The organism is Xanthobacter aminoxidans (assembly GCF_023571765.1).
GTDB lineage: Bacteria > Pseudomonadota > Alphaproteobacteria > Rhizobiales > Xanthobacteraceae > Xanthobacter > Xanthobacter aminoxidans.
In genome coordinates this window covers 1-113,261 of sequence record NZ_JAMJXC010000017.1, presented here as the reverse complement: position 1 = coordinate 113,261, position 113,261 = coordinate 1, and the positions used below count along the sequence as shown (strand labels likewise).

At 68.5% G+C, this 113,261-nt stretch carries 108 protein-coding genes and 1 tRNA gene (1 of these 109 running past the window's edge); 56 read left to right on the top strand and 53 right to left on the bottom strand.

The features are described 5' to 3' along the window. From pdxY to EJ105_RS21645, 5 genes are all read left to right on the top strand, one after another. Positions 1–550 carry the 3' portion of a pyridoxal kinase PdxY gene (gene pdxY, locus EJ105_RS21665; RefSeq protein WP_250167957.1) on the top strand. 299 nt of this gene lie to the left of the window's left edge, so 550 of the gene's 849 nt are visible here — the last part of the coding sequence; its start codon lies off the left edge, out of view; it ends in the stop codon at positions 548–550. A 74-nt stretch (positions 551–624) separates the two neighbouring features. Then, on the top strand, positions 625–1,530 hold the full coding sequence (locus EJ105_RS21660; RefSeq protein WP_029555423.1) for a PhzF family phenazine biosynthesis protein: 906 nt from the start codon (positions 625–627) through the stop codon (positions 1,528–1,530). A 180-nt stretch (positions 1,531–1,710) separates the two neighbouring features. Continuing rightward, positions 1,711–2,805: an alkene reductase gene (locus tag EJ105_RS21655; RefSeq protein WP_250167956.1), complete on the top strand. Its 1,095-nt coding sequence runs from the start codon at positions 1,711–1,713 to the stop codon at positions 2,803–2,805. After that, on the top strand, positions 2,802–3,536 hold the full coding sequence (locus EJ105_RS21650) for an NUDIX hydrolase (protein ID WP_250167955.1): 735 nt from the start codon (positions 2,802–2,804) through the stop codon (positions 3,534–3,536). The genes EJ105_RS21655 and EJ105_RS21650 overlap by 4 nt, the downstream gene beginning before the upstream one ends. A 144-nt stretch (positions 3,537–3,680) precedes the next feature. Continuing rightward, entirely contained in the window at positions 3,681–3,875 is a 195-nt protein-coding gene (locus tag EJ105_RS21645; protein ID WP_250167954.1) for a hypothetical protein, read from the top strand. A gap of 18 nt (positions 3,876–3,893) precedes the next feature. Here EJ105_RS21645 and EJ105_RS21640 read toward each other — a convergent pair whose 3' ends face one another. From EJ105_RS21640 to EJ105_RS21630, 3 genes are all read right to left on the bottom strand, one after another. Continuing rightward, positions 3,894–4,427 (bottom strand): DUF1254 domain-containing protein, encoded by a 534-nt coding sequence (locus EJ105_RS21640; RefSeq protein ID WP_051679360.1) that lies wholly within the window; start codon positions 4,425–4,427, stop codon positions 3,894–3,896. 143 nt (positions 4,428–4,570) lie between these two features. Beyond that, positions 4,571–5,143: a DUF1214 domain-containing protein gene (locus tag EJ105_RS21635; protein ID WP_250167953.1), complete on the bottom strand. Its 573-nt coding sequence runs from the start codon at positions 5,141–5,143 to the stop codon at positions 4,571–4,573. 82 nt (positions 5,144–5,225) lie between these two features. Next, complete coding sequence (locus EJ105_RS21630; protein WP_024280524.1) at positions 5,226–6,020, bottom strand: enoyl-CoA hydratase/isomerase family protein; 795 nt, start codon at positions 6,018–6,020, stop codon at positions 5,226–5,228. Between the two features lie 268 nt (positions 6,021–6,288). Here EJ105_RS21630 and EJ105_RS21625 point away from each other — a divergent pair, with 268 nt between their 5' ends. The 9 genes from EJ105_RS21625 to EJ105_RS21585 all read left to right on the top strand — a co-directional run bounded on the left by EJ105_RS21625 (position 6,289) and on the right by EJ105_RS21585 (position 13,883). Further along, entirely contained in the window at positions 6,289–6,630 is a 342-nt protein-coding gene (locus tag EJ105_RS21625; RefSeq protein WP_250167952.1) for a DUF2849 domain-containing protein, read from the top strand. Between the two features lie 44 nt (positions 6,631–6,674). Then, positions 6,675–8,327, top strand: coding sequence for a nitrite/sulfite reductase (locus EJ105_RS21620; protein WP_250167951.1), 1,653 nt, complete (start codon positions 6,675–6,677; stop codon positions 8,325–8,327). Then, positions 8,314–8,826 (top strand): DUF934 domain-containing protein, encoded by a 513-nt coding sequence (locus EJ105_RS21615; protein WP_250167950.1) that lies wholly within the window; start codon positions 8,314–8,316, stop codon positions 8,824–8,826. Before EJ105_RS21620 ends, EJ105_RS21615 begins: the two co-directional genes overlap by 14 nt. Positions 8,827–8,832: 6 nt before the next feature. Then, positions 8,833–9,543, top strand: a complete 711-nt coding sequence (locus EJ105_RS21610; protein WP_250167949.1) for a phosphoadenylyl-sulfate reductase — start codon at positions 8,833–8,835, stop codon at positions 9,541–9,543. 115 nt (positions 9,544–9,658) lie between these two features. Next, positions 9,659–10,675, top strand: a complete 1,017-nt coding sequence (locus EJ105_RS21605) for a sulfate ABC transporter substrate-binding protein (protein WP_250167948.1) — start codon at positions 9,659–9,661, stop codon at positions 10,673–10,675. A 111-nt stretch (positions 10,676–10,786) separates the two neighbouring features. Continuing rightward, positions 10,787–11,641, top strand: a complete 855-nt coding sequence (gene cysT / locus EJ105_RS21600) for a sulfate ABC transporter permease subunit CysT (protein ID WP_024280530.1) — start codon at positions 10,787–10,789, stop codon at positions 11,639–11,641. Beyond that, a complete protein-coding gene (gene cysW, locus EJ105_RS21595; protein WP_029555435.1) occupies positions 11,638–12,564 on the top strand; it encodes a sulfate ABC transporter permease subunit CysW in 927 nt (308 codons plus the stop codon). Before cysT ends, cysW begins: the two co-directional genes overlap by 4 nt. Continuing rightward, positions 12,561–13,604, top strand: coding sequence for a sulfate/molybdate ABC transporter ATP-binding protein (locus EJ105_RS21590; RefSeq protein WP_029555436.1), 1,044 nt, complete (start codon positions 12,561–12,563; stop codon positions 13,602–13,604). The genes cysW and EJ105_RS21590 overlap by 4 nt, the downstream gene beginning before the upstream one ends. A gap of 93 nt (positions 13,605–13,697) precedes the next feature. Further along, a complete protein-coding gene (locus tag EJ105_RS21585) occupies positions 13,698–13,883 on the top strand; it encodes a hypothetical protein (protein WP_029555437.1) in 186 nt (61 codons plus the stop codon). A 33-nt stretch (positions 13,884–13,916) separates the two neighbouring features. Here the strand turns inward: EJ105_RS21585 and EJ105_RS21580 are convergent, their stop codons facing one another. Further along, entirely contained in the window at positions 13,917–14,933 is a 1,017-nt protein-coding gene (locus EJ105_RS21580) for a DMT family transporter (protein ID WP_250167947.1), read from the bottom strand. A gap of 271 nt (positions 14,934–15,204) precedes the next feature. After that, a complete protein-coding gene (gene moaA / locus EJ105_RS21575; RefSeq protein ID WP_250167963.1) occupies positions 15,205–16,239 on the bottom strand; it encodes a GTP 3',8-cyclase MoaA in 1,035 nt (344 codons plus the stop codon). Between the two features lie 248 nt (positions 16,240–16,487). On the opposite strand from moaA, the gene EJ105_RS21570 reads away from it, so the two are divergent. Next, positions 16,488–16,865: a gamma-butyrobetaine hydroxylase family protein gene (locus tag EJ105_RS21570; protein WP_250167946.1), complete on the top strand. Its 378-nt coding sequence runs from the start codon at positions 16,488–16,490 to the stop codon at positions 16,863–16,865. A gap of 115 nt (positions 16,866–16,980) precedes the next feature. Further along, positions 16,981–17,736: a DUF1223 domain-containing protein gene (locus tag EJ105_RS21565; protein WP_250167945.1), complete on the top strand. Its 756-nt coding sequence runs from the start codon at positions 16,981–16,983 to the stop codon at positions 17,734–17,736. A gap of 54 nt (positions 17,737–17,790) precedes the next feature. On the opposite strand, the gene EJ105_RS21560 is transcribed toward EJ105_RS21565, so the two are convergent. The 3 genes from EJ105_RS21560 to EJ105_RS21550 form a co-directional block, all read right to left on the bottom strand. Beyond that, a complete protein-coding gene (locus EJ105_RS21560; protein WP_024280538.1) occupies positions 17,791–18,963 on the bottom strand; it encodes an acetyl-CoA acetyltransferase in 1,173 nt (390 codons plus the stop codon). A gap of 85 nt (positions 18,964–19,048) precedes the next feature. Beyond that, positions 19,049–20,746 (bottom strand): formate--tetrahydrofolate ligase, encoded by a 1,698-nt coding sequence (locus EJ105_RS21555; protein ID WP_250167944.1) that lies wholly within the window; start codon positions 20,744–20,746, stop codon positions 19,049–19,051. Between the two features lie 132 nt (positions 20,747–20,878). Beyond that, positions 20,879–22,618 (bottom strand): tetratricopeptide repeat protein, encoded by a 1,740-nt coding sequence (locus EJ105_RS21550; protein WP_038192551.1) that lies wholly within the window; start codon positions 22,616–22,618, stop codon positions 20,879–20,881. A 178-nt stretch (positions 22,619–22,796) separates the two neighbouring features. On the opposite strand from EJ105_RS21550, the gene EJ105_RS21545 reads away from it, so the two are divergent. Then, positions 22,797–23,666 carry a 4-(cytidine 5'-diphospho)-2-C-methyl-D-erythritol kinase gene (locus tag EJ105_RS21545; protein WP_250167943.1) on the top strand — a complete coding sequence of 290 codons (870 nt, stop codon included), beginning with the start codon at positions 22,797–22,799 and terminating at the stop codon, positions 23,664–23,666. A 22-nt stretch (positions 23,667–23,688) separates the two neighbouring features. Next, positions 23,689–24,024: a YnfA family protein gene (locus EJ105_RS21540; RefSeq protein WP_250167942.1), complete on the top strand. Its 336-nt coding sequence runs from the start codon at positions 23,689–23,691 to the stop codon at positions 24,022–24,024. A 101-nt stretch (positions 24,025–24,125) separates the two neighbouring features. Here EJ105_RS21540 and EJ105_RS21535 read toward each other — a convergent pair whose 3' ends face one another. From EJ105_RS21535 to EJ105_RS21505, 7 genes are all read right to left on the bottom strand, one after another. Beyond that, a complete protein-coding gene (locus tag EJ105_RS21535) occupies positions 24,126–26,873 on the bottom strand; it encodes a DUF2339 domain-containing protein (RefSeq protein WP_250167941.1) in 2,748 nt (915 codons plus the stop codon). Between the two features lie 139 nt (positions 26,874–27,012). Beyond that, positions 27,013–27,300, bottom strand: coding sequence for a YciI family protein (locus tag EJ105_RS21530; protein ID WP_250167940.1), 288 nt, complete (start codon positions 27,298–27,300; stop codon positions 27,013–27,015). A gap of 12 nt (positions 27,301–27,312) precedes the next feature. After that, positions 27,313–27,897 carry a TetR/AcrR family transcriptional regulator gene (locus EJ105_RS21525; protein ID WP_250167939.1) on the bottom strand — a complete coding sequence of 195 codons (585 nt, stop codon included), beginning with the start codon at positions 27,895–27,897 and terminating at the stop codon, positions 27,313–27,315. 74 nt (positions 27,898–27,971) lie between these two features. Beyond that, positions 27,972–29,636, bottom strand: a complete 1,665-nt coding sequence (locus EJ105_RS21520; protein ID WP_250167938.1) for an NAD+ synthase — start codon at positions 29,634–29,636, stop codon at positions 27,972–27,974. A 115-nt stretch (positions 29,637–29,751) separates the two neighbouring features. Then, a complete protein-coding gene (locus EJ105_RS21515) occupies positions 29,752–30,645 on the bottom strand; it encodes a S49 family peptidase (RefSeq protein WP_394042629.1) in 894 nt (297 codons plus the stop codon). 81 nt (positions 30,646–30,726) lie between these two features. After that, positions 30,727–31,485, bottom strand: a complete 759-nt coding sequence (locus tag EJ105_RS21510) for a tRNA1(Val) (adenine(37)-N6)-methyltransferase (RefSeq protein WP_250167937.1) — start codon at positions 31,483–31,485, stop codon at positions 30,727–30,729. Next, entirely contained in the window at positions 31,475–31,702 is a 228-nt protein-coding gene (locus tag EJ105_RS21505) for a putative signal transducing protein (protein ID WP_029555452.1), read from the bottom strand. Before EJ105_RS21505 ends, EJ105_RS21510 begins: the two co-directional genes overlap by 11 nt. A gap of 125 nt (positions 31,703–31,827) precedes the next feature. On the opposite strand from EJ105_RS21505, the gene EJ105_RS21500 reads away from it, so the two are divergent. Continuing rightward, a complete protein-coding gene (locus EJ105_RS21500; RefSeq protein ID WP_024280549.1) occupies positions 31,828–32,835 on the top strand; it encodes a polyprenyl synthetase family protein in 1,008 nt (335 codons plus the stop codon). A gap of 68 nt (positions 32,836–32,903) precedes the next feature. Here the strand turns inward: EJ105_RS21500 and EJ105_RS21495 are convergent, their stop codons facing one another. Next, positions 32,904–33,332: a DoxX family protein gene (locus tag EJ105_RS21495; RefSeq protein WP_250167936.1), complete on the bottom strand. Its 429-nt coding sequence runs from the start codon at positions 33,330–33,332 to the stop codon at positions 32,904–32,906. A gap of 122 nt (positions 33,333–33,454) precedes the next feature. On the opposite strand from EJ105_RS21495, the gene EJ105_RS21490 reads away from it, so the two are divergent. Continuing rightward, positions 33,455–34,366: a LysR family transcriptional regulator gene (locus EJ105_RS21490; RefSeq protein WP_250167935.1), complete on the top strand. Its 912-nt coding sequence runs from the start codon at positions 33,455–33,457 to the stop codon at positions 34,364–34,366. Between the two features lie 11 nt (positions 34,367–34,377). Here EJ105_RS21490 and EJ105_RS21485 read toward each other — a convergent pair whose 3' ends face one another. The 4 genes from EJ105_RS21485 to EJ105_RS21470 all read right to left on the bottom strand — a co-directional run bounded on the left by EJ105_RS21485 (position 34,378) and on the right by EJ105_RS21470 (position 38,055). Continuing rightward, positions 34,378–34,842: a hypothetical protein gene (locus EJ105_RS21485; RefSeq protein WP_024280552.1), complete on the bottom strand. Its 465-nt coding sequence runs from the start codon at positions 34,840–34,842 to the stop codon at positions 34,378–34,380. Between the two features lie 142 nt (positions 34,843–34,984). Further along, positions 34,985–36,232, bottom strand: a complete 1,248-nt coding sequence (locus EJ105_RS21480) for an MFS transporter (protein WP_250167934.1) — start codon at positions 36,230–36,232, stop codon at positions 34,985–34,987. 199 nt (positions 36,233–36,431) lie between these two features. Next, positions 36,432–36,980 (bottom strand): Spy/CpxP family protein refolding chaperone, encoded by a 549-nt coding sequence (locus tag EJ105_RS21475; protein ID WP_250167933.1) that lies wholly within the window; start codon positions 36,978–36,980, stop codon positions 36,432–36,434. A 154-nt stretch (positions 36,981–37,134) separates the two neighbouring features. Beyond that, on the bottom strand, positions 37,135–38,055 hold the full coding sequence (locus EJ105_RS21470; RefSeq protein ID WP_250167932.1) for a metallophosphoesterase family protein: 921 nt from the start codon (positions 38,053–38,055) through the stop codon (positions 37,135–37,137). A 206-nt stretch (positions 38,056–38,261) separates the two neighbouring features. On the opposite strand from EJ105_RS21470, the gene EJ105_RS21465 reads away from it, so the two are divergent. Together EJ105_RS21465 and fae are read left to right on the top strand one after the other, a co-directional pair. Further along, on the top strand, positions 38,262–39,509 hold the full coding sequence (locus EJ105_RS21465; protein ID WP_250167931.1) for a glycoside hydrolase family 2 TIM barrel-domain containing protein: 1,248 nt from the start codon (positions 38,262–38,264) through the stop codon (positions 39,507–39,509). A 46-nt stretch (positions 39,510–39,555) separates the two neighbouring features. Then, positions 39,556–40,065, top strand: a complete 510-nt coding sequence (gene fae, locus EJ105_RS21460; RefSeq protein WP_250167930.1) for a formaldehyde-activating enzyme — start codon at positions 39,556–39,558, stop codon at positions 40,063–40,065. Between the two features lie 96 nt (positions 40,066–40,161). Here fae and EJ105_RS21455 read toward each other — a convergent pair whose 3' ends face one another. Both EJ105_RS21455 and EJ105_RS21450 read right to left on the bottom strand, forming a co-directional pair. Next, the gene (locus EJ105_RS21455) at positions 40,162–40,338 is read right to left on the bottom strand and encodes a hypothetical protein (protein WP_156026234.1); all 177 of its coding nucleotides are present in this window, start codon (positions 40,336–40,338) and stop codon (positions 40,162–40,164) included. A 239-nt stretch (positions 40,339–40,577) separates the two neighbouring features. Beyond that, on the bottom strand, positions 40,578–41,918 hold the full coding sequence (locus tag EJ105_RS21450) for an MFS transporter (protein WP_250167929.1): 1,341 nt from the start codon (positions 41,916–41,918) through the stop codon (positions 40,578–40,580). Between the two features lie 160 nt (positions 41,919–42,078). Between EJ105_RS21450 and fabI the strand changes: the two genes are divergently transcribed. The 3 genes from fabI to EJ105_RS21435 all read left to right on the top strand — a co-directional run bounded on the left by fabI (position 42,079) and on the right by EJ105_RS21435 (position 44,891). Next, positions 42,079–42,843: an enoyl-ACP reductase FabI gene (gene fabI, locus EJ105_RS21445; protein WP_024280560.1), complete on the top strand. Its 765-nt coding sequence runs from the start codon at positions 42,079–42,081 to the stop codon at positions 42,841–42,843. Positions 42,844–43,061: 218 nt separating this feature from the next. Beyond that, the gene (locus tag EJ105_RS21440; protein ID WP_250167928.1) at positions 43,062–44,435 is read left to right on the top strand and encodes an NAD(P)H-dependent oxidoreductase; all 1,374 of its coding nucleotides are present in this window, start codon (positions 43,062–43,064) and stop codon (positions 44,433–44,435) included. A gap of 180 nt (positions 44,436–44,615) precedes the next feature. Beyond that, positions 44,616–44,891, top strand: a complete 276-nt coding sequence (locus EJ105_RS21435) for a hypothetical protein (protein WP_024280562.1) — start codon at positions 44,616–44,618, stop codon at positions 44,889–44,891. Between the two features lie 87 nt (positions 44,892–44,978). Here EJ105_RS21435 and EJ105_RS21430 read toward each other — a convergent pair whose 3' ends face one another. From EJ105_RS21430 to paaN, 6 genes are all read right to left on the bottom strand, one after another. Further along, on the bottom strand, positions 44,979–47,246 hold the full coding sequence (locus tag EJ105_RS21430) for a TonB-dependent receptor (RefSeq protein ID WP_250167962.1): 2,268 nt from the start codon (positions 47,244–47,246) through the stop codon (positions 44,979–44,981). A 214-nt stretch (positions 47,247–47,460) separates the two neighbouring features. Beyond that, positions 47,461–47,880 (bottom strand): hypothetical protein, encoded by a 420-nt coding sequence (locus tag EJ105_RS21425; protein WP_250167927.1) that lies wholly within the window; start codon positions 47,878–47,880, stop codon positions 47,461–47,463. A gap of 173 nt (positions 47,881–48,053) precedes the next feature. Next, on the bottom strand, positions 48,054–50,087 hold the full coding sequence (gene paaZ / locus EJ105_RS21420; protein WP_250167926.1) for a phenylacetic acid degradation bifunctional protein PaaZ: 2,034 nt from the start codon (positions 50,085–50,087) through the stop codon (positions 48,054–48,056). After that, positions 50,084–52,189, bottom strand: coding sequence for a 3-hydroxyacyl-CoA dehydrogenase NAD-binding domain-containing protein (locus EJ105_RS21415; RefSeq protein WP_250167925.1), 2,106 nt, complete (start codon positions 52,187–52,189; stop codon positions 50,084–50,086). The genes paaZ and EJ105_RS21415 overlap by 4 nt, the downstream gene beginning before the upstream one ends. A gap of 3 nt (positions 52,190–52,192) precedes the next feature. Next, positions 52,193–53,398, bottom strand: coding sequence for a 3-oxoadipyl-CoA thiolase (pcaF, locus tag EJ105_RS21410; protein WP_250167924.1), 1,206 nt, complete (start codon positions 53,396–53,398; stop codon positions 52,193–52,195). A 21-nt stretch (positions 53,399–53,419) separates the two neighbouring features. Beyond that, positions 53,420–55,069: a phenylacetic acid degradation protein PaaN gene (gene paaN / locus EJ105_RS21405; protein WP_250167923.1), complete on the bottom strand. Its 1,650-nt coding sequence runs from the start codon at positions 55,067–55,069 to the stop codon at positions 53,420–53,422. Positions 55,070–55,205: 136 nt separating this feature from the next. On the opposite strand from paaN, the gene paaG reads away from it, so the two are divergent. The 3 genes from paaG to paaK all read left to right on the top strand — a co-directional run bounded on the left by paaG (position 55,206) and on the right by paaK (position 57,849). Beyond that, a complete protein-coding gene (gene paaG / locus EJ105_RS21400; protein WP_029555470.1) occupies positions 55,206–55,994 on the top strand; it encodes a 2-(1,2-epoxy-1,2-dihydrophenyl)acetyl-CoA isomerase PaaG in 789 nt (262 codons plus the stop codon). A gap of 65 nt (positions 55,995–56,059) precedes the next feature. Then, a complete protein-coding gene (gene paaI, locus EJ105_RS21395; protein ID WP_250167961.1) occupies positions 56,060–56,482 on the top strand; it encodes a hydroxyphenylacetyl-CoA thioesterase PaaI in 423 nt (140 codons plus the stop codon). A 35-nt stretch (positions 56,483–56,517) separates the two neighbouring features. Further along, positions 56,518–57,849 carry a phenylacetate--CoA ligase PaaK gene (gene paaK / locus EJ105_RS21390; protein WP_250167922.1) on the top strand — a complete coding sequence of 444 codons (1,332 nt, stop codon included), beginning with the start codon at positions 56,518–56,520 and terminating at the stop codon, positions 57,847–57,849. Between the two features lie 81 nt (positions 57,850–57,930). Here paaK and EJ105_RS21385 read toward each other — a convergent pair whose 3' ends face one another. The 8 genes from EJ105_RS21385 to EJ105_RS21350 form a co-directional block, all read right to left on the bottom strand. Beyond that, complete coding sequence (locus tag EJ105_RS21385) at positions 57,931–58,686, bottom strand: Phenylacetic acid catabolic protein (protein ID WP_250167921.1); 756 nt, start codon at positions 58,684–58,686, stop codon at positions 57,931–57,933. A gap of 11 nt (positions 58,687–58,697) precedes the next feature. Then, positions 58,698–59,774, bottom strand: coding sequence for a 1,2-phenylacetyl-CoA epoxidase subunit PaaE (paaE, locus tag EJ105_RS21380; RefSeq protein WP_250167920.1), 1,077 nt, complete (start codon positions 59,772–59,774; stop codon positions 58,698–58,700). 26 nt (positions 59,775–59,800) lie between these two features. After that, on the bottom strand, positions 59,801–60,325 hold the full coding sequence (gene paaD / locus EJ105_RS21375; protein ID WP_250167919.1) for a 1,2-phenylacetyl-CoA epoxidase subunit PaaD: 525 nt from the start codon (positions 60,323–60,325) through the stop codon (positions 59,801–59,803). A 9-nt stretch (positions 60,326–60,334) separates the two neighbouring features. Beyond that, on the bottom strand, positions 60,335–61,111 hold the full coding sequence (gene paaC, locus EJ105_RS21370; protein ID WP_250167918.1) for a 1,2-phenylacetyl-CoA epoxidase subunit PaaC: 777 nt from the start codon (positions 61,109–61,111) through the stop codon (positions 60,335–60,337). Next, positions 61,111–61,395, bottom strand: coding sequence for a 1,2-phenylacetyl-CoA epoxidase subunit PaaB (paaB, locus tag EJ105_RS21365; RefSeq protein ID WP_024280576.1), 285 nt, complete (start codon positions 61,393–61,395; stop codon positions 61,111–61,113). The genes paaC and paaB overlap by 1 nt, the downstream gene beginning before the upstream one ends. Positions 61,396–61,488: 93 nt before the next feature. Continuing rightward, the gene (paaA, locus tag EJ105_RS21360) at positions 61,489–62,487 is read right to left on the bottom strand and encodes a 1,2-phenylacetyl-CoA epoxidase subunit PaaA (protein ID WP_024280577.1); all 999 of its coding nucleotides are present in this window, start codon (positions 62,485–62,487) and stop codon (positions 61,489–61,491) included. A 222-nt stretch (positions 62,488–62,709) separates the two neighbouring features. Further along, a complete protein-coding gene (paaX, locus tag EJ105_RS21355) occupies positions 62,710–63,576 on the bottom strand; it encodes a phenylacetic acid degradation operon negative regulatory protein PaaX (protein ID WP_029555480.1) in 867 nt (288 codons plus the stop codon). A gap of 32 nt (positions 63,577–63,608) precedes the next feature. Beyond that, positions 63,609–64,346, bottom strand: coding sequence for a TetR/AcrR family transcriptional regulator (locus tag EJ105_RS21350; protein WP_250167917.1), 738 nt, complete (start codon positions 64,344–64,346; stop codon positions 63,609–63,611). Positions 64,347–64,621: 275 nt separating this feature from the next. On the opposite strand from EJ105_RS21350, the gene EJ105_RS21345 reads away from it, so the two are divergent. The 5 genes from EJ105_RS21345 to EJ105_RS21325 all read left to right on the top strand — a co-directional run bounded on the left by EJ105_RS21345 (position 64,622) and on the right by EJ105_RS21325 (position 69,177). After that, positions 64,622–65,806, top strand: a complete 1,185-nt coding sequence (locus EJ105_RS21345) for an ABC transporter substrate-binding protein (RefSeq protein ID WP_394042638.1) — start codon at positions 64,622–64,624, stop codon at positions 65,804–65,806. 69 nt (positions 65,807–65,875) lie between these two features. Continuing rightward, a complete protein-coding gene (locus tag EJ105_RS21340) occupies positions 65,876–66,748 on the top strand; it encodes a branched-chain amino acid ABC transporter permease (protein WP_029555483.1) in 873 nt (290 codons plus the stop codon). After that, complete coding sequence (locus tag EJ105_RS21335) at positions 66,748–67,692, top strand: branched-chain amino acid ABC transporter permease (RefSeq protein WP_250167916.1); 945 nt, start codon at positions 66,748–66,750, stop codon at positions 67,690–67,692. The genes EJ105_RS21340 and EJ105_RS21335 overlap by 1 nt, the downstream gene beginning before the upstream one ends. Continuing rightward, the gene (locus EJ105_RS21330) at positions 67,689–68,489 is read left to right on the top strand and encodes an ABC transporter ATP-binding protein (RefSeq protein ID WP_250167915.1); all 801 of its coding nucleotides are present in this window, start codon (positions 67,689–67,691) and stop codon (positions 68,487–68,489) included. The genes EJ105_RS21335 and EJ105_RS21330 overlap by 4 nt, the downstream gene beginning before the upstream one ends. Next, positions 68,476–69,177: an ABC transporter ATP-binding protein gene (locus EJ105_RS21325; RefSeq protein WP_250167914.1), complete on the top strand. Its 702-nt coding sequence runs from the start codon at positions 68,476–68,478 to the stop codon at positions 69,175–69,177. Before EJ105_RS21330 ends, EJ105_RS21325 begins: the two co-directional genes overlap by 14 nt. Positions 69,178–69,252: 75 nt before the next feature. On the opposite strand, the gene cydC is transcribed toward EJ105_RS21325, so the two are convergent. The 5 genes from cydC to EJ105_RS21300 all read right to left on the bottom strand — a co-directional run bounded on the left by cydC (position 69,253) and on the right by EJ105_RS21300 (position 75,372). Then, entirely contained in the window at positions 69,253–71,046 is a 1,794-nt protein-coding gene (gene cydC / locus EJ105_RS21320; RefSeq protein ID WP_250167913.1) for a thiol reductant ABC exporter subunit CydC, read from the bottom strand. Continuing rightward, complete coding sequence (gene cydD / locus EJ105_RS21315; RefSeq protein ID WP_250167912.1) at positions 71,043–72,881, bottom strand: thiol reductant ABC exporter subunit CydD; 1,839 nt, start codon at positions 72,879–72,881, stop codon at positions 71,043–71,045. Before cydD ends, cydC begins: the two co-directional genes overlap by 4 nt. A 79-nt stretch (positions 72,882–72,960) precedes the next feature. Beyond that, complete coding sequence (locus EJ105_RS21310; protein ID WP_250167911.1) at positions 72,961–73,587, bottom strand: DUF4202 domain-containing protein; 627 nt, start codon at positions 73,585–73,587, stop codon at positions 72,961–72,963. Positions 73,588–73,641: 54 nt separating this feature from the next. Further along, positions 73,642–74,160: a hypothetical protein gene (locus tag EJ105_RS21305; RefSeq protein ID WP_250167910.1), complete on the bottom strand. Its 519-nt coding sequence runs from the start codon at positions 74,158–74,160 to the stop codon at positions 73,642–73,644. 129 nt (positions 74,161–74,289) lie between these two features. Continuing rightward, positions 74,290–75,372: a LacI family DNA-binding transcriptional regulator gene (locus tag EJ105_RS21300; RefSeq protein ID WP_250167909.1), complete on the bottom strand. Its 1,083-nt coding sequence runs from the start codon at positions 75,370–75,372 to the stop codon at positions 74,290–74,292. Between the two features lie 169 nt (positions 75,373–75,541). On the opposite strand from EJ105_RS21300, the gene EJ105_RS21295 reads away from it, so the two are divergent. Together EJ105_RS21295 and EJ105_RS21290 are read left to right on the top strand one after the other, a co-directional pair. Next, a complete protein-coding gene (locus EJ105_RS21295; RefSeq protein WP_250167908.1) occupies positions 75,542–76,474 on the top strand; it encodes a dihydrodipicolinate synthase family protein in 933 nt (310 codons plus the stop codon). Positions 76,475–76,668: 194 nt separating this feature from the next. Continuing rightward, entirely contained in the window at positions 76,669–78,024 is a 1,356-nt protein-coding gene (locus EJ105_RS21290; protein ID WP_250167907.1) for an MFS transporter, read from the top strand. Between the two features lie 83 nt (positions 78,025–78,107). Here EJ105_RS21290 and EJ105_RS21285 read toward each other — a convergent pair whose 3' ends face one another. The 4 genes from EJ105_RS21285 to EJ105_RS21270 all read right to left on the bottom strand — a co-directional run bounded on the left by EJ105_RS21285 (position 78,108) and on the right by EJ105_RS21270 (position 80,538). Next, on the bottom strand, positions 78,108–78,803 hold the full coding sequence (locus tag EJ105_RS21285) for a VIT1/CCC1 transporter family protein (protein ID WP_250167906.1): 696 nt from the start codon (positions 78,801–78,803) through the stop codon (positions 78,108–78,110). Between the two features lie 208 nt (positions 78,804–79,011). Next, complete coding sequence (locus EJ105_RS21280) at positions 79,012–79,512, bottom strand: periplasmic heavy metal sensor (RefSeq protein ID WP_197024078.1); 501 nt, start codon at positions 79,510–79,512, stop codon at positions 79,012–79,014. A gap of 5 nt (positions 79,513–79,517) precedes the next feature. Further along, positions 79,518–79,988, bottom strand: coding sequence for a hypothetical protein (locus tag EJ105_RS21275; RefSeq protein ID WP_250167905.1), 471 nt, complete (start codon positions 79,986–79,988; stop codon positions 79,518–79,520). Continuing rightward, positions 79,978–80,538: a sigma-70 family RNA polymerase sigma factor gene (locus tag EJ105_RS21270; RefSeq protein WP_250167904.1), complete on the bottom strand. Its 561-nt coding sequence runs from the start codon at positions 80,536–80,538 to the stop codon at positions 79,978–79,980. Before EJ105_RS21270 ends, EJ105_RS21275 begins: the two co-directional genes overlap by 11 nt. Positions 80,539–80,815: 277 nt before the next feature. Between EJ105_RS21270 and EJ105_RS21265 the strand changes: the two genes are divergently transcribed. From EJ105_RS21265 to EJ105_RS21255, 3 genes are all read left to right on the top strand, one after another. Then, positions 80,816–81,979 carry an efflux RND transporter periplasmic adaptor subunit gene (locus tag EJ105_RS21265; protein WP_250167903.1) on the top strand — a complete coding sequence of 388 codons (1,164 nt, stop codon included), beginning with the start codon at positions 80,816–80,818 and terminating at the stop codon, positions 81,977–81,979. Then, positions 81,976–85,113 carry a multidrug efflux RND transporter permease subunit gene (locus EJ105_RS21260; RefSeq protein ID WP_250167902.1) on the top strand — a complete coding sequence of 1,046 codons (3,138 nt, stop codon included), beginning with the start codon at positions 81,976–81,978 and terminating at the stop codon, positions 85,111–85,113. The genes EJ105_RS21265 and EJ105_RS21260 overlap by 4 nt, the downstream gene beginning before the upstream one ends. Before the next feature lie 72 nt (positions 85,114–85,185). Further along, positions 85,186–85,485: a putative quinol monooxygenase gene (locus EJ105_RS21255; protein ID WP_024280598.1), complete on the top strand. Its 300-nt coding sequence runs from the start codon at positions 85,186–85,188 to the stop codon at positions 85,483–85,485. A gap of 68 nt (positions 85,486–85,553) precedes the next feature. Here EJ105_RS21255 and EJ105_RS21250 read toward each other — a convergent pair whose 3' ends face one another. From EJ105_RS21250 to EJ105_RS21235, 4 genes are all read right to left on the bottom strand, one after another. Continuing rightward, positions 85,554–86,573, bottom strand: a complete 1,020-nt coding sequence (locus EJ105_RS21250) for an FUSC family protein (protein WP_250167901.1) — start codon at positions 86,571–86,573, stop codon at positions 85,554–85,556. 127 nt (positions 86,574–86,700) lie between these two features. Next, positions 86,701–89,337, bottom strand: coding sequence for an AAA family ATPase (locus tag EJ105_RS21245; protein ID WP_250167900.1), 2,637 nt, complete (start codon positions 89,335–89,337; stop codon positions 86,701–86,703). Continuing rightward, positions 89,337–90,467, bottom strand: a complete 1,131-nt coding sequence (locus tag EJ105_RS21240) for a metallophosphoesterase family protein (RefSeq protein WP_250167899.1) — start codon at positions 90,465–90,467, stop codon at positions 89,337–89,339. Before EJ105_RS21240 ends, EJ105_RS21245 begins: the two co-directional genes overlap by 1 nt. 67 nt (positions 90,468–90,534) lie before the next feature. Beyond that, positions 90,535–91,815: a D-amino acid dehydrogenase gene (locus tag EJ105_RS21235; protein WP_347881337.1), complete on the bottom strand. Its 1,281-nt coding sequence runs from the start codon at positions 91,813–91,815 to the stop codon at positions 90,535–90,537. A gap of 447 nt (positions 91,816–92,262) precedes the next feature. On the opposite strand from EJ105_RS21235, the gene EJ105_RS21230 reads away from it, so the two are divergent. The 3 genes from EJ105_RS21230 (at position 92,263) to ppk2 (ending at position 94,105) form a co-directional block, all read left to right on the top strand. Then, positions 92,263–92,502, top strand: a complete 240-nt coding sequence (locus tag EJ105_RS21230; RefSeq protein WP_250167897.1) for a hypothetical protein — start codon at positions 92,263–92,265, stop codon at positions 92,500–92,502. 225 nt (positions 92,503–92,727) lie between these two features. After that, a complete protein-coding gene (locus tag EJ105_RS21225; protein ID WP_029555503.1) occupies positions 92,728–93,210 on the top strand; it encodes a hypothetical protein in 483 nt (160 codons plus the stop codon). Between the two features lie 43 nt (positions 93,211–93,253). After that, the gene (gene ppk2, locus EJ105_RS21220) at positions 93,254–94,105 is read left to right on the top strand and encodes a polyphosphate kinase 2 (RefSeq protein ID WP_029555504.1); all 852 of its coding nucleotides are present in this window, start codon (positions 93,254–93,256) and stop codon (positions 94,103–94,105) included. Positions 94,106–94,171: 66 nt separating this feature from the next. Here the strand turns inward: ppk2 and EJ105_RS21215 are convergent, their stop codons facing one another. Next, the gene (locus EJ105_RS21215) at positions 94,172–94,414 is read right to left on the bottom strand and encodes a hypothetical protein (RefSeq protein WP_024280606.1); all 243 of its coding nucleotides are present in this window, start codon (positions 94,412–94,414) and stop codon (positions 94,172–94,174) included. A 564-nt stretch (positions 94,415–94,978) separates the two neighbouring features. Here EJ105_RS21215 and treS point away from each other — a divergent pair. Together treS and EJ105_RS21205 are read left to right on the top strand one after the other, a co-directional pair. Next, the gene (gene treS, locus EJ105_RS21210; RefSeq protein ID WP_250167896.1) at positions 94,979–98,182 is read left to right on the top strand and encodes a maltose alpha-D-glucosyltransferase; all 3,204 of its coding nucleotides are present in this window, start codon (positions 94,979–94,981) and stop codon (positions 98,180–98,182) included. Between the two features lie 65 nt (positions 98,183–98,247). Next, a complete protein-coding gene (locus EJ105_RS21205) occupies positions 98,248–98,628 on the top strand; it encodes a hypothetical protein (RefSeq protein WP_250167895.1) in 381 nt (126 codons plus the stop codon). A 33-nt stretch (positions 98,629–98,661) separates the two neighbouring features. Here EJ105_RS21205 and EJ105_RS21200 read toward each other — a convergent pair whose 3' ends face one another. Beyond that, entirely contained in the window at positions 98,662–99,618 is a 957-nt protein-coding gene (locus EJ105_RS21200; protein WP_250167894.1) for a pirin family protein, read from the bottom strand. Positions 99,619–99,869: 251 nt separating this feature from the next. On the opposite strand from EJ105_RS21200, the gene EJ105_RS21195 reads away from it, so the two are divergent. The 4 genes from EJ105_RS21195 to EJ105_RS21180 all read left to right on the top strand — a co-directional run bounded on the left by EJ105_RS21195 (position 99,870) and on the right by EJ105_RS21180 (position 102,898). Continuing rightward, complete coding sequence (locus EJ105_RS21195; RefSeq protein WP_081762738.1) at positions 99,870–100,034, top strand: Flp family type IVb pilin; 165 nt, start codon at positions 99,870–99,872, stop codon at positions 100,032–100,034. A 13-nt stretch (positions 100,035–100,047) separates the two neighbouring features. Then, positions 100,048–100,533 carry an A24 family peptidase gene (locus EJ105_RS21190; RefSeq protein WP_250167893.1) on the top strand — a complete coding sequence of 162 codons (486 nt, stop codon included), beginning with the start codon at positions 100,048–100,050 and terminating at the stop codon, positions 100,531–100,533. A 136-nt stretch (positions 100,534–100,669) separates the two neighbouring features. After that, positions 100,670–102,037, top strand: coding sequence for a leucyl aminopeptidase family protein (locus EJ105_RS21185; RefSeq protein ID WP_250167892.1), 1,368 nt, complete (start codon positions 100,670–100,672; stop codon positions 102,035–102,037). A gap of 3 nt (positions 102,038–102,040) precedes the next feature. Then, complete coding sequence (locus EJ105_RS21180; protein WP_250167891.1) at positions 102,041–102,898, top strand: C40 family peptidase; 858 nt, start codon at positions 102,041–102,043, stop codon at positions 102,896–102,898. Between the two features lie 27 nt (positions 102,899–102,925). Here the strand turns inward: EJ105_RS21180 and EJ105_RS21175 are convergent, their stop codons facing one another. Next, a complete protein-coding gene (locus EJ105_RS21175; protein WP_250167890.1) occupies positions 102,926–104,500 on the bottom strand; it encodes a sensor domain-containing diguanylate cyclase in 1,575 nt (524 codons plus the stop codon). A 190-nt stretch (positions 104,501–104,690) separates the two neighbouring features. Here EJ105_RS21175 and EJ105_RS21170 point away from each other — a divergent pair, with 190 nt between their 5' ends. From EJ105_RS21170 to EJ105_RS21130, 9 genes are all read left to right on the top strand, one after another. Then, positions 104,691–105,389 (top strand): YggS family pyridoxal phosphate-dependent enzyme, encoded by a 699-nt coding sequence (locus EJ105_RS21170; protein WP_250167889.1) that lies wholly within the window; start codon positions 104,691–104,693, stop codon positions 105,387–105,389. A 44-nt stretch (positions 105,390–105,433) separates the two neighbouring features. Then, positions 105,434–105,509 (top strand) — tRNA-Glu (locus EJ105_RS21165). 107 nt (positions 105,510–105,616) lie between these two features. After that, positions 105,617–107,467, top strand: a complete 1,851-nt coding sequence (locus EJ105_RS21160; RefSeq protein ID WP_250167888.1) for a site-specific integrase — start codon at positions 105,617–105,619, stop codon at positions 107,465–107,467. A gap of 278 nt (positions 107,468–107,745) precedes the next feature. Further along, the gene (locus tag EJ105_RS21155; RefSeq protein ID WP_250167887.1) at positions 107,746–107,916 is read left to right on the top strand and encodes a ubiquitin family protein; all 171 of its coding nucleotides are present in this window, start codon (positions 107,746–107,748) and stop codon (positions 107,914–107,916) included. Next, complete coding sequence (gene rnhA / locus EJ105_RS21150; RefSeq protein ID WP_250167886.1) at positions 107,913–108,422, top strand: ribonuclease HI; 510 nt, start codon at positions 107,913–107,915, stop codon at positions 108,420–108,422. The genes EJ105_RS21155 and rnhA overlap by 4 nt, the downstream gene beginning before the upstream one ends. Beyond that, the gene (locus EJ105_RS21145; protein ID WP_250167885.1) at positions 108,419–109,144 is read left to right on the top strand and encodes a ParB/RepB/Spo0J family partition protein; all 726 of its coding nucleotides are present in this window, start codon (positions 108,419–108,421) and stop codon (positions 109,142–109,144) included. The genes rnhA and EJ105_RS21145 overlap by 4 nt, the downstream gene beginning before the upstream one ends. A 417-nt stretch (positions 109,145–109,561) precedes the next feature. Beyond that, complete coding sequence (locus EJ105_RS21140; protein ID WP_250167884.1) at positions 109,562–110,185, top strand: recombinase family protein; 624 nt, start codon at positions 109,562–109,564, stop codon at positions 110,183–110,185. A 97-nt stretch (positions 110,186–110,282) separates the two neighbouring features. Then, positions 110,283–111,014, top strand: a complete 732-nt coding sequence (locus EJ105_RS21135) for a hypothetical protein (protein WP_250167883.1) — start codon at positions 110,283–110,285, stop codon at positions 111,012–111,014. Then, positions 110,995–112,113 (top strand): XRE family transcriptional regulator, encoded by a 1,119-nt coding sequence (locus EJ105_RS21130; protein ID WP_250167882.1) that lies wholly within the window; start codon positions 110,995–110,997, stop codon positions 112,111–112,113. The genes EJ105_RS21135 and EJ105_RS21130 overlap by 20 nt, the downstream gene beginning before the upstream one ends. Before the next feature lie 527 nt (positions 112,114–112,640). Here EJ105_RS21130 and EJ105_RS21125 read toward each other — a convergent pair. Next, entirely contained in the window at positions 112,641–113,231 is a 591-nt protein-coding gene (locus EJ105_RS21125; RefSeq protein WP_284145575.1) for a very short patch repair endonuclease, read from the bottom strand. Positions 113,232–113,261: the final 30 nt, after the last annotated feature.

Sequence of the window (113,261 nt, the reverse complement as noted above, 5' to 3'; positions counted from 1 at the left end):
CGCTAACCGCAACGCCGCCTATTGCTGCGATCCCGTGATCGGCGATGTGGGCCGCGGCATCTTCGTGCGGCAGGGCATCCCGGAATTCATGCGCGAGCAGGCGGTGCCCGCGGCGGATGTCATCACCCCCAACCAGTTCGAGCTGGAGCTCCTCACCCGCCGCACCTGCACGACACTCCCGGAGGCCATCGCCGCCTGCGACGCCCTGCACGCGCTGGGGCCGAAGGTGATCCTCGTCACCAGCCTGCATGTCAGCGAAACGCCGTCCGATTCGATCGATCTTCTCGCCTCCGGACCGGATGGGCGGTTCCTGGTGAGGACGCCGCGCCTCGCCGTGTCGCTCAATGGCGCGGGCGATGCCATCGCCGCCTTGTTCTTCTTCCACGTGCTGCGCACGAGCTCCACCGCGCAGGCGGTTTCCCTTGCCGCATCCTCCATTTACGGGGTGCTGACCCGAACCGAAAAAGCACAGTCTCGGGAATTGCTGCTGGTGGAAGCGCAAGACGAGTTCGTGACCCCCTCGCGGCTCTTCCCGGCCTCTGCGATCTGAGGCTAAATTGTGGCAAGCAGAGGTAAGAGGCCGGCGTGGGGGCGCGGGTGCTCTTGTAGCGTTCGAGAGCTGAGATGCCGCGCCGGTACGTGACCTTGGACGTATTCACCACCCGCCCCTTCGGCGGAAACCCGCTCGCCGTGGTGCTGGATGCCCAGGGGCTCGACGACGCGGCCATGCAGCAGATCGCGCGGGAGTTCAACGTCTCCGAGACGGTGTTCGTGCTGCCGCCGAAGAACAAGGCGAACCGCGCCCGCATCCGCATCTTCACCGTCGCCCATGAGATGCCGTTCGCCGGCCATCCCACCGTCGGCGCGGCCGTGCTCCTCGCGCTGGAGGACAAGCTCGCCACGGGCACCCTGCGCATCGAGGAGACCATCGGCACCATCACCTGCGAGGTGGCCGCGCAGGGCGCCACGCCGGCCGGCGCGCGCAAGGGCTCGGCCGTGTTCACCGCGCCGCGCAAGGGCGAGATCGAGGAGGTGAACATCTCCCGCGCCGCCTGCGCCGAGGCGCTGAGCCTCGACGAGAGCGACATCGGCTTCGACGCCCACCGGCCCATCGTCGCCAATGCCGGCGTGCCCTTCCTGTTCGTGCCCTTGGCCGACCTCACGGCGCTCGCCCGCGCGCGGCCGGACGAGGCGGCCTTCATCGCCTCCCTCGGCGGCTTCGGCGAGGCGCTTTACCTCTACACGCTGGACGAGGAAGGCGACGCGGACTTCCGCGCCCGCATGTTTTCCCCCGGCCTCGGCACGGAGGAGGATCCGGCCACCGGCTCCGCCGCCGCCGCCTTCCCCTGGGTGCTGCTCGACGCAGAGAATAGGGTGGACGGCCACCACAAGGTGCGCATCGACCAGGGCTTCGAGATGGGCCGGCCGAGCCGGGTCGATCTCGGCTTCACCGTGAAGGGCGGGCAGGTCACCGGCGCCACCATCGGCGGCGGTGCGGTGGTGATCGCCGAGGGCGTGCTGCATATCTGAAAGACGCCAATGGGTAAGGTGCCATACTTGAGCGCGGCCAATAGGTGGCATTGAAACAACTCACGCTCGTGGGCCCGATTTGAGCCTGCTTTCGCGTGCGGCCGGGCTTGGCAGTGGCTTGATCGCGCCTATGTCTGCCGCATCGCAGCACTCCCGGCCCCACGCCAGAGGACACCCTTCATGAGCGCGACGTCCCTGTTCGAACCCTTCCGCCTCGGCAACCTGACGCTGCCGAACCGCATCGTCATGGCCCCCCTCACGCGCAACCGCGCCGCCGCCGGCTTCGTGCCCAGCGAACTTGCGCCGCAATATTACGCCCTGCGCGCCGATGCCGGCCTGCTCATCACCGAGGCCTCGCAGATCTCCCAGCAAGGCCAGGGCTATCAGGACACGCCCGGCATCTATTCCGATGCCCAGGTCGAGGGCTGGAAGAAGGTAACGGACGCCGTGCACGCCAAGGGCGGGCGCATCTTCATCCAGCTCTGGCATGTGGGCCGCGTCTCCCACACCTCGCTGCAGCCCAACGGCGGCGCGCCGGTGGCGCCTTCCGCCCTCACCGCGGCCTCCAAGACCTTCGTGAACAACGGCTTCGCCGAGACCTCCGCCCCGCGCGCGCTGGAGCTGTCCGAGATCCCCGGCATCGTCGCGGATTATCGTCGCGCCGCCGCCAACGCCATCAAGGCCGGCTTTGACGGCGTTGAGGTGCACGGCGCCAACGGCTACCTCATCGACCAGTTCCTGAAGGACGGTTCGAACCAGCGCACGGACGCCTATGGCGGCTCCATCGAGAACCGCGCGCGCTTCCTGCTGGAGGTGATGGACGCGGTGATCGCCGAGATCGGCGCCGCCCGCACGGGCCTGCGCCTCTCGCCGGTCTCGCCGGCCAACGGCATCTCGGAGAGCAACCCGCAGGCGCTCTTCAACCACGTGATCGACGAGCTGGAAAAGCGCCACCCAGTCTATATCCATGTGGTCGAGGGCGCCACCGGCGGCCCGCGCGACGTGGCGCCGGACTTCTCGTTCGAGGAGCTGCGCAAGCGCTACAGCGGCGCCTGGATGGTGAACAACGGCTACAACCTGGCCCTCGCCAATGCCGTGCTGGCGCAGGGCAAGGCCGACCTCGTGGCCTTCGGCAAGCCGTTCATCTCCAATCCCGACCTGGTGGAGCGCCTGCGCCGCGATGCGCCGCTGAACGAACTGGACCAGAACACGCTCTATGGCGGCGGCGCCAAGGGCTATGTGGACTACCCGACCCTGAAGGACGCCGCCGCGTGAGCGGCGGCTGGGGTCAGGACTGGACCGTGGACCGGCGCATCGCGCCGGTCCATCGGCTTGATCTTGCCTTCGAGCCCGGCGGCTGGACCGAGATGGCCCCCCGCCGCGCCGAGATCGACGCGCATTTCGCCCGCCGGGCGACCGACAATCCGCATCTGTGGAACGGGCCGATCCTGCTCCTCGCCCGCCACGGCTTCGCGGACGGCGTGCTCTCCGGCGCCTTCCGCCAGACGGATTTTGCCGCCTTCACCTTCTGGCGCGACGAGGGCTGGAAGGATGAGGGCATGGTCAATGCCTTCGCCCTCGCCGCCATCGAAGGCTCGGACGGCGGCTTCGTGCTCGGCGTCATGGGGCCGCATACGGCCTCGGCCGGCCGCATCTACTTTCCCGGCGGGACACCCGACCCCTCCGACATCACGGCTGACAACCGCGTGGACCTCCACGCCTCCATGCTGCGCGAGCTGACCGAGGAGACCGGGCTCCGGCCCGCCGACATCCTGCGCGACGAGGGCTTCACCGGCCTGTTCGACGGGCCGCGCGTCGCGCTCATGGGCCGCCTCGTGTTCGACGCGCCGGCCGAAGACCTCGCCGCCCGCATCCGCGCCTTCCTCGCCTCCGAGACGCACCCGGAGCTGGCCGATGTTGCGGTGGTGCGGGGCGAAGCCGACCTCACGCCCGCCATGGCCCCCTTCGCGGTGGACTACATGCGCTGGCGCTGGGCGGGAAACTGAGAGCGCGGCAGCGCCGGTGGGCGCCCTCGCGGGAGGCCTGTCCGCCCGCGCCATTAACGTCCGGTTCACCAAACGTTAAGCTTCACGCAACCATAAGGACCACAGTGACGTTGTGATCACGGCTCTCGATGGAGGATCAGGGGCATGAACACGGTCATTGCGTTTCCCGATACGGCCCGCCAGCCGGCGCGGCGCGGATCGTCCCGTGCGGATCGCGGCGGAAGCCGGCCGGAGGGGGCGGAGATCGTCATCCTGCCGGTGGTGCGGATCGAGCGCCACGTCTCGGCCCTGCCCGGTCCGACACCCGAGCCCGTCTTCCGGCCGCGCCGCAGTCACTGACGTCAGGCGAACGCGCGATCAGTTCGAGGGCGTGCAGGTCGCCGCCTCGAGTTGCCGGCGCACGAGTTCCCGCATCCCGCGCTCGCGCACGAAGGCGCGCACCGCCACGATGCCTTCCCGCGAGGGAGATTCGATCACCAGCCGGTCGGCGGCGGTGATTTCCTCGTCTTCTGGCAGAGCCGCCTTCTGCTTGCTGGTCATCAGATCCAGCTCGATCACCTTGCCCGCCGCCTGGTCGCTCAGCGCGTAGAAGGCGAGCGCTTCCGAGGTGTAGAAGGAGACGGAGGTGTAGTCGGCGGTGGCCGGCACGCGCACCTTCAGCGGCGCCCCCGACAGATCATAGAGGCAGATGGCCGAGATGAAGGCCGGGTCCGTCATGGGCAGCGTCTGCTCCTGCGGGGTCGGATCCGGCAGCAAGGTCAGGACATTGGAATCCATCAGCTCCGAGAGCCGCGCATAGGCATTGCGCTCGGCCAACGCCGGCATGGCGAGAATGGACACGATGTGGGCGATGGCGCCCAGCACCACCGAAAAGGCGATGAACAGCAGCAATTGCCCCGGCGTGCCGAGGCGCGGCCGCACGAAGCGGGGTCGCGCGACGTGGGGACGCGGCAGCCGCGAGAAGAACCGGCCCAAAAGCCGCCCGCCGCGCGCCGCGACCTCGGATGCCTCCCCGCGCAGATCGTCGAGGGTGGTCACAGGCAGGCCTCCCGCGTGATGCGGGGCAGCACGGCGGCATCCGCACCCGAGGTGAAGGAGAAGGGCGCGTCATAAAGCCGGAGCGCCACCTTCAGCCGCGGCCGGGCGCCGGTGGGGAGCCAGTTTCCGGTGCGCGCGCGGGGCGAAAGGCGCACGTCGATGGCGCCATTGTCGCGATAGACCACCTCGGCGCTGGTGAAGCCGAAGCGTCCGGCGTCGTTGGGGATCAGGTTGCCGTCCTGGTCGGTGACGGTCAGCGTCCACAGCCGCGCCTGCGGCAGCACGCCGACGATGCGCGTCTCGCAACGTCCGTCCAGCGGCTTTCCGGCATCGTCGGTAGTGGCGAGGAAGACAAGGCCGTCGGCCAGCTCCAGCGGCAATTCTCCCGAACGCGCGACGAAGGCACGGGCATAGGGGTCGGCCTTTGCGGTGCCGGACCGCGGCCAGCCTTCCCAGGCGCCCACGCGCACGCTGTCGAGCCCCCGCGAGTGGGTCACGGAAAACCACGTGACGCCCAACCCGAGGATGGTGGCGATGAGAAGCGTGAAGGCGAGCGGCAGTAGGCGCACGGGAGGTCCGAAGCTATCCGCCTCTATCTAGCCCACAAAGCCGGCGCGGGCAAAAGCCGGCGCCGGGATGGTCCGCGTGGGCTCATTTGCCCTCGAAGCGCGGTGGCGTCTTCTGCACGAAGGCTTTCACGCCGGCGGCGAAATCCTCGGTGCGGGCGCTGGCGATGAAGGCGTCGCGCTCGGCATTGAGCTGCTCGGAGAGGCTGTGGCCGAAAGAGGAGCGCAGAAGGTGCTTGATGCGGCCATAGGCCAGCGTCGGCCCCTCCACGAGGCGCTTCGCCAGCTTGTCCGTCTCCGCCGCGAGTTCGGCCGCGGGCACCACCTTGTTCACGAGCCCGAGCCGCAGCGCCTCCTCCGCCTCCACGGTATCGGAGAGAAGCGCGATCTCCATGGCCTTGCGCAGCCCCACCACGCGCGGCAGCGAGAAGGTGGAGGAGCCGTCCGGCGAGGTGCCGATGCGGGTGTAGGCGAGAGTCATCTTCATGTCGTCGGCGGCGATGGCGAGGTCCGCCGCCAGCGCCACCGAGACGCCCGCCCCCGCCACCGCGCCGTGCAGGCTGGCGATAACCGGCGCCGGCATGGCGGCCAATGCCAGGATGGCGTGGTGAAATGGATCGATAATGGCGCTCACCACCTTGGGCGCATCCGGCCCCGCCGCGTGGAACCGCGCCACATCGCCACCGGCGAGGAAGGCCCGCCCCTCCCCCGAGAGCACCACGACGCGCACGGTCTCGTCCCGACTCACCTTGTCCACGGCCGCCGCGAGGGCCAGCACCGAGGCCTCATCCAGCGCATTCAACACGTGCGGACGGTTGAACCGGATGCGGGCGATCCCGTCCGCGATGTCGAGGCGGACAGGGCTGTTCTCGGGGGTCATGGGCGTTCCTCGCGCGATTCTTGAGCGGCCGCGGGGGACGCGAGCCGTGCCGCCAAGCTGCCAAAGGTCTCAACGCGCAGCAAGCCAGGCCGGCGCCCCGGAACGGAGCACCTTTTAAGTCTACTAATTCAGTCGAATTTACAATGTCGTGTGTGGGTTATTTCCCTATTGCGCATCAAAACGCGGTAATTTAGATTAAGACATAAGTTTTCTGGATAATTAGCGCTCTCCCGCTGTGAGTTGGGAATATGGGCGCACGGAGATCGCCATGACCTCGCCTTTGCAGCGCAAGCTGAAGATCGCCGGCCCCACCGTCGTCACCGCCAACCGGCTCGCCGATGGCGCAGTCGTATGGCTGAGCGCCACGGGCGGCTGGACCGACCGCATCGGAACTGCGGCCGTGGGCGCCACCAGCGATGAAGTGCTGCGCCTGCTCGACATCGCCCATGGCGACGAGAACACAGCCGTGGGCGCCTACCCGGCCCCGGTCCGCATCGGTGCGGACGGCACGATCGAGCCGGCGAACCTGCGCGAGCGCATCCGCGCGGGCGGCCCCACCGTGGCGCTGCCCACCGGTGTCCTCCCGGCGGCGGCCGCCAAAGCCGCCTGACGCCCGTTCCCCGCGCCCGCCGATATCGAGCCCCGAGCCCCATCATGTATGTCTATGACGAGTTCGATCGCGCCTTTCTTCAGGAGCGCGTCGCCGAGTTCCGCGATCAGGTGGAACGCCGCCTCGCGGGCGAGCTGAACGAGGAGGAGTTCAAGCCGCTCCGTCTCATGAACGGCGTCTATCTCCAGCTCCACGCCTACATGCTCCGGGTGTGCATTCCCTACGGCACCCTCTCCGCGCGCCAGTTGCGCGCCATGGCGGCGGTGGCACGCAAGTACGACCGGGGCTACGGCCATTTCACCACGCGGCAAAACATCCAGTTCAACTGGATCAAGCTCGCCGAGCTGCCGGATGCCATGGCCGACCTCGCCGAGGTGGGCATCCACGGCATCCAGACCTCCGGCAACTGCATCCGCAACACCACCACCGACCCGTGGGCCGGTGCCGCCGCCGACGAGGTGGAGGACCCGCGCCTCTATGCCGAGGTGATCCGCCAGTGGTCCACGCTGCACCCGGAATTCACCTACCTGCCGCGCAAGTTCAAGATCGCCATCACCGCCGCCAAGCACGACCGTGCCGCGATCCGCGTGCATGACGTGGGCCTGCGCCTCTACAAGCGCGACGGCAAGACCGGCTTCGAGGTGAGCGTGGGCGGTGGGCTCGGCCGTTCGCCCTATATCGGCAAGACCATCCGCGACTTCCTGCCCGAGGAGGATCTGCTCTCCTATCTGGAGGCGATCCTGCGCACCTACAATCTCGGCGGCCGGCGCGACAACATCTACAAGGCGCGCATCAAGATCCAGGTGCACGAGATGGGCGCCGAGGCCTTCGCGCAGAAGGTCGAGGCCGAATGGGCCGAGATCCGCGACGGCGCGCTGAAGCTGGATAAGGCGGCGCTCGACGCCATCCGCGACCGCTTCCTCAATCCGGCGCTGGAAGAACTGGAAGACGCCCCCGCCGTGCTCGCCGCGGCACTGGCGGACCCGGACTTCGCCCGCTGGCACGCCAATTCCGTCGCGCCGCACAAGGCGAAGGGCCATGCCATCGTCACCCTGTCGCTGAAGCCCGTGGGCGCCCCGCCCGGCGACGCGACGGCGGACCAGATGGACGCCATCGCCGACCTCGCGGACCAGTACGCCTATGGCGAGATCCGCGTCGCCCACGAGCAGAACCTCACCCTCCCCTATGTGCGCCAGAAGGATCTTCCGGCCCTGTGGGCGAAGCTGAAGGCCATCGGCGTCGCTACCCCCAATGTCGGGCTCATCTCCGACATCATCGCCTGCCCCGGCCTCGATTACTGCTCGCTGGCCAACGCCCGCTCGATTCCCGTCGCGCAGAAGCTCACCGAGCGGTTCGCCGACGACGCCCGCATCGCCGACATCGGCCGGCTGCACCTCAACATTTCCGGCTGCATCAATGCCTGCGGGCACCACCATGTGGGCCACATCGGCATCCTCGGGGTGGAGAAGAAGGACGAGGAGTTCTTCCAGATCACCCTCGGCGGCAAGGGCAATTCCAAGGCCCGTATCGGCGAGCTGATCGGCCCCGCCGTGTCCGAGGGCGAGGTGGTGGACGTGGTGGAGCGGCTCGTCGAAACCTATCTCGACCTGCGCACCTCGCCAGCCGAAACCTTCATCGCCGCGGTCCAGCGGCTCGGCACCGACCCCTTCAAGGAGCGCGCCTATGCCCCTCGTTAAGAACGGCGCGCCCGCCGAGGATCTCTTCACCACCGTCGCCGACGACGCCGCGCTGCCGGATGGTCCGGTGCTGGTCTCCGCCGAGCGCTTCCTGAAGGAGGCAGACACCCTCGTCGCGCGCAACGGCGAGATCGGCGTGCTGTGGCCAAACGCCCGGGACGTGGCGGAGCTGAAGCCCTACCTCTCCCGCCTCTCCGTGGTGGCGCTGACCTTCCCCAAGTTCCGCGACGGCCGCGCCTACAGCCAGGCGCGGCTGCTGCGCGAGCGCTACGGCTTCAAGGGCGAGCTGCGGGCGGTGGGCAACGTGCTGCGTGACCAGGCGCTGATGATGGCGCGCGCCGGCTTCGATGCCTTCGCCTTCGAGAAGGCGGCGGATGCCGAGGCCTTCAACACGGCGCTCGCCACCTATTCCCATTTCTACCAGCCGACCGGCGACGGGCGGGCCACGGCCCGGGACGTGCGGGTCGCGCATGCGGGCGTTGCGCCCGTGGAGGGATGACCCGAGATGAACGCCCTTGAGCGGGCCGCTCCCCGCCTCGACATCGACGCGCTGAATGCGCGGCTGGAAAACGCCTCCCCGCTGGACGTCATTGCCGCCGGGCTCGCCGCCTTTCCCGGCCGCATCGCCGCCGTGTCCTCCTTCGGCACCGAATCGGCCGTGCTGCTGCACATGATCGCGCAGGTGGATCAGGCGACGCCGATCCTCTTCCTCGATACCGGCCACCTGTTCGAGGAAACGCTGGCCTATCGCGACACGCTGGCCGGCCATCTCGGCCTCACCAACGTGCAGACCTTCTCGCCCGATGCGGCAGCGCTCGCCGCACGTGATCCGGAGCGGGGCCTGTGGTCCGATAATGCGGACGCCTGCTGCGCCCTGCGCAAGGTGGAGCCGCTGGCCCGCGCGCTCGCGCCCTATGGCGCGTGGTTCAATGGCCGCAAGCGTTACCAGGCCGCCACCCGCACGGCGATCGGCCTGGTGGAGCAGGACGGGGAGCGGGTGAAGTTCAATCCCCTCGCCGCCATGGGCCGGGAGGAACTCGTCGGCTACATGGACGCCCACGGCCTGCCGCGGCACCCCCTGGAAAAGCACGGCTTCGCCTCCATCGGCTGCATGCCATGCACCTCCCGCGTCCAGCCGGGCGAGGACCCGCGCGCCGGCCGCTGGCGGGGCAAGGCCAAGACCGAATGCGGTATCCATTTTGGCGAAGGGATTTGAATTTAATTCCATAGAATTTATGATATATGGGTTGACCGGTCGTCGGGCGGGTGCAATTGTTCTTTCTACAGAACGATTGATCTGATTGACGAACGAACTCGCCGGAGGTCTTCCCATGTCGTCTCGCCGCACGTTCCTGCGCGCCGGCCTTGCCGCCGCCACCGCGCTCGCGCTTTCGGCCGGCGCCGTCGCCGCAGCCGACATCACGCTGCTGAACGTCTCCTACGACCCCACCCGCGAGCTGTATGTGGACGTGAACAAGGCGTTCGCGGCCGAGTGGGCGAAATCGCACCCCACAGACACGGTGAAGATCAACCAGTCGCACGGCGGCTCCGGCAAGCAGGCGCGCTCCGTCATCGATGGCCTCGAGGCCGACGTGGTGACGCTGGCCCTCGCCTACGACATCGACGCCATTGCCGAGAGGGGCTACCTCGCCAAGGACTGGCAGAAGCGCCTCCCGGATAACGCCTCGCCCTATACCTCCACCATCGTCTTTCTCGTCCGCAAGGGGAATCCCAAGGGCATCAAGGACTGGGACGATCTCGTGAAGCCAGGCATCAAGGTGGTCACGCCCAATCCGAAGACCTCCGGCGGCGCCCGCTGGAACTATCTCGGCGCCTGGGGCTACGCGCTGAAGAAGAACGGCGGCGACGAGGCCAAGGCCAAGGACTTCGTGAAGGCTCTGTTCAAGAACGCGCCCGTGCTCGACACCGGCGCCCGCGGCGCCACCGTCACCTTCGTCGAGCGCAACATCGGCGACGTGCTCATCGCCTGGGAGAACGAGGCCTATCTCTCGGTGAACGAGCTCGGCCCCGACAAGTTCGACATCATCACCCCCTCCGTCTCCATCCTCGCCGAGCCGCCCGTGGCGGTGGTGGACAAGGTGGTGGACAAGAAGGGCACCCGCGCCATCTCGGAAGCCTACCTGAAGTTCCTATACACGCCGGCCGGCCAGGAGATCGCGGCGAAGAACTATTACCGTCCCCGCGACGAGCAGGTGGCGGCCAAGTACAAGGACAAGTTCGCCAAGGTGGACCTCTTCACCATCGATCAGGTGTTCGGCGGCTGGCAGAAGGCGCAGAAGACCCACTTCTCCGACGGCGGCGTGTTCGACCAGATCACCGGCAACTGATCCGCCCCTCAATCCACCCTGCGGCCGCCGCCCTCGGGAGCCTTCCTGACGGCGGTGGCCGCGGCCTTTAGAGCGAGCGACGCAGAAGCGTCGCCGGACTATAAACCTTCCATGAGCGCCTCATCGTCCCGCCTCAGATTCCGGCAGCCGAGCGTGATCCCCGGCTTCGGCCTCACGCTGGGCCTTACCCTGACGTGGCTGGGGCTCATCGTCCTGCTGCCGCTGTCGGCGCTGTTCATCAAGACGAGCGAGCTGTCGCTGGAGCGCTTCATCGCCATCGTCACGGCGACGCGCACGCTCCATGCGCTGCAGGTGTCGTTCGGCCTCGCCTTTGCCGCCGCGCTGGTCAACATGGTGTTCGGCGCCATCGTGGTGTGGGTGCTGGTGCGCTACGACTTCCCCGGCAAGAAGATCGTCGACGCGCTCATCGACATCCCCTTCGCGCTGCCCACGGCCGTGGCCGGCATCGCGCTGACCTCCCTCTATGCGGAGAACGGCTGGGTCGGCTCGCTGCTGGCGCCGCTGGGCATCCAGGTGTCGTTCACGCCGCTCGGCATCCTCGTCGCCCTCGTCTTCATCGGCCTGCCCTTCGTGGTGCGGACCGTGCAGCCCGTGCTGGCGGACCTCGACCAGGAGCTGGAGGACGCCGCCGCGAGCCTCGGCGCCACGCGTGGCCAGACCCTCGTGCGGGTGGTGCTGCCCTCGGTATGGCCGGCGCTGCTCACCGGCTTCGCCCTCGCCTTCGCGCGGGCGGTGGGCGAATACGGCTCCGTCATCTTCATCGCCGGCAACCTGCCCGGCATTTCCGAGATCGCGCCGCTGCTCATCGTCATCCGGCTGGAGGAGTTCCGCTATGCGGACGCGACCGCCATCGCCACGGTAATGCTGGTCGCCTCCTTCGTCCTGCTGCTCATCATCAACCGCCTCCAGCGCTGGGCGGAGCTGCGCGGGAGCAAGCACGGATGAACGCCCTCGACCAGACGTCGGGTCATACCGTCGCCCACGGCGCCAGTGAGGGCCTGCCCTCCGCGCTGGAGCAGTCCCACACCTATGCGACGCACCGCGGCCGGCCGGTGCGCACCGAGCCGCGGGCCGTGCGCATCGTCCTGACGGTAATCGCCCTCGCCTTCGTCGGCCTGTTCATCGGCCTGCCGCTGGTGACGGTGTTCTACGAAGCCTTCAAGCGCGGCTGGCAGGCCTATGTTGCGGCGTTGGTGGCCCCCGATGCGCTGGCCGCGATCCAGCTCACCCTCATCGTCGCGGCCATCTCGGTGGTGGCGAACCTGCTGTTCGGGCTCGTGGCGGCATGGTCCATCGCCAAGTTCGAGTTTCCCGGCAAGACCTTCCTCATCACCCTCATCGACCTGCCCTTCTCGGTCTCGCCTGTCGTGGCGGGCCTCGTCTATGTGCTGCTGTTCGGCTCGCAGGGCCTGTTCGCCGCATACCTGCAGGCGTGGGACATCAAGATCATCTTCGCGCTGCCGGGCATCGTGCTCGCCACCATCTTCGTCACCTTCCCCTTCGTGGCGCGCGAACTGATCCCCCTGATGCAGGAGCAGGGCACGGCGGAGGAAGAAGCGGCCATCTCGCTCGGCGCCTCGGGCCTCTCCACCTTCTTCCGGGTGACGCTGCCCAACGTGAAATGGGCGCTGCTCTACGGCGTGCTGCTGTGCAATGCGCGCGCCATGGGTGAATTCGGCGCGGTCTCGGTGGTGTCCGGCCATGTGCGCGGGCTCACCAACACCATGCCGCTGCACATCGAAATTCTCTATAACGAGTACCAGTTCGTCGCCTCCTTCGCGGTGGCGTCCCTGCTGGCGCTGCTGGCGCTCGTGACGCTCATCGCCAAGACCATTCTCGAACACCGCCTCGCCGAGGAAGACAGATGACCATCGACGTCGTCGGCGTCACCAAGCGCTTCAAGACCTTTGCCGCGCTCGACAATGTGAGCCTCACCATCCGCACCGGCGAGCTGGTTGCCCTGCTCGGCCCCTCGGGCTCGGGCAAGACCACGCTCCTGCGCATCATCGCCGGCCTCGAATGGCCGGATTCCGGCGAGGTCCGGTTCGACGGCGAGGATGCGCTCTCCCGCTCCGTGCGCGAGCGCAATGTGGGCTTTGTGTTCCAGCACTATGCATTGTTCCGGCACATGAACGTGTTCGAGAATGTGGCCTTCGGCCTGCGCGTGCGCCGGGGCGCGGACAAGCTGCCCGAGGCCGCCATCCGCGCGAAGGTCAACGAGCTGCTGCACCTCGTGCAGATCGACTGGCTGGCCGAGCGCTATCCCGCCCAGCTTTCCGGCGGCCAGCGCCAGCGCGTGGCGCTCGCCCGCGCGCTCGCCATCTCCCCCAAGGTGCTGCTGCTGGACGAGCCGTTCGGCGCGCTCGATGCGAAGGTTCGCAAGGAGCTGCGCCGCTGGCTGCGCCACCTGCACGAGGAACTGCCCGTCACCTCCGTGCTCGTCACCCACGACCAGGAAGAGGCGCTGGAGCTGGCCGACCGGGTGGTGGTGATGGGGCATGGCAAGATCGAGCAGGTGGGTTCGCCCGGCGAGGTCTATGACAATCCGGCCACCGCCTTCGTGCACGACTTCATCGGCGAGACCATCGCGCTGCCCGGCGAGGTGAAGGGCGGCGCCCTCTATCTCGGCGGCCGTGCGCTGGGGCTCGATCCGCAAGGCGTGGCAGACGGGCCGGCCCGCATCCTCGCCCGGCCCCACGACGTGGACCTCGCAGATCCGTCGGCGAGCGCCATCTCCGGCAAGGTGCTCTCGGTGCGCACCTTCGGCCCCACCCGCCGCGCCGACGTGCAGCTCAACGGCAGCTCCGGCCCGGTGGTGGTGGAAGCCGCCGTGCCCCACGGCCAGGATCTCGCGCCGGGCACGGAGGTCGGCCTCAAGCCGCGCCGCTACAAGGTGTTCGCCGCCTGAGCAGGCGGCCGTGGCACGTTTTCGCCATCACCGCGTGGTGACGTACCGTGCATGGGGCGCGCAATCGCGCCCCGCTGACCGGAGTTTGCCGCCGTGCCGCCGTTCGTCGTCGTTGCCCTGGGCGCCCTCGGCGCCGTGGCGCTTGCAAAGCTGATCTCGTCGGAGACGCGACGCGTCAACGAGGCGCTGGACCGCCGCCGCAAGGCGGAGGCCGGCGACCTGAAGACGGTGCGGCTGGAGCGCGATCCAGCCACCGGCGAATACCGCCCGCGCGGCTGACGCGCCGCCCCGTCATCCTGTCCTGCTCTGAGGTCAATCCCGCGAGGGCGCGCAGGCCGCGGCCGGCTGGCAAGTCCCGGTGGCGCGCGAGCCCGTGGCGAGTCCGACGACACCGGTCTTCCGGTCGTCCCGTGCTGCGCGACGCGCCGCGCGGCTCTTCGCGTGCTCACGCTGGATGGCGTAGAGGCCCGCCCCCACCACCAGCGCCATGCCGACGCTGGTCCAGGCATCCGGCAGGTCGCCGAACACGAAGTAGCCGGAGATGAGCGCCCCGAACACCAAGAGGTAGCGCATGGGCGAGAGCGAGGCGATGGGCGCGTTGCGGAAGGCGAACACCAGCAGCAGCGTGCCGCCGCCGAACGACACGGCGGACGCGACCACATAGGCGAGCACCGGGGTCGAAGGGATCTTCCAGCTCTCGAAGGGCGCGATCAGAGTCGCGGCGAGGCAGAATACGACCGAGCCGGTGAGGCCCACCACCGCGCCGGGAATCTCCGGCCCGATGCTGCGGGTGGAAATGTCCCGCGCCGCGCCGGTGAAGGCGGCCACGAGCGGCAGCAGGGCGATGAGGCTGAAAGTGGCCGGATCCGGCCGCGTCACGATCACCGCGCCGCAGAAGCCGATGATGATGGCCGACCAGCTGCGCCAGCCCACCTTCTCGCCCAGGAGCGGCACGGCCAGCGCGGTCGTGATGAGCGGCGTCGCCATGTAGATGGTGGTGGTGGACGCGATGGGCATGGCCGCCAGCGCGGCGACGTAGACGAAGGTGGTGACGGTATCGAGCGAGGAGCGCACCAGCACGCTGCGGCGGAACATGTGGCGCAGCGCGAGGAGATCGCCGGACGCCACGATGAGGCCGAGGAACAGGAAGCTCACCATCACGGTGCGCAGGCCGAGGCCCTCGCTGAGGGGCACCTCGCGCAGCGCAAGCTTCATGAAGGTGTCGTTGGTGATGAACAGGGCCATGGAGCCAACCATGGCGACGAGGCCCTTGACCGCCGAGACCGGCACATGGGCGACAGGGCGCTGCGCGGCAGCCTGGATGCTCATGCCGTTGCTCCTGCGCCGGAAAAGCGAAGGGAACGAACGATGGCGCCGGCGCAATCCCGGGGCAGTGTCACGTCAAACCTCGTAGATGTCGGGCGTCGCGGGGCGCGCCAAAACCGGCTTCAGGCCGTTGATTGATCTTCTGGGCCAGATGTAGCTGATTTCGGGTAAAGACGCCCTGCGCTTTGCGCCGGCTCTCGCGCGCGAGCCCCCCGCCTGCGGCATGGCCCGGCCACGCCTTCGCCTCAATCTCCGGGCCGCGCGCCGCCCCGCTTCAGCCGCCGGTGGTGCTCATGTGCCGCCCAACCGCCGGCTGGCGGGTCTTGCGGTCGATCACGAAGTCATGGCCCTTGGGCTTGCGGAAAATGGCGTCGTCGATGGCCCGGTGCAGCAGGGCATCGTCGGAGGAGGCGCGCAGCGGCGCCCGCAGGTCCGCCGCATCCTCCTGGCCGAGGCACATGTAGAGCGTGCCGGTGCAGGTCACGCGCACCCGGTTGCAGCCTTCGCAGAAATTGTGCGTCAGCGGCGTGATGAAACCCAGCCGTCCGCCGGTCTCCTTCACCTCCACATAGCGGGCGGGGCCGCCGGTGCGGTAGGCAATGTCGGTGAGGGTGAAACGCTCGGCGAGCTGTTCGCGCACGGCGGACAGCGGCAGATACTGGTCCACTCGCTCCTCGCCCACTTCGCCGAGGGGCATCACCTCGATGAGGGAGAGGTCGTGGCCCTCGCCATGGGCCCACTCCATCATGGAGGCGATCTCGTGCTCGTTCACGTCCTTGAGCGCGACCGCGTTGATCTTCACCCGGATGCCAGCCGCCTGCGCGGCCTTCACGCCTTCCAGCACGCGGGCGAGATCGCCCCAGCGGGTGATGGCGCGGAACTTCACCGGGTCCAGCGTATCGATGGAGACGTTGATGCGCTTCACCCCGCAAGCGGCGAGGTCCGCCGCGTGGCGGGCGAGCTGCGAGCCGTTGGTGGTGACGGTCAGTTCGTCCAGCCGGCCGCTTTCGATGTGGCGGGAGAGGCTGCGGAACAGGGTCATCACGTCCCGCCGCACCAGAGGCTCGCCGCCGGTGAGGCGCAGCTTGCGCACGCCGCGCAGCACGAATGCGCTGCACAGGCGGTCCAGCTCCTCGAGCGACAGGAGGTCCTGCTTGGGCAGGAAGGTCATGTGCTCGGACATGCAATAGACGCAGCGGAAGTCGCAGCGGTCGGTGACGGAGACGCGCAGATAGGTGACGGCGCGGCCGAACGTATCCACGAGCGGGCCAGCCTGCTGCGCGGCGGCGACACCCGGACGGTCGATCAGATCCCTGGGAAGATCACTCACCACACCACTCCCGCAGCAGCCTTGCGTCTCCCGCGCCTTTCCCTGTCCGCCGACTTGGGCCGGTCTTGAGGCAGGCCCAGCGCCCCGGATGCGGCAGACGGCGGGCTTCGACGCTTGCCCTATATATCGTATGCAAGAGGAAGATGGATAGGGCCGCCGCCCGAACACGATGCCGTGTGAAATCAAAAGGCTCGGCCTTTCGCCCGATCGAAAAAGGACATAACGCAATGGCTCCCGCGTCTGCCCCCGCCGCCGCCCCCTGGCCCACCGAGCTGCGCGTCATCGATGATCGCCACACGCTCTCCATCACCTTCGAGGACGGGGCGAAATTCACCCTCCCCGCCGAGTATCTGAGGGTGGAAAGCCCCTCCGCCGAGGTGCAGGGCCACCAGCCGGAGGAGAAGATCACGGTGCCCGGCAAGCGGCAGGTGCGCATCGCGCAGGTGGAGCCGGTGGGCAATTACGCCGTCCGCCTCATCTTCGACGACGGCCACGGCACCGGCCTCTACACCTGGGACCTGCTCTACAGCTACGGCGTGAACCAGGAGCAGAAGTTCAGCGCCTATCTCAAGGCGTTGGAAGCGCAGGGGCTCTCGCGGGGGTGACGGGCGCCTGCACGATGCCGTGAGGGCGTAACCCGCGGGCGCCGCAGGACGAAAGAGGACCGGGAGCGCCCGGTGGAAGCCTCATGCGGGCGGCATCCCGCAGGAGCCCCGCGCCATGGCCGAAACCCCGTCCGCCGCCTCGCCACCCATGCGCGAGCCGCGCCGTTCACCGCACACGAAGCGGGCTGCCCTCGCCGCGGGCGCGGCCGTTCTGGCGCTCCTTTCGGGCGGCCCCGCTGCCGCCGAGCCGCGCCAGAAGCTCACGGTGGTGGAGTTGTTCACCAGCCAGGGCTGCTCCTCCTGTCCGCCGGCGGACGCCAACCTCATCGCCCTCACCCGCCGCCCGGACGTGCTCGCCCTGAGCTTCAGCGTGACCTACTGGGACCGCCTCGGCTGGCGCGACACCTTCGGCAAGCCGGAATTCACCCAGCGCCAGTACACCTACGAGCCGATGCTCGGCGAGCGCGGGCCGTTCACGCCGCAGATGGTGGTGAATGGCCGCCTCAGCCGCGTCGGCTACAGCCTGTCGGACATCGAGCACGCGATCTCCGCCGCGGGACCCGTCACCGGCCCAGAGGTGGTGATCGGCGCGCATGAGGCCGTGATCGGGTCGGGGACCGCCCCCGCAGCAGCCGCGGACGTGTGGCTCGCGGAGTACGAGCCGGGCGTCATCGAAGTGCCCGTCCGACGCGGCGAGAATGCCGGCCGCACCCTGCCCCACGCCCGCGTGGTGCGACGCCTGGAGCGGCTCGGCGGCTGGACCGGCACGCGCGCCCATTACCCCCGGCCGGAAGCCGCGCCGGGCCTGCGCACCGCCATCCTCGTGCAGGCGCCGGCCGGCGGACCCATCCTCGCCGCCGCCACCGAATGAAAACGGGCGGCCCCAAGGCCGCCCGCTGCATCGTTCAGACCGGAAAACCGCGCCTCACTTCACCCGTTCGAGGATGGAGACGTAGTTCGCGACGGCCGCGCCGCCCATGTTGAAGACGCCGGCCACCTTGGCCCCGTCGATCTGCATGTCGCCGGCCTCGCCCATGAGCTGCATGGCCGAGAGGACGTGCATGGAGACGCCGGTGGCGCCGATGGGGTGGCCCTTGGACTTCAGGCCGCCGGAGGCGTTCACCGGCAGCTTGCCGGTCTTCTCGGTGATGCCTTCGCGCACCACCTTGTAAGCTTCGCCGGGCTTGGCGAGGCCCATGGCCTCGTACTCGATCAGCTCGGCCACGGTGAAGCAGTCGTGGGTCTCGACAAGGCTGAGGTCGTCGAGCGTGAGGCCGGCCTTCTCCAGCGCCTTGGCCCAGGCGCGGCGGGCGCCCTCGAAGGCGATGGGATCGCGGCGCGACAGCGGCAGGATGTCGTTGACGTGGGCGCGCGCGCGGAAGGTGATGGCGCGGCCGAGGGTCTCCGCCACGTCCGCCGAGGCGATCACCAGCGCCGCAGCGCCGTCGGACACCAGCGAGCAGTCGGTGCGGCGCAGGGGACCGGCCACGTAGGGGTTCTTCTCCGAGATGGTGTTGCAAAACTCGAAGCCGAAATCCTTGCGCATCTGCGCATAGGGATTGGAAACGCCGTTCTTGTGGTTCTTGGCGGCGATGCGCGCCAGCTCTTCCGAGCGGTCGCCGTAGCGCTGGAAATAGGTCTGCGCGATGCGGCCGAACACGCCGGCGAAGCCGCCTTCGATGTCCGCCTCTTCCTTGCGGTAGGAGGCGTTGAGCAGGATGTCGCCGACCTCGGCGGTGGGCTTGGCCGTCATCTTCTCGGCGCCGACAACGAGGGCGATGCGGCCCTGCCCGCTCTCGATGTAATTGAGCGCGGAATGGATGGCGGCGGAGCCGGTGGCGCAGGCGTTCTCCACGCGCACCGCCGGCACATGGGCCAGTTCCGGCACGGAGAGGGCCGGCATGGCGCCCTGGAAATCCTGCTTCTGGAAGCCGGCGTTGAACACGCCCACGTGGATCGAATCCACATCCTGCGGGGAGAGGCCCGCATGCTCGATGGCGGCGCCGGCCACCCGGCTCATCAGGGCCTCGGTGTCCGCATCCTCGAGCTTGCCGAAGGGCGAGTGCGCCCAGCCTACGATGGCGGCCTTGCTGTCCATGTTCGTCTCCCGCGGCGTGACACCGCTCTGGTTTTGATGGCGTTCAGATGGGAATGCGCGGCGCCTTGTGCCACCGCCGCGTGTATCAGGACAAGCCGGCGATGAAACCGTCCGGCATGACGAAAATGTCCTGGGCGGCCGGTGCTGAGGGCAGGCCCGGCATGGTCATGATGTCGCCGGCGATCGCCACCACGAAGCCCGCACCGGCGGACAGGCGCACCTCGCGGATGGGCAGGGTGTGGCCCGTGGGCGCGTTGCGCGCGGTGGGATCGGCGGAGAAGGAATACTGCGTCTTCGCCATACACACCGGCAGGTCGCCGAAGCCCGCCAGTTCGTATTCCTTGAGCTTCGCGGTCGCGGCGGAGGAGAAATCGACCCGCTCCGCGCGGTAGATCTCGCGGGCGATGGTCTCGATCTTCTCCCTGAGCGGCAGCTCGGAGGGGTAGAGATATTCGAACTTCGGCCGGTGCGCGAGGAGGTCGAGGACGGCGCGGGCGAGGTCCATCGCCCCCTGCCCGCCCCGGGCCCAGTGCCCGCAGGGGAAGACATCGACGCCCTCGGGCGCCAGCGCTGCACGCACCGCTTCCAGTTCCTCCGGCGTATCGCCGGTGAAATGATTCAGCGCCACCACCACCGGCAGACCGAACTTCTTCAAATTCTCCACGTGCCGCTTGAGGTTGCCGCAACCGAGCGCCACCGCCGCCGCATCCGGCGTGCCGAGTTCCTTGAGAGGGACACCGCCATGCATCTTCAGCGCGCGCACCGTCGCCACCACCACCGCAGCCGAAGGCACGAGCCCGGCCTGCCGGCACTTGATGTCGAGGAACTTCTCGGCCCCGAGATCGGCGCCGAAGCCGGCTTCCGTGACCACCACATCGGCGAGGCCGAGGGCGGTGCGCGTCGCCATCACCGAATTGCAGCCGTGGGCGATGTTGGCGAACGGCCCGCCATGGACAAGGGCCGGAGTTCCCTCCAGCGTCTGGACTAGGTTCGGCTGGAACGCATCCTTGAGCAGCGCCACCATGGCGCCGATGCCGCCCAGTTCCTCCGCGCGCACCATGCGGCGGCCGCGGGTCTGGCCGATCACCATGCGGGACAGCCGCGCCTCCAGATCGGAAAGGCTGTCGGCGAGGCACAGGATGGCCATCACCTCGCTCGCCACCGTGATGTCGAAGCCGTCCTCGCGCGGATAGCCGTTGGCGGGGCCGCCGAGGCCGATGGTGATCTGGCGCAGGGCGCGGTCGTTCAGGTCCATCACCCGCCGCCAGCTGATGCGCCGGGCGTCGAGGTCGAGGGCATTGCCCCAGTGGATGTGATTGTCGATCAGCGCCGAAAGCAGGTTGTGGGCGGCGGTGATGGCGTGCAGGTCGCCGGTGAAATGCAGGTTGATGTCCTGCATAGGGATGATCTGCGCCCGCCCGCCGCCGGTAGCGCCGCCCTTGGCACCGAACACCGGGCCGAGGGACGGCTCGCGCAGGCATACGGCTGTCGAGGTGCCGAGCCGCGAGAGGGCGTCGCCGAGGCCGATGGTGGTGGTGGTCTTCCCCTCCCCCGCCGGGGTGGGATTGATGGCGGTGACAAGCACCAGCTGGCCGCGTGGCCGCGATTCGGCCTCGGCCACGAAATCGAGGCTGATCTTCCCCTTGTGCGGACCGTAGCGATAGAGCGCGTCCGCCGGAATGCCGAGGTCCGCCGCCACATCCTCTATGGGGCGCGGCGTGACGCTCGCGGCGATGGCCGCATCGGATGTGGGATCGAGCGGTCGAGCGCTTCTGTCATGCATGGATTGGTTCCCGAACGGGCGCCGACCCTAGCGGCTCGGCCCACGGCTGAAAAGCGCGGGCCGAGGCAAAATTGCCTTGCTTCGACGCTTCGGAAGGTGCCGAAGCGCCATTTCGGGGAGATTCAGGCTGCCTCAGCCGCCTTTCTGCTGCTCCTCGGCCTTGCTGACCGGCGGCGGCTGATCGACCGAATCAAGACCCTTGTCGATCTTCTGCACGATCTTGGCGAGGTCGTCCGGCTCGGGCTTCAGGTCGCGCGCGTGGTTCCACTGGAACCCTGCCTCGAGCTTGCGGCCCACCTTCCAGTAGGCATCGCCCAGATGGTCGTTGATGACCGGGTCCTGCGGCATCAGTTCGATGGCGCGCTCGAGCTGCACTACGGCGTCCTCGTAGCGCCCGGTGCGATAGTAGGCCCAGCCGAGGCTGTCCACGATGGGCCCGTCGTCGGGCCGCAGCTTGGCCGCCTTGCGGATCATGTCGAGGCCCTGGTCCAGGTTGGTGCCCTGGTCCACCCACGAATAGCCGAGATAGTTCAGCACATGGGGCTGGTCGGGGTTGAGCTCCAGCGCCTTCTTCAGGTCCGCCTCGGCAGCCGGCCAGTTCTTCGAGCGCTCGTTGCACACGCCGCGGAAGTAGAACAGGGCCCAGTTGCCACGCGTGGGCTGCGGGATGAGGGCAATCGCCTTGGAATAGGTGCCCGCGCACTCGGAGAACATCTTGCGCGTCTGCTGGATCTTGCCCAGCGCGATGATGGCCTCGATGTCCTTGGGATCGGCGGCGATCATCTTCTCGAGCTGCTTGCGGGCCTCATTGTAATGGTCCGTGGCGTCGAGGTTGACGGCCAGCTGCACCTGCGCGTTGCGCTTGAGCGGCGAGGAGTCCGGCACGGTTTCGTAGACCTCGATGGCCTTCGCCGGCTGCTTCAGCTGCTCGTAGAGGTCGGCCAGCGTCAGGCTGGCGAAGGGGTGCTCGGGATAGAGCCAGATGGCGAGCTGGAGATAGACGAGGGCGAGATCCTCGCCCCCCTGCCGCCCGAGCGTCGCGCCCAGGCCATAGAGCACCTCGGAGGAGCCCTCCTGCGCGGTTTTCACCAGCGGCGGCAGCTGCTTTCCGGCCTTCAGCTCCTTGATGGCCGCAAGCACGATGGGGTGGTTCGGCAGTTGCTTGTCGAAGGCGGCGTAAGCGGCGAGCGCCGCCTCGGTATTGTCGTTGCGCGAGGCCCAACGGGCATAGGCATCGATGGCGCGCAGGGAGCCGGGATCGGCCTTCATGGCCGCCTCAAGACGGCGCCCGGCCTCCTTCTTCTGCCCGGCGGCGTCGAGGATGAGGCCGGCGTGCAGCTCCTTCATGGGCGCGTACCAGTCCGGCCCCTCAAGCCGGTCGATCAGTTCCACCGCGCCCTTGGTGTTGCCGGAGCCGAAGAAGGTCCAGGCGGCAAGCAGCGTGGCCGTGAGATCGCCGATGGGACCGCGCACCGAAAGCGCGAGGTTGGTGCGCGCCGTCTGGTAATGGGCCTTCTTGATGGAGCGCACGGCGAGCGCGAGGCGGGCGACGCGATGGGTGCGGTCGATCTTCACCAGACGATCGGCGAGCTTCATGGCATCGTCGATCTGGCCGTCCATGAGCATGGCGAAGAAGGTCCGCTCCAGGATCTCCTCGTTGCGCGCATCGAGCTTCATCAGGTTGCGCAGATAGACGACCGCCGCGTCCTGGTCGCGCTCGGTGCTCGCCAGCCGGGCGGCGAGGTAGTTACCCGCGAGCGAGGTATCGAAGTCAGGCACGGCCTCGGCCCGGGCGAGGCCCGGCGACAGAGTGAGCACCGCAGCAAGGCCGGCCGCCAGGGCCGCGGAGAAGGTGGGGCGTCGTGTCGTCACCGATGATCTGTCCTGAAAGCCGGGCCCTGCGGGCGTGGTAACGCGAAATCCAAGCGGGGCGAGATGGCGTGAGGATGGCGGCTTTCCTGTGGCACCGCAAGTTACGTGGGAGTCATGAATCACCGGTGTTCGCGAGGGCCGGTTGCGGCGACGTGTGCGGCGCGGCATAAGCCGCCTTATGGAAACCTTGCGGACGCGCGCTCCGGCGAAGATCAACCTGACCTTGCGCATCGTCCGGCGGCGCACGGATGGGTTTCACGATCTCGCGAGTCTCGTGGTCTTTTCCGGCGCCGCGGATCTCCTCTCGCTCACGCCTGACGCTGCGCTATCGCTTGCCGTGAAGGGGCGTACCGCGGCGGCAGCGGGACCGGATGCGGACAATCTGGTGCTGCGCGCGGCGCGCGCCTTCGCCGCCGAGGTGCCGGGGGCGCGGCTCGGTGCCTTCCTTCTGGAAAAGCGGCTGCCGGTGGCGGCCGGGCTCGGCGGCGGCTCGTCCGATGCCGCTGCGGCACTACGCTTGCTGGGCCGCCTCAACGGCCTTGCCCCCGATGACCCGCGCCTGTTCGCCGCAGCCCGCGCCACCGGCTCCGACGTGCCGGTGTGCCTCGATCCGCGTGCGCGGCTGATGGAAGGGGTCGGCGATGTGCTCTCCCCGCCCCTCGCCTTGCCCCCGCTCGCCGGGGTGCTGGTGAATTGCGGCGTGGCGGTGCCCACAGCCGCCGTGTTCCGCCAGCTTGGCTTGGCGCCCGGCGCGACATTCGACGGGCCGTCCCTGCCTGCCGTCCTGCCCGCTGGCCGCGCGGAGCTGACGGCCGCCATCGCCGCCGTGCCCAACGATCTGGAGCCGCCGGCCGTGGCCGTCGCGCCGAAGATCGCCGAGGTCATCGACCGCCTCGCGGCTCAACCGGAGGCGCGGCTGGTCCGCATGTCCGGCTCGGGCGCCACGGTCTTTGCCCTGACGGACGATTGCCGCGCTGCCGCTGCGCTGGCACGGCGGGTGCTTGCTGCAGAGCCGGACTGGTGGGTGAAGCCCACCATCCTGCGATGACGGTTCGGAGAGGGTGAAAACCATGGCGCTGCCGCTGACGACGCTCATCGCCTTCGTGGTCGCCGCCGTGTGCGAGATCGCCGGGTGCTTCGCCTTCTGGCAGGTGGTGCGCCATGGCGTGACGCCGCTCTGGCTGCTGGCGGGGCTCGTGAGCCTCGCGGCCTTCGCCTGGGCCCTCACTTTCGTGGATTCGGAGGCCGCCGGGCGCGCGTTCGCCGCTTATGGCGGCATCTACATCATCGCCTCTCTGGCGTGGCTGTGGAGCGTCGAGGGCGTGCGGCCGGACCGCTGGGATGCCGCCGGCGCGCTCATCTGCCTCGCGGGGGCGGCGGTGATCGTGTTCGGCCCGCGCGGGTGAGGCTGCGCGGCACGGGCGCCGGTTGAAGCCCGCGCGGCGCTTGAGCGAGGCCAACCTGGCCCGCGCGGCGCTTGAGCGAAGCACCGCGCCGAAGCAACCCATCACGCCGAAGGCGGTGCCCCCGGCGCCGACGCCACCTTCTCCCGCGCCAGCAGGCGCTGGTAGACCCACCCCATGGCCACCAGCACCAGCCCGAGGCCGATGAAGGAGACGGCGCGCAGCACGCCTTCCAGATCCGCCATATCGGAGAGGAAGACCTTCAGCACGGTCGCCACCATCACCGCGGCCGAAGCGAGGCGCAGCGTGCGCGAGCCGCGCCACAGGCCCAGCGCCAGCAGCACCATGCCGAACACCAGCCACGCCGCCGACCACGCATACCATTCGGCGGAGGAGATGGCGTCGCCCGCCAGCACAGGCCCCTGGAACAGGCGGCTCACCTCCAGCGTGACGTAGGCGAGCGCAAGCACCCCGGCGATCACCCATCCCGCCGTCCGCACGCGCGGCCGCGTCGGGGGCTGGCCGGCCGCGAAAGCCACGGCGAGCCCGGCCGGCAGGGCATAGGCAATGAGGAGATCGTTGAAGATCGGCCCTCCCACCGCCTCGCCGGTGGCGAACGGGTTGGTCTCGATGAGGCCGTTGAGCGCGCAGACGGTCGCCGCCGCAGCCACGATGTCCGAGAACAGCCGGTAGAAGCCACGCCCGGTGACATTGGCGAGGCGCGAGAGGCCCACCGCATAGGCGCCATAGACCACTGCCAGCAGGCCGGTCTCGAACAGCCGGGTGCCGACCGCATAGATGTCGCCGCCATGGGCGAGGTGGCGCACTTCGGTCGCCGCCAGCAGCATGGCGAAGATCAGGGCGAGGCATTCATGCACCCGCCGCGCCCAGTCGTCCCTGCTCCTGGCGAGGAAGAAGGCGGCCGCGGCGAATGCCAGCGCCGGCACGCCATAGCCCCACAGAAGCCAGTTGAAGATGGGCGTCGTGCCCGGATCAACGGCAATGGTGGGAAGCCAGACGATGCGGGAGAGCACGACGACGCCGAGGGCCGCCGAGAACTGCCGCAGCCCCGGCAGCGGGCGGATGGTGGAAACCCAGGCGACGCCGCAGGCGGCGAGCGCGAGGCTCACCGTGAGCCAGCCTTTCTCCAGCGCGAAGGTGAGCGCCAGCGACAGGCTCACCACGCCGGCCGCGGCGAACACGGTGGCGGCGTGGGTGCGCGCGGCGTTCAGCAGCCGTTCCGCCCCGAGGGTGAAGAGGAAGGCGAGCGCCAGCGCCAGCGCCGCAAACGGCAGGCTGCGTTCCAGCTCCGTGAGCCGCGCATAGGCGGCGATCAGCATCAGCACCGGGCCGACCGTCCCCGTCACCGCCCAGCCGAGCACCGTGCGGCTGCGCCCGCCCCGCCCGGCGCCCAGCGCTCCGGCGGATAGCATCAGCGCGCCCATGGCGAAGGCGAAGACCATGAAATGGCCGATGGAGAGACGCTCCGGCTCGGCCACCGCACCGGCCATGGGGCCGGCCGGCGCGAGGGTGGAGCCGGCATCGGGCGGGAACACCCATTGGGTGAGGATCGCGGGGGCCAGCAGCGCCACCGCGAAGGTGGCGAAGGTCATCGGCCGCACCCGCCACGCCAGCGCGAGCACGCCCACGGCGCCAACGACGAACACGGCCAGCGGGCCGGCGGCGACGTTCCCGTCCACCGCTGCGGCGGCCATGACGGCAAGCGCGCCCACCGCGCCGAGGATGGAGACCGGCTCCGGCCGCTCGCCCGCCTCCGGCCCCCACAGGAAGCCCGGCGCCAGAAGCGCGGCGGTGAGCGCCAGCAGCACGAGGCCGAGCGCACCGGAAGCCGTCACCGCCTGCGGCACCTCGAATGCGATGAGGGTGAGCCCCCAGGCCACCATGCCGGCGATGGCGAGGAGCGCGAGCCCGCGCCAGCGGCGGATGCGCGCGACGCCCAGCGCACTCGCCCCGACCACGGCGATGAGCAGCGCCACGCCCCAGGCGTTGGGCGAACTGGTGGTGACGAGGAAGGGCGTCAGCGCCGCGCCGACGAAACCGAGCGCGCCCAGCGCCGGCCCATGCAGCAGGGCCGCCAGCAAAGTGGCGACACCGGTGGCGGCGAGCAGCAGGAAGGCGGCCTGCGGCGGAATGAGATGGTAGAGCTCATAGGCGGCGAAGATGCTGCCGAAGGCGGTCATGGTGCCGGCGGCGGTGAGGATGCTCGGCACATCCGGCACCAGCCCGCGCAGGCTGGTGATGGGCGCGGCGGGGTCCTTGCCCTCGCGACGGCGCAGCCATTCGCCGGCACCGAGCAGGAAAAGAGCCAGCAGCAGGCCAAGGCTGACCCGCAGCCCCGGCCCGATCAGGTCCTGCTCCACCGCGAAACGCACCAGGAACACGCCGCCCAGCGCCAAAGCAAGGCCGCCGACCCACACCGCCCAACGTGCGCCGACCTTCTCCTCGAAGCCCGCCAGCCGCTCCTTGAGCTTGGCGGCATCGATGGCAGGCGGGGGCGGCGCGGGGGGAGCGGCCGGGGCATCCGCCTCGGGCGCGGGAAACAGAGGCGACGGCGCAGCGGGCGGCTCGCTTCCCGCATCGATCGGCTCGGGCGGCCGTGCGAGGCGCGCCAGCGGACTTTCCTTCGCCTGCGGCACGGCGGCCGGTGGCGTGTGGGTCCAGGCAGGAGCGGACGCAGCGGCCGGCGCCAGCCCTGCTTGAGCCTCCAGCGCCGCGACCCGTGCCTCCAGCACGCGAATGCGGCCCCGGCTCTTCAGCGCCATGATGAAGCCCACCAGGGCCATCACCGGAAAGGCGAGAACCACCAGAACAAGAAGCGCCCACTCATCCATCGCGACCAGCCCGGTTGTATCCGGCGCAACCGTAACGTCAGCGCCGCCCCGTGGCTAGACACCTCCGGCTAAGTCCGCACAAGGAAAAGAGAAATCTGCGAAGCCTTTAGGGCGGTAGGATTGCGCCTCCCTCGCGCGCTCAGGCGGCGAGGAAGGCGAGCCGCGGGTCCGTGCGGCCGGGTGCGATCTCGATGATCTCCGCCGCGACCACGCCCTCGGCGACGAACGGGTCTTCCGCGATCCGGGCCTCGACCTCGGCGCGAGAGGCGGCGGTGGCGAGGATGGCGCCGCCGGCCTTGGGCTCGATGCCGCCCGCGAGCAGGAAGCTTCCCTCGTCAAAACCTTTCCGCAGCCAGGCATTGTGCCCGTCCATCAGGCGCGGGGCGGCGGCACGGTTGGCGGCAAAGCGCAGCAAGACGACGAACATGGTTTCCCCTCTTCAGGCGTGAGCGGCGGGACAGCGATGGATGGCGACGAAACTGCGCATCTCGGCCACTTCGGCATCGATGAAGGCGTCATCGCCGATGGAACTGGCGAGCGTCGCCACCCCCTGGCTGCGGGCGAGGAGGTGCATGGCGAGGCGGGCGGCCTCGTCTTCCCCGTGCCCGAGAGCGCGGAACTGGCGCGCGAGCCAGTCGCGGAACAGGGTGAACAGCCGCGCGGCGTCGGCGCCGGCGGCATGATCGAGCTTCGCCAGCTCGTTGCAGAGCGTGCCGACCGGGCAGCCGAAACGCATGATCTTGGTGCGATTGGCGATGAGGATGCCGACGAAGCTGAGGATGCGCGCCTCCGCATCGTCTCCCTCGTCTTCCCACTGCGCGAGGAGCTTCCGGGTACGCTCCAGCCGCAGCGCGATCACGGCCGCGAGGATCTCGTCCTTGCTCTTGAAATGATAATAGAAATTGCCGCGCGAGAGCTTCACTGCCGCGGCAATGTCGGCGAACGAAGTGGAGGCGAAGCCGGTCTCGTAGAACAGCCGATCCGCCGCCTCGACGATGGCGGCGCGGGTGTCGCTCGCAGGCATGGGAACCGCCTAGGTCAATTGTCCTATTTCCAGAATTAGGACGACTGACCTACATTCGTCAAGCACCGGTCGGGCTATTCCTCGCGGAACCGGTTGGTGATGGGATAGCGGCGGTCGCGGCCGAAGTTGCGTCCCGTCACCTTCACCCCCGGCGCGGCCTGACGGCGCTTGTATTCGGCACCGGTGAGCAGGCGCAACACGCGGGCCACGATGGCGGCGTCGAAGCCGTCGGCGACGATCTCGTCCACCGAACTCTCGCCCTCCACCAGCCGAGCGAGGATGGTGTCGAGCATAGGATAGGGCGGCAGCGCGTCCGCGTCCGTCTGGCCCTCGCGCAACTCCGCACTCGGCGGCTTGTCGATGAGGTGATCGGGGATGACGATGCCGTCCGGCCCCTGCGCCTCGGCCGGCTTCCAGCGGTTGCGCAGGCGGGCGAGGCGCAGCACCTCGGTCTTGTACAGGTCCTTGATGGGGTTGAAGCCCCCGTTCATGTCGCCATAGAGCGTGGCGTAGCCGGTGGACATCTCCGACTTGTTGCCGGTGGTCAGCACCATGGCGCCGAACTTGTTGGAGACGGACATGAGCAGCGTGCCGCGCACGCGGGCCTGCAAATTCTCCTCCGTCACGTCCCGTTCGGTGCCCGCGAACAGCGGCGCCAGCACCGCTTCCAGCCCCTCCACCGCAGGCGCGATGGGCACGACCTCGTAGCGCACGCCCAGCGCCCCGGCCACGGCTGCGGCGTCCTTGAGGCTGTCTTCCGACGTGAAGCGGTAGGGCAGCATCAGGCAGCGCACCCGCTCCGGCCCCAGGGCATCCACCGCCATGGCCGCGCACAAAGCGGAATCGATGCCGCCCGACAGGCCCAGCACCACGCCGGGGAAGCCGTTCTTGTTCACATAATCCCTGAGGCCCACGACGCAGGCGGCATAATCGGCCTCGTCGCCCTCCATGGCCTCCACGAGATTGCCGCCGAGGCAGCGCCAGGTGTCCTCGAAGCGCTGCCAGCGGGAGAGGCGGACGCGCTCGACGAAGCCGGGGAACTGCAAGGCAGGGAAGCGGTCGGCGTTGAGGACGAAGGAGGCGCCGTCGAACACCAGTTCGTCCTGCCCGCCCACCTGGTTCACGTAGAGCAGCGGCAGGCGGCTCTCCACCACACGGGCGACGGCAATGTTCTCGCGCTCCGCATAGACCGAGCGGCGATAGGGCGAGCCGTTGGGAACGATGAGGATTTCCGCGCCCGTCTCGGCGAGGCATTCCACCACGTCCGGCCCCCATATGTCCTCGCAGATGGGCACGCCGAGCCGCACGCCCTTGAACGGGATCGGTCCCGGCAGAGGGCCGGCGGCAAACACGCGCTTCTCATCGAACACGCCGTAATTGGGCAGATCCACCTTATGCCGCACGGCGGAGATTTCCCCCTCCTCCAGCAGCAGCACGGAGTTGAAAAGCCGCCCCTCCTCCACCCACGGCGCGCCGATGAGCACGGCCGGGCCGGTGGCAGTCTCGGCGGCGAGCGCCTCCACCGCCTCCTGGCAGGCCGCGAGGAAGGCCGGTTTCAGCACCAGATCCTCGGCCGGGTAGCCGGCGATGAAGAGCTCGGGAAACACCACGAGGTCCGCCCCCGCCTCGCCCGCGGTCTGCCGGGCGCGTCGGGCGATGGCGAGATTGCCGGAGACATCGCCGACCGTCGGGTTGAGCTGGGCGATGGCAATGAGAAGGGTATCGGCGGGCTCGGTCATGCTTCGGATGTAACCCCGCCCCGCACAAGGCGAAAGGGCAAGAAACGGGCATGCGCCCGTTCTGCCTGATCAATCGGCAACCAGCCTCTCGCCGGGCGCGCCGGACAGGCGACGGCTACAGCCCCAGCCGGCTCCACAGCGCGCGTTCCTCCACCGCAGCTGCGGCGCCCAGCGCAGCTTCGCGGGCGAGCGCGCCGGCAAAGCCCGTGGGGCGCTTGGGCAGGAACCCGGTGGACCCCTGCACCAGCTTCAGCGTCGTGTCCGTGCCGTAGCGCGCCTTCAGGATGCCGCGCACGTCGCCGAGGCCATCCACGAGGCCGAGGCCCACGGCCTGCGTGCCCAGCCAGAACTCGCCGGAGAACAGCGTCTCGTCATCGCCCATCAGCGCATCGCCGCGGCGCGACTTCACAAGGTCGGCGAATACGGTGTGCAGCTCCTTCAGCAATTGGTCGAGCCGCTCCACGTCTTCCGGCTGGGTGGGGCGGAAGGGGTCCAGCGTCACCTTGCGCTCGCCGGCGGTGTAGACGCGCCGCTCGATGCCCAGCTTCTCGATGGCCCTGTCGAAGCCGAAGCCCGCCGTCACCACCCCGATGGAGCCGACGATGGAGCAGGGATCGGCGAAGATCTCGTCGGCCGCGCAGGCGATCATGTAGCCGCCCGAGGCCGCCGCATCCTCCACGAAGGCGAAGACGTGCTTCTCCTTCTCCTCCGCCAGCGCGCGGATGCGGCGGAAGATGAGGTGGGACTGCACCGGCGAACCGCCCGGCGAATTGATGAGCAGCGCCACGGCGGGCGCCTCCTTCATGCCGAAGGCCTTCTCCAGCGCCTGCGCCGTGCTGGCGAGCGACATGCTGCGCGAGAAAGGCGAGGTCATGCCGATGGGGCCGGACAGACGCACCACCGGCACGAGGGGCGCATCGGTGCGCCATTTTCTGGGAAGGAGACCGCGGGCGCGGCGCGACAGGGAGGAAAGAAATTCGGCCATGCCCGAGATGTAGGGCCTCCCCATGGCGCCCTCAAGGCGCCATTCCTTGTCGAGACCGCGCCCTCAAGGCGCCCCCGACGCCAAGGACCGCGCCCTGATCGCGCGTCAGCGCAACGCCGCGCCGTCGCGCAGAACCGCCTCGGCCTGCGGCGTCGGTACGCCGTCCGCCCCGGCCAGCACGAGGCCTGGCAGGAGCGCGGGCGGCGTGCGCCGCCCCTTCATCGCCCGCACCAGCAGCCGCACCGACGGCCGGTCGGGGCGAGGGTGGACGGGAAGGATCTCCACGGCGCCGAATCCTTTCGCCAGCGCGGCGAGAATGTCCGCCAGCGCCTCGGGGCGATGGATCAGGCAGAGCACGCCTTTCGCGCCGAGGCAGCGGTCAGCGGCGCGAACCCATTCGGCGAGAAGGTCGGCATCCGCCATGTGGGCGCGGGCACGGGCCTCATCGGGAGAGGTGCGGTGGCGGGTGTCGGCATTGAAGGGCGGGTTGGCGAGCACCAGGTCCGCCGCGCCCTTCCCCGGCGCATCCGGCCCCGCAGGCCTCCCGAGGCAAGCGACATCCGCCGTCACCACCTGCGCCCGCCCGTCCAAGCCGTTGAGCGCCGCATTCTCCGCCGCCAGTGCAGCGAGGGCGGGATCGATCTCCACCAGCGTGGCACGCGCCTCCGGAACACGGGCGAGGAAGGCGAGGCCGGCACTGCCCACTCCTGTCCCGAGGTCCACCGCGGTGCGCCGATCAGCCGGCGCGAAGGCGGCGAGCAGCAGCGCGTCGTGCCCGACGCGGTGGCCCGAAACCATTTGCCGCAGCGTCAATCTCCCACCGAGCACGCTGTCGGTGGACAGGGCGGCGGCTTCAGCCGGCATCACGCAGGGCCGCGCCGAATCCCGCCTCCACCAGCAGGCGGCGCGCGCGCGGCACGTCCTCGTCCACAACCAGCAGGCGACGGGGAAAGACGCCGATGGAGCCTTCCAGGACGCTCATATGGGCATCCGCGACCATGTGACCGATATCGGCCGACGTGAGCAGCGCCTCTATGGCGCCGAGCAGCACCAGATCGTTGGTCCGCACCATCTCCTGCATCGTACAGACCTCCGATCGCGGCGACTGGCGCGCCCGGTGCAACCAAAGGCGATCTGCCAGAGCTTGCACGGAACCCATCCGCATCCCTATGGTGCGCCCCAAAGATTGACAAGCGGGAGCGTTTCTTGGCCGTCGTCCTTCCGTTCGAGCCCAACGAGCCGTCGCTCGAGGCACTGGTCGCCTTGGTGAAGACGGACATGGAGCGGGTCAACGCCGTCATCCTGGCGCGGACCGGCTCCGACGTGGCCATGATTCCCGAGGTGGCGAACCACCTCATCTCGTCCGGCGGCAAGCGTCTGCGGCCGATGCTGACGCTCGCCTGCGCCGCGCTCGCGGGCTACCGGGGCGACGGTCACGTGAAGCTCGCCGCCTCCGTGGAGTTCATGCACACCGCCACCCTCCTCCATGACGACGTGGTGGACGAGAGCGACATGCGCCGGGGCAAGCTCGCCGCGCGCAAGCTCTGGGGCAACGAGGCGAGCGTGCTGGTGGGCGACTTCCTGCTGGGCCAGGCGTTCAAGATGATGGTGGAGGTGGGCTCCATGACCTGCCTCGACATCCTCTCCACTGCCGCCTGCGTCATCGCCGAGGGCGAGGTGATGCAGCTCGCCGCCGCCAAGAACACCGCCACCTCCGAGGACGACTATCTCGCCGTCATCCGCGGCAAGACGGCCGAACTGTTCGCCGCCGCCTGCGAGGTGGGTGCCGTCCTCGCCCAGCGGCCGAAGGCCGAGCAGGCGGCCTGCCGCTCCTACGGCATGAATCTCGGCATCGCCTTCCAGCTGGTGGACGATGCCCTCGACTATGGCGGCTCGCAGGCCAAGCTCGGCAAGAACGTGGGCGACGACTTCCGGGAGGGGAAGATCACCCTGCCGGTGCTGCTCGCCTTCCGCCGCGGTGATGAGAAGGAGCGCGCCTTCTGGCAGCGTTGCCTGGAAAACAGCGAGGCGAGCGCCGCGGACCTCGATCAGGCCATCGGCCTGATGACCAAGCATCGCGCCATTGCCGACACGGTGGAGCGCGCCCGCCATTACGGCGCCATCGCCAAGGATGCCCTCGCGCTCTTCCCCGCCGGCCCCGCCAAGGCGGCGTTGATGGAGGCGGTGGACTTCTGCCTCTCCCGCGCCCACTGAGAGCGGCACCATTCACGCAAAAAGGCCGGCCCCTCGCGGAGCCGGCCTTTTTTGTTGGACCTGGAATGTCAGGCCACCGCAGCACGGCGGGTGGGCAGGAGCGCGGCGGGCTTCACCGCGAAGGCGCCTTCGCCGGCCAGCGCCAGCACGATCTGGCCGACCACGAGGAAGGCGGGATATTCCCAGCCGCCGCCGGGCGCGGAGAACACCCAGCCGTTGGGCAGGTGATAGCTGAGCGCGCCGAGCATCATGGGGATGAGCAGGACGGCGACCTGCCGGGCATAGACGCCGCCGATGAGCAGCAGGCCGCCGACGATTTCCACGGCGATGAAGGGGATGGCGAGGGCGCCGGGCAGGCCCATCTTGCTGGACAGGAAGCCAGCGAAGCCCGGAACGGTGAAGATGAAGATCTTCATCAGGCCGTGCGACAGCCACATGATGCCAAGCGCGAGGCGCAGGATGAAGAGGCCGTAGGGAGCGGTGCGGGTGTCAACCATGGGAGTGAACTCCGGTTTGAGGTGACGCCACATCTAGCTTTCGCGCTCATGCACGGCCATACTCATCAAATCCAGATCGAGTTTGCATCTGCGCAAATCACTTTCCCGAGGGTCGCCTCTCCATGATACCGTGGGATGATTTCCGGCTGGTCCGGGCCATCGCTGAAACCGGCTCTCTGGCGGGTGCCGCCGAGCAACTGGCGGTCAACCACTCCACCGTCTTCCGCCGCCTCGGCACGCTGGAGCAGCAATTGGGCGCCCGGCTGTTCGAGCGCGCGCGCGCAGGCTACGTGCCCACCCCCATGGGCGAGGAGATGGTGCGCCTCGCCGAGCACATGGCGGACGAGGTGCTAGCGGTGGAGCGCCGCATCACAGGCCAGGATCTGCGCCCCTCCGGCGAATTGCGCGTGACCACCAACGACACGCTGCTGGTGCACATGCTCACGCCCATCTTCGCCTCGTTCCGCGCGGCCTATCCGGAGATCCGCCTCGACGTGGTGATCTCCAACCAGTCGCTCAGCCTTTCGAAGCGCGACGCGGACGTGGCCATCCGCGCCAGCGACCGGCCCGGCGACACGCTGGTGGGGCGGCGCATGGCCTCCATCGCCTGGGGCATCTATGGCAGCGCCGCGCAGAACATCACCGGCCCGCTCGATCCGGCGGACCTGCGGCGCTACGACTGGATCGGCTTCTCCGACAATCTCGGCGCCATCAAGCCCGCCAAATGGCTGCGCGAGCGCGTGGGCGAGGAGAAGATCATCTATCGGGTGAATACGGTGCTCGGCCTTGCCGAGGCGGCGGCGGCGGGCATGGGGCTGGCGCTGCTGCCCTGCTTCATCGCGGCGGTCACGCCGGGTCTCGTCCAGCTCATGGGACGGCAGGGGGAGCTGGAATCCGGACTGTGGCTGCTCACCCATCCCGACATCAAGGCGACCGCCCGTGTGCGGACCTTCATGGAACATGCGGGCCGGGAAATCGGCAAGCTCAGGGGGCGGATCGAGGGGATGGAGGATCAGCCCGCGACTGCGGGCTGACGGGAAAAAGCTCAGTCCGCGGAGGCTTCCGTGGTGCGCTTGGACTTGGAGCGGCGCGAGGCCACCTGCTGGCCTTCGCCGCTGGCGCCGACAAATTCGCACCACATGGTCTGAATGCCGGCGAGCGAGCCGCGGAAGGAGTTCTGCCCGGTCTTCACCAGATCGAAGCAGGGCTCGAAGGTCATGCCCTTCACGAAGCCGCACACATTCTCGCCGCGCACGCGCAGGGTGTTCGGCGGCAGGCGCACGAAGCGCGGCGGCGCGTCGCGCAGGGTGATCATGCCGGCGACCGAGCCATCGGCATAGACGCGCCCTGCGCCCTTGGAACCTTCAAAGCAGGTGAACGAGAAGGTGCGTCCGACCACGAACTCGCGCGCCTGGTCGGCCGAGAGCTGCTGGGCGGCTGCGGGCGCCGGCGCCAGAGCGGCCGGGAGGAGTGCGGCAAAGCCCAAGGCCGCGACGAGAATGCTGCGCATGGCTTGTTCGCGATTATCCATCTGATCTTCGTTCACGTTGCGCAGACACCACCGGCCATTGTCAAGAGCAGGAACAGCTAGGGAACACCGGCGCCGTGCGCACGATGCCGAATCTTCCAGCACCGTGCTCTGAGAGTCGCGCTCATACGGTTACCGGCCGATGAACAGGACGTTCCCTTATGGGCAGATTGATGGCCGCGGAGGCAAAAGACAGCGCGACGGACAGCCACCACAGCCAGTCGTAGCTCTTGGTCGCCTCATAGATCTCGCCGCCGAGATAGACGCCGAGGAAGCCGCCCACCTGATGGGAGAAGAAGGCGAAGCCATAGAGCATGGCCATGTAGCGCGTGCCGAACATGAGCATCACGAGGCCCGAGGTCGGCGGCACGGTGGACAGCCACAGGAAGCCCATGGCGGCGCCGAACATGTAGCAGCTCGTCGCCGTGATCGGGGTCATCACGAACACCGCGATGACGACGCCGCGCGCGGCGTAGATGACCGACAGCAGCACCTTGCGCGGCATGCGGTTGGAGAGATAGCCGGCGGTCAGAGAGCCGAGGATGTTGAACAGGCCGATCAGGGCCAGCGTGTAGGCGCCCACCGACAGGCTCATGCCCTTGTCCACCAGGAAGGCCGGCATGTGGACGGTGACGAAGGCGAGCTGGAAGCCGCAGGTGAAGAAGCCGAGCACCAGCATTACGTAGCTCGGATGCCGGAGCGCCTCGCTCAGGGCCGCGCCGATGGTCTGCTGCGGCGCCTGTGCGGCACCGGTGGCGTACGGTGCGGACGCGCGGGTGGCGAGCGCCAGCGAGAACGGCAGCACGATGAGCAGCGAGGCGCCGAACACCAGCAGGGTCTGGTGCCAGCCGATGGTGTCCATGAGCCCGCGGGTGAGCGGCGGGAACAGGAACTGGCCGAACGATCCGGCCGCGGTGGCGAGACCGAAGCCGATCGACTTCCACTCGTTCGGCAGGAGCTTGCCGAAGGCCGCGAGCACGAGATTGAACGACGCGGCGGACAGGCCGAAGCCGATGAGCACGCCGGCGGACAGGTGCAGCAGGCCGGGCGTCGTCGCATAGGCCATCAGCGCGAGGCCGGCGGCATAGATGAGCGCGCCGCAGCACAGCACCCGTACCGTGCCGAAGCGATCGGCCAGCGCGCCGGCGAACGGCGAACCCACGCCCCACAGAAGGTTCTGGATGGCCACGGCGAAGCCGAACACGTCGCGGCCCCAGCCGAACTCCTGCGACATGGGCAGCAGGAACAGGCCGAAGACGGAGCGCGGTCCGAAGGTCAGCAGCGCCACCGCCGAGCCGGCGATGAGAATGAGGATGGCCGGAACGGTGCCGCTCCGGCCAAGATTGGCCGTCGGTGAGGATGGGGCGGACATGAGGGTCGTCTCGCGTTGGGAGATGCACCCACGGGTGCATGTTAAACCCATTCTACGAGCAGCCCACGTCCTTTGGAAAATCAATAATCGTCAACGGCTCCATGAGCAGCTCTCATGGATCGGTCGCATATTACCTCGAGACATTCGCAAAACGGGGCGGCCAAGGCCGCCCCGCCGTGTCTGCCGGAGGTCCCCAGCGTCAGCCGCGACGCGGGCCATCCGCATTCGGGCCGCCGTGCGGGCCGTGATGCCAGCCGCCGCCCATGCCGCCGCCCATGCCGCGGAACTGCTGGTGCAGCACCATGTTGAGGCGCTGCTTCTGCGCCGTGTCGAGGGTCTTGTAGAGCGGGTCCGCCGCATCGGCGATCTTGCGCAGGTCGTTGGCGCGGGCGTCCATGCGGTCGGCGGCGGTGCGCATGCGGGCGATGGGATCAGCCGGCGTGCCGGCCTGCCGCGCCTCGCGGGCGGCCTTGCGGTCGGCGGCCATCTGCTCGCGGCGCTGGGCCGCATCCTTGGCGACGGACTTCAGCGTCTGCTCCACGCCCGGCCACAGCTTCTCCTGATCAGGCGTGAGCTTCAGCGCGGTCTTGAGCGCGACGATGCGGGCATCGGTGAGGATGGCGCGATCCTCGGCGGTCGGCTGCCAGCGGTGCGGCCCATCCCCCGCGGCGGGGGTGTTCGCGGCATAGGTGGCCGCGGAACCGGCGATCAGCGCAGCGGCGGTTGCGGCGAAAAGAGCGCGTTTCATGTCGTGGGTCCTCCTTCAGGGACGAAGGAAGCATCGTCCCCAAACCCACGTCCGGCAACTTAAACTTCGGTAATAGACATCTTGATACAACTTGTTGCAAATAGATTTTTCGTGTGACCTCGTGCGCAACAATACCACCATTCTGCCACGACTTTCAGGCAACACCTTCCGATCCGACAAGTACTTTCGCTTCCAGACTCGAAACTCCCTGCGTATCCCGGGAATATCCGCGTCGTTCCATCTCGCAGCGCCATGCACCGGGCCCGCCGGAGATCCGGTAGAGACAATAGCCGCCGGCGCCGCGCTCATCCTGCGGCCCGGCCGAGGCGGAGGGCACACCCACCACGGGGATGCGGCCGGCTGCCGACGGGATGTATCCGAGGGAGGCGCGATGGTCGTGCCCATGCAGCACCAGTTCCGCCCCCGCCTGCGCGAGCACCGCCCGCACCTCCTCCGCATCGCGCAGGTCGCGGTGGAAGGGGCGCTCGCCCACGGGGGGATGATGGATCATCACCACCCGGAACAGCCCTTCCGCCTTCAGCCGCTCCAGCAGCGCCGAGAGCCGGCCGAGCTGCGCCCGCCCTGCCTTGCCGCTGGCGAGGAACACCGCCGTGGGGATCGCCGTCGAGACGCCAACGATCGCCACCTCGCCCCGCCGCCGGACGTAAGGGAAGGAATCCACATCCACCGGCGTATGGGGATGGCCGTCGTCTCCGGCGAGGAAGGGCGCCCAATGCTCCAGATGGTAATGCATGGCGGAGCGCACATAGGCGTCATGGTTGCCGGGCACGACGCTCACCGTGCCGGGCTCCCCGAGGGAGGCGAGGAAGGTGGCGCCGGTGTCGAACTCGGCCGGCAGGCTCACATTCACGAGGTCGCCGGTGACGCAGATGTGGTCCGGCTGCTGGGCGAGAAGGTCTTCCGTGAGCGGCGCCAGCGTCGATGCGCCGAAATTGCGCCGCCGCGCGCCGATCCAGTTCATCATTCCGAAGAAGCGCTTGCCCAGAAGCTCGGAGATGCGCGCCTCCGGGATCGGGCCGAGGTGCGGGTCGGAGAGATGAGCGATCACGGGCATGGAGCGGACCTTGATGCGGCAGGACGTGCGGCAAGGAATGCGACAGGAACGCGGCGCTTATAGCAGATCGCGCCGCGTCCGCTCCGGTTCCCCGTTTGCGATGCGGCAAGGCGCGCGGGGCAGGCCGGGTTGATGTTGCCGAAGCCATCCCCCACGCTGCATGCTGCAATGCATCGATGTCCTCAGGTCAATCGCGAGTGAAGTCCGTGCGTCACGTTTTCGTCCTCCTGCTGCTTGCGCTCGCGCTTTCCCCTGTCCTCGTGCGACAGGCTCATGCCTCCCAGGTGGCGGTGCGCGGAACCGACATCCTGGTGGACGGCAAACCCTTTGTTCCCCTCGGTGCCAGCGGCGAGACGCGCTTTCCCGATCTGAAGGCGCTGGGCGCCAACACCATCCGCACCTACGGGCAGGAGCCGGGGGAGATTCTCGACGCGGCGCAGCGGGCGGGGCTGAAGGTGATCGTGGGCTTCTGGCTCGGCCATCCCCGCCTCGGCTTCAACTATGCCGACCGTGCGGCGGTGACGGCCCAGCTGGAGGCGCTGCGCCACATGGTGGAGCGCTATCGCACCCATCCGGCGCTGCTCATGTGGGGCATCGGCAACGAGGTGGAGGTCGAGCTTTCCCCGGAGGAGGCGCAGGCCGTGTGGCCAGCCATCGAGGAGGCCGCGCGGCTGGTGAAGACACTGGACAGCCAGCACCCCACCATGGCGGTGCTCGCCGAAGTGGGGCAGGACAAGGCTGCCATCCTGAAGCGCAATGCGCCGGACATCGACGTGCTCGGCATCAACGGCTATGGCGACGGCCTGCTCACCGCCGCCGGCCGCGCGCGGGCGCAGGGCTGGACCGGCCCCATCATCCTCACCGAGCTCGGCGCGCAGGGCCATTGGGATGCCCCGAAGGCGCCTTGGGGCGCGCCCATGGAGCCGACCTCCTCGGACAAGGCCGCCCGCGTGCGGCGCTATCTGATGGGGGCGAAGCAGGCGGGCGTCGGCGCCATGCCCTTCCTGTGGGGGCAGAAGCAGGAGGTGACGCCCTCCTGGTATTCGCTGCTGCTGCCCACCGGCGAATGGACCGAGACGGTGGAGGTGATGGCCGATCTGTGGGGCGGAAAGGTGCCCGGCGGCCCCAATAGGGCGCCGCGCATCCTCGCCCTCTCCCTCGTGGGACCGGCCCGATTCTCCACCGACGGGCAGACCCTGGTGCGCCTCTCCGCCACAGATCCCGATGGCGACCCGCTGAAGGCCGAATGGCAGATCATGGCCGAGACCACCGCCCGCAGCGTCGGCGGCGATCCCGAGCCGGTGCCGCCCAACTTTCCCGAGGGCCTGCACGATCCCGCCCCGACAGGCGTGCGCATCTTCGGCCTGCCGCCCGGCCGCTACCGCGTGTTCGTCACGCTGCGCGACGGGCGCGGCGCGGCGGCCACCGGCAACATCCCCTTCGAGATCCAGTAGCGCTTTTCAGCACGCCTTTTCAGCACAGCATTTTGCGGAGGATTTCATGCCCAGGATCGACCGTCTTCTGGTGGGAGAGGCCCTGGTGGGCGACGGCAACGAGGTGGCGCACATCGACCTCATCATGGGTCCGCGCGGCTCTTCCGCCGAGATCGCCTTCGTCAATGCCATCACCAACAACAAGGACGGCTTCACCGCTTTGCTCGCCGTGGTCGAGCCCAATCTGATGGTGAAGCCCGCCACCGTCCTCTTCAACAAGGTGACGATCAAGGATGCCCGCCAGGCGGTGCAGATGTTCGGGCCGGCGCAATATGCGGTGGCGAAGGCGGTGGCGGATTGTGTTGCGGACGGCCTCATCCCCATCGAGGAGGCCGACGACATCTTCATCTGCGTGGGGGTGTTCATCCACTGGGACGCCAGCGACGATGCGCGCATCCAGGCCTTCAACCACGAGGCCACCCGCCTTGCCATCACGCGGGCCATCAGCGGAACGCCGAGCCCGGCGGAGGCCATGACGCGCCGGGAAACGGCGCGTCATCCCTTGGCTGTAGACTAACCGCGCCGGGAAACGGCGCGTCACCCCTTGGCGGTAGACTAACCGCGCCGGGACACGGCGCGTCATCCCTTGGCGGTGGACTGACCGCGGGAGGCGCTATTGCGCGCCGTCCCCGCTCTCATTCGACAGATCGAGGGAGAGGCCACGGGCGAACCAAGCGCCGGTGCCGGCGATCGCGGCGCCGGCCATGAAGGCCAGACCGGGCCAGTGCGCTGCCGCGAGGCAAAGTCCCACCAGCAGGCCCGAGAACGAGCAGGCCATGGCCACGATCATGACCGAGGCACGCTCACGCGCGCCCGCGTCCCGGGCCGCCATGCTTTGCGCGGCCAGCTGGCTGTGTGCTGTGAACTGCCCCAGAGGGCCCCCCGCAGGGCCCGCAGAGGGCGGGCGCGACCGACCCTTCGCTTGAAATGCCACGATGTTCCTCCCGCGCCGCCGACTGTCCGGCGGTCATTGGGAGTGAGAGTAAAGCAGAAAAGCTTGACCTCTTCATCAGGCTGAGACGGTGCTGGCTAAATTTTTCTTGCCGCAGCGTCATTGCACTGCAGCGAAGGCCCAAGTTGTGCCCGAAAAGCGAGCATGAGCAAACCGGCGGCGAGCACGATGGCCGCCAGCGCCATGAAGCCGACATCGAAGCGGCCGGTCGCCTCCCGCACGAAGCCGACGAGATAGGGGCCGGCGAAGCCGCCGAGATTGCCGACCGAATTGATGAGCGCAATGCCGGCCGCCGCCGCCGTGCCGCGCAGGAATTGCGGCGGCACCGACCAGAACGGCCCCAACGCCGCATAGATCCCCATGGAAGCGAGGGAGATGGCGGCGATGGCCGCCATATGCGTAGGCGCGACCACGCTGGCGGCCAGCCCCGCCGCTCCGGCGACCGCCGGAACCGCCACATGCAGCACCCGTTCACCGCGCCGGTCGCTGTGGCGGCCCACGGCGAGCATGGCGAGGGCGCTCAACGCATAAGGGATGATGAGGATCAGCCCCACCTCGTGGGTGGAATAGCCCATGGCACGCACGATCTGCGGCAGCCACAGGCCGATCCCGTAGAGCCCCACCACAAGGCCGAGATAGACGAGGCAAAGCACGACGACCCGCGTGTCCTTCAGGGCCGGCAGCCAGGCCTCGTGCGTGCCGGCGGGATGGGCGGCCTGATGCGCCGCATCATGGGTGAGGTGGTCGGCATCGAGCCGCGCGGCGATGGCGGCCTTCTCCTCGTCCGTCAGCCAGCGGGCCTGCTCGGGGCTGTCGGGCAGCAAGGCGAGCACCACGAGGCCGAGCACCACCGCCGGCAGCCCCTCGATGATGAACAGCCACTGCCAGCCGGCAAGGCCGAAGAGGCCGTGGGTGTCGAGGATCCAGGCGGACAACGGCGCCCCGAGCGCGCTGGAGATGGGCACCGCCGCCATGAACAGCGCCACGTAGCGCGCCCGCACCGACAGCGGGAACCAGTAGCCGAGATAGAGGATCATCCCCGGCAGGAAGCCCGCCTCGGCAGCGCCGAGCAGGAACCGGGCGATGAAGAAGCCGGTCGCGCCCGTCACGAATGCGGTCGCCGCCGAGATCAGGCCCCACGTCACCATGATGCGGCAGATCCACAGCCGCGCACCCACCTTCTGCAGCACCAGATTGCTCGGCACCTCGAACAGGAAATAGCCGAGGAAGAAGATGCCGGCACCCCAGCCATAGACCTCGGGCGAGAAACCCAGGTCCGCATTCATGGTCAGCGCCGCGAAGCCCACATTCACGCGATCGAGGAAGCTGACCACATAGAGCACCATCATCAGCGGGATGAGCCGCCGGACCGCCTTGGCGAAGGCGCGCGCCTCCACCGTCTGCCTCTGCGCCACCACGCGCCCCTCCCCCGTCTTTGCGCGGTTTGTGGCGGCCGGCGGCACGGGCGTCAACTGCCCGCAGGCCGGGCAGACCCTTGCGCCGTTTGACTTTCGTCATGTTGACGTCGGCGACCGGGTGCAAAGAGGGTGGAGAACCGCAACGCACGAGGGCGCGCGCATGTTTTCGCTGAAGGGCCAGAAGGCGCTGGTGGTGGGCGTCGCCAATGACCAGTCCATCGCCTGGGGCTGCGCGAAGGCATTTCGCGAGCAGGGTGCCGACGTCGCCGTCACCTATCTCAACGAGCGCGCCGAGGCGCATGTGCGGCCGCTCGCCGAATCCATCGGCGCCGAATTGATCCTCCCCCTGGACGTGAGCATTCCCGGCCAGCTCGAAGCCGTATTCGCCGAGATCACCGCACGCTGGGGCCGGCTCGACACCCTGCTCCACTCCATCGCCTTCTGCCCGAGGGAGGATCTCCACGGCCGCGTCGTCGACTGCTCGGCGGAAGGCTTCTCCAAGGCCATGGACGTCTCCGTCCACTCCTTCCTGCGGATGATCCGCCTCGCCGAGCCGCTGATGGGTGCGGGCGGCACCTGCATGACCGTGTCCTTCTACGGCGCGGAGAAGGTGGTCGAGCACTACAACATCATGGGGCCGGTGAAATCGGCGCTCGAATCAGTGGTGCGCTATGCTGCCGCGGAACTCGGCGAGAAGCGCATCTCCGTCCATGCGCTCTCGCCCGGCCCGCTGAAGACCCGCGCCGCCTCCGGCATCGCCGATTTCGACGAACTGCTGAACGAGGCCGCCGCGCGCGCACCGACTCACCTCCTCGCCTCCATCGAGGATGTGGGTGCCTTCGCCGCCTTCCTCGCCAGCCGCGAGGCCGCCAACGTCACCGGTGGCGTCCACCAGATCGACGGCGGCTACAGCATCATCGGCTGAAAAACGCCCGCCCTGACGTTGCGGAGCGCTTCCCTCCGGCGGAAGAGCGCACTACCGTTCCCCCGCGGGCCCCACCCGCCACGGCCGGACAGCAACGATCCGGCCGGAGACAACCGGCGATGGCCGGACGGAGGAACGCTCCTGCGCATCGACCCGCCCGACGGGCACGCGCGTGCGCACGTCTTCGCCCGGCTTCCGCAAGGAAGGAGAGCGACCCCATGAATCTTGCAGCCAAGCTCCGGGCCCGCGCGGCCGAGGGGCGGCCGGTGCGCGTCGGCCTCATCGGTGCGGGCAAGTTCGGCTCCATGTTCCTGTCGCAGGTGCGCACCACCGTGGGCATGCACCTGATGGGCATCGCCGATCTCTCCGCCGCCCGGGCGAAGGATGCCCTCGCCAACACCGGCTGGCCGGTGGACGATGCCCTCGCGACCGACTTCGACGACGCGCGCCGCACCGGCCGCACCGTCATCACCGAGGATGCCGAGGCGCTCATCAAGGCCGATGGCATCGAGGTGATCGTGGACGCCACCGGCAGCCCCGCGGCGGGGCTCAGGCACGCGCTCCTCGCCATCGCCGAGCGCCGCCACATCGTGATGGTGACGGTGGAGGCGGACGTGCTGGCCGGTCCCCTCGTTGCCCGCAAGGCGGCCGAGGCTGGCGTTGTCTATGCCGCCGCCTATGGCGACCAACCGGCGCTGGTGTGCGAGATGGTGGACTGGGCGCAGACCTGCGGCTTCAACGTCGTGGCCGCCGGCAAGGGCACGAAATACCTGCCCGCCTACCACGCCTCCACGCCGGACGACGTGTGGCGCAACATCGGCCTCACGCCCGAGCAAGCGGCCATCGGCGGGATGAACCCGCAGATGTTCAACTCTTTCGTGGACGGCACGAAATCCTCCATCGAGATGGCCGCCATCTCCAACGCCACCGGCCTCAAGGCGCCGCGCGACGGGCTTCTCTTCCCGCCCTGCGGCGTGGACGACCTGCCCACCATCCTGCGCCCCCGCGACGCCGGCGGGCTGCTGGAGGAAGCCGGGCAGGTGGAGGTCGTCTCCAGCCTGGAGCGGGACGGACGGCCCGTGTTCCGGGATCTGCGCTGGGGCGTCTATGTGGTGATCGAGGCCGATCCCTCGGCGCGTGGCGACTATGCGCGCCGCTGCTTCCGCGAGTACGGCATGGCCACCGACCCGAGCGGTCGTTACACGGCGCTCTATCGCCCCTACCACATGATCGGGCTCGAACTCGGCATCAGCGTCGCCGCAGCGGCGCTCAGGAACGAGGCGACGGGCGCGCCCATCGGCTTCTTCTCCGACGCCGTGGCGGTGGCGAAGAAGGATCTCATGCCCGGCGAGATGCTGGATGGCGAGGGTGGCTATACCGTGTGGGGCCGCATCATGCGGGCGGAGGAGTCCCTTGCCCGCGGCGCCCTGCCCATCGGCCTCGCCCACAAGGTGCGCCTCACCCGCCCCATCGCCCGCGGCGAAGTGGTCGGCTGGGCGGACGTGGAGATCGGCGACAGCGACACCGTGCGCCTGCGCCGGGAGATGGAGCGCCAGTTCGCCGCCCCCGCCTCCCGCTCCGCAGCGGCCTGAGAGGCGCCCCGGCGCCCGGCGCCGGTGGACGTTAGCCGTCCGCCGGCGCGGCGCGAGGCCGCACCGGAATGGCCCGCCTGCGGCGAATGGGATTATTGATCCAGATCAAATGTCCGGTGAAGGTTCGGCCTGTCCCGCAGTGCGGGATGAACCTCGATACATGTCACCGGACCCTGCCCCATGCGAACCGCCGCGCGCGCCGTGCTTCACGTCCCCTTCTTCGGCTGGCTTCTCCGCGATGCCATCTACGGGCTGCCCGACGCGAAGTATTTCTTCATCGCGAACCTGATTTTCGCCTTCGGCTATCTCACCTATTTCTTCGGCTATGCCTTCATCATCATCTACGCGCTGACGGCGACCGCGCTCGCCCTGACCGCGCTCGTCATCCTCACCGCGTCCGATCTCCTCGCCACCATGGCCAAGCGCAAGGCCGCGCGGCTGGCGCGGGGGCGGTAAGGCGCAGAAAGCGGCCCCGGCGCACGACGTCGGGGCGGAAACATCAGCCGCGGCCGGAAACCGGCCACGGCTGGACGTGCGTACCCCTCAGAACTGGTACGTCACCCGCGTGTTGAACGAGCGGCCCATGCCGGCCACGGGGAAGCCCCATGCCGCCGACGTGCCCATCATCGACGACACCTGGTAGTTCACGAGGTTCGCGCCACCGAGGGGCAGGTTGTAGTTAGTCCCCAGAATGTTCTCGACACCAAAGTCGAAGCGGAACTGCTGCAGCTGATAGCTGGTGCGGAAGTTGAGCAGGGCGTAGGCCGAGGTCTCAAGTTCATTGCGCACCTGGCTCACCAGCACCTTGGCCGCGACCATCTGCAATTCGAGGCTGTTGGTCCAGTTGCCGAGCGTGTGGTCCACCGCGATGACGCCGTTGAGCGGCATCATGTGGTAGAGGTTCACGCCGTCGGTGCGCTGGCCCTGCACGAAGTTGAGGTTGCCGCGGAACACGCCCTGCCCCCAGGCGAGGTCGTTCCACAGCTCCATCTTGCCGTCGATGTTCACGCCATAGAGCCACGCATCGTGGTTGGCGAACTGCAGGAAGACGAAGTCGTTGGTCACGTAGGGATTGTTGGGCTTCGACGCGAGGCAGCCCGCCAGCAGGCAGCGATCGGCGTCAATGTAGTTCACCACATAGCTGTAATAGGGCGAGACGCGCAGCTCCCACGCATTGCGCACCGGATCGTGCCAGCTGGCGGTGAAGCTTGCCGTGTGGGCCGCCTCCGGCTCCAGATTCAGGTTGCCCACGTAGCCGTTGCCGTCGCCGAACCACCCGATCATGTCCATGGCCATGGGGTTGGTGGACCAGGCATAGCGCTCGTAGAAATTCGGCGAGCGGGTCTTCCGGGCGAGGCCGAACTCGTAGGTGCTGGCGGCGTTGGCGTCGTAACGCAGGATGGCCGAGGCATCGACGTTGAAGTCGGTGCGGGCGTGGCTCTGCGCGTTGAAGATCGCGGCGTCGAGGCCGTACATCATGTCGTTGTAGCCATGCACGTCGCCGGTGTTCATCCACACCACGTCGTTGCGCACACCCAGCACGGCGGTCCAGCGGTCGTCGATGCGCCGCTCCCACTCGCCATAGATGCCGGCGCGCAGCTTCTGGCCGTTGTTGATGCTCTGGAAGGTGTCCGGTCCCATCATCATGGAGCCGGCGACGGGCGGCCACCAGTCGTCGAGGTTGTTGTAGTAGAGTTCATTGCCGATCCGCAGCGTATCGCGCGCGGAGAGCGCCACCGTGCCCTTCAGCGAATAGCCGATGTCGGTCGCCTTCGTATCCATGGGCATGTCGCCGGTCTTGTCCGGCGCGATGAAGCCCATGGTGTGGCGGATCTGGTTGGCAAAGACGTTGCCTTCCAGCTGGCCCCAGTCGAACTCGCCGAGATAGCGGCCGAAGGCGTTGATACTCTTGTTCTCGACGAGGTCCATATACTGGTTCGGATAGCCCTCGTAAGGAATGAACTGTCCGCCGATACCCACCGTGAAGAGCTGGTCGGCGATCTTCTTCGAGATGGTCAGCGCGTGGTTCTGCGTCTCATACATGGTGGACTTGATGGTGGTGCCATCGCCCGCCACATAGTCGCTCGCCTTGGCCCAGCCGCCGGTATAGGTCACGCTGGTATCGGCATTGGAGACGGTGGCCGTGGCGTCCACGCCATAGCTGTTGTTGTTGCTCCGATAATAGCCGGAGACGCTGCCCGAGACGGTGAGCTGCTCGCCCTCGGTGAACTTAGGGGGCGCCACCGTCACGTTCACCCGCGCGCCCGTATAGTCGCCGCCGACGCTCACCGGCGCGGTGGCCGTATAGACCTTCACGTTGGCGATCATCGCCGGATTGACGAAGGAAAAGGGCGGATTCATCTGGTTCGGGCAGGCGATACCGAACAGCATCCCGTTGACCGCGACCTGGACCCGGTCCGCCCCCATGCCGTTCACCGCCGGAAGGCTGGAAACCCCGCCCGCGCCCCACGCCGCGCCGCCGGGGATGCGGCTGAGGAGCGAGCCCGAATCGCTGGTCCACAGCGTCGCGGCCTGAGCCTCGCTGCCGGAAATCATGGCGATGTCCGCCGGAGAGAAGTTGCCCGAATCCGTAGCCGGTGCACCGGAGGCCGTCGCCACCGGCGTGGTGGCCCGCACGGTCACGGGGGGCAGTTCGGTGGCCGGCTGCGGGCTGGTCTGCGCCATGGCGGGCGCGATGAACGCCGGCATCAGGACAAGCGCGAGCGCGGACGGCGCAAAGAGGGCGGTGCTGCGCGCGAAGGTGCCGCGCAGCCGGGACAGGGTCCCGGCGGAGAGAATGGGGGATGGCATTTGCGTGTCCTCGCGCTCGAAGGCCGGCGGGATGAGGCGCGGCAGAGCGGAATTGTTCTTGGTGCGGTAGACCTTGGCCGCGCCGACGCGCACCCGGCCGCTTGCCTTGCAAGCTGACGGGTCGAAGCATCCCCTGTCGTGAAACGGGAGAACGCATGGGCCGTGGGACAGCGCGCCCGGCCCCGCATCGCGTCAGCGGCGAGACCGGACGACTTCAGGCCGCCGCGGGAGGTGCACGCGCCCGGAAGGCGCTCAGGACATGGGTGTGAAGCGGCGCGGAGGGCGCACCGAAATCGAGCCGGAGCGCACCGGTGAGATGCGCGACGTCCGGCACCGGCGGTGGTGGCGGCAGAGCGGGCAGATCGGCCCGCGCGAGACAGGCCTGGCACTGGCGATGCTGCGCCGGGGCGCCGTCATGCCCGCCATCCGAATCTGTCGTGCCGGCGGAAACCGCACTCAGGCACAGGTCCGGATCCATCCCGATGGGCACGGATCCGAGCGCGAAGCCCGAAAGGACCACCTGAAGAAGGAGGACGTAGGCGAGAGCCCAGCCGGCAACACGCGCCGCGACCCGGCCCGCGGCCCTTCCGGCCGCGTGTCGCGCGAATGCGTTGATGCCCCTGCGTCCAGCCATGTGCCGCTCCCGCCACAGGAGTACCATTCCTCACGGGAATGTGTAACGGCGGAATGGGCGGCCGAGCCGATGGAAGGCCGCCAAGACGCATGGTCCGTTAACACTGTTGCAAACTTGCCGCAGATTTCGCTTGTCGGGAGCGCCGAGGCGCCCCCTGTCGAGGCTGCCCCTGCTCAGATGCGGCTGCTCATAGTCAGCAGCTCGTAGCGGGCCACGGTGTCGCCGTCCTGGTTGAACACCTCCGCATCCCAGCGCACCTCGCCGTATTCCGGCTTGCGGGCGGGCTGCTTGTTCTTGACTGTCAGCCGCACGCGGATGGCGTCCCCCGGCGACACGGGCTTCAGGAAGCGCAGCGAATCCAGCCCGTAATTGGCGAGCAGCGGCCCCGGCGCGGGATCGACGAACAGGCCCGCCGCGAACGACAGGATGAGGTAGCCGTGCGCCACGCGGCCGGGGAAGAAGGGGTTCGCCTTCGCTGCTTCCTCGTCCATGTGCGCGTAGAAGGTGTCGCCGGTGAAATGGGCGAAGTGCTCGATGTCCTCCAGCGTGATGGTGCGAGACGCCGTCTCCACCGTGTCGCCCACGCTGAGCGCATCGAACTTGCGCTTGAAGGGATGCTCCGGCGTGACCGGCGCGGGCGCGCCGGAAAGCCAGGTGCGCGTCAGGGCCGAGAGGCGGGCGGGCGACCCCTCGATGGCGGTGCGCTGCATGTAGTGGAACACGCCGCGCAGGCCACCCATCTCCTCGCCGCCGCCGGCCCGTCCGGGGCCGCCATGGACGAGACCGGGGAGTGGCGAGCCGTGGCCGGTCGATTCCTTCGCGCAATCGCGGTCGATCAGCACGACGCGGCCGTGATGGGCAGCGATGCCGAACACCAGTTCCTCCGCCACCGCCGGATCGTAGGTATAGACCGAGGCGACGAGGCTGCCCTCGCCCTTGGCCACCAGCGCCAGCGCATCGGAGATGGCTTCATAACCCATCACCGTCGCCACCGGCCCGAAGGCTTCCACCGCGTGCGGAGCCTTGGCCGTGAGCGGTTCGGGGCAGCGCAGCAGCACCGGGGCAATGAAGGCGCCGGTGGCCGCATCCGCACCCACGGGCTCGACCTTGTCCGGATCGCCGAACACGATCTCCGCCTCGACGGCGATCTCCCTCACCGCCTCCTGCGTGGCAATGCGCTGGGAACGGCTGGCAAGCGGACCCATGCGCACGTCGTCGCGGCGGGGATCGCCCACGGCGATGGCGGCGAGGCGGCCGGAGAGCGCAGCGATCACCGCGCCTTCCTGCGCCTTCGGCACGATGATGCGGCGGATGGCGGTGCACTTCTGGCCCGCCTTCACCGTCATCTCGCGCACCACCTCGGCGATGAAGAGGTCGAACTCGGGCGTGCCCTCCACCGCGTCCGGGCCGAGCACGGCGGCATTGAGCGAATCCCGCTCGGCGATGAAGCGCACCGCATTGCGTGAGACCGCCGGATGGTCGCGCAGCGCCTGCGAGGTCGCGGCCGAGCCGGTGAAGGAGAGCACATCCTGCCCGGTGAGATGATCGAGCAGGTCGCCCGCCGATCCGGCCACGAACTGTAACGCGCCAGCGGGCAGGATGTTCGCCTCGACGATGAGCTTCACCACGGCCTCGGCCACGTAGGCGGTGGCGGTGGCGGGCTTGGTGATGACGGGCATGCCCGCGAGGATGGCCGGGGCCAGCTTTTCCAGCATGCCCCAGCAGGGGAAGTTGAAGGCGTTCACGTGCACCGCGACGCCGTGGAGCGGGGTGAGCACATGGAGGCCGATGAAGGTGCCGTTCTTGGACAGGGCCTCCGGCGTGCCTTCCACCACGAAGCGCTCGCCCGGCAGTTCGCGCCGCCCGCGGGAGGCGTAGGCGTAGAGCGTGCCGATGCCGCCGTCGATGTCGAAGAAATTATCCCTTTTGGTCGCGCCGGTGTCAGCGGCGAGCGCGTAGAGCGCGTCCTTGTGGGCGGTGAGATGGGCGCCGAGCGCCTTCAGCATGTCGGCACGCTGATGGAAGGTGAGGCGCCGCAGCGCCGGCCCACCCACCTCGCGCGCATGGCGCACCATGGCCGCGAAATCGAGCCCGCGTGTGGAGGCGCGCGCCACCACGCGCCCGTCGATGGCGCTCGGAATGTCCACCAGTCCCGCCTCGGGCGTGAACCAGCGGTCGAGGGCATAGCTGTCGAGGATATGGGTCACGTGTTCCCTCCCTTGGGAGCGCTGGCCTTTTGCCAGTCTGCGAATGTCTTCCCCTCCGCCACGAGCTCCGCGAGGAGCGGTGCGGGTTCGGAGCCGGCGCCGCCGGTGGCGTGGGCGGCTTTGATCTCGGTGAGGATGGTGGGAAGGCCGAGGGCGTCGGCGGCGTGCATGGGGCCGCCCTTCAGGCGCGGGAAGCCGTAGCCATTGACGAAGGCGAGGTCGATGTCGGACGGCCGCAGCGCGATCCCCTCGGCGAGTTCCTTCGCGCCTTCGTTGGCCATCACCGCGAGCAGCCGAAGCTGGATTTGCTCTTGGGTGAAGGCGCGGGGCTGGATGCCCTTGGCCGCGCGGGCGTCCGCGATGATCTGCGTGACGGCGGGGTCAGGCGTGCGGGTGCCATTTGCGTCGTAGGCGTACCAGCCGCCGTTGGTCTTGCGGCCCAGCCGGCCCATTTCCACCAGCGTATCGGCGATGGCGACGTAGCGCTCGTTGGGGTCCCGCGCCGCCGCCCGGCGCTTGCGCATGGCGTAGGCGATGTCGAGGCCGGACATGTCCGATACCGCGAAGATGCCCATGGCGAAGCCGAAGGCTTCCAGTGCCGCGTCCACCTGTTCAGGCGTGGCCCCGTCCTCCACCAGATATTCCGCATGGCGCCGGTACACCGCATAGATGCGGTTGCCGATGAAGCCGTCGCAATTGCCCGCCACCACCGGCTGCTTGCCCATGCGCTTCGCCAAAGCGAGGGCGGTCGCCAGCACGTCCGGCGCGGTGTGGGTGGCTTTGATCACCTCCAGCAGCTTCATGATGTTGGCGGGGGCGAAGAAGTGCAGGCCCACCACATCCTCAGGCCGGGAGGTGGCGGCAGCGATGGCGTCGAGATCGAGATAGGAGGTGTTGGTGGCGAGCACCGCGCCTTGCTTCGCTATGCTGTCGAGGCGTCGGAAGATGTCGGTCTTCACGCCCATGTCCTCGAAGGCGGCTTCGACGATGAGGTCGGCATCGGCCAGCGCCGCATAGTCGGACGCCGGGAGGAGGCGGGCGAGGCGCTCGGCCTTGCGGGCCTCATCTATTCGATTGCTCTTCACCTGCCTGCTGTAGAGGGCATCGATGCGCGCGACGCCGGCCTGCGCGGCCTCATCGTCCCGCTCCACGAGGATCACCGGATATCCGGCGTCCAGCAGCGCCACGGCGATGCCCGCACCCATGGTGCCGGCGCCGATGACGGCGGTGGAGGAGACCGAACGCGCCTTGGCCCCTTCCAGCCCCGGCACCTTCACCGCCTCGCGCTCGGCGAGGAAGAGGTGGCGCAGGGCTTTGGCTTCCGGGCTCTCGCGCAGGGCAAGAAAGGCGGCCCGCTCAAGGGCGAGGCCGGAGGCGAAGTCGGCGTCCTTCGACGCCGTGATGACGCGGATGGCTTCGGCGATGGCCGGCACACCCTTGGCGCCCTTGAGCGCCTTGGCCTCAGCTGCCGCCTCCCCGGCCGGATCACCCATGGGCACCGGCAGGGCCGACAGCCGGCGCTTGGCCACCGCCGGTGCGCGGGCGATGGCTTCGGCTAGGAGATCGCCCTCCACCACCGCATCGACGAGGCCCAGCGCCAGCGCCTCGCCGGCCTTCAGCACCCGGCCCTCGCAGACCAGGGCGATGGCCTGCGCCACCCCCATCAGCCGCACCAGCCGCTGGGTTCCCCCCGCACCGGGGATAATGCCGAGCCTTGTCTCGGTGAGCCCCACCAGCGCCTTGGCCGACCCGAGCCTGAGATCGCAGGCCAGCGCGATCTCGCAGCCGCCGCCCAGCGCCGCGCCATCCAGCGCGGCGACCACAGGCTTGGTGCAGGCATCGATCGCCCCCGCCACCTCGGGCAGGAAAGGCTCATCCGGCGGCAGTGCCATCTCCTTGAGGTCCGCCCCCGCGATGAACCGCCCCGGCCCGCCGCTCAGCACGAGCGCCGACACCGACGCATCGTCCTCCAGCCCCCGCACCGCATCCAGCAGCCCCTGCCGCACGCCACGCGACAGCGCGTTCACCGGCGCATGGTCGATGTGAACAACCGCGACGGTGCCATGGCGGGTGATCGTGATGGGGGAAACCTGCGCGTCCACCGCTCAGACCCGCTCGATGAGGGCGGCGATGCCCTGGCCGACGCCGATGCACATGGTGGCAACCGCGCGCTTGCCGCCACGGACTTCCAGCGCGCTCACCGCCGTCATGGCGAGGCGCGCGCCGGACATGCCGAGGGGATGACCCAGAGCGATGGCGCCGCCATGCGGGTTCACATGCGCCGCATCATCCGGCAGCCCAAGCTGGCGCAGCACCGCCAGCGCCTGCGAGGCGAAGGCTTCGTTCAGCTCGATGAGGTCGATGTCGGAGAGGGAGAGCCCGTTCTTCGCCAGCAGCTTCTGCGTGGCTGGGGCCGGCCCGATACCCATGATGCGCGGCGGCACACCGGCCTGCACCACGCTGACCACGCGGGCGCGGGGCGTGAGGCCATACTTTTTCGCCGCGGCTTCCGAGGCCAGGATGAGGGCACCGGCGCCGTCATTGACGCCGGAGGCATTGCCCGCCGTCACAGAGCCGCCCTCCTTGCGGAAGGGTGTCTTGAGCGCTGCGAGCTGCTCGAGCGTGGTGTCGCCGCGCGGGTGCTCGTCGCGATCCACCAGCACCGAGGACTTCCTGCCCTTCACCTCGATGGGAGCGATCTCGCGGGCGAAGAAGCCCGCCTCCTGCGCCGCTTTCGCCCGCTGCTGGGAGCGATACGCGAAGAGGTCCTGATCGGCGCGGGAGATGGCGAAATCGGCGGCGACGTTCTCGCCGGTCTCCGGCATGGAATCGACGCCGTACTGGGCCTTCATCAGCGGGTTGATGAAGCGCCAGCCGATGGTGGTGTCGTAGATCTCCGCCTGACGCGAGAAGGCCTCCGTGGCCTTGCCCTGCACGAAGGGCGCGCGGGTCATGCTCTCCACGCCGCCGGCGATGACGAGGTCCGCGTCGCCGGTCATGATGGCACGGGCGCCGATGCCCACCGCATCAAGGCCGGAGCCGCACAGGCGGTTGACGGTGGTGCCCGGCGCGCTCACCGGCAGGCCGGCGAGGAGCGCGGCCATGCGGGCCACGTCGCGATTGTCCTCGCCCGCCTGATTGGCACAGCCGAGGATCACGTCGTCCACCGCCTCCCAGTCCACGCCGGGATTGCGCGCCTTGAGCACACGGATGGGATGGGCGGCGAGGTCGTCCGCCCGCACGTCCTTGAGGGCGCCGGCATAGCGGCCGATGGGGGTGCGCGCGAAATCGCAGATGAAGGCGTCAGCCATGGTGATCTCCGGAGAATGGGCTCAGGCGGCGGCCGGGCGGCGCACGCACACGACGCGGAAGCGGCCCGCCACGAAGGCCGCATCGGTGAGGCAGGCATTGCCGGCGGGGTTGGCGCCGGAGACGTGGTAGTCGCTGAAGGCTGCGCTCTGGTTCACATAGATGCCGCCCGTGAGATTCACGGAGAGCGCCACGCCGGCGCGGGCATAGGCCGGCACCGCGCGGGCGATTTCGGTATCGTCGGTGGAATAGAGAGCAGCGGTGATGGCGCCCTTCTCGCGCGCGGCACGGGCGGCGCGGGCCACCCCATCCGCCGCATCGGCCACCGCGACGACGAAGGCGATGGGGCCGAACCGCTCTTCGAGATAGGCCGCCTCATCTGTGGCATCGACCGCCAGCAGCAGCGGCGTCGCTGTCCGCGCGCCCTCCACTTGCAAGGCCGCGCTGTCACGTACGATGCGGCCGAGGCTGCGGGCCTCCTCGATACGGGCGAGGGTCGCCGGATTCTGAATGGCGCCCAGTACTGCGGCCGCGCGGGCAGGCTCGGACAGGAGCGCATCGATGGCCGAGGCGATGCCGCCGGCCACCTCGTCGAAGCTCTTATGTCCCGCCTCGGTCTCGATGCCGCCCGCCGGCACGAAGATGACCTGCGGCGCCGTGCACATCTGGCCGCTGTAAAGCGAGAGCGAAAAGGCGATGTTCTGGCACATGGGGCCGAACGCGGCGGTGGAGGCGATGACGATGGTGTTGACCCCCGCCTCCTCAGTGAACACCAGCTTGTCCTTCACGTTCTCCCGCAGCCAGCCGCCGAACTGGGAGGAGCCGGTAAAGTCCACGATGCCGATGGCCGGGTCGGTCGCCAGTTCCTTGGCGATGGGCGCCTCTGAAGTGTCGGGGGCGAGCTGGATCATGTCCGGATCGAAGCCCTCCTCCGCCAACACTTCGCGAGCGATGCGCACGGTGAGGGCCAGCGGCAGGATGGCGGCGGGATGGGGCTTCACGATCACCGCGTTGCCGGTGACGAGATCGGCGAACAACGCGGGATAGCTGTTCCAGGTGGGGAAGGTGGCGCAGCCGATGACGAGGCCGATGCCGCGCGGCACCACGTGGAAATCCTTGTCGAGACGGATGGCGGAGCGGCCCATGGGCTTCTCCCACAGCACCGCGCCGGGCACACGGGACATCTCCTCATAGGCATAGGCGACCGCCTCCAGCCCGCGATCCTGCGCGTGCGGGCCGCCGGCCTGGAAAGCCATGGGCCCGGCCTGCCCGGTGGTGTGCTCCACCGTTTCCGCGATGAGGAAGCTCGCCGTGTTGAGGCGGACGAGGATTTCCAGCGCGATGCCCGTGCGCCGGGCGATGGAGGCGGCGGCCCATGCGGCGCCGGCGCCCTCCGCGCGAGCGATCAGGTCGTCCACGGCACGGGCGCGATAGGTGATGCCGAGTGCGGGTCCGAAGGGGGAGACCTCGGTGCCGATCAGGGGCGCGGCATCGCCCGCGGCAAGCTCGAACGGATGATCCTTGAGGGCCGCGAACGCCGCCTTGGCTTCGGCCGCGGCACCTTCGGGATAGGCCTTGGGATTTTCCGGGAAGGCCGCCCAGAAGCCCCGCCCGCGCGCTGCGGCAACGGCGGATTCGAGCAGCGCGGCGTGGGCCGCGAACAGGTCAGCCATGGTCCTCTCCCTATGCCGGGACGCTGTGCGATGATGTTGACAAGCCCATCCCTTGCGCTAATGATTAACCGATCGTCCGGTTAATTCAAGAGGCTCCGAAAGAGCCCTGAAGTGGGAGGACCAAGTGGAGGCGCATGTGAACGAAGCCGTGCTGACCGTCACGGACCATGGCGGCTGGACGGAGCTGACGCTCAATCGTCCCGACCGCCTCAATTCCTTCAACGAGGAGATGCACGGCGCGCTTGCGGCCGCACTGGACGACGCCGCCGATGAGAGCTGCCGCGCCGTGCTGCTGACCGGCGCCGGCCGCGGCTTCTGCGCCGGGCAGGATCTCTCCGCCCGCGCCAACGCGGAAGGTCCGCTGGACCTCGGCTCGACCATCGAGGCCTTCTACAACCCGCTCATCCGCCGCATCCGAGGGCTCAACAAGCCCGTCATTTGTGCTGTGAACGGCGTGGCCGCCGGGGCCGGGGCCAACATCGCGCTTGCGTGCGATATCGTTCTGGCTGCGCGTTCCGCCAAGTTCATCCAGGCGTTCTCGAAGATCGGCCTCGTGCCCGATTCGGGCGGCACCTATTTCCTGCCGCGTCTCATCGGCGACGCGCGGGCGCGGGCGCTGATGCTGCTGGCCGAACCGCTCGCGGCCGAGACCGCGGCCGAGTGGGGCCTCATCTGGAAGGTGATCGACGACGCCGCGCTCATGGACGAGGCCCGCGCGCTCACCGCTCGCCTCGCCACCCAGCCGACGCAGGGCCTCGCCCTCACCAAGGCGGCGCTCAATGCCTCCGGCGGCAACAGCCTCAACGACCAGCTCGATCTCGAGCGCGATCTGCAGCGCGAGGCCGGCCGCACGCCGGATTATCGCGAGGGCGTGAAGGCCTTCATGGAGAAGCGCACCCCGAACTTCACGGGACGCCGCTCGTGACCGCCGCCGCAGAAACCGTGGCGTCGCTCTCTCCGGAGGAGATCGCCCGCCGCTCCGCCGATGCCATGTGGGCGACCGACCATGCGAGCCAGGGGCTCGGCATGGAGATCGTCAGCATCGGCCCGGGCACCGCGACCCTCGCCATGACGCTCACCGAGCGCATGTGCAACGGCTTCGGCATGGGCCATGGCGGCTTCATCTTCGCTTTGGCCGACAGCGCCTTTGCCTTCGCCTGCAATACCTATGACGAGCGCACTGTCGCCCAGCACTGCTCGGTGACGTATCTGCGCCCCGGCACCCGCGGCAAACGCCTCGTGGCGCGGGCGCGCGAGGTGAGCCGCAGCGGGCGCTCCGGCATTTACGATGTCGAGGTTTCGCAGGACGATGTGGTGATCGCCCAGTTCCGCGGCCATTCCCGCACCATCGGCGGGCGCATCACGCAGACAGACGCCGGGGGCGCGGACGCCCTTGCCAGCAAGAAATCCTGATCTCGCAGAAGATCCATCTGGAGGAGATGATGAACATGGCTCTGCCGGCACTGTCCCCGGGCCGTTCCTTCGAGGGTGGCCTCGATCCCGCCGAGCGCGCCTCGCGCGACGAGATCATGTCGCTGCAGCGCGAGCGTCTCGCCTGGTCGCTGCGCCACGCCTACGAGAACGTGCCGTTCTACCGTCAGGCGTTCGACGCCGCCGGGGTGCACCCCTCCGACCTGCGCGACCTCTCGGACCTCGCCAAATTCCCCTTCACGGTGAAGACCGACCTGCGCGACAACTACCCCTTCGGCCTGTTCGCGGTGCCGAAGGAAAAGCTGATCCGCGTGCACGGCTCGTCCGGCACCACGGGCAAGCCCATCGTGGTGGGCTACACCAAGGCCGACATCGATATGTGGGCCGACGTGATGGCCCGCTCCATCCGCGCCGCGGGCGTGCGGCCGGGCATGATGGTGCATGTGGCCTACGGCTACGGCCTGTTCACCGGCGGCCTCGGCGCCCATTACGGCGTCGAGCGTCTGGGCTGCACCGTGGTGCCCATGTCCGGCGGCATGACCGAGCGCCAGGTGCAGCTCATCCACGACTTCAAGCCCGACGCCATCATGGTGACGCCGAGCTACATGCTCGCCCTCATGGACGGCTTCGCCAAGGCCGGGCTCGACCCGCGCGAGACCTCGCTCAAGTACGGCATCTTCGGCGCCGAGCCGTGGACCAATGCCATGCGCCAGGAGATCGAGCGCGACTTCAACCTCGACGCCACCGACATCTACGGCCTCTCCGAGGTCATCGGCCCCGGCGTCGCGCAGGAGTGCGTGGAGACCAAGGACGGCCTGCACATCTGGGAGGATCATTTCTACCCGGAGGTGATCGACCCGCTCACCGGCGAAGTGCTGCCGGACGGCGCGAAGGGCGAGCTGGTGTTCACCTCGCTGACCAAGGAAGCTTTCCCCATCATCCGCTACCGCACCCGCGACCTCACCCGCCTGCTGCCCGGCACGGCGCGGCCGGGGATGCGGCGCATGGAGAAGGTGACGGGCCGCTCGGACGACATGATCATCCTGCGCGGCGTCAACGTCTTCCCGACCCAGATCGAGGAAATCCTGCTGGCGGTGGAAGCCTGCTCCGGCCACTACCAGATCGAGCTGACCCGCGACGGCCGCATGGACGAGATGACCGTGCACGCCGAGATCCGCGAGGAGGTCTATGGCGAGGTGGACGTGGACGCCACCGGCAGGCGCATCCTGAAGCGCATCAAGGACACCATCGGCATCACCACGCGCATCTCCCTGCACGAGCCGGGCGGCATCGAGCGCACCGCCACCGGCAAGGCCAAGCGCATCGTGGACCGCCGGCCCAAGGAGTGAGCGGGACGGCCACACGCCCTCCCCTGCCCCAACAAAAAGGCCCGGCGCAATGCCGGGCCTTTTTCGTGTCTGTTGCCGATCTCAGTCGAGCCCGAGCGGCGCGAGGCGGTCGGTGACGAGGCGCTCCCACTCCGCCAACAACACCTCGTTGGGCGTGTGGCGCAGGCCGAGGCGGCGCAGCGTATCGTAGCGGGCGGAACCGGCCACGCCGAACGTCGCTGCAACCCGCGGCCGCCAATAGGCAAGGCTCGCCCGCGCGCCGACCCGCCCGACCTCGGTGGCGGCGATGCGTTCCAGCCCTTCGAGCCCCAGCTCCGCATGGCGCGCCTCGCGCGGGGCGATCTCGCGGAAGACCTCGGCGAGCGGCGCGTAGGACACCCGCGACAGCTCGGCGAGCTGCACGCCGGTGGCAAGACCCATGAGCACGTTCATCGCCACCGCGTCGGTCCATCCCGTGATGGGATAGTGGAAGACCGAGAGACGCATGTCGTTGCCGTGCCGCACGGCGCCGAGGTCGGCATCGCGCGCCACCCGCGCCGCCCAGTCGTGCTGCGCCTCGTAGCGGTCGGTATCGGTGCCGAAGGCGCCCATCAGGCCGAGCACGCGCTCGGCATGGTCCGCCTTTTCAAGCGTGATGCGGCTCGCCGCGATCCGCGCCTTGATACCGGGCGCGAAATTGATGGAGGCGGCAAAGCCGGCCGAGCCGGCGAGCTGGCTGTCCACAAAGGAGGACATGAGCCGCAGAAGCTCGCCGCGATAGCGCGGCGGCACGTTGTCAGGCGAAGAGAGCACGCCGCCCTGGGCGAGATAGTCGTCGATGGCGATCACGTCGGACATGTGTCTTCCCCTTACTCGTCGTAGGTGACGACGAGTTTTTCGGTGAGCGGGAAGCACTGGCAGGTGAGCACGTAGCCGGCGCGCACCTCGTAATCCTCCAGCGCATGGTTGACCGCTATTTCCACCTCACCCTCCACCACCTTGGCGCGGCAGGTGGAGCACACGCCCGCCTTGCAGGCGTAGGGCGCATCGAGATTGGCGGCGAGCGCGGCGTCGAGCAGGCTCTGGCCCTCGCGCGGCATGTGGAAGGTGCGGGTGGCACCATCCAGCGTCACGGTCGCGGTGGTGCCGGCGCCGTTGGCAGCGACGTTCGCCGAAACCGCCTTGGCCTTCGCCCGGCCGGGCTGGCCCGAGGCGAACAATTCGAACTTGATCTGCGCGTCGCTGAGACCGTGTGCGCGCAATGCGGCGGCAATGGCCAGCATCATGGGCTCGGGGCCGCAGATGAATGCGGTGTCCACCGACGTCGCGTCGATCCAGTGCTTGAAGAGACCTTCCATCTTCTCCGCATCGACACGGCCGGTGAACAGGTCGATCTCCTGCGCCTCGCTCTCCAGCACATGCAGCACAGAGAGGCGGCCCAGATAGATGTTCTTCAGGTCCTCCAGCTCCTCGCGGAACATGATGGAGCTGATCTGCCGGTTGGCATAGACAAGGGTGAAGCGGGACCTGGGCTCGCGCGCCAGCACCGTCTTGATGATGGACAGGAGCGGCGTGATGCCCGAGCCGCCGGCAAAGCCGAGATAGTGGCGGTCCAGCTCCGGAGCGATCGGCACGAAGAACTTGCCCATGGGGGGCATGGCTTCAAGGACGTCGCCGGGGGACAGGTTTTCATTGGCCCAGGTGGAGAAGGCACCGCCCTCCACCTTCTTGATGCCCACCTTCAGGCAGCCCTCATCCTTGCCGGCGCAGATGGAATAGCTGCGGCGCAGTTCCTCGCCATCGAAATCGCGGCGGAAGGTGAGATATTGGCCCTGCGTGAAGTCGAACGCCGCGGCGTCCTCCGAGCGGGGTTTGAGGGTGACGACGACGGCATCGCGCGTCTCGCGCCGCACGTCGACCACCTCCAGGGAATGAAACCGTGCCATGCGGCGCTCCTCGGGATTTTTAGTATTCAGATGCACTTGAAGTAGTCGAACGGCTCCAGGCACGAGAGGCAGCGATAGCTGGCCTTGCAGGCGGTGGAGCCGAACTGGCTCACCTTCTCAGTCTGCGCCGAGCCGCAGCGCGGGCAGGCCACCGTGAGGTTGGAGCCGGAGGCGAGCCGGCGCGCGAGCGCCAGTGAGCGGCCGTCGGCGGCGGTGTCGTCCACCGGCGGTGCGATGCCGTAGGCCCGCAGCTTCTCGCGGCCCTCAGCGCTCATCCAGTCGGTGGTCCAGGGCGGCGAGAGCCGACGCTCCAGCCGCACCTTGGCGACGCCGCGCGCGTTCAGTTCGCGCTCGATGTCGAGATTGATGATGCCCGTCGCCGGACAGCCGGAATAGGTGGGCGTGACGGTGACGACGAGGGTGTCGTCGTCCCACGCCACCTCGCGGACGATGCCGAGATCGACCAGCGAAAGCACCGGGATTTCCGGGTCCGGCACCTGCGACAGCCAGTGCCAGACCTCGTCAAGGGACGGCAGGGTGGCGGTCGCCATTCTCACCCCCTACCAGGTCGCGCCGGGATAGGCGCGCTGCAGGAACTGCATGTCGGCGAGGATGTAGCCGAGATGCTCGGTATGCACGCCGCGCCGGCCGCCCTTGTGGACATAGGCCGAGGTCGGTGCCTTCAGCGTCGCCTCGCGCAGCACCTCGGAGACGATGGCCTCCCACTCCGGCTTGAGGCTCGCCGGATCGGGCGCAATGCCCGCCTCCGCCACGGCGCGATCCGCGTCGTCGGCGATGAAGAGTTCGCCCACATAGGACCACATGTCGTCGAGCGCGCGCTGCATCCGCGCGTGGCTCTCGTCGGTGCCGTCGCCCAGGCGGATCACCAGGTCGCTGGAGCGCTCCAGGTGATAGGCCGCCTCCTTCACCGCCTTGGCGGCGATCTCGGCGACGCGCGGGTCCTCAGACTTGGTCAGCGCCGTCAGCATCACGTGGTGCCACGCATCGAACAGGAACTGCCGCATCAGCGTCTGGCCGAAATCGCCATTGGGGCGCTCCACCAGCAGGCAGTTGCGGAAGGCCGCCGCGTCACGCAGGAAGGCGAGCGCGTCCGCATTGCGGCCCTTGCCCTCCACCTCGCCGGCGAGGCCGAGCCAGAGCTGGGTCTGGCCGATGAGGTCCAGCGCCGTGTTGGCGAGGGCGATGTCCTCTTCCAGCACCGGCGCGTGGCCGCACCACTCGGATACGCGATGGCCGAGGATGAGGGTGTTGTCCCCCATCCGGGTGAGGAATTCGAACAGAGCGGCGCGATCGACCGCGATCTCGGCGGTGGCCATCACATGTGCCCCACTTCTTCGGGAATCTGGAAGAAGGTGGGGTGGCGGTAGACCTTGGAGTTGGACGGCTCGAACAGCGGCCCCTTGTCCGAGGGGCTGGAGGCGGTGATATCCACTGACTTCACCACCCAGATGGAGACGCCCTCGTTGCGGCGGGTATAAACGTCGCGGGCGTTCTTGATGGCGAGTTCCGCGTCGGGCGCGTGCAGGCTGCCCACATGGCGATGGTTGAGGCCGTGCTGGCCACGGATGAAGACTTCCCACAAGGGCCATTCGCTGGACATGGTTGTTCCTCCCGTTCCGGGCCGGACGGCCAAGCCGTCCGGAAGATGCGCTGTTGTTATGGTACGCCCTGACCGGCGATCACTTTGGCGCGGCTATTCCGCGGCCACACGGGCTGCGGCGCGACGCGCCTCGGCCTTCTCGGCATGGGCGAGGAGGCCATCGCGGAACCAGGCTCCGTCTTCCCAAGCCTTCACGCGGGCGCCGAGGCGCTCCTTGTTGCAGGGGCCGTTGCCGGCGATCACCTCGAAGAACTCGGACCAGTCCGGCTCGGAGAAGTCGTAGCCCTTCTTCTCCTCGTTCCACTTCAGGTTCGGATCGGGGATCTTGAGGCCGAGATATTCCGCCTGCGGCACCGTCTGATCGACGAACTTCTGGCGCAGTTCATCATTGGTGTTGATCTTGATCTTCCACGCCATGGACTGCGCGGAATGCACCGAATCCTTGTCGGAGGGACCGAACATCATGAGCGCGGGATACCAGAAGCGGTCGAGGGCATCCTGCGCCATGGCCTTCTGCTCGGCCGTGCCCTGCGCCATCTTCATCATGATGTCGTAGCCCTGCCGCTGGTGGAAGCTCTCCTCCTTGCAGATGCGGATCATCGCGCGGCTGTACGGGCCGTAGGAGGTCTTCTGCAGCTGCACCTGGTTCATGATGGCCGCGCCATCCACCAGCCAGCCCACCGCGCCGATGTCGGCCCAGTTGAGGGTGGGATAGTTGAAGATGGACGAATACTTCATGCTGCCGTCGTGCAGCTTGGCGAGCAGCTGATCGCGGCTGACGCCCAGCGTCTCGGCGGCGCAATAGAGGTAGAGGCCGTGGCCGGCCTCGTCCTGCACCTTGGCGAGCAGGATGGCCTTGCGCTCCAGCGTGGGCGCGCGGGTGATCCAGTTGCCTTCGGGCAGCTGGCCGACAATCTCGGAATGGGCGTGCTGGCCGACCTGGCGGATCAGCGTCTTGCGGTAGCCCTCCGGCATCCACTCCTTCGGCTCGATCTTCTCGCCGCGGTCGATGCGCTCCTGGAAGGCGCGCTCCTCCGGCGAAAGCTCGGCGGCGGACTTCATGCCCTCGGACTTCACGAGCTGTGCGTACATGCTGTGTCCTCCCCGTAAGACCTGTTGGATCGGCCGTCTCATGCGCGGCTTCGGGCGGCGGGTGAAGTAAGCGCTCCGGCCGCTGCCGCCGGTCCTCGCAAGCAGCATGCTGCCCACTGTCCGGCACCTTGCGAACGTTTATATATTACAGAAAAACGAGTTTCAAGTTATTTTTGTAACATTTAAAAGCCAGAGGCTCCAGCCGGACCATCTCCAGATCCTCTAAGCCTTGAATCTGCTCGTGATTTTAGGATGCCCCGGCAATGGCGCGCCGTCCTCGCCCACGGCATTTTCGTCCAGCCAGCGCTCGGACGCCTCCACCAGGCGGCCATAGATGTCGGCACACACGGCGCGGGCGGCAAGGCCCGGCCAGTCCTCCGGCAGGATGGCGGAGGGCAGGATGGGATCGCGCAGTACGATCCGGCGGTAGTCGTGGATGAGCAGCACGCGGGCGACCATCGCCTCGAGGTCGGTCAACGCGGCGCCGGCCTGAAGCTCCGCCGCCAGCGGCTCGAAGGTGGCGATGAAGCGCCGGTAGGCCTCCGCCGTCTGCTCCAGCGGCCACGCGCGGGCGGCGAGGGCACGCTGCTCCTCCGCGCTTCCGGACACATCGAGCCGAAGCGCGGAGGCCGCCTCTTCCGGCACGCCGGTGCCCGCCGGGGCCACGAACACGCCGGGCAGCGGCATGCCGAAACCTGCCGCCTCCAGGGCCGCCCGCGCCCCTTCGCGGGCGCCGGTCTCGATGAGCAGCATGTCGAAATGCCCGTGCCACTCGGGCGGTCGGTGGCGGTAAATATGTTCGGTGGCGCGGGCGAAGGTCTCGCGGCCCTTGTCGGCGAGGCGGTAGAAGCTGTTGCGACCTACCCGCGTCCGCGTCAGCCAGCCATCTGCCGCAAGACGCGACATGGCCGTGCGCACCACCCCATCCGCCACGTCCAGCCCGCGGAAGAAGGCGAGCAACGTGCCGAGCCACACCGAGCCGCCCCGTGGCACGATGGCGTCGCCATAGATGGTGACGATGATGGACCAGGTGCGCGAAGGCTCGGCGCGAACGTGGTCGAGGATGAGGTCGAGGGCGCGGCGCGACATGGCCGTTCCTTAAAGCGTTTTCGGCCGCGATCCTATTCCGCCGGTCGCCGCGCCTTCGCCGCGCGGGGCGCCTCGGCGGCGGGAGACGGAGCGCGGCGGCGCGGGGCGGAACGGGGCTGCGCGGGCTTGCCCTCCGGCGGCCGGGCATCGGCGGCTTTGGCCTCGGGCGCGAACATGCCCCGCACCGCCTCCTCCGCCCCTGTCTTGATGAGGCCGGTGACGAGGCGGGCATAGTCGGCGCGGGTCAGGCCCTTGCCGTCACGAAACCAGAGATACTGCCAGTTGAGCATGCCGAAGGCCGACATGGTGACGGGCTTTAGCATGGGGCCCCGCCCGACCGACGGCACCTCCTCGGCGATGGCGTCGGCGAGCAGCGTGACGAGCTTTCGCTCCAGCGCGCGCAGGGCCTCCTGCCGGTCGCTGTTCAGCAGCTTGAGATTGGCGATCTGCACCTGATGCTCGGCGTCGGCATCCTTGTAGGCATCGAGGAGCGAGGCCGACATGGCGTAGATGCGTCCGCCGTCCGGCGCCTCGGCGATCGCCTTCTCCGCGCCGGCGATCAGCTGCTCCAGATGCGAGGACAGGATGTCGAAGAGCACCGCCTCCTTGTCCGGATAGTAATGGTAGAGCAAGGCCTTGGAGGCACCGCAGGCGTCCGCGATCATGGTGATCGAGGTGCCGGAATAGCCGTATTGCGCAAACAGCTCCGCCGATTTGTGGAGGATGGCCTCCCGTTTGGCCTCGTAATCCTGTGCACGCGTGCGAGCCATCTTGCCTGTCCATCTCGACCGCCACCCGACACGGGCCTGCTGCGATCATCCGCCATCATCGGGAAGGAGGTTGGGATATCAAATATTGTCCGCCCGGTCGATCAATCATCCCGCGCAAGCGCGCCCTCGGCAAGCGTGCAACGAAGCCGCACGCGATCAATTGACCATCCGGCCGGTTAATTATATGGTTCGGGTCTCGCCGGTCGAATGGCCAGCGAATGGAGGCGGGACAACCCGCTCCTCGGCCCGAAATGGACCTTTAGGAGGAACGCTTCATGGATACGCCCGCACGCCTGCGGCCGATGCTGCGCGCGGCTGCCATCATGGTCGCGACCGCGGTCGCCGGCCCGGCGCTCACCAGCCCCGCCTTTGCCGCCGATCCCATCAAGATCGGTTCGGTGGTCTCGGCCACCGGCCCCGCCGCCTTCCTTGGCGATCCCGAAGCCAAGACGCTCAAGCTCTATGTGGACGAGCTGAACAAGAAGGGCGGCCTCCTCGGCCGGCCCGTCGAGCTGGTGCTCTATGACGACGGCGGCGATGCCAACAAGGCGCGCACCTTCGCCACCCGCCTCGTGGAGGACGACAAGGTCGTCGCCATGGTCGGCGGCACCTCCACCGGCGCCACCATGGCCATGATCCCGGTGTTCGAGGAAGCGGGCATCCCCTTCGTTTCGCTGGCCGGCGGCATCGAGATCATCGAGCCGGTGCGCGCCTTCGTCTTCAAGACGCCGCATACCGACAAGACCGCCTGCCAGAAGATCTTCGAGGACATGAAGGCGCGGGGCATCACCAAGATCGGCATGATCTCGGGCTCGGATGGCTTCGGCAAGTCCATGCGCAACCAGTGCCTGAAGGTGATCGGCCAGTACGGCATCACCGTCGTCGTCGACGAGAGCTACGGCGCCACCGATTCCGACATGACGCCCCAGCTCAACAAGATCAAGAACACCGCGGGCGTCGAGGCGGTGCTGAACCCCGGCTTCGGCCAGGGCCCGGCCATCGTGACGCGCAACTACGCGCAGCTCGGCATCAAGCTGCCGCTCTACCAGAGCCACGGCGTCGCCTCGAAGAGCTTCATCGAACTGGCCGGCCCCGCCGCCGAGGGCGTGCGCCTGCCCGCCCCGGCCATCCTGATCGGCGACAAGCTGGCGGACAACGACCCGCAGAAGCCGGTGGTGGCGCAGTACAAATCTTCCTACGAGAAGACCACCGGCCAGCCGGTCTCCACCTTCGGGGGCTACGGCTATGACGGCATCCAGCTCGTCGCCCGCGCCATCGAGAGCGCCAAGTCCGCGGACCCGAAGAAGATCCGCGACGCGCTGGAGGCCACCAAGGGCTATGTGGGCGTCACCGGCATCTACACCTTCGCCCCCGCCGACCATCTCGGCCTCGGCACGGACTCGTTCCGCATGCTGGTGATCCGCAACGGCGACTGGGCGATCGAAGCGCCCGCCCGTTGATCGTTTCGCACACCCGATCCCCACCGCGGCGGCGCCACCACGGCGCCGCCACACAGACGGCGTGAGGACATGTCCGAATTTCTCCAGCTCGCCTTTTCGGGGCTGACGGTGGGCGCCATCTACGCGCTCATCGCCCTCGGATTCACGCTGATCTACAACGCCTCCGACGTGATCAATTTCGCCCAAGGCGATTTCGTCATGATCGGCGGCATGGGCACCGTCTTCCTCATGGCGGCGGGCCTCGCGCTGCCGGTGGCGGCGCTGATCGCGGTGGTCGCCGCCGTGCTGGTGGGCCTGCTTCTGCATCGCCTCGCCATCGAGCCGGCGCGCGGCGCCTCGCCGGTGACGCTCATCATGATCACCATCGGCGCGTCCATCTTCATCAAGGGCGTGTCGCAGATCATCTTCGACAAGCAGTTCCATTCGCTGCCCGCCTTCTCGGGCGACACCCCCATCCCGGTCGGCGGCGCCACCATCCTGCCGCAGAGCCTGTGGGTGATGGGCACCGCGCTCGCCCTCGTGGTGGCGCTCTACCTGTTCCTGGAGCACACGCTGGTGGGCAAGGCGGTGCTGGCCACCGCCGCCAACCGGCTGGCGGCGAAGCTGGTGGGCATCAATGTCGCCCTCGTGCTCGCCCTCGCCTTTGGCCTCTCGGCCGCCATGGGCGCGCTCGCCGGCGTGGTGGCGACGCCCATCACGCTGACCCGCTACGACATCGGCACCCTGTTCACCCTGAAGGGCTTCGCCGCCGCCATGCTGGGCGGCATGGGCAATCCCTTGGGTGCGGTGGTGGGGGGCCTCCTCATCGGCCTCATCGAGACCTTCGCGGCCGGCTACCTCTCCTCCACCTACAAGGACGCGGTGGCGTTCCTGATGATCCTCGTCGTCCTGCTGTTCATGCCGCGCGGCCTGTTCGGCAGCCGCACCGTGGAGCGCGTGTGATGAAGGCCATCCTGCGCTCGCGCCTCACCCCGCTCATCGCCCTCGCGCTCATCATGGCGCTGGTGCCGATGATCGCCCCCACCTCCTTCCACCTGCGGGTGGCGGCGCTGGTGTGGATCTTCTCCCTCGCCGCCCTCGGCCTCACCATCCTCATGGGCTACGCGGGTCAGGTGAGCCTCGGCCACGCCGGCTTCCTCGGCATCGGCGCCTATGCGGTGGCCATCGGGCCGGCGCGGCTCGGGCTCGATCCGCTGCTGTGCATCGTCCTCGGGGCGGCGCTCTCCGGCGTCATCGCCTGGCTGGTGGGCCGGCCCATCCTGAAGCTGAAGGGCTATTACCTCGCCATCGCGACGCTGGGCTTCGGCGTCATCGTCGCCCTGATCCTCCACAGCGAGACCGAGCTGACCGGCGGGCCGGACGGCATGTCCGTGTCGCGCATCACCCTCTTCGGCTGGCGGGTGACGGGGGCGCTGAACTGGTACTGGGTCTCGGCGGGCGCCCTTCTCATCGGTGCGCTCATCGCCCTCAACATCGCCGCGAGCCCCACCGGGCGGGCGCTGCGCGCGCTGCACGACAGCGAGGTGGCGGCGGCCGGCGCGGGCATCGACGTTTCCGCCAAGAAGCTCGCCGCCTTTGTGGTGGCGGCGGTCTATGCGGCGGTTGCGGGCGGCCTGCTGGCGGCCATGAACGGCCTCATCACGCCGGAGGCGGCGAGCTTTTCGCACTCGGTGGAACTGGTGGCCATGGTCATCATCGGCGGGCTCGGCTCGGTGTTCGGCACCGTGCTCGGCGCCGCCTTCCTGGTGGTGCTGCCGCAGACGCTCACCGCTTTCCAGGAATACGAGCAGGCGGTGCTCGGCCTCCTCATCATGGTGTTCATGATCTTCCTGCCCCAAGGCATCGTGCCGTCGCTGCGCGCGCTGATCGAGGAGCGCCTGCCGTGACCAGCAAGACGCCCCTTCTCGACGTGAACGGCATCGGCATCTCCTTCGGCGGCCTCAGGGCCGTGGACGAGGTGAGCTTCAAGGTTGGCGCCGGCGAGGTCTTCTCCATCATCGGGCCGAACGGGGCGGGCAAGACCACCCTGTTCAACCTCGTCACCGGCATCTACCGCCCCTCGCGCGGCAGCGTGCGGCTCGACGGCGCGGACATCACCGCCGTCCCGCCCCACCGGCGCGTCAGCCGCGGCATGGCGCGGACCTTCCAGAACCTGCAGATCTTCTTCCGCATGACGGCAGTGGAGAATGTGATGGTCGGGTGTGCCCTCTCCGAGCGCACCTCCTTCCTCGCCGACATGCTGGGCCTGCCCTCCGTCTTCCGGCAGAATCGCGTCACCCGCGAAAAGGCGCTGGCGCTGCTCGACCGGGTGGGCCTCGCCGACCTCGCCGACGCACCCGCCGGCGCCCTGCCCTACGGCGCGCTGAAGCGCCTCGAGATCGCCCGCGCCCTTGCCGCCGATCCGAAAATCCTGCTGCTGGACGAGCCGGCCGCCGGCTGCAACGCGGTGGAGACGGAAGCCATCGACCACCTCATCGCCGAGATCGCCAAGGCCGGCGTCGCGGTGGTGCTGATCGAGCACGACATGAAGCTGGTAATGAAGATTTCCGACCGCGTGCTGGTGCTCGCCCAGGGCCGCCCGCTGGCGGAGGGGCCGCCGCGCGCGGTGCGGGAGAACCCGCAGGTCATCGCCGCCTATCTCGGGGATATCGGATCGCGGGAGGCAGATCGTGCTCACGGTTGAAGCCCTCTCCTCCTCCTACGGCCGCATCATGGCCCTGCGCGAGGTGTCGCTGGAGGTGAAGGCCGGCGAGATCGTCGCGCTGGTCGGCTCCAACGGCGCCGGCAAGACTACGCTCCTGCGCGCCATCTCCGGCGTGCAGCCAGTACGCGGCGGGCGCATCGTCTTCGAGGGCGAGGCCATCGAGCGGATGGAGCCGCATCTGCGGGTGGTGCGCGGCATCTCGCAATCGCCGGAGGGGCGGCAGGTGTTCGGCCCCCTGAGCATCGAGGACAATCTGAAGCTCGGTGCCTACCGGCGGCAGGATGCGAAGCGGCAGGCACGGCTCGATCACATCTACGGCCTGTTCCCCGTGCTCGCCGAGCGACGCCGGACGCCGGCCATGAGCCTCTCCGGCGGACAGCAGCAGATGCTCGCCATCGGCCGCGCGCTCATGGCGGGGCCGAAGCTGCTGTTGCTGGACGAGCCCTCCCTCGGCCTCGCGCCTTTGCTGGTGGACCAGATCCTCGCCGCGGTCACGTCATTGCGCGCCGAGGGCATCACCACCCTGCTGGTGGAGCAGAACGCCTCCGCGGCGCTGGCCATCGCCGACCGCGGCTACGTGCTGGAGACCGGCCATATCGCCATAGAAGGCACGGGCGCGGCGCTGCTCGACGATCCGAAGGTGCGCGCGGCCTATCTCGGCCTGTAGGGGTACTTCCGTAACGAAGCTGGATCGACAGAGCCAACACGAACTGGCTCTAGGTGGTTGTGCAACTCCAGATAATCATGGTGGGGCTTGCTCCAAGCCCTGACCGGAGCCGGCTGATCGGGCGGTGTCCTCCGGGACGCCGCCCGAAATCGTTCCGGGACTGATCGTTCCTGGACCGACGATGGCCAGCATGTCGGCCGGCGCCCCGCGCGCGACGATGCGGCCGCCATCCATCACGATGATCTCGTCCATCGCCTCAAGCCCGGCGCGGCGGTGGGTGATGAACAAAAGCGCCTGATCGCGGGTCGCGCCCAGAAGGGTCTCCAGCACGCGGCGCTCGGTCTCGCCGTCGAGCCCTTCTGTGGGCTCATCGAGGATCAGGATCGGCGCCTCCTTCAGAAGGGCGCGCGCCAGCCCGAGCCGCCGCGCCTCGCCGCCGGAGACTTTCGCCCCATTCGCGCCAAGGAAGGTATCCAGCCCGTCCGGCTGCGCCGCGACGAAGGCGAGGACGCCGGCCCGCGCCAGAGCCGCTTCCAGCTTCTCCGGCGATGCATCGGGATCGGCGACAAGCAGATTTTCGCGGATGGTCGCGGCGAAGAGATGATCGTGCTGCGCCAGCACCGCCATGCGCCGCCGCAGGTCATCCGAGCTGAAGTCAGCGATGCTCGAACCGGCGAACGTCACCTCCCCTGGGGCAGGGGCGCGGAACCGGAGCGCCAGGGCGACAAGGCTCGACTTGCCCGAGCCGCTCGACCCGACCACGCCGATGCGCCGGCCCGGGGCAAGCGCGAGATCGATGTCGGTGAGGGCCGCGCGCGCCGCACCGGGATAGGTCAGCCCCGCATGGGCGAACGCCAGCGTGCCGGCCTCCAGCACCGGCTTCGGCGCGGCAGGCTCCTCCACCGGCGGCGGACGGTCGATGAGGTTGAAGATGCGGCGGGCCGAGGCGAGCGTTGCCGGCAGGGTCTGGAAGGCCAGCGGCAGCGGCGCCACCGCCTCGAACAAAGAGAGCGCGAGCAGCGCCAGCATGGGCAGGTCGGCGCCCGGCAGCGTACCCGCCAGCACCCGCGGCGCGCCGATGAGCAGCACCAGCACGAGGGAGGCTTGCGCGAACAGGCCTACGCCCGCGCCGGCGAAGCCAAGGATGCCGGCGAGCCGGTGTTCGCAGGCGATGAGAGCGTCGCTGGTCTCATCCAGCACGGCGCGGTGGCGGCGGTCGGGATCGTAGATGTCGAGTTCCGCGCGCCCTTCCAGATGGTCCACCAGCAGCGCGTTGAGCTGCGCCGTGCCGGCCGTCACCTCCCGCGACGCCCGTGCCCCGAGGCGATGGACGAGAAGCGGCAGGGCGAGCCCGGCAAGCAGCGCAGCAAGGCCGATGCCCACCGCCATTCGGCCATCGTGGAGCGCGAGGACGGTGAGCCCGACTGCCAGCACCAGAACCGCGGCGAGGCCGGGCGAGAGGATGCGCAGGAAGGCGAATTCCAGCCGGTCGATGTCGCCCTTGAGCCGGGCGAGGAGATCGCCGGAACGCTGGTCCTCCAGCGCCGCCGGGGCGAGTGGGATCAGCCGCGCGAAGAACCAGGGGCGCAGGGCCGCCACGAACTTCAGCGTCGCCTCGTGGCCGACGATGCGCTCGCCGTAGCGCCCGACGGTGCGGACGACGGCATAGGCGCGGATCGCCGCCGAGGGCGTAAAATAGTTCACGCTCGCCCCGGCCGCGCCGGCCAGCGCCATGGCCGCGATGAACCAGCCGGACGTGGCCATCAAGGCGATATGGGCGAGGGTCGCCAGCGCCGAGACGAGCACGGCCAGCGCCATCCAGCCGGCGTGCGGCGCCATCAGGCGCAGGAGGCGGAGCGCGTCCTTCATCGCACCGACTCCGCGCTTCCGGGAGCCGGGGCCAGATCGGGCACCAGGTCGCCATCGAGCCCGCCATCAAGCCTCCCATGGCGCAGGAGGTCTGCGGGCGTGCCCTCGGCGACGATCCGCCCGCGCGCGAGCACGATGATGCGGTCAGCACCGGCGACGCTCGCCATGCGGTGGGCGGCCACGAGGCCGGTGCGGCCGGTGAGGAGACGGGAGAGGGCGGCCTGCACCTCGGCCTCGCTCTCCCGGTCGAGATGGGCGGTGGGCTCGTCGAGCACCACCAGCGGGGCGGCACGGTAGAAGGCACGGGCCACCGCGAGGCGATGGGCCTGACCACCGGAGAGGCCGGCGCCGCCTTCACCCACATCCGCCGCGACGCCGCCGGACAGGCCCGCCACCATGTCGGAAAGGCCGGCATCGGCCACCGCGCGGACCAGCCGGGCGGGGTCCGGCGCCGCCTCTCCGGGGGCGATGTTGGCGGCGAGGGTGCCGGCGAACAGGCGCGGGCGCTGGGGCACGTAGGCGATGCGGCGCCGCACGTCGGCAAGGTCCAGCTCCGCCAGCGGCACCCCATTCACCAGCACCCGGCCGGAGGTGGGGCGCACGAAGCCGAGCGCGAGACTGAGGATGGAGGACTTGCCGGCGCCGGACGGCCCGACCAGCGCCACCGTTTCCCCCGCACCAATGGTGAAGCTCACGCCATCCAGCGCGACGCGCCCGTCCGGGAAGGCAAGGCACACGTCCTCGAAGCGGATGGAGATGGCGTCGGGGGCGGGCAGCGGCGTCTCGCCACCGCTCTCGGAGAGGGCCGGCATCTCCTCCAGCGCCACGAGGCGCTCGGCGGCACCGATGGCCTCCATGCGGGCGTGGTAGGCCGTGCCCATGGCGCGCAACGGCGCATAGAATTCCGGCGCCAGCAGCAGCACGAACAGGCCGGGGAAGAAGGCCATCTCGCCCCACAGCAGCCGGAAGCCGATGAAGATGGCGATGAGGGCGATGGAGACAGTCGCGAAGAATTCCAGCACCGCCGAGGAGAGGAAGGCGACGCGCAGCACGCCCATGGTGTCGCGCCGGTAATCATCGGCGACGGCGGCCACCTCTGCGACCATGCGGCCGGCCGCATTGAACGCCTTCAGCGTCGCAAGCCCCTGCACCGCATCGAGCAGGTGCCCGGACATGCGGGCGAGCCGGCGCCACTGCTTCTGGTTCAGCGCCTCCGTGCCCTTGCCGATGAGGATCATGAAGACCGGGATGAAGGGCGCGGTTGCCAAGAGGATGAGGCCGGACACCCAGTCGAACGGGAACACCGCCACCAGCACCGCCACCGGCAGCATCACCACCAGCACGGAAGCCGGAATGTAGCGCGAATAATAAGGCTCGACCGCCCGCACGCCCTCCGCCAGCGCCGCCACCAGTTCGCCCGTGCGGGCTTCGGCAAGGCCCACGGGGCCGATGGCCTCAACCCGGTCGAGGAGCCGGGCGCGCAAGGCGCGCATCACCTTCGCGGCGGCGGCGAAGCCGAAATGCTCGCTTGCCCATACGGCGCCGAAGCGCAGCAGGATGGCGCCGACAAGGGCGGCAAGCTCGAAAGCGTGCGCGGAGAGCGCCTCATGGCGGAACAGCACGGCATCGATGATGCGGGCGACGAGAAAGGCCTGCGCAATGACCAGGAGGCCGGTTGTCGCCGATGCCGCGAGGGATCGGCCGAGGTCCGCCCGCGCCGTGCCGCGAAAGCCCGACAGGAAGGCGGAGAGGCGCTTGCGATCCGTGGCGATTGCGTCCCCTCCCCCTCGTTGGTGGCCGGGCGGCAGCCCCGCCGAGGCAGAGGGAGATACCACACGCGCCCGCCGCCCACACTGCGATGAAGGCGCTCAGGCGGGGCGCCGGTTGCCGAAGAGCCTAGGCGGGGACGGACATTCAGTCTTCCGCATTCGCCCGCGCGGCGAGGCCTTGATGGAGCAGGTCCACCACCTCCTGCGGCAGGTTCAGAGCGAGGGCGGCGGCGTGGCCCTCCTCGGACATCTTGCCCCAGGTCTTGGCGAGGATGCCGGCCACCTTCGCCGGCTCCGGGCGGTGCTTCACGAGGAAAGCGTCCAGCTCGTGGGTGAGGAAGACGAGCACCGCCACATCCTCCAGCACCTGCATATCGGCATCCTGCTTCAGCCGGTCCTTGCGGACGATCTTGCCCACGCGCTCGGCGAAGTCCGGCGCGAGGCCGAGGCCGCGCAGGATCTCGGAGATGCGCCGCTCGTGGACGTTTTTCAGCTCCGTGCGCCAGCGGAAATAGCCCGCCTTGCCCGCCGGATAGGTCTCGCGCGGGATGGTGAAGCGCTCGATGTGCTGGCCGCGCGCGGCGATCTTGAGCGCGTCGGAAGCATCGGGCCTGAAACGGGCGAGCACCTGCGTCATCCGTTGCCCGTAGAGCACCGCCGCCGGCACGCTCCGGCCGTCCACCTCCACCTGTGCGGGATCGGCGGCGTTGGCCGCGTCGATGGCGGCGTAAGCCTCCTCCAGCATGGCGGCGGGAATCGCGTCGCTCGTCATCGCGTCTCCTGTGAATACATCTGGCGGCCATCATGGCCGCGGATGCGCCCGTGTCTAGCGCAAGCGCAGCCGCGCCCAGCGCCACAGCGCCCGCACCCGCCGCTTCAGCTCGGCGAGCCTCAACCATTCCGACACCGAGCGATGCACGGAAGCCGCCGTCTCGATGACATAGGCCATCCACCGGACCGTCATCAGCTGGGCCTTGCCGGCGGTGAAGATGCGCTCGATGAGGACGAAACTCACCAGATGCGCCAGCAGGAACAGGAACGTGCCGGTGCGGACATGGCCATTGGCGATATGGATGAGCGCCAGGAACTTCACCGGCTCCACCACGCCGTAGGGCACGGCGATGAGCACCAGCACGGCATAGGCCGGCAGGCCGCCAACCCACGCCTCGAACCGCTGCACCAGCTTCAGCGCGGCGAGCCAGTCCAGCAGCGGCCGATAGAGCGGACGGACCAGCTCGTCGAGCAGGATGACGATCCCGACCACCACCCGGAAAGCAAAGCGCAGGGCGACCCGCAACGGGTTGCGCGGGCGGGGCGGACGGGGTGGAACGGAGGAATCGGCCATGCCGCGATGATGCCGGGGAATTCGCGCCCGCGATATGTGCCGCAGCGGCAAGAGGAATTGGCCGTCGCATCCCCTGGCTTCGCGGAGGCACATCCCGGGGCCGCCCCGCATCAGGTCGGGACCGGCGCGCTACCGCGCCGATGGTCGGCTTTCCGGACCGCGGCGGCCGGAAGTGCCGGAGCGAGTCTGGGCCGGGGTGGCCGTCGATTGGCGGGGGATCAGGGTGGGGGCGGCGATGCGCAGGCGATCGGCGCGCGTCACGGGGCCTCGCATCAGCAGGTCCAGCGCATCGGCGGCGATCTGGTCGAACGGCACGCGCACGGAGGTGAGCGGCGTGGGCAGGCGGCTGACGATGGGAATATCGTTGTAGCCCACGACCGAGACGTCGCCGGGCACCGAGAGACCGAGCCGGGCGAGCGTCGAGAGGGCGCCGATGGCGGTGTTGTCGTTGACCGCGAAGAGCGCCGTGGGCGGCTCGGCCGCGCTCATCAGCCGCTCGGCCGCATCCGCCCCCGAATCGATGCCGAAGGTGGATTCGACCACGAGCGCCGGATCATCGGGGATGCGGGCCTCCGCGAGCGCCTGCCTGTATCCCTCCACGCGTCCCCGGCTGCTGGACGCATAGGCCGGGCCGGCGATGAGACCGATGCGGCGGTGGCCGAGATCGATCAAGTGCCGCGTGGCGAGATATCCCCCCAGCCGGTCGTCGCCCACCGAGGCGAGGCTGCGCCCGTCGCTGCGCAGCGCGAGCACATAGGGCACGCCGCGGTCGGCGAGTTCCTGGGCGAAATCGTCGCCTTCGCGGGCGGTGGACAGGACGAGGCCGTCGACGCCCCGCTGGAGCAGCGTCTGCGCCGCCTTGCGGTCGGCGCGCGGCTCGTCGTCGGTGGTGGCGACGATGGCGAACTGGCCGGTGCGGGTGCAGGCGCGGGCCAGCGCCTCGTAGAGCATGGCCATCACCGTGTCCGTCAGCCGGGGAACGATGACGCCGATGGTGTTGGTCTGGCCGCGCCTGAGGCTCGCGGCGGAGACGTCGCGGACATAGCCGAGGCTTTCCGCCACCTGCCGCACCCGCCGGGCGGTCGCATTCTCCGAGCGCGGCAGGCGCTCGTCGAGGATGCGCGAGACGGTCGACTTGGACACACCCGCTGCAGCCGCCACGTCAAGGATGGTGACGCGTCCCTGCCGCTCGTGCGGTTCGTCATCGTTCAACGGCTTGTGTCCTTCGATCCGGCATTAGGCGACAGGTTAGCGATTGACAGGAGACGGACACAAGGGCAATTATGGGAACGTTCCCGCTAACGATCCAACAAAAGCTGCGGGTCGGAGGAAGCGGGACCGGATTTTCGGTCTGAACGATCCCAAGGAAGGAACTCGAACCATGGCTATCGACTGGAAGGGCCTGAACCCCGCCCCCGTCACCCTCTTCAAGGCCAACGGCGACGTCGACTTCGACGGCAACGCCCGCCTCGCCAAGTGGCTGGCCGCCATTCCCGGTGTGAAGAGCCTCGTCATCCTCGGCCATGCCGGCGAGGGCACCTTCCTGACCTTCGACGAGCAGATCGAGCTGATCCGCGTCTACAAGGACGCGACCCCGCTCCCCGTCATCGCCGGCATCACCGGTGAAGGCACCAAGGTCGCCGAGATCGAGGCGAAGAAGAAGTTCGACGCCGGCGCGAGCGGCGCGCTCGTGTACCCGAACCACGGCTGGCTGCGCTTCGGCTACCAGAAGGGTGCCCCGCAGGACCGCTACAAGGCCATCGCCCAGTCCGGCCTCGAGTGCATCCTGTTCCAATATCCGGCCGTGACGAAGGCCAATTACGACCTTGATACCCAGCTCGAGATCGCCGCCATTCCGGGCGTGACCGCCACCAAGAACGGCGTGCGCGACATGAAGCGCTGGTACGATGAAATCCCCGCCCTCAAGAAGGCATTCCCGAACCTCGCCGTCATGTCCTGCCACGACGAGTGGCTGCTGCCCACCATGTTCGACGTGGACGGCCTTCTGGTCGGCTACGGCAACATGGCACCCGAGCTGCTCATCGAATACCTCAAGGCCGGCAAGGCGCAGGAATACACCCTCGCCCGCAAGTATCACGAGCAGCTCCTGCCCGTGACCCGCGCCGTCTACCATCGCGGCTCGCACATGGAGGGCACCGTCGCGCTCAAGCATGCGCTGCGCGCCCGCGGCCTCATCGACAACGTGAACATCCGCGAGCCCCTGAAGCCCCTCGGCGAGGCAGCCGACGCCGAGATCCGCGCGGCGGTGAAGGCCTCCGGTCTCACCGTGGTCGCCGACGCCCTCGCAGCCTGAGTCTCACGTTTCCGGAGGCGGCCCATGCCGCCTCCGCCCCTAGCGGGTGACAAGCGCGTCCCGGCTCCAGGCCGGGACGCGCCAAATCCGGGCGCCTCTGGCCACCGGCAAAAAGAAAAACCAAGATCATCCCTGGAGGAAACCCAATGCTCATGCAGACGCCGCGGCACCTCGGTGCTAGCGGGGCAACCGACTTGCGCAGAGATGCCGAGCGCCAAGCCGACATCAGCGCCCGCCTCGAACGGCTCCCGATCACCCGACGCGTGTTCTGGACCCGCAACATCATCGGCGCCGCCACCTTCTTCGATGGCTACACCGTCATCGCCATCGCCTATGCCATGCCGGTGCTGGTGCGCGAGTGGGGTCTCAAGCCCGAACAGACGGGCATGATCCTTTCCATGGGCTACCTCGGGCAGCTCATCGGCGCGGTCTTCTTCGGCTGGCTGGCCGAGCGCATCGGCCGCCTCTCCGTGCTGCTCTTCACCATCCTGCTGTTCGTCAGCATGGACATCGCCTGCCTGTTCGCCTGGGGCGCGGCCTCCATGATGGCCTTCCGCTTCATCCAGGGCATCGGTACCGGCGGCGAGGTGCCGGTGGCGAGCGCCTACATCAATGAATATATCGGCTCGAAGGGGCGCGGCCGCTTCTTCCTGCTCTATGAGGTGATGTTCCTGTTCGGCCTCGTCGGGGCCGGCCTCATCGCCCGCGCATTGGTGCCGGTCTATGGCTGGCAGGCCATGTTCCTCGTCGGGATCGTGCCCGCCGCCATCCTCATCCCGCTGCGCTTCTTCATGAAGGAATCGCCGCGCTGGCTCGCCGCCAAGGGCCGCTATGCGGAGGCCGACAGGATCGTGTCGGACCTGGAACACAGCGCCACCGCCCAAGGCCATGTGCTGGCCGATCCGAAGCCGGTGGCCATGAAGCCGGTCGAGCGTTCGGGCATCCGGGAGCTGTTCTCCGGCATCTATCGCCGGCGCACGCTCACCATCTGGTCCATGTGGTTCTGCTCCTACCTCGTGGCCAACGGCATGATCGCCTGGCTGCCCACCCTCTACCGGCAGACCTTCAACCTGCCGCTGGAAACGGCGCTGCTCTACGGCCTCCTGACCTCGGTGGCCGGCGTGGTAGCGTCCATCGCCTGCGCCCTGCTGATCGACAAGGTCGGCCGCAAGCGCTGGTATACCTTCGCCTTCCTCGCGGCACCGATCCCGCTGCTGGCCTTGGCGTGGATGGGGGCGACCTCCCCGACCGAGGTCCTGGTCCTCGCTGGCCTCGCCTATGCGATCGTGCAGACCATCACCTTTTCGCTCTACCTCTACTCGGCGGAACTCTACCCGACGCGCCTTCGGGCCATCGGGACCGGCCTCGGCAGCGCGTGGCTGCGGCTCGGCTCCTCGGCCGGCCCCATCGTGGTCGGCACCATCATGGGCGCGGCGGGCATCCAGTATGTGTTTGCCACCTTCGCCGGTGTCCTCGTGGTGGGCGCACTCGTCACCATGTTCTTCGCCATCGAGACGAAGGGCCGGGTTCTGGAGGAGCTCTCCCCGTAGGCTGCCCGCCGCATGGCATCACAGGAACAGGCCGCTGGCGGGCGAATAGGCCCGGCAGCGGCACTTGTGCGAGGTCGGTCCGGTCAGACCGCGTGACCCACCAGCGTGCCGATGGCCGCCGTCGCGGCCATGGCGATGGCGCCCCAGAAGGTCACGCGGATGGTCGGCTTCCAGATGTCCGCGCCGCCCGCCCGCGCACCGAGCGCGCCGAGCACCGCAAGGCAGACCAGCGATCCACCCGAGACAATCGGCGCGATCTGGGCGGTGGGCGCCACCAGCGAGATGACGAGCGGGATCGCCGCGCCCAGCGCGAAGGTCACCGCCGATGTCAGGGCCGCCTGGATGGGGCGCGCAACCACATGCTCGGCCAGCCCCAGTTCGTCACGGGCGTGGGCGGTGAAGGCATCCTTTGCCGTCATCTGCTCGGCCACCTGCCGCGCCAGCGCCGGCTCGACGCCGCGCCGCACATAGATCTGCGTCAGCTCGGCCAGCTCGCTTTCGGGATCTTCGGCGAGCTCGCGCCGCTCCTTCTGCAGGTCGGCATTCTCGGTGTCGGCCTGCGAGCTCACCGAGACGTATTCGCCCGCCGCCATGGACATGGCGCCGGCGACAAGGCTCGCCACGCCCGCGACGAGGATTTCCGACGAATTGGTCGAGGCCGCCGCGACGCCTACCATGAGGCTGGCGGTCGAGATGATGCCGTCATTGGCACCGAGGACGGCGGCGCGCAGCCAGCCGATGCGTTCGATCAGGTGGTTTTCGCGGTGCAGAGGCTTCATGGCGATACCTTCTGGAAGGAACGGATCGGCGCGGGACAGGCTACGGCGCAGGGGAGCGGGCCGCAGATTGGAGTTGATCTAATCTGTTGCGACGCGCAGGCCAAGCGGCGCTTGGTCGCGTCCCCATCTGTCGGGGCGACAGGCGTAAAACGTTGCCGGCTCAATGCTTCGTGGCGCTCCCGGGGCCGGCACGGCTCCCGTGTCTGCCCTATCGCGCAGGCTCGTCGGGCGGCACGGGTGGTACCCAAGCGGCGATGCGGGCGCTGCCTTCGGGCGACATCTGCCCGGCCGCGTCGATGATGACGTCGTGAACGATGGACCAGACTTCCCTGCGGGCGTCGCGCAGGCCGGACAATGCGGCCCGCGCCGCCGCCGGATCGAAGGGCCTCGCAAGGAAGGTCTCGCGGGCGCGCTCCTGCGCCGCGCGGGAGGCCGCCTCGGCGTCCACCAGCCGTCCGTTGGCGGCGGCGAAGCGGGCCAGCAGAAGACGGGCGTCGGCCATGGGGAGGGTCGCCGCCAGCCGGTCGATGCGCACCCGCGGACTGCGGTCCTCCACATTGGGGGCGGGCAGGAAGACGGGCTTGTGCGGCGCACGCATCACCACAGCCAGCGCCACACCCGCGAAGAACAGGTTGAGCGCGAGGGAGGCGATCAGCAGGCGCCGCGGCGCGGAGGCGAGTCCCGAAAAGCCGGATAGCGGGCGCGACAAGGGGCTCACAGCACGCCCTCACCGATGGGTCCCGGCTCGAACACCACCGCGCTGACATCGGTGGTCACGCCCGCCCGCGCGGCCGGGCCGATGCTGACGAGCGTGTCGCTCGACCCCACCATGAAGCCGAGCAGCGCCATGCCGGCGAGCGCGGCAATGCTTGGCCAGGCCGGCCGCAGATCGAGCGCGATGAGCCAGTCCGGCAGCCAGAGCACCGGGTGGCGGCGGGACTGGCGCGGCAGCGGCGCGTTGGCGAGCGCGAGCGTGACACGCCGCGCCGGCCGCATGTCCGCCTCGCTCGCAAGTCGCGCTGCGCCGGCGAGCCGCGGCTCCAGCGCGATCTCGCCGGCCAGCAGCCCCCGCGCCGCCACGTCTGTCGCGAGCAACGCCTCGGCGGCAATGCGGGACGCAGGCGGCCACAGCGCGACATCCGTGCCGTGGCGGATCAAGAGGTGCTCGAATTCCTCACGTGTCATCGCCCTGTCCTTCTTTTTGTGCGGCACCGAGGCTCAGGCGCAGGCTGCGCCGGGCGCGGACGAGCAGCGTCTCCACGCCGGAAACCGAGGTGCCGAGAATCTCCGCAGCGTGGGCGTTGGAGAACCCCTCCCAATAGGTAAGCAATATGGCCACCCGCTGCCGTTCGGGAAGCGCAGCGACCGCGGCGAGCAAGGCCCGGTCCTCCTCCTGCCGCTCCATGACGGCGAGCGCGTCGGGCGCCGGATCAGCCCGCTCGCCGGCCACGTCGAGGCCGAAGAACGGCAGGCGGCGGCGGACATTGAGGCACAGATTGATGACGATGCGGTAGAACCAGGTGCCGAAGGCCGCATCCGGCCGCCAGCGGGGCGCCGCCCGCCAGACCCGCAGCAGGGCCTCCTGGGCGATGTCTTCCGCGTCGCTGCCGTTGCCCACGAAGCGCCGGGCGAAGGCGACGGCCCGCACCGCATAGCGCTGGCAGAGCGCGCGGAACGCGGCTTCATCGCCGGCGGCGATGGCCGACATGAGTTCCTCGTCGCTCGGCTCGCGCATGCGCGTCCAACTGCCCGCCTGTGTCCCGGCCCGTTCCGCCCGCAACATGGCACCATGATGCGAACTCCCTTCAAGTCCATCGCCGCCGGATTGTCTGTCGCGGCAGCCTCGGCCACCGTTCCCCGCTGCCCGGACGCTGGCATTTGAACACCCAAGGCCGGCAAACCCTGCGCTCCGACCAGCTCATCACAGAGACGTGAGCTTTGCTGCAATGCGCGCAGGGTTCTGGCCGTGGGGGTGTTGAAGGGGGCATCGACTATTGCCGCAGGACGGCCTGATGCGTGTCTTCCCCTTCGTCATTTCATTGATCGTCGTCGCCGGTGCCGTCGCCTGGCAGCAGGGACTGGTCGGAGCCGCAGCGCAGGCGCCGAAGCCCAAGGCACCACCCCCGCCCATCCCGGTCATCGCCACGGCGGTGAAGGTGGAGGACGTGCCGGTCTATGGCGAGGGCATCGGCACGGTGCAGGCCTCCAACACCATCACCGTGAAGGTCCGCGTCGACGGCGAGCTGACCAAGGTGGTGTTCAAGGAGGGGCAGGAGGTGAAGGCGGGCGACATCCTCGCCCAGATCGACCAGCGCCCCTTCGCCGCCGCCCTCGCCCAGGCCAAGGCGGCGCGGGCCAAGGACGAGGCCCTCCTCGCCAACGCCAAGGCGGACTACGACCGATACAAGGTTCTGGTGCCCAAGCAGGCGGCGTCCCAGCAGCAGCTCGATACCCAGAGCGCGCTGGTCGCCCAGTATCAGGCGCAGATCGCGGGCGACGAGGCGGCCATCGACAATGCCCAGATCCAGCTCGACTACACCACCATCCGCGCGCCCATCTCCGGCCGCACCGGCGTGCGGCTAGTGGACGAGGGCAACATCGTCCATGCCAACGACGAGGGCGGGCTGGTGGTCATCACCCAGCTGAAGCCCGTTGCCGTCGTCTTCACCCTGCCGCAGGACCGCTTCGACGACATGCAGGCGGCGCTGGCGCGCGGCCCGGTCTCGGCCCTCGCCTTCCGCCGCGACGGCGTGACGAAGGTGGGCGAAGGCACGGTGGCGCTGATCGACAACCAGATCAGCTCCGACACCGGCACGCTGCGCATCAAGGCCATGTTCCCGAACGACGACCTCAAGCTCTGGCCCGGTGCCTTCGTGAACGTGAAGGTGCTGCTGGACACCCACCACGACGTCGTCACCATCCCCGCGCAGGCGATCCAGCGCGGGCCGGACGGCTTCTATGTCTATGTGGTGAAGCCGGACGACACGGTGGAGAAGCGTGCCGTCACCACGAGCGGGATCAGCGCCGGCACCGCCTCCATCGCCACGGGGCTGGCAGCGGGCGATCAGGTGGTGATCGACGGCCAGTACAAGCTCACCCCCGGCGCCCGCATCACCCTGCGTCCGCCGCCTGCCGCGCCACCTGCGAAGAGCGTGTCGGTGGGAGCGCCGGCATGAACGTCTCAGCGCCATTCATCCGGCGGCCCATCGCCACCACGCTGCTGATGGCGGCGCTGCTGCTGGTCGGCCTCGTGGCCTATCCGCTGCTGCCCGTGGCACCCCTGCCGCAGGTGGACTTCCCGACCATCCAGGTCTCCGCGAGCCTACCGGGCGCCAGCCCCGAGACCATGGCATCCTCCGTCGCGACGCCGCTGGAGCGGCAGTTCAGCCAGATCGCCGGCGTGACGCAGATGACCTCCACCAGCGCGCTGGGCGTCGCCTCCATCACCATCCAGTTCGATCTCGGCCGCAGCATCGATGCCGCCGCGCAGGACGTGCAGTCCGCGATCAACGCGGCGTCTGGCCAGTTGCCCAAGAACCTGCCGAGCCCGCCCACCTTCCGAAAGGTCAATCCGGCGGACGCGCCCATCCTCATCCTGTCCGTCCAGTCGGATCTCCATCCCCTCACCAAGCTCGACGACGCGGCCGACACCATCCTCGCCCAGCAGATGAGCCAGATTCCGGGCATCGCGCAGGTGGCGATCACCGGCGAGCAGAAGCCGGCGGTGCGGGTGCAGGTGGACCCCGCCAAGATCGCGGCTCTCGGCATGAGCCTGGAAGACGTGCGCGCGGTGCTCGCCGCCGCGACCGTGGACCAGCCCAAGGGCAGCTTCGACGGGCCGGCGCAGGGCTTCACCATCTATGCCGACGACCAGTTGCTCACTGCCCTGCCCTGGAACGAGGTGGTGGTCGCCTACAAAAACGGCGCGCCGGTGCGCATCCGCGACATCGGCCGCGCGGTGGACGGGCCGGAGAACGCCCGCCTCGCTTCCTGGCAGAACGGCAAGCGCGGCATCCAGCTCATCGTGTTCAAGCAGCCCGGTGCCAACGTCATCGATGCGGTGGACCGGGTGAAGGCGGCCATCCCGCGGCTGGAAGCGTCGCTCCCCCCCGGCATCACGGTGAAGATCATCGGCGATCGCACCGAGACCATCCGCGCCTCGGTGGACGACGTGCAGCTCACCATGCTCATCACCATCGCGCTGGTGGTGGCGGTGATCTTCGCCTTCCTGCGCAGCCTCTGGGCCACCATCATCCCGAGCGTCACCGTGCCCATGGCGCTCATCGGCACCTTCGCGGTGATGTATGTGGTGGGCTACAGCCTCGACAATCTCTCCCTCATGGCCCTCACCATCGCGGTGGGCTTCGTCGTCGACGATGCCATCGTGATGCTGGAGAACATCTATCGCTACATCGAGGAAGGCATGCGCCCGTTCGATGCGGCGCTGAAGGGGGCGGGCGAGATCGGCTTCACCATCATCTCCATCAGCCTGTCGCTGGTGGCGGTGTTCATCCCCGTGCTGCTCATGGGCGGCATCGTCGGACGCCTTTTGCGCGAGTTCGCCGTCACCGTCACCATCACCATCCTCGTCTCGGTGGTGGTGTCGCTGACGCTGACGCCCATGATGTGCTCCCTGTTCCTCAAGAACGAACACGGCGTGAAGCACGGGCGCGCCTACATGGCGGCGGAAGCCTTCTTCGACGGGATGCTGAAGGTCTATGACACCGGCCTGAAGTGGGTGCTGAAGCACCAGTTCCTCACCCTGATGAGCCTCCTCGCCACCGTCGCCGCCACCGGCTGGCTCTATGTGGCCATTCCCAAAGGCTTCTTCCCGCAGCAGGACACCGGCTTCATCCAGGGCTTCTCCGAGGCGGCGCAGGACATCTCCTTCTCGGCCATGACGAGCAAGCAGATGGCGCTGCTCGACATCGTGGCGCGCGACCCCGCCATCGAGAACGTCTCCGGCTCGGTGGGCGCCACCGGCGGCTCGCAGACCATCAACACCGGCCGCGTCTGGATCACCCTGAAGCCGAGGAGCGAGCGCGACGTGACCGCCGACGAGGTGATCCACCGACTGAGGCCACAGCTCGCCAAGGTGGAGGGCATCGCCCTATTCCTCCAGGCCTCGCAGGACATCAACGTAGGTGGGCGCACCTCCCGCACCCAGTATCAATACACATTGCAGGACGCCAATCTCGACGAGCTGAACGCCTGGGGCCCGCGCATGCTGGCCAAGCTGAAATCGCTGCCGGAACTGACCGACGTCGCCACCGACCAGCAGACCAACGCGCCCACCGTCTCCCTCACCATCGACCGCGACACCGCCGCCCGCTTCGGCATCCTGCCGATGGTGATCGACGACACGCTCTATGACGCCTTCGGCCAGCGGCAGGTGGCGCAATACTTCACCCAGCTCTCGCAATACCACGTGATCCTGGAGGTCGATCCCAAGCTCCAGACAGACCCCGGCGCGCTGGACAAGGTCTATGTCCGCTCCCCGCGCACGGGCGAGGAGATCCCGCTCTCCGCCTTCGTGAAGGTGGACAATTCGAAGACCGCCTATCTCTCCATCTCCCACCAGGGCCAGTTCCCGGCGGTGACGCTCTCCTTCAACCTCGCGCCGGGTGTCGCGCTGGGGCAGGCGGTGGACGCCATCAAGCAGGCGGAGCAGGAAGCCGGCATGCCGCAGACGCTGATCGGCACCTTCCAGGGTACGGCGCAGGCGTTCCAGAACTCGCTCCGCACCCAGCCCTACCTGATCCTCGCCGCCATCGTCGCCGTCTACATCATCCTCGGCGTGCTCTATGAGAGCTTCATCCACCCGCTGACCATCCTCTCCAGCCTGCCCTCGGCGGGGGTGGGGGCGCTGCTGGTGCTCTATGTGGCGGGCTATGACCTCTCGGTCATCGCCCTCATCGGCATCCTGCTGCTCATCGGCATCGTGAAGAAGAACGCGATCATGATGATCGACTTCGCTCTGGTGCGGGAGCGCGAGGGCAAGTCGCCGGAAGCGTCCATCTATGAAGCGTGCCTCATCCGCTTCCGACCCATCATGATGACCACCATGGCCGCGCTGCTCGGCGCCCTGCCGCTGATGCTGGGGACGGGCACCGGATCGGAGCTGCGCCGTCCGCTCGGCTTCGCCATCGTGGGCGGGCTCATGGTGAGCCAGGTGCTCACGCTCTACACGACGCCGGTGGTCTATCTCTACATGGTCCGGCTCCAGCGCTGGCTCACCCGCAAGCGCGAGAAGCCCGCCGCCCCGGTGCGCCTCGCCCCGGTGCCGCATCTCGACGAGGCGGCGGAGTAGCGGAGCCCCCTTGACCTTCAGGCCGGAAGGAGGCCCATTTCCGGCCTCTTCCCCCTGAAGGAACCTCTAAAGATGAGCGCGCCGGTCAAGATCGTGGTCCTTCTCTCCGCCCGCCCGGGCAAGGCGGAAGCGTTGCAGGCGCTGCTCACGGGCATGGCGCGCGCCACCCGCGCCGAGCCAGGCAACCGGCGCTGGGACTTCTGGCGCGATCAGGCCGAGCCCACGCGGTTCGTCATCGACGAGCTTTATGTGGACGCGGCGGCCGTCACCGCCCATCGCGAGACGCCGCACTTCGAGAATTACTTCGCGCACATCAACGACCTCGCCGAGCGCACTCCCTTCGTGCTCGATCCGGTCGACGTGGTGGCCTGATGGCATTGGCCTCGGCCTTGCCGAAGCCAAACGGGCCACGCTCGGGCGCTGCGCGGGCTTGACCAGCCTCAGAGCGCCGCCGGCCGCTCCGGTCGCGGACGGCGCGGCGGCCGCGCGATTTCGGCGAGGGCAACGGCGACGAGACCGAAGGCACCGCCGATGAGCACGTTCTCCACCCGCTCGGTGGCGATGCCACTACCCGTCCCCGCAAAGGCGGCCGCGAGCGCAATGAAGAAGCAGCGCGCGCCGAAGCCGATCACGTAGCGCGAAAACGCGATCAGCGTGAGCATGGCTCCGAGCACGCAGAAGGAATAGCCCACGTCGCTCACCGGCAGCACCAGCCCGATCAGCAGCCCGAGCGGCGCACCCACCAGCGCGCCCATGGCCCGCAGCTTGAGCTTGCCGGTGGAGGCGGAAAGGTCGCCCACCACCACGCTCGCCGCCGACCAGATGAGCCACTGGCCCTCGCGGATGTCGAACATCTCCACCAGCAGCGCCGCCGCGAACACCGCGGCCGCCGTCGCCACGGCCGGCACCAGCCAGTCGCCGGAGGGTGGCCCGAAGATCTCGGATCGCTCCAGCGTCCGCCGCCGCCCGTCCAGCGCCTGTATGGCGCAGACGAGGGCGAGCCCCACCGGGGAAAGCCCGAGCAGCATGCCCGCCTGCCACAGCGCCGCCTCGCCCAGCGCCCCCTCGCGGATGTCCAGCGCCAGGTAGACGGCGGGGATGAACACCCAGTTGCCCAGCGTCCGCATCAGCGTGCCGAAACGCGTCACGGCCGCGGCCATGAAGCCGGTGACGGCCGCCAGCACCACGAACAGGGGCGGGACCGGGGCCGCCAGGAACAGCATCGAGAAGGTGGCGACGATGACGAGATATTGCACGATCACCGCCGCCGGGCTGAGCCGCAGCTTCAGCGCCGGGATCAGCAGCGAGACGGTGAGCAGGCAGAGATTGACCAGCGCGGCTTCGCCGGAGAGGAGATAGGCGATCACCAGCGGACCGATCACCACCAGCGCCCGCACGATGGCGCCGAGATGAAGTTCCTGCGCCAGCCACAGACGCAGTCTCTCGACGGGGCCGCTCACCGGCGCCCCCATGTGTCGCCGCGCGGCTCCCGCGGACGGCCCGCACCCGCGCGCGCTGTGACGATCCCGCCCATTCCTGTGCCCTTCCCGCCCCCATCCTACAACGGTCGCGAGAGGTGCGGGAGCATCACGCAGGACGGATCGAGAGGCGCGTCGCCGACAGGGCCCGATATGCCGAGGCCCGGCAGCTCAGCACCAGCACCTGCATGCGGCCGGAGGCTTCGGAGAGGATTTCCATCATGGTGTCGAAGCGGTCGTCGTCGGCGAAGACGAGGGCATCGTCCAGCACCAGCGAGGCGGGCTGGCCCTTGTCGATGAGGAGATCGGCGAAGGCGAGGCGGGTGAGGATGGCGATCTGCTCCTGCGTGCCCTTGCTCAGCATCTCCGCCGCCTCCTCGCGGCCGGCGCGGGTAAGGAGCTGGGGCTTGAGATCCTCGCCGAAGGAGAGGCTGGCGGAGGGCAGGAGGCGCCGCACATAGGGCTCGATGCGCCGGGTGACGGGGGCAAGATAGCGCCGCGCCGCGTCCTGCTGCGCCTCCTTCAGCACCTTGAGCAGGAGCGCCAGCGTGTCCGCCTCGCTTTTGAGCCGGGCGTGGGCGGCGGCGGCGGCCTCGGCTTCCTCGTCGGCGGCTGCCTTGCGGGTCGCGGGACCTTCCCCGCCCAGCGTGCGCGCCTGCTCCTCCAGCCGCGCCACCGCGCCGGCCAGCTCGGGCAGCTGGGATTGCAGCGTGTCGCGCCTCTTGCGCAGCGTGTCGCGGCGGCGGATGAAGCCGTCCGCGTCCAGCCCTTCGGCAGCGCGGCGGGCGGTGTCGCAATCCACCAGCGCGCGGGCCTCGGCGGCACGCGCGTCCTCCAGGGCAGCGGCGAGATCTTCGTCCGCGAGCGCGGCGCGATCGGCTGCAAGATCAGAGGCGAGCCGCGCCCGCTCGGCCTCGGCCCGCTCCAGCGCGGCGGCGAGGGCGACTTCCTTCAGTTCGCCCGCCTTCAGGCTGTCCAGCGCCGCCTCCCGGCGGGCGGCGGCCTCCGTCTCGGCGGCGCGGGCGGCGCGATAGGGCGTCTCCACGTCGGCGGCGGGGAATGCGGTATCCTTGGTTTCCGGCGCCGGTCGCTCCACGTCAGCGAGCGCGCCGCGCAGGGGATCGAGGCCGGCGGGAATGCCGAGGGCGGCATCCGCAGGGCATTCGGCCTTGAGCCGTGTGCGAAGCCCCAGAAGCTCGGCCTCGTCGATAGCCCGCGCCCGGCCCGCGGTGCGGGCGGCCTGCGGCGTGTCGTGGCCCACGCCCGTGAGGAAATCGGCGAGATCGCGCCGCGCCGCCCGCAGCCGCGCCAGCGCCGGCTCGCCCGAAGGTGGCGGGGCGAAGGCGATGGTGCCGACGCCGGGAATGGAGAGGCTGCGCGGCCGGCTCAGGCGGATGGCGCCCTCGGTCAGCGGCGTCCCATCGAGGAGGATCTGCGGAGCGCCGGGCTCGAGGGTCACGGTCAGCGTGGCGGCGCCGGCTTCCGCCTGGGCGCGCGCGGCGCTCTCCGCGTCCTCCAATTGGCGCAGGCGATCCACGGCAGCGGCATCCATGCGCGAGGCCGCGATGCGCGTTTCCCGCTCGCGAATGTTCGCGGCATGGGCCTCGGCACGGTCGAGCCGGGCGAAGGCGGCGGCCAGTACAAGGCGGCGCTCGGCGGCGGCGCGCTCGGCGACGGACTGGTCTCGCCGGGTCTCCGCCTCGCGCAGGGCTGTTCGGGCCGCCTCCAGCGCCAGGGCCGCCGTCCTTTCGCTGGAGCGGACGCGACTGATCACCTCGGCATGGGTGCTCACGGCCTCCGTGGCGCCCGCCACCTTTGTCTCAGCGGCCTGAAGCTGGGTCGCGAGCTTCTCGCGCACGGCGTGGCGCTCCTCCAGCGCGCTGCGGCGGGCGGACTGCTCGCGCACGGCGAGGGTGGCGATCTCCAGCGCCTGCCCGGCGGCACGGGCGCGGGCGATGTCCTCGTCGAGCTTCTTCAGATCGGCGTCGGTCTGGGGGTCCTCGATGTCGCGCACAAGCCGGCGGCGCTCGTTGCGCTTGTATTCCAGTTGCTCCAGCACGCCCTCGAACTGCTCCAGCTCCCGCGCCCGCTCGGTGGCGGCGGCGCGGGCGGCCGCCTCGGCGGCGTCGGCCTGCTTGAGCTTGCCGGTCGAGCGGCCGGTGGCGGTGTAGAAATCGGCCAGCGCCTTCTCCACCTGTGCCACCACCGCCTTGGCGCGACGGCCGCCGGTGACGGCGCCGATCTCGCCGGCCAGAGCCTCCTCCAGCGTGCGGCGGGCGGTCTCGCCCGGACTGCCGAGGAGGAAGGACTGGCCCTGCTCCACCCAGAGCAGACCGAGCGCGCCGCGGCTGTCGTCGTCGGCGCCACGGTTGCCGGCGCGGGTGAAGCCGAGGAGGCCCTGCAGCTTTTCCTCGGCCGCATCGGAGGCGAACCGCCCCTCCGGCCCCTCCAGCGTCACGGAGGGCGAGAGCAGGAAGCGCTTGGTGAGGCGCCATTCCTCGCCATTCACGTCGAAGGCCAGTTCCACACTCGGCGCCACCTCGTCGCCCTGCGGGCGGAAGGAGCGGATGCGGTCGCTCTTGGCGCTGTGGCGCTCGAACAGGGCCGCGCGCAGGGCGTCCAGCACGGTGGACTTGCCGGTCTCGTTGGGCTCGCAGACGAGGTTCAGCCCATCGGTGAAGCCGTCCACCACTACCGGGGCACGGAACTTGCGGAAATTCTCGATCCTCAGGCGACGAACCCGCATCACGCTTCCCCCGCCCTTTGGGCGCGCATCTGCTCCACATAGAGGCGTTCCAGCGCCTGGGCGGCGAGCCGCCCCTCGGCCCCGCCCTCGCCCATCATCGCCCGCAGGCGCACGGCGGCGGTATGCAGCTCGCCCTGGGCGTCGATCTCGGAGAGGTCGGTGTCGGTGGGCCGCGTCACGAGATCATCGGCGATCAAGTCCAGCCAGCGCACCTCGTGGGCCAGTTCGTCCTCCAGACGGCGGCGTACCGCCACCCGCTCAGCCAGCGTGACGAGGCCGGAGAGCCGGAGCCGGCAGACGAGATCCTGCCGCGCCACGCCTGGCGCGAGGCCGGCGATGCGCGCGTCGAGATCGTCCGCGCCGGAAAGGGACCAGCCCTCCTCCAGCCAGTGGTGGCGGCCGATGGGCAGCTCCGTCACCTCAGGCGGGGCATTGCCGGACACATCCACCAGCAGCGCGAGGCCCGTCACCTCGCGGCCGAAATCGTCCGGCTCGGGCGTGCCGCTGTAATAGGTGCGCTCATCGATCCTGATCCGGCCGTGCCAGTCGCCGAGCGCGAGATAGGCAAGGCCGGCGCGGCGGGCGCGGTCGACGGCGACGAGGTTGGGGTCGGCATCGCCGCCAAAGGTCTGCACCGAGCCGTGGGCGAGCCCGATGCGCAGGGCGCCCGGAGGCGTCTCCACCCCATCGAACCATTGGGTGGGGTCGGCCACGCTGCGCTTGTGGGAGAGGGGAGCCGGCAGCAGCACGGACTGCTCGCCGTCTGCGGCGCCCAGCTCCAGCGGCCGCGCCTCGGTGAGGGCCGAGACATTCGCCGGCGTGTCGGCGGCCAGCCGGCTCCACAGGCCGTCGGCGCGCAACGGATCATGGTTGCCGGGCAGCAGCAGGAAGCGTACGTCGGCCTGCGCCTTCATGCGGTTGAGCGCCTGCCGGTAGACCCGGTCTCCCGGCTCCGGACTGTCGAACACGTCGCCGGCCACCAGCACCAGCGGCGCCCCGTTGGCGCGCGCGGCAGCGGCGAGGCGGTCGATGGCGTCGAGCCGCGCCTCCCTCAGAACGGTGCGCGCCTCCTCCGGCACGCGGCCGAACGGCTTGCCCAATTGCCAGTCAGACGTGTGAATGAAACGCATGCCCGCCTCCGCGCGCTGGTTTGGCGCAGGCGCGGCGGCGGCGCAAGGTCCGGCTTGAGCGGAAGCCTCAGGCGGCTTCCGCGTAGCGGGCGACGGAGAGGTCCGACGTGTCGATCTCCGGCGCGCGGCCGCCGATGATGTCGGCGAGCACGCGGCCCGAGCCGCAGGCCATGGTCCAGCCCAAAGTCCCGTGGCCGGTGTTGGTGTAGAGATTGGCGAAGCGCGTGGCGCCGACGATGGGCGTGCCGTCCGGCGTCATGGGGCGCAGGCCGGTCCAGAAGGTCGCCTTCTCGATGTCGCCTCCGGCCGGGAAGAGATCGCCCACCGAATAGGCCAGCGTCGCCCGGCGCGGCGCGCGAAGCGAGAGGTTGAAGCCGGCGAGTTCCGCCGTACCGCCCACGCGGATGCGGTCGCCGAGGCGGGTGATGGCCACCTTGTAGGTCTCGTCCATCACGGTCGAGCGCGGCGCCGCGTCCGGATCGACGATGGGCAGGGTCAGGGAATAGCCCTTCACTGGATAGACCGGCAGGCGGATGCCCAGCGGCGCGAGCAGGGCCGGCGTGTAGCTGCCCATGGCCGCAACATAGGCATCGGCCGTGAGCACCTCGCCGCCCGACAGGGCGACGCCGGTGATGCGCCCGCCGTCCTCCCGCAGCGCATCGACGGTGACGTCATAGCGGAAGGTGACGCCCTGGCGCGCGCAGATCTCGGCGAGGCGCTGGGTGAAGAGGTGCGCGTCGCCCGTCTCGTCCCCCGGCAGCCTCAGGCCGCCCACGAACTTGCCGCGGACGCGCGCCAGCGCCGGCTCGGCACGGATGCAGCCTGCGGGATCAAGCAAATCGTAGGGGACGCCGTGGACATCCAGCACCTCGGTGTCGGTGTGCACGTGGTCGAGCTGCTTCTGGGTGCGGAACAGCTGGAGCGTGCCGAGCGTGCGTTCGTCATAGGTGATGCCGGTGTCCTTGCGCAGCTCGTCCAGCGCGTCCCGGCTGAATTCGGCGAGGCGCACCATGCGCGCCTTGTTGCGGCGATAGGCGGCCTCGGTGCAGTTGGCGAGCATCCGCGCCAGCCAGAAATAGAGCTTGGGGTCGAGGCCGGGCCACACCACCAGCGGGCGATGGTGCATGAGCAGCCACTTGACGGCCTTCACCGGAATGCCCGGCCCGGCCCAGGGCGAGGAATAGCCCGGCGAGACCTGCCCAGCATTGGCGAAGGAGGTCTCCATGCCGGCCGCCGGCTGGCGGTCGAGCACCGTCACCTCGTGTCCGGCCCTGGAGAGATAATAGGCGGATGTCGTGCCGACGACGCCGCTGCCGAGAATCAGAATGCGCATGGCCTTGCACCCCACGCCGCCGGCCGAGGGGGTCACTGGCCCGGCCGGATGGTTAGCGACAATTCTACGCCGGAAGACGGCGCATTTGCCCTCAGGCTGGCAAGATCCGTGCCCTCGAACAGCGACGAATGCGGGCGCATCCGAGCCCCTTCACAACAACGTGCTGTGTCGCCCGCCCGCGACGGCGCGCGCCGTTCCGCCGGCCGGACCACCTCGTGGAATCGGCTGCGGCATTCGGTCTTTCGATACCGACGCACAAAATTTGATCGCGATCAAGGAATGGGCGCCGCCCCCTGCTTAGCGTTTCGGGATTGCGGGGGCTTTCCGGGGCCAGCCGGGTTGCGAGAGACAATCCGGCGGTTCCTCCGGCAGCGGCATCGGGGCGTGTCCGGCGTTTCAGGGCAGGCCTTCGGGAAGGTGCCTGCAGCGCTTTTCTTGATCCCTTCCAGAGGAGACCTTGTGATGAATGCCCTTGCCCAGCCCATCGCGGCGGCCGTCGAAGCTTCCGCCACCGATGACGTGCTGATCCACGTCCGCTTCGCGCCCAACGCCGATATCTTCACCATTGACCGCCTGCCCGTGGGCCAGAGCGGCAAGGCGTGGTTCGATCACCTCTATGCCAACGCCTCGTCCTACTACCGGACCTTTGCCAACGGCCGCGGCTTCTTCCGCATTCCGGCTTCCGTCTTCGCGACGCTCTGAGCGCGCCCCTCAAGACCAGAATCCTCCGGGTTCGACCTTCGGGTCGAAACGAGAGGCCGGCGCCAGCTCTCCGGCGCCGGCCTTTTTGTTTGCCTTGTGCGCCGTTCTGCGCGTCTCGTGGGGGTGTGAACGCGAGCGGGGCCGGAAAGAGTTGATATCGGACAACGACGCCGCTTAGCTCATGGAGAAACTGCGGCCGGACCGCATTTCCAAACGGAGAGACCCATGCCCCAGGCAGCGCAGCAGAATACCACGCTGGGCGACGAGAGCTTCATGAGCGCGGACGACCTGCGCGCGTACATGCAAGAGATCGAAAAGGCCAAGCTGTCCAAGGAATTCTCCGCCATGGACCGGGCCGACAAGGCCCGCGAGGAGCTCATCAAGACGCTGTCCCAGCCGCTCGATCTCACGCCCGAGACGCTGCATGAGATCTCCCAGAATCTCCTCACGAAGATCCGCCTTGCCGCCCAGCGCGGCGAGACCGAGATCATGGTGATGCGCTTTCCCAACGTACTGTGCAGCGACAAGGGCCGCGCCATCAACAATGCGGAAGAGGGCTGGCCCGACACCCTCACCGGCCGCCCGCGCCAGGCCTACGAGCTGTGGCGCGACTACCTCCGGCAGGGCCACTACAAGCTCAAGGCCATGATCGTGGACTGGCCGAACGGCATGCCCGGCGACGTGGGCTTCTTCCTCAGCTGGGCCTGACCCGCCCCGTCTCAACGGAGCGGTTTTTAGGGAGGACGCCGCCATGGCGCACAAGCACAAGAAGAAGCACAAGACCCAGGCGATCCTGCCTCCGTCCGGCACGGACGGCGGCAGCCCTGCCGCCCCGCTCTCGCGCAAGGAATATGAGGCGGAGCTGAAGCACCTGCATGCCGAGCTGGTGAAGCTTCAGCTCTGGGTGAAGCACACGGGCGCGAAGATCTGCATCGTCTTCGAGGGCCGCGACGGGGCCGGCAAGGGCGGCGTCATCAAGGCCATCATGGAGCGGGTGAGCCCGCGCATCTTCCGCGTGGTGGCCCTGCCGCCGCCCACGGAGCGCGAGAAATCGCAGATGTTCATCCAGCGCTACGTGACGCACCTGCCGGCTGGCGGGGAAATCATCATCTTCGACCGCTCCTGGTACAACCGGGCCGGCGTCGACCGCGTGATGGGCTTCTGCACGGAGGAGCAGTCGAAGAAGTTTCTGGAAAGCGTGCCCTACGTGGAGCAGTCCATCGTCGAATCGGGCGTGATCCTGCTCAAGTACTGGCTCGAAGTGTCGGAGGAGGAGCAGACCCGGCGGATGGAGAGCCGCATCGACGATCCGCGCAAGATCTGGAAGCTCTCGCCGATGGATCTGGAATCCTACGCGCGCTGGTTCGACTATTCCCGCGCCCGGGATGCCATGTTCGAGGCATCAGACACCATGTGGGCGCCATGGTTCGTGGCCTTCTCCGACGACAAGAAGCGCGCGCGCCTCAACATCATCTCCCATCTCCTGTCCCGCATCCCCTACGAGGATGTGCCGCGGGAGAAGATCAAGCTGCCCAAGCGCCAGAAGGACCCCGATTACGTGGAGGCGGACTATGCCCGCCATCGCGTGCCGGAAAGGTTCTGAGGGCGCAGCCGCTCTATCGGGAGGATACTCAGGGCGGCGCTTTCCGCGACCGCCCTGCCGTCCGTGTCACATCATCCGGCGCTGAGCGTCGGGAGACAGGCGCATGGCATCGGCGAAAGTCTCGAACGCCACCCAGGCCCGGCGCTGAAGCTCGGGCAGGCGGGCGGCCTCCATCTGGTCCACCAGCATCTCGGCGTGCTCCCCCACGGGGTGGGAGCGCATCAAACCGATGGCGTCGTCTAGCGAGCGCAGGACGATGCAGGAGCCATCGATGCAGATCTTCAGCGGGTGGCGGGCGGCATCGAACATGGGCGGTCCTCCGTGTCGGCTGTGGGGCAGCTGGGGCTTCGCGTCAGGTTCTGCCGGCCAACGGCGCTTGGCGCCTCCCGCATATTGGGGAGAGCGGCAAACGCGCGACGCATGACCGGATCGGGGGCGGACTCGTATGAGCCCACACGACCGTCGAAACGCGGTTCGGGCCCAAAGGTTCCATCCCTCGCGAGAAAAAAATTCTCTGTCGGCATCCTTCATTTTCGGGATGCCGGCAGCGCCCCTTCGCGCGAAACAGGACGGGCGCCGATATTGCCACGGCAAACTGACGCGCCAGCCGGACGGCATTCCCCCGCATGCCGTCCGGCTGCCCCAATTGTCCCCTGAACTCTCCCTGACAGACCGGAACCGCCACGCTCCAGCCGCGTTAGGCAAGCGTGGCCACTCACTCGGCGCGTCCGCTGCAAATGCGATGCGCCGGCCGGGTCGCCTGTCCCTCCACGACGGTTCAAGGGAGCACCGTGCCTTTCTGCCCCGCCCCGATCTCGTCCGCCCCGGCCGCCCCGCGTGGCCCAAAGCCCTCCGGAACCGGGAGCCTCGGCCATGCCTGAGCCCGTCACCGCCGGCGACAACCCTCTGTGGTACAAGGACGCCATCGTCTATCAGCTGCATGTGAAGTCGTTTTTCGACGCCAATGGCGACGGCATCGGCGACTTCCGCGGGCTGATCTCCAAGCTCGACTACATCGCCGACCTCGGCGCCACCGCCGTCTGGCTCCTGCCCTTCTATCCCTCGCCCCGGCGCGACGATGGCTATGACATCGCGCTCTATGAGGGCGTGTCGCCGGACTACGGCACCATGGACGAAGCGCGGCGCTTCATTGCCGAGGCCCATGCGCGCGGACTGCGCGTCATCACCGAGCTGGTCATCAACCACACGAGCGACCAGCACCCCTGGTTCCAGGCCGCGCGGCGCGCGCCCAAGGGTAGCCCGGAGCGCAACCTCTATGTCTGGGCAGACGACGACAAGGGCTATCCCGGCGTGCCTATCGTGTTCTGCGACGTGGAGAAATCCAACTGGAGCTGGGACGAGGTGGCTGGCCAGTTCTACTGGCACCGCTTCTATGCCCACCAACCGGACCTCAACTTCGACAATCCCGAGGTGCTGGAGCGCGTCCTCTCCGTCATGAGCTTCTGGCTGGACATGGGGGTGGACGGCCTGCGGCTCGACGCCGTGCCCTATCTGGTAGAGCGCGAGGGCACCGACTGCGCCAACCTGCCCGAGACCCACGCCATCCTGAAGAAGATCCGCGCCCATCTCGATGCCCACTACAAGGGCCGGATGCTGCTCGCCGAGGCCAATCTCTGGCCGGAGGACACCCAGCAATATTTCGGCCCGAACGCGGACGAATGCCACATGGCATTCCACTTCCCGCTGATGCCGCGCATGTACATGGCCATCGCCAAGGAGGACCGCTTCCCGGTCACCGACATCCTGCGCCAAACGCCGGCCATCCCGGCGACCTGCCAGTGGGCCATCTTCCTGCGCAACCACGACGAGCTGACGCTGGAGACCGTCACTGACGCGGAACGGGACTATCTCTGGAGCATCTACGCCTCGGACCGGCGCGCCCGCATCAACCTCGGCATCCGCCGCCGCCTTGCCCCGCTGCTGGAGCGGGACCGACGGCGCATCGAGCTGATGAACTCCCTGCTGCTCACTTTGCCCGGAACGCCCGTCATCTATTACGGTGACGAGATCGGCATGGGCGACAACATCCATCTCGGCGACCGCGACGGCGTACGCACGCCCATGCAGTGGTCGCCGGACCGCAACGGCGGCTTCTCCAGGGCCGATCCTGAAAAGCTCGTGCTGCCGGTGATCCAGGATCCGCTCTACGGCTTCCCGGCGGTGAATGTGGAAGCGCAGTCGCGCGATGCCCATTCCATGCTGAACTGGACACGGCGCTTCCTCGCCGTGCGCAAGGAGCAGCCGGCATTCGGGCGCGGCACTTTCCGCCTGGTGTTCCCGCGCAACCGGCGCATCCTTGCCTATCTGCGCGAATTTGAGGGCGAGGCGGTGCTGTGCGTCGCCAACCTCGCCCACACCTTGCAGGGGGTGGAGCTGGACCTCGCCGAGTTCGAGCGGCGCGTGCCGGTGGACCTCGTGAGCGGCACCAGCCTGCCGGCGCTCGACCGCGCGCCCCTCGTGCTCACGCTGCCGCCCTACGGCTTCTACGCCTTCCGCCTCTCCACCACGGCGGCGGAACCCGCCTGGCGCGATCCCGCGCCGGAGATGCTGCCGGAATTCGCCACCCTCGTGGTCCGCGACGGGCTGATGGGTGCCCTCTCCGACGCCCATCGCGCGGTCATCGAGACCGAGGCGCTGCCGCAATATCTGGCGCGGCGACGCTGGTTTCCCGGCACGGCCAAGGACATCGGGGCGGTGCGCATCGGCTGGGTCATGCGCCTGCCGGGCACCGAGCGGGACGTGGCCATGGCGGAGATCGAGGCCGATCTCGCCGGGCGCACCGAGCGCTTCCTCATGTCCTTCTGCGTGGCGTGGGAGGACCAGCATCCCCCCGCCATCGCCGAGCAACTGGCCCTGACCCGCGTGCGGCAGGGCCGGCGCGTGGGCTTCCTCACCGATGCCATGGTGCTGGACGGGCTGCCCGCCGGCGTGCTGCGCGCGCTGCGGCAGGCCGAGCCGGTGCCCCTGCCCGATGGCGGCGCGCTGGTGTTCTCGCCCACCGACCGGCTCGACGGCCTCGACGTGGAGCGGGGGGCGCTGTGCGAGCTCGCCGATGCCGACGAACCGGCAGCGAGCCTCGTCGTCACCGACAAGGTGGCGGTGAAGCTGTTCCGCCACATGGAGTTCGGCCGCACCGGCGAGATGGAGATGGCGCGCCACCTGACCGCCCTCGACTTCCCCCACGTGCCGCCGCTGATCGGCGCCATCACCCGCACCCGGCCGGAAGGCGGATCGGCCCAGGTGGCGCTCGCCTATGGCTTCGTGCGCAACCAGGGCAATGCCGCCGGCTGGACCCTGGCGCAGGTGCAGCGTGCGCTCGATGCCGCAGCCCTGCCCGATGGCGGCCACCAGCATTTCGAGGAGGAGGTGGCGGGCGTGCTCCGGCTGCTGCGCGCCAGCGCCCGGCGGCTGGCCGAACTGCATACTGTTCTGTCGGCCCCCGCCGCCGATCCGGCCTTCGCGCCGGGCGTCGCCTCTGCCGATGAGATCGATAGCTGGCTTCGCCAGACCATGGATGCCGTGCGTGCCGCGCCGGACGCCCTTTTCGGTGTCGATCGGGATTGGCTCGGGGCACAAATGCGGGAGCGCATCGCCGGCCCGCTCGCAGGCACGGACGTGCCGGTGATCCGCACCCACGGACGCTTCGACCTCGACCATCTGCTGGTGTCCGGGAGCGATGCGGTCATCACCGGCGCTCAGGGCGAGCGGGCGAACGGCTGGCGCGATGTCGCCGAACTGCTCGCCTCCCTTGTGTACACCCTGGCGCGCGTCACTGCCGGCGAGGCTGGCGTCGCCCGCGACGCGTCGGAACTGCGGGCGGAGCTTCTCGCCGCCTTCCGCTCCCGCGCCGAGCGCGCGGTGCTCGCCGCCTATGCAGAGGGAGCGCCGGACGGCGGCCGAGGCCGGCCCCTGCTCGATCTCTTCCTAATGGAAGCGCTCGCGCGCCGCCTGCAGACAGGATCGGACCTGCGTCCGGGCGAGCGTCGGGAGATCGCCGCCGGCCTTGAGCGTGTCGCCGCCCGTCTCGCACGGCAGGAGGCTGCCCTTGATGCGTGAGGCGGAATGTCGACGGGGAACGGGCGGCTCTGCCGTTCGTTGATGGTGCAGAGGAGATTGATGCCATGACCCCCGCTGCCTCCACCGCGTCCCCCCGCACCGCCACGCTCGACCAGCGCCTGGACGAGGCGCTGGAAGAGTCCTTCCCCGCCAGCGATCCCCCGTCCGTCACCCGCGCCCCGAAGGCGGACGGCGAGCCGCGGGACGCCGCCGCGCGCGAAAAGGAGCGTGTCTCCGACGAACTGGACGAGGCACTTGAGGATTCTTTCCCCGCCAGCGACCCGCCCTCCCTCACTCGTGCGTCGAAGCCCGAAGGCGACCCGGCGGCGGATACGGAAGACGGTGCGCACGAGAAAAGGAAGGCCTCCGACCGCCTGGACGAAGCGTTGAAGGAGAGCTTTCCCGCCAGCGACACCCCGGCGCAGCTCCAGCCTGGCAAGGCTTGAGCATGCGCGCAAGGGCGCGCCGTCCCCGGCCCCTCAGCCCCGTGGGCTCTGGGGGCGGGGGCGGCCGGCGCCATCGTCCGGCGCAGGGATGAATTCGTCGTGGTCCATGGGGATGAGGTCGAACCGCCCCTCCCGCCATGCGGCCTTGGCCGCGTCCAGCCGATCGAGGCTCGACGACACGAAATTCCACCAGATGTAGCGCGGCCCCTCCAGCGGCTCACCGCCCACCAGCATCAGTCGCGCCGGGGTCCGTGCCCGGACGGAGGTGGCAACGCCGCGCCGGATCACCAGCATCTGGCCGGCGGGAAAGGTGGTGCCGTCCACCTCCACCTCACCCTCCAGCGTGAACAGCGCGCGGTCCTCGTGGGTGGGATCAACAGGCACATGGGCGCCCGCAGCCAGCTGGATTTCCACATAGGTCGCGGGCGAGGCGAGCGCGACGGGCGACGTCGCCCCGAAGGCGCTGCCGAGAATCACCCGCGCCTTGACCCCGCCGTCCGCCACCACCGGCAGCGCCTCGCTGTCCGCGTGGAGGAAGTCCGGGCTGGTCTCTTCCAGCGCCTTGGGCAGCGCGATCCAGCTCTGGATGCCGAACAGCGGCCCCCCGCGCGCCTTCACGGAGGCGTCGTGCCGCTCGGAATGAACGATGCCGCGCCCGGCGGTCATGAGGTTCACGGCGCCCGGCTCGATCACCCGCTCGGAGCCGAGGCTGTCGCGGTGGATCATGCTGCCTTCGAACAAATAGGTCACGGTGGCGAGGCCGATGTGCGGGTGCGGGCGCACATCCTGCGCCTGCGCCGCAGAGAATCGCACTGGCCCCATCCGGTCGAAGAAGATGAAGGGGCCGATCATCTGGCCCTGCACGGAGGGCAGCACGCGGGCCACCTCCATGCCGCCGATGTCGTGGGCGCGGGGGACAATCACGGTCTCGACGGCCGCGCAACTCGCGGCATCACCGGGGACGGGATCGGGGGTCGGGGAGAAGCTCATGGCGGGAGCTTGCCGGCCTCCGGCGCCGCCGTCAAAGGGCGATCCGCGCCCCCGGCGTCAAAGACGCGCAAGCGGAACCGTTAACCTTTCAAGCAACCGGCACGCGCAGTGGACGTTCTCGGCCGCGGTTTTTTACTTCCCCGCAAGGGAGCCGCCCTAGCGTCGGCTCTGCCACGGCAACCCCGTCGCGGCATCCAAGTTGCGGCCCGCCGTTGCGGCGGTCACGCGCCGCCATTGACCGGATTTGAGCCATGAAGCTTCTTTTCTCGCGCTTCATCAAGGAAGAGGACGGCTCCACCGCCCTCGAATACGGCCTCATCGCTGCCGGCCTCTCCATCGCCATCGTCACGGTGCTGGTGCAGATCGCCTCCACCTTCGCCCGGCTTCAGGCCTCCTCGGCCGCCGCCGGGAACTGACCGCACGATGGGGATGGGCCACATCAGGATCGCCGAGCTTCTGCTGCTCGGCCTCTATCCGGCATTGCTGTGCGCGTCGATCGGCGCGGACCTCGCCCGCCGGATCATCCCCAATGCCGTGGTCGTCTGCCTGATCGCCGCCTTCGCCGCCGTCACCCAGTTCACACCCGTCCCGGACCTCATCTTCCGCCTCGCTGCCGCCAGCGCCGTCACGGCGCTGGGCTTCTCCCTGTTCGCGGAGGACATCATCGGCGCGGGAGATGCCAAACTGGCCGGCGCCATCGTGCTGTGGGTGGATCCGCTGCACCTGCCCCTGTTCGTGCTCGCCACCGGAACCATCGGCGCCCTGCTGGGCATCGCCGCCGCCGCGCGCCATCGCCTCGCGGGCCCGGCCGGCGCAGAACTTCCCGACCGGCACCGGACCAGCCTGCCCTATGGCGTGGCGCTGGCGGGCGCCGGCCTCCTCATCCATCCCCTGTCCAGCCTGCTGCATCCCTGACCGGCTCCGCCTTGGACGGCGGCGCGGCGGGGCATCTTGCAGGCGATCGCGGCGCGGACCACCATGCGCCGTCTGCGCGGTGCCGGATGGCGGAACCATTGCCTGTCCCCCCGGCGCGGCGCGAGGAGTTCCGTTGATGATCGATTGCTTTGCCCCGTCGTCCGCCGTCAGCCTGCCCGTCTGGTGCGTCACCAAGGACACCTTCGCCTCCGCTCCCATTCCCGAGGCCGCGCGCCGCTTTGCCGAGGCGGCCGGCTTCTCCGGCGCCGCCGGCAAGCTGCTGCTGCTCCCGAACGCCGACGGCGGACTGGCCGGTGCCCTGTTCGGCATCGCCCCCGCGCCCAAGGCCGATGCCTTCGCCACCGGCGCCCTGCCCGGCCTGCTCCCCGAGGGCACCTGGCGGCTGGAGGGCGAGGTGCCGAGCCCCCGCCTCGCCGCCCTCGCCTTCGCGCTGGGCTGCTACCGCTTCTCCACCTACCGCGCTGCCAAGGCCCCCAAGGTGCAGCTCGTGGTGCCGGAGGGTGTGGACGCCGCCCAGCTCCGCCGCACGGTGGAGGCGGTGACGCTCACCCGCGATCTCGTCAACACCCCGGCCAACGACCTCGGCCCGGCCGAGCTGGAGGATGCGGCCCGCACCCTTGCCGCCCGCCATGGCGCGCGCTTCCGCTCCATCGTCGGTGACGCGCTGCTGGCGCAGAATTTCCCCTTGATCCACGCGGTGGGCCTTGCCGCCGCCCGCGCCCCGCGCCTGATCGAGATCCGCGCCGGCGACCCGACCCATCCCAAGGTGACGCTGGTGGGCAAGGGCGTGTGCTTCGACACCGGCGGCCTGGATCTCAAGCCCTCCTCGGCCATGCTGCTGATGAAGAAGGATATGGGCGGCGCCGCCAATGCGCTGGGCCTCACCCACATGCTGCTGTCGCGCGGCGCGAAGGTGAATTTGCGCGTGCTGATCCCGGCGGTGGAGAATTCCGTCTCCGGCGCCGCCTTCCGTCCCGGCGACGTGCTGCGCAGCCGCAAGGGCATTTCGGTGGAGATCGGCAACACCGACGCCGAGGGACGTCTGGTGCTGGCCGATGCCCTCGCCCTCGCGGACGAGGAAGCGCCCGACCTCGTGATCGACTTCGCCACCCTCACCGGCGCCGCCCGCGTCGCCCTCGGTCCGCAGCTTCCCGCCGCCTTCACCGACGACGAGGACTTCGCCGCCGACCTCTCCCGCCACGCCATGGTGGAGGCCGACCCGCTGTGGCGCCTGCCCCTGTGGGCGCCCTACGCGGGCATGCTCGATTCGAAGGTGGCCGACATCAACAATGTCTCCTCCGGCGGCTTCGCCGGCGCCATCACCGCAGCCCTGTTCCTCGCCAAATTTGTGGAGAAGGCGCGCTCCCATCTCCACCTCGACCTGTTCGCCTGGAACCCCAGCAGCCGGCCGGGCCGGCCCGAAGGCGGCGAGGCGCAGACCATCCGGGCGCTGGACGCCCTCATTGCCGAGCGGTTCGGCTGAGCCATGGCCTTCTCACTCCCGCCGGGCCTCGACGCCCGGCTGACCCCTGCCCGCGCCGACCTCGCTGCCACAAGCCTCAAGGGGCTGGTGGACGTTCCCCGCTTCGTGGAAGGCGAGATGCGGCGCGTGGCCGTGCCCGTCGCCCCCCTGCGCCGCCGCCCCGCCAGCGACGCCCCGCTCGAGACCGAAGCGCTGTTCGGCGAGCGGGTGCGCCTGTTCGAAGAGGATGCGGAAGGCTGGGCCTGGGTGCAGCTGGAGGCGGACAATTACGTGGGCTACATGCCCGCCGAAGCCCTCGCCCCGGACGGGACCGCGCCCGCGCACAAGGTGTCGGCGCTGCGGACCTTCCTGTTTCCGGGCCCGGACATCAAGCTGCCGCCCCGCGACGCGCTGGTGTTCGGCAGCCGCGTCGTGGTCCGCTCCACCTCCGGCGGCTTCGCCCTGACGACGGACGGCTGCCTGCCGGCCGTCCACGTGGTGCCCGCGGACGAGCGCGAGGGTGATTTCGTCGCCGTCGCCGCCCGCTTCCTCGGCGTGCCCTATCTGTGGGGCGGCCGCTCCAGCCTCGGCATCGACTGCTCGGGCCTGGTGCAGACCGCGCTTGCCGCCACCGGCGTCCGCGCGCCGCGTGACAGCGACATGCAGGAGAAGGCCATCGGTACAGCTATCCCGCTCGATGCCCCCATCAAGCGGGGCGATCTGCTGTTCTGGCCGGGGCATGTGGGCATCGCCGAGGACGCGGAGACGCTCCTCCATGCCAACGCCTTCCACATGGCGGTGGCGCGCGAGTCCCTCGCCGGCGCGCTGGAGCGCATCAAGGCCGCGGGGCTCGACCTCAGGACCATCCGCCGGCCGGGCTGAGGGCTTCACGCATCAGCCATCCACGCATCAGCTATGCGCGATCACCCGGTCGCGGCCGGCGCGCTTGGCTTCGTAGAGCGCGGCATCCGCGGCGGCGATGAGGGCGTCCGGGCTGCCCTCCGCCGTCGGCACAACGGACGCGACGCCGAAGCTCGCCGTCACCCGACGGCGCGGCGCGGCGGGATGCTCGATGGCGATTTCGGTGAGGAGGCGCCGCACATCCTCTGCGAAGGCGACTCCGGCGTCGATATCGGCGCCCGACATGAGCACCACGAATTCCTCGCCGCCGTAGCGCGCCACAAGGTGCGACGTGCCGGCCGCCGCTGCCGACAGCATCCGCGACACCGCCCTCAGGGCTTCGTCACCCTGGAGGTGGCCGCGCGTGTCGTTGAAGGCCTTGAAGTGGTCCACATCCAGCATCACCAGCGTGAGCGGCATGCCCTCGCCGCGCGCCCGCACCCAGTCCTGCGAGAATTGCACATCGAAGGTCCGCCGGTTGGCGAGGCCGGTGAGCCCGTCGGTCCGCGCCAGCGAGGCGAGGCGGCCGTTCATGGTCCTCAGTTCGTTGTTGCGCTGGGACAGGCGCCGCGCCATCTCGTTGAAGGCGTTGACCAAGGGAGAGAATTCCGCGACGCCCATGTCGTTCACGTGGTCCGCCTCGCCGCGCCCCACCGCCGCCACGGCCCGGGTGAGACGGGCGATGGGCGCGATCACGATTCGCTCCTCGGCAATCCAGGCGAGCAGCAGGAAGCAGGCGAGCGCGATGAAATAGGCCAGCGCCGTCGAGCGGACCTTGCTGTCGATGGGTCCCACCGCTTTCGACGTCTCGATGCCCACGGCGATGCTGATGGGCAGGTGGCCGAAGCCCTCGAACGCGAAGATGCGCTCTGTACCGTCGAAACCCGGAACCCTGACGATGCCGGACTCCTTCGCCCGTACGGCCCGCGTGAGGGGATGATCGGGAAAGCTGTGTTCCACGATGTCCGGCATCGTGGGGTAACGCACCAGCACCGTACCGTTCCGCCCGATGAGATCCACCACCACGCCCAGTTCCACCGCGCTGCCGGCCGCGATCCGCGACAGCCATTGCAGGTCGAGCACGACGCCGGTCACGGCCCGCACCGCATTGCCCGGGCCGCGCTCCGCCCGCATCAGGAACACCGAATTTCGCCCGCTGACCCGCGAGACGAACATCTCGGTCATCACAACCCCGTCGGCGGCGAGGGCATCGCGGAAGTAGTCCCGCTCGGAAATGTTCACGCCAAGAGCGAGCGGCGCATGGGCACAGCGGACGAGGCCCGCCGCATCCGCGACGAACGCGCCCTGGATGCCGGCCACCTCGTCGGCGAGGCGCGACAACTGCCGGCTGCAGGCGACGGGGTCCGCCAACATCCGGTCGGCCATGCGGGACAGCACTTCGAGCACCGTCAACGCCCGAGACATGCCTTCCATCTGGGCGAGCTTGGCGCTGCGGGCGAAATTCCGCACATCCTCCTCGAGCGCGGAGACCTGCTCCTGCCGCTCGGCCACGAGCGCAAGCATCCGCTCCACCGACAGGGGCACGGCCACCAGGCAGACCAGGAACAGGACGCGCAGGCGCAAGCTCGAGCGCCGCCCGGGAGCTGCCGCCCCGCCTCCCCCGTTACGCTCGACCATACCGGCCAGCCCCCCCTGCCGCTCGGTAGCTTCACCCGAGCTGCTCGCTTCTTCTACCTGCTTCTTGATTGGAAAGGGAGATCGGTTCATGTCCTCGGCGCGGGCAAGGACCCGGCGCAACGGCGGGAGCAGGATCATGAACGACGGCGGAACGGCGCCCGAAAGCACGGCACGGCTCGCAGCGGTGCGCCGCGATATCGCCGAGAGCTGTGCGGAATGCGGCCGTTCGGCCGATCAGGTGACGCTGGTTGCAGTTTCCAAGACCTTCCCGGACGAGGACATCCTGCCCGTGCTTGAAGCCGGCCAGCGCGTGTTCGGCGAGAACCGGGTGCAGGAGGCGCGCGACAAATGGCCCGGCCTCAGGGAGCGCTACGGCGATGTGGAGCTCCACCTCATCGGCCCGCTCCAGTCCAACAAGGCGCGGGAGGCCGTGGCCCTGTTCGACGTGATCCACACCGTCGACCGGCCGAAGATCGCCGCCGCCCTCGCCGAAGAGATGGCCCGGCAGGAGCGCCGGCCGCGGTTGTTCGTGCAGATCAACACCGGCGCCGAACCGCAGAAGGCGGGCGTGCTGCCCGAGGAGGCCGACGCTTTCATTGCCCAATGCCGCGATATCCACAGGCTGGAGATCGCCGGCCTCATGTGCATTCCGCCGGCCGAGGACGTGCCCGACCCGCACTTCGCCCTGCTCGCCGAAATCGCGGCGCGCAACGGTCTTTCGGGCCTTTCCATGGGCATGAGCGCCGACTTTTCCGCCGCCATCCGCCAGGGCGCCACCCATGTGCGCATCGGCAGCGCCATCTTCGGCCACCGCCCGAGCCCGAAGGAGGCTTGAAGTCCCCCGCATTCGCCGCTATAGAGCCCTCCTCCTCGCGAGATGCTCCCATCGTCTAGCGGTCTAGGACGTCGCCCTCTCACGGCGAAAACAGGGGTTCGAGTCCCCTTGGGAGCGCCACGCCTTCTTCAAGGCCTTGATCCAGCGAAGAAATCAGCATAGCCAACAGCTTGCGTCGGCCCGGTGCTACATGCACGTGCTACATGGGCCGCATAGTGATGGCGTTCATGACGTACCTGATCCGGCGTGGAGCGACTTGGCATTTCCGCTTCCGCCTGCCTGACGATCTGAGGGGCAAGGTCGCGCCCAATCGCATTCCTGATCACCTCGGCAAGTTGGTGAACCGGAAGGCGGGCAGCTTCAAGCATGAGATCACCGAGTCGCTGCGAACCTCTGACAATTCGATCGCTCGCGCCCGTGTCGGAGTGCTCATTTCTGACAGCGAGTTCCTTGTGCGTGACGCTCGTCGGTTTCTCACCGAAGGAGCACCACGAACACTCTCTCCCGAAGTGGTCGAATACCTCGCCACGCGGCGGGTTCATGAGCTTCTCGCGCACGATGATGCGCTACGCGTGAAGGGACTGGGCCTCGATCTTCGGCCGATGCGGCATGCTGCTCTTGCCGGGCTGACAATCGGCGGCTCGCCACCAGAAACCATTCCAGTGACTGGCGTCGCGGCGAAGCCCCAAGGCATGACGGTGGACGACTGGGAACTGCTCTCCTTTGCCACGGATCGGGGCAACGATCAGTTGAAGGTCGGAGTGGCCTTCGGCCGGGCGCCCGACTGGGTGCAACAAGCCTTAGCCGAGGCTTTGGCAGATCGCCGTGTTCTCATCGACCCGGACTCCGCGGAATGGCGCGAGCTGGAGCGGGCGTTTCTTGGAGCCACGCAGCAAGCCTTCCAGGCGATGCAGTCCCGGAACAGCGGGATATTCGCTCCCACCCCTTCTAAGCCACTCGATCCGGCGGAAAAACTGGGGCCACATCTATCGGAGGCCTTCGCGGCTTGGAAGACAGGCGCCCTCGTCCCCGGCGCGAAAGTTCCCGCTGCCAACAGCGCTGCTGAGGCTGAATACGCCGTTCGCCGGTTTCGCGAGCTTTATGGCGATGTCCGGATCGGGGCCATAACGCGGGAACAGGCGCGGGGCTTCAGGGATTCGCTCTGGCGTTTGCCGACCCGGTTGCCCGAAACGATCGAGCGGCTTCGCTTGCCGGACATTCTTGCCCGGAGCGACCTCGGCCGCTTCCCACGGCGGGCTCCCGGAACGCTCGGCAAGCACATCACGCTCATCTCCTCGATCGTCGAGAAGGCGGCCCGCGCACATGACCTCGCATTCAAGGGCACTGGCTGGGCAAACCCGTTCAATGGCCTGCGGCCCGAAGTACAAAGCGAGCGTGAGCGGCAGAGCTTCCAGCCTGACGAACTGGAGGCATTATTCGGCTCCCCGATCTACGCGACCGGCGCTCGCCCACGTGGCGGGGCCGGAGAAGCATCCTTCTGGCTGCCGCTTCTGGGACTGCTGACGGGCGCACGCCTTGGTGAGTTGTGCCAACTCCGGCTTTGCGACGTGAAGCTCAACGGGCAAGCCGGCCTTTATCTCGACATCGGCACTTCCGGTGGGAGAACCGTGAAGACGGCAACCTCGCGCCGCCGCATCCCGTTACACCCGGCGCTTATGGAAATCGGATTTCCGGCCTATCTCGCTGTCCGGCGCAGTGAGACCCGGATCGAGGACGATCTGCTGTTCTCGGGCCTTGCCGTCCGTGGCGGTCGTGCGCCTGGAGCGCAATGGTCGAAGTGGTTCAGTCGCTGGCGAACGGAACACCTCAAGCTCGCCAGCGAAGAGGAGCGTAAAGACTTCCACTCCTTTCGCCATACCTTCAAGGACATGTGCCGCGAAGCCGCGATCGAAGAGGAAGTGCATGATGCGCTCACTGGCCACGCAGGCGGGGGCGTCGGGCGCCGCTATGGCAATGCCGGCGTGCCTCTCGCCGTGCTGACGGAGGCGGTGGCGCGGATCAAGGTGCCCGATGTGGTCGCCCGCCTGCGGTGGATGACAGTCATCGACAAGCCCTGACGCTCGATTGGGAAGGGGCAGGCCAGCTTCAGGCTTACGGAGCCTTGCCGAGGTCCGTCGCCCCCGACCAAATCCCCTGTCCATCAGCGTGAGTTCAGGCCCTCACCCCCTCTCCAAGGCGATTCGAGAGGCCTCCGAATTAGGTCCCATAACAGCCTAACTTGCACCTTCCGCGAGAGAAATTTCGCGAGAGCAGCAGAGGCTCCCTTCCCGTATCGGACGCGAGCAATCGCCACCCGCGATCGCCCCGCTCCGCGGGCAAAAACGGAACCTACATCATGACCACCTCTTCGCCTCCCGTCGTGCGGCGCGGCATGGCTGTCATCGGCCACAACATCCACGCGTCTCTCCCCTCATGGACCATTTCCGCAGTTCTTCCCCCCGCCCTGGTCCTCATCATCCCCGACAACCTCTCGTCCTTCTTCGCGCTCTCCGGAGGCGCCGCATGATCACGGCCCACGCAGACGGCTCCTGCCTTGGCAACCCCGGTCCCGGCGGGTGGGCGGTAGTCATCCTCGACACCGATGGCACTGCCCGCACCCTCACGGGCTCCGAACCCGACACCACGAACAACCGCATGGAACTGACGGCCGCCCTCACGGCGCTCGGGGCATTGCCCGTCGACGTTCCTGCCGTGCTGTTCTGCGATAGCGAATATGTCGTGAAGGGCCTGACTACCTGGCTGGCGTCCTGGCAGCGGCGTGGCTGGAAGACTGCCCAGGGCAAGCCCGTCGCCAACGCCGACCTCTGGCGCCGGCTTGGCGAGGCCCAGGCGGCTCGGCCTCTCGTGGACATCAGTTGGGTACGCGGCCACAACGGCAACACCTTGAACGAAACCGTCGACCGGCTTGCCCGGGCGGAGGCCGAAAAGGCGAAGCTCGCCAAGCGTTGCGCCCCCCGCCCTGCCCTCTCGGCTCCTCTCCCGTTCGGCCGCATGACGGGCGCGGCCCGATGACGAACCATCATCCCAACGCCACCGCATCGGGCGCCTCGACCTGCGTCGATATCGCCGACATCATCACGCGAGCCGATTGGCAGGTCCGGGTTCAACTCGACCTCGGGACCGTGCGCACCTATGCCGGCGTCACGCGAGCGGGCGGCATTCTGCCCCCCGTCTCCCTCGCCCGCATCGACGGTGCGCTCTATCTCGTTGACGGCTGGCATCGTCTGAAAGCCGCAAAGGTCAACGGCGAGACGTTCATCGACGCATCCGTCTCCGACATGGCAGAGGATGCGGCGCGGTGGGCGGCAGCCCAGGCGAACCTCACCCATGGCCTGCCCCTCAAGCGCAGCGAGGTGCGGAACGTCTTCCGCGCCTACGTCGGGAGCGGCCAGCACCGGGACGGTGTGCGGTTCAAGTCCTATCGCCAGATCGCGTCGGACCTCGCCCATCAGGTCGGCCACACCACCGTCAGGAACTGGATGCAGCAGGACTTCCCTGCCGTCTCCAGTGCCATGGGCGGGGCCGAGCCGGTTGCGGAAGCGGGCGGCCTGCGTGACGCACCTGCCATCACGCCACTCTCCCGCGCCAAGGCGAGCGTCGATCAGGCGGCAGCGGAGGCCCGTCGCCTCTCCCCGGAGGAGCGCCGGGAGCTGCTGGATCACATGCAGCAGGTCGCCGCACAGGTGGCCGGAGCCTTGCCGTGGGAGGACGGCGGGGAAGGCCCAGGGTTCTAGGCAGGAAGCGCTGTTCAAAATGAACAGTGCAGACACCAGAAGGGGCCGGCAGCCCTGACGCCGTAAGGCGTCCAGCCGTCGCGCCCCCAGATCAAGACGACCTCCGGCAAAAATCGCCGGAATTTCCGAAGGCCCATCGATCGTATCATGTTCGCGCATTTCCCCCCGTGGCGCCCCCTTCGCGTCATAGGGGGGGCGACCTGCGCGGAGGCCCCGAGCCGATGCGAGCCCGCCCAGGTGATACCCCGCGCCACCGTTCTGCCGGCCTTCACCGCAAGTGCCGAGGGCATACCGAAACCCTCCCTGAAAATCGCTCCCCGCGCCCTCGCATTCATGCGGGTTTGCGGAGGGCGCTTGACCCATCCCGTAAACATTTGTTATCAGTATGGTCATCGACAGCTTCCCGGAGCCCCTGCCGTGTCCCGCAAGACCGCTCGCCGCGTCGCCCTCTACCTGCGCGTCTCCACCTCCGAACAGACCACCGAGAACCAGCGTCGCGAGCTTCAGGCCGTGGCGGAGAAGGCCGGCTGGGAGGTGGTGGCCGTGTTCGAGGATGCCGGCGTCTCTGGCGCCAAGGGCCGCGACCAGCGCCCCGGCTACGACGCCATGCTGAAGGCCGTCACCCGTCGCGAGGTGGATATGGTGGCCGCGTGGTCGGTAGACCGCCTGGGCCGCTCCATGGCGGACCTCGTGGCCTTCCTCGGCGAGCTTCACGCCCGCGGCGCCGACCTCTACCTGCACCAGCAAGCTCTGGACACCACGACGCCCTCCGGCCGGGCCATGTTCCAGATGATGGGCGTGTTCGCCGAGTACGAACGGGCCATGATCCGGGAGCGCGTGAACGCTGGCCTGGCGCGGGCGAAGGCGGAGGGCAAGAAGTTGGGGCGGCCCACCGTGGGCGCCGAGACCGAGGCCCAGATCAAGGAGCTTCGGGCTCAGGGCATGGGGATGCTGAAGGTGGCGAAGACGCTGGGGGTGGGCGTGTCGGCGGTGCAGCGGGTGGTGGGGATGGGCGATGGAACGGAGCAGGGGCGGCCGTAATCTCCTCTTGGCGGATCGGCGATTGAGGACGTGCGCCCCCGCCCATCTGTTTCTTTCAGGCGACCCGAGCATAAATATTCAAGCCGTGAATGGTGCTATGAATATTTTTGCCCTCGGCCTGATCCAGTGCTATAAGGGTGTTCACGGAACGAAAGGCGGCATTCACGTGGATAGGGACAGCGCGTTGCATGCCCTCCGGGAGCGCTATGGCGTCCCGGTATGGGCACTCATAGGGCAGCTTGAGGTCACTTTGTCGGACTACGCCGAGGTGACGCACGCTGACTTGTCCGACCCCCGTGCATTGGGTTCAATTCTCAACAGCGCTCTCCCTGAGGCCGCCGTTGCTGCCGGACTGCACGAGCATGGGTTGGAGGTTCGGTATTGCCCTAACGGGCGGAGCAATAAAATCGCCGGTACATTCCGCTCGGGTGACACGGAGTACGGCGTAAGCTTCGAGTTACATTTGTCAGGACCGCAGGGCGGCACGTCGAAGTCGACGCATCAGTTTGCCGGAGACGACATCGAGACGACCCCGATGTTTGCAGGCTTTGCAGAAGCTGCTCCGCCTGACATTCTTCTTTTTCTTGCCTGCCATCTGAGCGGAACGGGCGTGTCCGTCGCTCGAGCCTTCTTCAAATTCGCCGACAAGGTGGACCAACGCAAGATCGAAGTCCATCGCGGGGCTCCTGCGGGAGCCATGGATACGATCGACACGCGTCCGGCGGATGGCCCGGCAGGTTATAAGCTGACAATTAAGAAGCCGAAGGGGGATCAGACTGAAAATGGCAGCACGTCCGATAAACGGGGAGATGCTGCTTCTAGCTCGTAACAGGCGCCGCAAAACGCAAACACAGTTGGCCGCGGAGTCCGGGGTAGCGCAAGCCGCGATTTCCCGGATTGAAAACGGCACTCGAGACGCGCTATCGCTGGAAGAAATCCAAGCGATTGCGCGTGTTTTGCGATTCCCGGTGAGCTTCTTTTACGAGCAGGAGCCGCACTATCGCATCCCGCTGAGCCTCCACGGCGCGGCGTTCCGTAAACGCGCGTCCGTCTCCGCGAAGGAGCAGCATGCGGTAGTTGCGCTCGCCAACCATTTCGCGCTCCAGTTTAGGAGACTTCTCGATGCAATCGATATTGAACCACAGTACCCTCTGCTCCAATTCGAAGTTCTAAGCAATAAATCCAGTGTCAGCGAGCATGCGCTGGCAGTGTCATCCCCTAACGAGGCTGCGCAAAAAGTCCGCGCATCGTGGCAGTTAGGCGATGGGCCTATGACAAACCTTGTCCAATATGTCGAAGCGACAGGCGTCCTAGTGGTCGAAGGAGATTTTGGGGAGACGGACGTTGATGGCCTGACGCTTAGACCTCCGGGCATGCGGCCGATCGTGCTACTCAATCGGAATCGTCCTGCGGATCGAAAGCGTTTCAGCTTAGCTCACGAATACGGACATGTTGTTCTGCATCCATTCCCCTACGACGCGATGGAAAAGGAAGCGAACGAGTTCGCCGCTGAATTGCTGATGCCCCGCGCGGGCATTATCCCAGATTTGGCTCAGGTTATAACGATTCCGAGACTGGGAAGACTCAAACAAAAATGGCGAGTAGCAATGTCCGCCCTCATATATCGCGCTAAAACGCTCGGAACTATCTCCGATGAGGCGGCGACGAACCTGTACAAAATCATGAATATGCATGGATACCGGAAGCGGGAGCCGATCGAATTTGACATTGCTCCAGATGCCGGCAAGCTCGCTTCTCAGTTGGTTGCTCTTCATCTGAGCGACCTCGGCTATTCGTTAGAGGAGTTGGCCGCAGCGCTCAGGACAGAGCCGGAAGAGTTTGCGGAGATGCACGGTCTCCTAGCCCCCTCGACCTCTGCCGCAGGCAAATCTAAGCCCAAGCTTCAGCTTGTGGTCAACCGGGACTGACGCCCAAATTGGCAGTCCCTCCTTTTTCGATTTGTGTGCCGTCCAAGGTTGCTGGGCGGCACACCAACATGCTACATGGGAGTCTCAGGACCGTCGCAATCGGCTGGCTGATTTCATCGAAATATCAAGACCTTGCTATCGCTTTCGACAATGGCGCCAGCGTCTCCCCTTGGGAGCGCCATTCTTTTCAAGACCTTAGCCCCGCCCGCTGCGGGGCTTTTGCGTTTTTGGGAAGAATTTGGGGAGTATGCGTCGGCGGACGCGGGCGGATTTTGGCGAGTCGCTTGGGAGGCTGAACGTCGCGCTACCTGGGGCCATGGCGGGAGGGCCCGCCTCTCCGAGGCGCGATGGATCTGCGTACAAGTGAGCCGAAAGCAGGCCTAACTCGCAGCCCGATCAGCAAGTATGAAAAATGGGCGGCGCCTAACGTGGGGTTGGCCGACAGCTGCGGATCGACAGGGCTTTCAACGACATCTACTTTAAGACTAATGGTCGTTCATAACATCCATACACGATCCGATAAGCAATTAATCGATGAGACACAGCGGCCTGAAGACCTTAATGTCCGCCTGCGATAATGCATTGGCTTTTAGGTCGTGGTCCCGTTTCCCCATCTCTTCGAAGCCGGCATCATTTCGGATGAACACCGCCATACGTTCACTGAGCTCCATTGGCGTCAGCCGGTGCTTCCCGCGGAGCGCGCATTCCCATACCCAGAGGCTTCGCCAGCCGGCCGCGCGCAGTCCGGCGACCGCTGCCTCGTCACGGTGGCGGTTACCCGCGATTTTGGACGACCAGAAGTCCGTCCGGGTCGCCGGCATGCGGAACAGCGAACAGCCATGCCCGTGCCAGAAACAGCCATGGACGAAAATCGCTGCCCGATAACGGGGTAAGATGATGTCGGGGCAGCCCGGCAGATCACGGCGATGCAGCCGGAACCGGAAACCCGCATAGTGCAACAGTCTGCGCACCGTCATTTCGGGCCGCGTATCCTTCGCCCGCACCCGGCGCATGTTGAGTCTGACGTGAGCCCCTGATCCTCGTCCAGATTTAGGTAGAGTCCGTCGATCATGGAGACGGACGATGCGAGCCTCACGGTTCACAGAGGAACAGATCATAGGGATGCTGAAGGAGCAGGAGGCGGGCGC

Coding starts and splice junctions, on each gene's coding strand:
- EJ105_RS21455 (WP_156026234.1), bottom strand. CDS start 40,338: ATGATCGTGGCCATGGCCTGCTCGTTCTCGGGCCTGCTGGTGGGACTT.
- EJ105_RS21155 (WP_250167887.1), top strand. CDS start 107,746: ATGACCACCTCTTCGCCTCCCGTCGTGCGGCGCGGCATGGCTGTCATC.
- EJ105_RS21570 (WP_250167946.1), top strand. CDS start 16,488: ATGGCTCCCGCGTCTGCCCCCGCCGCCGCCCCCTGGCCCACCGAGCTG.
- EJ105_RS21245 (WP_250167900.1), bottom strand. CDS start 89,337: ATGCGGGTTCGTCGCCTGAGGATCGAGAATTTCCGCAAGTTCCGTGCC.
- EJ105_RS21655 (WP_250167956.1), top strand. CDS start 1,711: ATGAGCGCGACGTCCCTGTTCGAACCCTTCCGCCTCGGCAACCTGACG.
- EJ105_RS21525 (WP_250167939.1), bottom strand. CDS start 27,897: ATGCCTGCGAGCGACACCCGCGCCGCCATCGTCGAGGCGGCGGATCGG.
- treS (WP_250167896.1), top strand. CDS start 94,979: ATGCCTGAGCCCGTCACCGCCGGCGACAACCCTCTGTGGTACAAGGAC.
- EJ105_RS21190 (WP_250167893.1), top strand. CDS start 100,048: ATGGGCCACATCAGGATCGCCGAGCTTCTGCTGCTCGGCCTCTATCCG.
- EJ105_RS21430 (WP_250167962.1), bottom strand. CDS start 47,246: ATGCCATCCCCCATTCTCTCCGCCGGGACCCTGTCCCGGCTGCGCGGC.
- EJ105_RS21470 (WP_250167932.1), bottom strand. CDS start 38,055: ATGCCCGTGATCGCTCATCTCTCCGACCCGCACCTCGGCCCGATCCCG.
- EJ105_RS21335 (WP_250167916.1), top strand. CDS start 66,748: ATGAAGGCCATCCTGCGCTCGCGCCTCACCCCGCTCATCGCCCTCGCG.
- paaX (WP_029555480.1), bottom strand. CDS start 63,576: ATGTCGCGCCGCGCCCTCGACCTCATCCTCGACCACGTTCGCGCCGAG.
- rnhA (WP_250167886.1), top strand. CDS start 107,913: ATGATCACGGCCCACGCAGACGGCTCCTGCCTTGGCAACCCCGGTCCC.
- EJ105_RS21615 (WP_250167950.1), top strand. CDS start 8,314: ATGCCCCTCGTTAAGAACGGCGCGCCCGCCGAGGATCTCTTCACCACC.
- EJ105_RS21580 (WP_250167947.1), bottom strand. CDS start 14,933: ATGAGCATCCAGGCTGCCGCGCAGCGCCCTGTCGCCCATGTGCCGGTC.
- EJ105_RS21440 (WP_250167928.1), top strand. CDS start 43,062: ATGAATCTTGCAGCCAAGCTCCGGGCCCGCGCGGCCGAGGGGCGGCCG.
- EJ105_RS21425 (WP_250167927.1), bottom strand. CDS start 47,880: ATGGCTGGACGCAGGGGCATCAACGCATTCGCGCGACACGCGGCCGGA.
- ppk2 (WP_029555504.1), top strand. CDS start 93,254: ATGGCGCACAAGCACAAGAAGAAGCACAAGACCCAGGCGATCCTGCCT.
- pcaF (WP_250167924.1), bottom strand. CDS start 53,398: ATGGCTGACGCCTTCATCTGCGATTTCGCGCGCACCCCCATCGGCCGC.
- EJ105_RS21285 (WP_250167906.1), bottom strand. CDS start 78,803: ATGAAGCCTCTGCACCGCGAAAACCACCTGATCGAACGCATCGGCTGG.
- EJ105_RS21230 (WP_250167897.1), top strand. CDS start 92,263: ATGAATGCCCTTGCCCAGCCCATCGCGGCGGCCGTCGAAGCTTCCGCC.
- EJ105_RS21275 (WP_250167905.1), bottom strand. CDS start 79,988: ATGACACGTGAGGAATTCGAGCACCTCTTGATCCGCCACGGCACGGAT.
- EJ105_RS21435 (WP_024280562.1), top strand. CDS start 44,616: ATGCGAACCGCCGCGCGCGCCGTGCTTCACGTCCCCTTCTTCGGCTGG.
- paaB (WP_024280576.1), bottom strand. CDS start 61,395: ATGTCCAGCGAATGGCCCTTGTGGGAAGTCTTCATCCGTGGCCAGCAC.
- EJ105_RS21540 (WP_250167942.1), top strand. CDS start 23,689: ATGGCGCTGCCGCTGACGACGCTCATCGCCTTCGTGGTCGCCGCCGTG.
- EJ105_RS21660 (WP_029555423.1), top strand. CDS start 625: ATGCCGCGCCGGTACGTGACCTTGGACGTATTCACCACCCGCCCCTTC.
- EJ105_RS21605 (WP_250167948.1), top strand. CDS start 9,659: ATGTCGTCTCGCCGCACGTTCCTGCGCGCCGGCCTTGCCGCCGCCACC.
- paaK (WP_250167922.1), top strand. CDS start 56,518: ATGGCTCTGCCGGCACTGTCCCCGGGCCGTTCCTTCGAGGGTGGCCTC.
- EJ105_RS21305 (WP_250167910.1), bottom strand. CDS start 74,160: ATGGCCGATTCCTCCGTTCCACCCCGTCCGCCCCGCCCGCGCAACCCG.
- EJ105_RS21260 (WP_250167902.1), top strand. CDS start 81,976: ATGAACGTCTCAGCGCCATTCATCCGGCGGCCCATCGCCACCACGCTG.
- EJ105_RS21170 (WP_250167889.1), top strand. CDS start 104,691: ATGAACGACGGCGGAACGGCGCCCGAAAGCACGGCACGGCTCGCAGCG.
- EJ105_RS21630 (WP_024280524.1), bottom strand. CDS start 6,020: ATGACCCCCGAGAACAGCCCTGTCCGCCTCGACATCGCGGACGGGATC.
- EJ105_RS21510 (WP_250167937.1), bottom strand. CDS start 31,485: ATGCCGGCTGAAGCCGCCGCCCTGTCCACCGACAGCGTGCTCGGTGGG.
- cysW (WP_029555435.1), top strand. CDS start 11,638: ATGAACGCCCTCGACCAGACGTCGGGTCATACCGTCGCCCACGGCGCC.
- EJ105_RS21505 (WP_029555452.1), bottom strand. CDS start 31,702: ATGCAGGAGATGGTGCGGACCAACGATCTGGTGCTGCTCGGCGCCATA.
- EJ105_RS21625 (WP_250167952.1), top strand. CDS start 6,289: ATGACCTCGCCTTTGCAGCGCAAGCTGAAGATCGCCGGCCCCACCGTC.
- EJ105_RS21590 (WP_029555436.1), top strand. CDS start 12,561: ATGACCATCGACGTCGTCGGCGTCACCAAGCGCTTCAAGACCTTTGCC.
- EJ105_RS21160 (WP_250167888.1), top strand. CDS start 105,617: ATGACGTACCTGATCCGGCGTGGAGCGACTTGGCATTTCCGCTTCCGC.
- EJ105_RS21620 (WP_250167951.1), top strand. CDS start 6,675: ATGTATGTCTATGACGAGTTCGATCGCGCCTTTCTTCAGGAGCGCGTC.
- EJ105_RS21340 (WP_029555483.1), top strand. CDS start 65,876: ATGTCCGAATTTCTCCAGCTCGCCTTTTCGGGGCTGACGGTGGGCGCC.
- EJ105_RS21530 (WP_250167940.1), bottom strand. CDS start 27,300: ATGTTCGTCGTCTTGCTGCGCTTTGCCGCCAACCGTGCCGCCGCCCCG.
- EJ105_RS21475 (WP_250167933.1), bottom strand. CDS start 36,980: ATGAAACGCGCTCTTTTCGCCGCAACCGCCGCTGCGCTGATCGCCGGT.
- EJ105_RS21180 (WP_250167891.1), top strand. CDS start 102,041: ATGGCCTTCTCACTCCCGCCGGGCCTCGACGCCCGGCTGACCCCTGCC.
- EJ105_RS21385 (WP_250167921.1), bottom strand. CDS start 58,686: ATGTCCGACGTGATCGCCATCGACGACTATCTCGCCCAGGGCGGCGTG.
- EJ105_RS21295 (WP_250167908.1), top strand. CDS start 75,542: ATGGCTATCGACTGGAAGGGCCTGAACCCCGCCCCCGTCACCCTCTTC.
- EJ105_RS21610 (WP_250167949.1), top strand. CDS start 8,833: ATGAACGCCCTTGAGCGGGCCGCTCCCCGCCTCGACATCGACGCGCTG.
- EJ105_RS21535 (WP_250167941.1), bottom strand. CDS start 26,873: ATGGATGAGTGGGCGCTTCTTGTTCTGGTGGTTCTCGCCTTTCCGGTG.
- EJ105_RS21495 (WP_250167936.1), bottom strand. CDS start 33,332: ATGGTTGACACCCGCACCGCTCCCTACGGCCTCTTCATCCTGCGCCTC.
- cydC (WP_250167913.1), bottom strand. CDS start 71,046: ATGAAGGACGCGCTCCGCCTCCTGCGCCTGATGGCGCCGCACGCCGGC.
- paaC (WP_250167918.1), bottom strand. CDS start 61,111: ATGGCCACCGCCGAGATCGCGGTCGATCGCGCCGCTCTGTTCGAATTC.
- EJ105_RS21350 (WP_250167917.1), bottom strand. CDS start 64,346: ATGGCTCGCACGCGTGCACAGGATTACGAGGCCAAACGGGAGGCCATC.
- paaE (WP_250167920.1), bottom strand. CDS start 59,774: ATGGCACGGTTTCATTCCCTGGAGGTGGTCGACGTGCGGCGCGAGACG.
- EJ105_RS21345 (WP_394042638.1), top strand. CDS start 64,622: ATGGATACGCCCGCACGCCTGCGGCCGATGCTGCGCGCGGCTGCCATC.
- fae (WP_250167930.1), top strand. CDS start 39,556: ATGCCCAGGATCGACCGTCTTCTGGTGGGAGAGGCCCTGGTGGGCGAC.
- EJ105_RS21645 (WP_250167954.1), top strand. CDS start 3,681: ATGAACACGGTCATTGCGTTTCCCGATACGGCCCGCCAGCCGGCGCGG.
- paaI (WP_250167961.1), top strand. CDS start 56,060: ATGTGGGCGACCGACCATGCGAGCCAGGGGCTCGGCATGGAGATCGTC.
- EJ105_RS21490 (WP_250167935.1), top strand. CDS start 33,455: ATGATACCGTGGGATGATTTCCGGCTGGTCCGGGCCATCGCTGAAACC.
- EJ105_RS21130 (WP_250167882.1), top strand. CDS start 110,995: ATGCTGCTTCTAGCTCGTAACAGGCGCCGCAAAACGCAAACACAGTTG.
- cysT (WP_024280530.1), top strand. CDS start 10,787: ATGAGCGCCTCATCGTCCCGCCTCAGATTCCGGCAGCCGAGCGTGATC.
- EJ105_RS21215 (WP_024280606.1), bottom strand. CDS start 94,414: ATGTTCGATGCCGCCCGCCACCCGCTGAAGATCTGCATCGATGGCTCC.
- EJ105_RS21265 (WP_250167903.1), top strand. CDS start 80,816: ATGCGTGTCTTCCCCTTCGTCATTTCATTGATCGTCGTCGCCGGTGCC.
- paaA (WP_024280577.1), bottom strand. CDS start 62,487: ATGTACGCACAGCTCGTGAAGTCCGAGGGCATGAAGTCCGCCGCCGAG.
- fabI (WP_024280560.1), top strand. CDS start 42,079: ATGTTTTCGCTGAAGGGCCAGAAGGCGCTGGTGGTGGGCGTCGCCAAT.
- paaD (WP_250167919.1), bottom strand. CDS start 60,325: ATGGCGACCGCCACCCTGCCGTCCCTTGACGAGGTCTGGCACTGGCTG.
- EJ105_RS21480 (WP_250167934.1), bottom strand. CDS start 36,232: ATGTCCGCCCCATCCTCACCGACGGCCAATCTTGGCCGGAGCGGCACC.
- EJ105_RS21185 (WP_250167892.1), top strand. CDS start 100,670: ATGATCGATTGCTTTGCCCCGTCGTCCGCCGTCAGCCTGCCCGTCTGG.
- EJ105_RS21270 (WP_250167904.1), bottom strand. CDS start 80,538: ATGCGCGAGCCGAGCGACGAGGAACTCATGTCGGCCATCGCCGCCGGC.
- EJ105_RS21145 (WP_250167885.1), top strand. CDS start 108,419: ATGACGAACCATCATCCCAACGCCACCGCATCGGGCGCCTCGACCTGC.
- EJ105_RS21310 (WP_250167911.1), bottom strand. CDS start 73,587: ATGACGAGCGACGCGATTCCCGCCGCCATGCTGGAGGAGGCTTACGCC.
- paaN (WP_250167923.1), bottom strand. CDS start 55,069: ATGGCTGACCTGTTCGCGGCCCACGCCGCGCTGCTCGAATCCGCCGTT.
- EJ105_RS21205 (WP_250167895.1), top strand. CDS start 98,248: ATGACCCCCGCTGCCTCCACCGCGTCCCCCCGCACCGCCACGCTCGAC.
- EJ105_RS21565 (WP_250167945.1), top strand. CDS start 16,981: ATGGCCGAAACCCCGTCCGCCGCCTCGCCACCCATGCGCGAGCCGCGC.
- EJ105_RS21555 (WP_250167944.1), bottom strand. CDS start 20,746: ATGCATGACAGAAGCGCTCGACCGCTCGATCCCACATCCGATGCGGCC.
- EJ105_RS21515 (WP_394042629.1), bottom strand. CDS start 30,645: ATGGGGAGGCCCTACATCTCGGGCATGGCCGAATTTCTTTCCTCCCTG.
- EJ105_RS21545 (WP_250167943.1), top strand. CDS start 22,797: ATGGAAACCTTGCGGACGCGCGCTCCGGCGAAGATCAACCTGACCTTG.
- EJ105_RS21560 (WP_024280538.1), bottom strand. CDS start 18,963: ATGGACAGCAAGGCCGCCATCGTAGGCTGGGCGCACTCGCCCTTCGGC.
- EJ105_RS21255 (WP_024280598.1), top strand. CDS start 85,186: ATGAGCGCGCCGGTCAAGATCGTGGTCCTTCTCTCCGCCCGCCCGGGC.
- EJ105_RS21195 (WP_081762738.1), top strand. CDS start 99,870: ATGAAGCTTCTTTTCTCGCGCTTCATCAAGGAAGAGGACGGCTCCACC.
- EJ105_RS21240 (WP_250167899.1), bottom strand. CDS start 90,467: ATGCGTTTCATTCACACGTCTGACTGGCAATTGGGCAAGCCGTTCGGC.
- EJ105_RS21485 (WP_024280552.1), bottom strand. CDS start 34,842: ATGCGCAGCATTCTCGTCGCGGCCTTGGGCTTTGCCGCACTCCTCCCG.
- EJ105_RS21225 (WP_029555503.1), top strand. CDS start 92,728: ATGCCCCAGGCAGCGCAGCAGAATACCACGCTGGGCGACGAGAGCTTC.
- EJ105_RS21200 (WP_250167894.1), bottom strand. CDS start 99,618: ATGAGCTTCTCCCCGACCCCCGATCCCGTCCCCGGTGATGCCGCGAGT.
- EJ105_RS21125 (WP_284145575.1), bottom strand. CDS start 113,231: ATGATCTGTTCCTCTGTGAACCGTGAGGCTCGCATCGTCCGTCTCCAT.
- EJ105_RS21520 (WP_250167938.1), bottom strand. CDS start 29,636: ATGACCGAGCCCGCCGATACCCTTCTCATTGCCATCGCCCAGCTCAAC.
- EJ105_RS21135 (WP_250167883.1), top strand. CDS start 110,283: ATGAATATTTTTGCCCTCGGCCTGATCCAGTGCTATAAGGGTGTTCAC.